This window comes from Gilliamella sp. CG25, assembly GCF_046635705.1.
GTDB lineage: Bacteria > Pseudomonadota > Gammaproteobacteria > Enterobacterales > Orbaceae > Gilliamella > Gilliamella apicola_I.
In genome coordinates this window covers 173015-288357 of sequence record NZ_JBIDFJ010000002.1, presented here as the reverse complement: position 1 = coordinate 288357, position 115343 = coordinate 173015, and the positions used below count along the sequence as shown (strand labels likewise).

At 33.7% G+C, this 115343-nt stretch carries 94 protein-coding genes, 4 tRNA genes, 1 other RNA gene and 2 pseudogenes (2 of these 101 running past the window's edge); 57 read left to right on the top strand and 44 right to left on the bottom strand.

Going from position 1 to position 115343, the window contains the following annotated elements; all coding sequences use genetic code 11:
• Together frsA and gpt are read right to left on the bottom strand one after the other, a co-directional pair.
• Positions 1–686 carry the 5' portion of an esterase FrsA gene (gene frsA / locus ACGH6P_RS02775; RefSeq protein WP_411596678.1) on the bottom strand. The gene continues 571 nt to the left of window position 1, outside the view, so only the first 686 of its 1257 coding nucleotides appear in the window; it begins with the start codon at positions 684–686; the stop codon falls past the left edge of the window.
• Between the two features lie 30 nt (positions 687–716).
• Positions 717–1250 carry a xanthine phosphoribosyltransferase gene (gene gpt, locus ACGH6P_RS02770; RefSeq protein ID WP_220217131.1) on the bottom strand — a complete coding sequence of 178 codons (534 nt, stop codon included), beginning with the start codon at positions 1248–1250 and terminating at the stop codon, positions 717–719.
• A gap of 150 nt (positions 1251–1400) precedes the next feature.
• Here gpt and ACGH6P_RS02765 point away from each other — a divergent pair, with 150 nt between their 5' ends.
• The 6 genes and pseudogenes from ACGH6P_RS02765 to serC all read left to right on the top strand — a co-directional run bounded on the left by ACGH6P_RS02765 (position 1401) and on the right by serC (position 9201).
• Complete coding sequence (locus tag ACGH6P_RS02765; protein ID WP_267359838.1) at positions 1401–2864, top strand: aminoacyl-histidine dipeptidase; 1464 nt, start codon at positions 1401–1403, stop codon at positions 2862–2864.
• Between the two features lie 182 nt (positions 2865–3046).
• Entirely contained in the window at positions 3047–4057 is a 1011-nt protein-coding gene (argC, locus tag ACGH6P_RS02760) for an N-acetyl-gamma-glutamyl-phosphate reductase (protein ID WP_411596677.1), read from the top strand.
• Positions 4058–4128: 71 nt separating this feature from the next.
• Entirely contained in the window at positions 4129–4908 is a 780-nt protein-coding gene (gene argB, locus ACGH6P_RS02755; protein ID WP_411596676.1) for an acetylglutamate kinase, read from the top strand.
• 122 nt (positions 4909–5030) lie between these two features.
• Positions 5031–6248: pseudogene (locus tag ACGH6P_RS02750) on the top strand (argininosuccinate synthase); the annotation flags it as partial.
• A gap of 291 nt (positions 6249–6539) precedes the next feature.
• Complete coding sequence (gene argH / locus ACGH6P_RS02745) at positions 6540–7916, top strand: argininosuccinate lyase (RefSeq protein WP_411596675.1); 1377 nt, start codon at positions 6540–6542, stop codon at positions 7914–7916.
• 199 nt (positions 7917–8115) lie between these two features.
• Positions 8116–9201, top strand: coding sequence for a 3-phosphoserine/phosphohydroxythreonine transaminase (serC, locus tag ACGH6P_RS02740; RefSeq protein WP_411596674.1), 1086 nt, complete (start codon positions 8116–8118; stop codon positions 9199–9201).
• Between the two features lie 53 nt (positions 9202–9254).
• Here the strand turns inward: serC and ACGH6P_RS02735 are convergent, their stop codons facing one another.
• On the bottom strand, positions 9255–9614 hold the full coding sequence (locus ACGH6P_RS02735) for a DUF4156 domain-containing protein (RefSeq protein ID WP_065557704.1): 360 nt from the start codon (positions 9612–9614) through the stop codon (positions 9255–9257).
• Positions 9615–9835: 221 nt separating this feature from the next.
• On the opposite strand from ACGH6P_RS02735, the gene ACGH6P_RS02730 reads away from it, so the two are divergent.
• From ACGH6P_RS02730 to ACGH6P_RS02670, 13 genes are all read left to right on the top strand, one after another.
• Positions 9836–9912: transfer RNA gene (locus ACGH6P_RS02730), tRNA-Ile, on the top strand.
• A gap of 886 nt (positions 9913–10798) precedes the next feature.
• Positions 10799–12340 carry a phage tail tube protein gene (locus tag ACGH6P_RS02725; protein ID WP_411596673.1) on the top strand — a complete coding sequence of 514 codons (1542 nt, stop codon included), beginning with the start codon at positions 10799–10801 and terminating at the stop codon, positions 12338–12340.
• Positions 12341–12377: 37 nt separating this feature from the next.
• A complete protein-coding gene (locus ACGH6P_RS02720; RefSeq protein WP_267352273.1) occupies positions 12378–12797 on the top strand; it encodes a hypothetical protein in 420 nt (139 codons plus the stop codon).
• Between the two features lie 26 nt (positions 12798–12823).
• Complete coding sequence (locus tag ACGH6P_RS02715) at positions 12824–13129, top strand: hypothetical protein (protein WP_267359819.1); 306 nt, start codon at positions 12824–12826, stop codon at positions 13127–13129.
• A gap of 246 nt (positions 13130–13375) precedes the next feature.
• The gene (locus ACGH6P_RS02710) at positions 13376–14992 is read left to right on the top strand and encodes a hypothetical protein (protein WP_411596672.1); all 1617 of its coding nucleotides are present in this window, start codon (positions 13376–13378) and stop codon (positions 14990–14992) included.
• A 230-nt stretch (positions 14993–15222) separates the two neighbouring features.
• Entirely contained in the window at positions 15223–16401 is a 1179-nt protein-coding gene (locus ACGH6P_RS02705; protein ID WP_411596671.1) for a hypothetical protein, read from the top strand.
• The gene (locus ACGH6P_RS02700) at positions 16385–17170 is read left to right on the top strand and encodes a phage BR0599 family protein (RefSeq protein WP_411596670.1); all 786 of its coding nucleotides are present in this window, start codon (positions 16385–16387) and stop codon (positions 17168–17170) included. The genes ACGH6P_RS02705 and ACGH6P_RS02700 overlap by 17 nt, the downstream gene beginning before the upstream one ends.
• 9 nt (positions 17171–17179) lie before the next feature.
• Positions 17180–17419, top strand: coding sequence for a hypothetical protein (locus ACGH6P_RS02695; RefSeq protein ID WP_411596669.1), 240 nt, complete (start codon positions 17180–17182; stop codon positions 17417–17419).
• Positions 17419–17637 carry a hypothetical protein gene (locus tag ACGH6P_RS02690; protein WP_220217144.1) on the top strand — a complete coding sequence of 73 codons (219 nt, stop codon included), beginning with the start codon at positions 17419–17421 and terminating at the stop codon, positions 17635–17637. Before ACGH6P_RS02695 ends, ACGH6P_RS02690 begins: the two co-directional genes overlap by 1 nt.
• Positions 17607–20420 (top strand): phage tail protein, encoded by a 2814-nt coding sequence (locus ACGH6P_RS02685; protein WP_411596668.1) that lies wholly within the window; start codon positions 17607–17609, stop codon positions 20418–20420. Before ACGH6P_RS02690 ends, ACGH6P_RS02685 begins: the two co-directional genes overlap by 31 nt.
• A gap of 8 nt (positions 20421–20428) precedes the next feature.
• The gene (locus tag ACGH6P_RS02680; protein WP_411596667.1) at positions 20429–21259 is read left to right on the top strand and encodes a carboxypeptidase-like regulatory domain-containing protein; all 831 of its coding nucleotides are present in this window, start codon (positions 20429–20431) and stop codon (positions 21257–21259) included.
• A gap of 257 nt (positions 21260–21516) precedes the next feature.
• On the top strand, positions 21517–22362 hold the full coding sequence (locus tag ACGH6P_RS02675) for a hypothetical protein (protein ID WP_411596666.1): 846 nt from the start codon (positions 21517–21519) through the stop codon (positions 22360–22362).
• Between the two features lie 267 nt (positions 22363–22629).
• Entirely contained in the window at positions 22630–24144 is a 1515-nt protein-coding gene (locus ACGH6P_RS02670; protein ID WP_411596665.1) for a tannase/feruloyl esterase family alpha/beta hydrolase, read from the top strand.
• 390 nt (positions 24145–24534) lie between these two features.
• Here ACGH6P_RS02670 and ACGH6P_RS02665 read toward each other — a convergent pair whose 3' ends face one another.
• Together ACGH6P_RS02665 and ACGH6P_RS02660 are read right to left on the bottom strand one after the other, a co-directional pair.
• Complete coding sequence (locus ACGH6P_RS02665) at positions 24535–28050, bottom strand: AAA domain-containing protein (RefSeq protein WP_411596664.1); 3516 nt, start codon at positions 28048–28050, stop codon at positions 24535–24537.
• A 760-nt stretch (positions 28051–28810) separates the two neighbouring features.
• Positions 28811–29782: a helix-turn-helix transcriptional regulator gene (locus ACGH6P_RS02660; RefSeq protein ID WP_411596663.1), complete on the bottom strand. Its 972-nt coding sequence runs from the start codon at positions 29780–29782 to the stop codon at positions 28811–28813.
• A 127-nt stretch (positions 29783–29909) separates the two neighbouring features.
• On the opposite strand from ACGH6P_RS02660, the gene ACGH6P_RS02655 reads away from it, so the two are divergent.
• A complete protein-coding gene (locus tag ACGH6P_RS02655; RefSeq protein ID WP_267352264.1) occupies positions 29910–30290 on the top strand; it encodes a VOC family protein in 381 nt (126 codons plus the stop codon).
• A 287-nt stretch (positions 30291–30577) separates the two neighbouring features.
• Here the strand turns inward: ACGH6P_RS02655 and ACGH6P_RS02650 are convergent.
• The 15 genes and pseudogenes from ACGH6P_RS02650 to ACGH6P_RS02580 form a co-directional block, all read right to left on the bottom strand.
• Positions 30578–30653 (bottom strand) — tRNA-Gly (locus ACGH6P_RS02650).
• 19 nt (positions 30654–30672) lie between these two features.
• Positions 30673–30760, bottom strand: a tRNA-Leu gene (locus ACGH6P_RS02645).
• Between the two features lie 223 nt (positions 30761–30983).
• Positions 30984–31538 carry a CDP-diacylglycerol--glycerol-3-phosphate 3-phosphatidyltransferase gene (pgsA, locus tag ACGH6P_RS02640; protein ID WP_267350991.1) on the bottom strand — a complete coding sequence of 185 codons (555 nt, stop codon included), beginning with the start codon at positions 31536–31538 and terminating at the stop codon, positions 30984–30986.
• A gap of 106 nt (positions 31539–31644) precedes the next feature.
• Entirely contained in the window at positions 31645–33480 is a 1836-nt protein-coding gene (uvrC, locus tag ACGH6P_RS02635; protein WP_411596662.1) for an excinuclease ABC subunit UvrC, read from the bottom strand.
• A 1-nt stretch (position 33481) separates the two neighbouring features.
• Complete coding sequence (gene artM / locus ACGH6P_RS02630; protein WP_267378755.1) at positions 33482–34159, bottom strand: arginine ABC transporter permease ArtM; 678 nt, start codon at positions 34157–34159, stop codon at positions 33482–33484.
• A gap of 9 nt (positions 34160–34168) precedes the next feature.
• The gene (artQ, locus tag ACGH6P_RS02625; RefSeq protein ID WP_411596697.1) at positions 34169–34900 is read right to left on the bottom strand and encodes an arginine ABC transporter permease ArtQ; all 732 of its coding nucleotides are present in this window, start codon (positions 34898–34900) and stop codon (positions 34169–34171) included.
• 131 nt (positions 34901–35031) lie between these two features.
• Complete coding sequence (locus tag ACGH6P_RS02620) at positions 35032–35766, bottom strand: transporter substrate-binding domain-containing protein (RefSeq protein ID WP_267350984.1); 735 nt, start codon at positions 35764–35766, stop codon at positions 35032–35034.
• 23 nt (positions 35767–35789) lie between these two features.
• Positions 35790–36518 (bottom strand): arginine ABC transporter ATP-binding protein ArtP, encoded by a 729-nt coding sequence (gene artP, locus ACGH6P_RS02615; protein WP_267350982.1) that lies wholly within the window; start codon positions 36516–36518, stop codon positions 35790–35792.
• A 173-nt stretch (positions 36519–36691) separates the two neighbouring features.
• Positions 36692–37327 (bottom strand): annotated as a pseudogene (locus ACGH6P_RS02610) (vancomycin high temperature exclusion protein); the annotation flags it as partial.
• Between the two features lies 1 nt (position 37328).
• The gene (locus ACGH6P_RS02605) at positions 37329–38018 is read right to left on the bottom strand and encodes a CidB/LrgB family autolysis modulator (protein ID WP_267350978.1); all 690 of its coding nucleotides are present in this window, start codon (positions 38016–38018) and stop codon (positions 37329–37331) included.
• Entirely contained in the window at positions 38015–38470 is a 456-nt protein-coding gene (locus ACGH6P_RS02600) for a CidA/LrgA family protein (RefSeq protein WP_267350977.1), read from the bottom strand. The genes ACGH6P_RS02605 and ACGH6P_RS02600 overlap by 4 nt, the downstream gene beginning before the upstream one ends.
• A gap of 80 nt (positions 38471–38550) precedes the next feature.
• On the bottom strand, positions 38551–39984 hold the full coding sequence (gene sbcB, locus ACGH6P_RS02595; RefSeq protein WP_411596661.1) for an exodeoxyribonuclease I: 1434 nt from the start codon (positions 39982–39984) through the stop codon (positions 38551–38553).
• A 293-nt stretch (positions 39985–40277) separates the two neighbouring features.
• Positions 40278–41324, bottom strand: coding sequence for an alpha/beta fold hydrolase (locus ACGH6P_RS02590; RefSeq protein WP_411596660.1), 1047 nt, complete (start codon positions 41322–41324; stop codon positions 40278–40280).
• 281 nt (positions 41325–41605) lie between these two features.
• The gene (locus ACGH6P_RS02585) at positions 41606–42118 is read right to left on the bottom strand and encodes an SCP2 domain-containing protein (RefSeq protein ID WP_267350973.1); all 513 of its coding nucleotides are present in this window, start codon (positions 42116–42118) and stop codon (positions 41606–41608) included.
• On the bottom strand, positions 42119–43747 hold the full coding sequence (locus tag ACGH6P_RS02580; RefSeq protein WP_065557733.1) for a Na+/H+ antiporter: 1629 nt from the start codon (positions 43745–43747) through the stop codon (positions 42119–42121).
• 159 nt (positions 43748–43906) lie between these two features.
• On the opposite strand from ACGH6P_RS02580, the gene recO reads away from it, so the two are divergent.
• Positions 43907–44599, top strand: a complete 693-nt coding sequence (gene recO, locus ACGH6P_RS02575) for a DNA repair protein RecO (RefSeq protein WP_267359779.1) — start codon at positions 43907–43909, stop codon at positions 44597–44599.
• 23 nt (positions 44600–44622) lie between these two features.
• Here recO and ACGH6P_RS02570 read toward each other — a convergent pair whose 3' ends face one another.
• Positions 44623–45078, bottom strand: a complete 456-nt coding sequence (locus tag ACGH6P_RS02570) for a YaiI/YqxD family protein (protein WP_267359777.1) — start codon at positions 45076–45078, stop codon at positions 44623–44625.
• Positions 45079–45322: 244 nt separating this feature from the next.
• Here ACGH6P_RS02570 and thrS point away from each other — a divergent pair, with 244 nt between their 5' ends.
• The 10 genes from thrS to ACGH6P_RS02520 all read left to right on the top strand — a co-directional run bounded on the left by thrS (position 45323) and on the right by ACGH6P_RS02520 (position 55751).
• Positions 45323–47248: a threonine--tRNA ligase gene (gene thrS, locus ACGH6P_RS02565; RefSeq protein ID WP_267350967.1), complete on the top strand. Its 1926-nt coding sequence runs from the start codon at positions 45323–45325 to the stop codon at positions 47246–47248.
• 27 nt (positions 47249–47275) lie between these two features.
• A complete protein-coding gene (gene infC / locus ACGH6P_RS02560; RefSeq protein ID WP_065557737.1) occupies positions 47276–47815 on the top strand; it encodes a translation initiation factor IF-3 in 540 nt (179 codons plus the stop codon).
• 85 nt (positions 47816–47900) lie between these two features.
• Complete coding sequence (rpmI, locus tag ACGH6P_RS02555) at positions 47901–48098, top strand: 50S ribosomal protein L35 (RefSeq protein WP_065557738.1); 198 nt, start codon at positions 47901–47903, stop codon at positions 48096–48098.
• A gap of 32 nt (positions 48099–48130) precedes the next feature.
• Positions 48131–48484 carry a 50S ribosomal protein L20 gene (gene rplT, locus ACGH6P_RS02550; protein WP_024496189.1) on the top strand — a complete coding sequence of 118 codons (354 nt, stop codon included), beginning with the start codon at positions 48131–48133 and terminating at the stop codon, positions 48482–48484.
• Positions 48485–48700: 216 nt separating this feature from the next.
• Complete coding sequence (gene pheS, locus ACGH6P_RS02545; protein WP_267350965.1) at positions 48701–49684, top strand: phenylalanine--tRNA ligase subunit alpha; 984 nt, start codon at positions 48701–48703, stop codon at positions 49682–49684.
• 16 nt (positions 49685–49700) lie between these two features.
• Positions 49701–52088: a phenylalanine--tRNA ligase subunit beta gene (pheT, locus tag ACGH6P_RS02540; RefSeq protein ID WP_411596659.1), complete on the top strand. Its 2388-nt coding sequence runs from the start codon at positions 49701–49703 to the stop codon at positions 52086–52088.
• Between the two features lie 5 nt (positions 52089–52093).
• On the top strand, positions 52094–52387 hold the full coding sequence (locus ACGH6P_RS02535) for an integration host factor subunit alpha (protein WP_065557741.1): 294 nt from the start codon (positions 52094–52096) through the stop codon (positions 52385–52387).
• A gap of 140 nt (positions 52388–52527) precedes the next feature.
• An RNA gene (ffs, locus tag ACGH6P_RS02530) (signal recognition particle sRNA small type) lies at positions 52528–52623 on the top strand.
• Positions 52624–52804: 181 nt separating this feature from the next.
• Positions 52805–53674: a protease HtpX gene (htpX, locus tag ACGH6P_RS02525; RefSeq protein WP_267359771.1), complete on the top strand. Its 870-nt coding sequence runs from the start codon at positions 52805–52807 to the stop codon at positions 53672–53674.
• A gap of 139 nt (positions 53675–53813) precedes the next feature.
• The gene (locus ACGH6P_RS02520) at positions 53814–55751 is read left to right on the top strand and encodes a peptidase U32 family protein (RefSeq protein ID WP_411596696.1); all 1938 of its coding nucleotides are present in this window, start codon (positions 53814–53816) and stop codon (positions 55749–55751) included.
• Between the two features lie 288 nt (positions 55752–56039).
• Here ACGH6P_RS02520 and ACGH6P_RS02515 read toward each other — a convergent pair whose 3' ends face one another.
• Positions 56040–56264 (bottom strand): phage/plasmid replication protein, encoded by a 225-nt coding sequence (locus tag ACGH6P_RS02515; protein WP_411596658.1) that lies wholly within the window; start codon positions 56262–56264, stop codon positions 56040–56042.
• 1182 nt (positions 56265–57446) lie between these two features.
• Between ACGH6P_RS02515 and ACGH6P_RS02510 the strand changes: the two genes are divergently transcribed.
• Together ACGH6P_RS02510 and ACGH6P_RS02505 are read left to right on the top strand one after the other, a co-directional pair.
• Entirely contained in the window at positions 57447–58160 is a 714-nt protein-coding gene (locus ACGH6P_RS02510; RefSeq protein ID WP_411596657.1) for a helix-turn-helix domain-containing protein, read from the top strand.
• Between the two features lie 63 nt (positions 58161–58223).
• Positions 58224–59282, top strand: coding sequence for a YdgH/BhsA/McbA-like domain containing protein (locus ACGH6P_RS02505; protein WP_267350954.1), 1059 nt, complete (start codon positions 58224–58226; stop codon positions 59280–59282).
• 46 nt (positions 59283–59328) lie between these two features.
• Here ACGH6P_RS02505 and hrpA read toward each other — a convergent pair whose 3' ends face one another.
• The gene (hrpA, locus tag ACGH6P_RS02500) at positions 59329–63210 is read right to left on the bottom strand and encodes an ATP-dependent RNA helicase HrpA (RefSeq protein WP_411596656.1); all 3882 of its coding nucleotides are present in this window, start codon (positions 63208–63210) and stop codon (positions 59329–59331) included.
• Between the two features lie 73 nt (positions 63211–63283).
• Between hrpA and ACGH6P_RS02495 the strand changes: the two genes are divergently transcribed.
• The 4 genes from ACGH6P_RS02495 (at position 63284) to ACGH6P_RS02480 (ending at position 69172) form a co-directional block, all read left to right on the top strand.
• On the top strand, positions 63284–63703 hold the full coding sequence (locus ACGH6P_RS02495; protein ID WP_411596655.1) for an META domain-containing protein: 420 nt from the start codon (positions 63284–63286) through the stop codon (positions 63701–63703).
• A gap of 334 nt (positions 63704–64037) precedes the next feature.
• Complete coding sequence (gene pykF / locus ACGH6P_RS02490) at positions 64038–65450, top strand: pyruvate kinase PykF (RefSeq protein WP_267350949.1); 1413 nt, start codon at positions 64038–64040, stop codon at positions 65448–65450.
• 125 nt (positions 65451–65575) lie between these two features.
• Positions 65576–67636: a polyphosphate kinase 1 gene (gene ppk1 / locus ACGH6P_RS02485; RefSeq protein WP_267350947.1), complete on the top strand. Its 2061-nt coding sequence runs from the start codon at positions 65576–65578 to the stop codon at positions 67634–67636.
• A 66-nt stretch (positions 67637–67702) separates the two neighbouring features.
• Positions 67703–69172 (top strand): exopolyphosphatase, encoded by a 1470-nt coding sequence (locus ACGH6P_RS02480; protein ID WP_411596695.1) that lies wholly within the window; start codon positions 67703–67705, stop codon positions 69170–69172.
• An 80-nt stretch (positions 69173–69252) separates the two neighbouring features.
• Here the strand turns inward: ACGH6P_RS02480 and ACGH6P_RS02475 are convergent, their stop codons facing one another.
• From ACGH6P_RS02475 to ACGH6P_RS02465, 3 genes are all read right to left on the bottom strand, one after another.
• Positions 69253–70716, bottom strand: coding sequence for a DASS family sodium-coupled anion symporter (locus tag ACGH6P_RS02475; protein WP_411589825.1), 1464 nt, complete (start codon positions 70714–70716; stop codon positions 69253–69255).
• 81 nt (positions 70717–70797) lie between these two features.
• Positions 70798–71763, bottom strand: a complete 966-nt coding sequence (locus tag ACGH6P_RS02470; protein WP_411596654.1) for an FAD:protein FMN transferase — start codon at positions 71761–71763, stop codon at positions 70798–70800.
• Between the two features lie 16 nt (positions 71764–71779).
• The gene (locus ACGH6P_RS02465; RefSeq protein WP_411596653.1) at positions 71780–74551 is read right to left on the bottom strand and encodes a flavocytochrome c; all 2772 of its coding nucleotides are present in this window, start codon (positions 74549–74551) and stop codon (positions 71780–71782) included.
• A 504-nt stretch (positions 74552–75055) separates the two neighbouring features.
• Between ACGH6P_RS02465 and ACGH6P_RS02460 the strand changes: the two genes are divergently transcribed.
• Positions 75056–76108: a dihydroorotate oxidase gene (locus tag ACGH6P_RS02460; RefSeq protein WP_411596652.1), complete on the top strand. Its 1053-nt coding sequence runs from the start codon at positions 75056–75058 to the stop codon at positions 76106–76108.
• A gap of 63 nt (positions 76109–76171) precedes the next feature.
• Here the strand turns inward: ACGH6P_RS02460 and ACGH6P_RS02455 are convergent, their stop codons facing one another.
• Positions 76172–76540: a YbaN family protein gene (locus ACGH6P_RS02455; RefSeq protein ID WP_267359753.1), complete on the bottom strand. Its 369-nt coding sequence runs from the start codon at positions 76538–76540 to the stop codon at positions 76172–76174.
• A gap of 277 nt (positions 76541–76817) precedes the next feature.
• On the opposite strand from ACGH6P_RS02455, the gene ACGH6P_RS02450 reads away from it, so the two are divergent.
• Entirely contained in the window at positions 76818–78407 is a 1590-nt protein-coding gene (locus ACGH6P_RS02450; protein WP_267350937.1) for an ATP-dependent nuclease, read from the top strand.
• A gap of 1 nt (position 78408) precedes the next feature.
• The gene (locus tag ACGH6P_RS02445) at positions 78409–79272 is read left to right on the top strand and encodes an HNH endonuclease (protein WP_267378698.1); all 864 of its coding nucleotides are present in this window, start codon (positions 78409–78411) and stop codon (positions 79270–79272) included.
• A 65-nt stretch (positions 79273–79337) separates the two neighbouring features.
• Here ACGH6P_RS02445 and ACGH6P_RS02440 read toward each other — a convergent pair.
• Both ACGH6P_RS02440 and dnaQ read right to left on the bottom strand, forming a co-directional pair.
• A tRNA-Asp gene (locus ACGH6P_RS02440) sits at positions 79338–79414 on the bottom strand.
• A gap of 112 nt (positions 79415–79526) precedes the next feature.
• Positions 79527–80267, bottom strand: coding sequence for a DNA polymerase III subunit epsilon (gene dnaQ, locus ACGH6P_RS02435; protein WP_267350934.1), 741 nt, complete (start codon positions 80265–80267; stop codon positions 79527–79529).
• Positions 80268–80448: 181 nt separating this feature from the next.
• Here dnaQ and rnhA point away from each other — a divergent pair, with 181 nt between their 5' ends.
• From rnhA to ACGH6P_RS02420, 3 genes are all read left to right on the top strand, one after another.
• Positions 80449–80922 (top strand): ribonuclease HI, encoded by a 474-nt coding sequence (rnhA, locus tag ACGH6P_RS02430; protein ID WP_267350932.1) that lies wholly within the window; start codon positions 80449–80451, stop codon positions 80920–80922.
• An 80-nt stretch (positions 80923–81002) separates the two neighbouring features.
• Positions 81003–81731: a hydroxyacylglutathione hydrolase gene (gene gloB / locus ACGH6P_RS02425; protein ID WP_267378695.1), complete on the top strand. Its 729-nt coding sequence runs from the start codon at positions 81003–81005 to the stop codon at positions 81729–81731.
• A gap of 42 nt (positions 81732–81773) precedes the next feature.
• Complete coding sequence (locus ACGH6P_RS02420; protein ID WP_411596651.1) at positions 81774–83030, top strand: transglycosylase SLT domain-containing protein; 1257 nt, start codon at positions 81774–81776, stop codon at positions 83028–83030.
• Here the strand turns inward: ACGH6P_RS02420 and ACGH6P_RS02415 are convergent.
• From ACGH6P_RS02415 to rlmC, 4 genes are all read right to left on the bottom strand, one after another.
• Positions 83008–83790 carry an endonuclease/exonuclease/phosphatase family protein gene (locus ACGH6P_RS02415; protein WP_411596650.1) on the bottom strand — a complete coding sequence of 261 codons (783 nt, stop codon included), beginning with the start codon at positions 83788–83790 and terminating at the stop codon, positions 83008–83010. The genes ACGH6P_RS02420 and ACGH6P_RS02415 overlap by 23 nt on opposite strands.
• 5 nt (positions 83791–83795) lie before the next feature.
• Entirely contained in the window at positions 83796–85355 is a 1560-nt protein-coding gene (gene gshA / locus ACGH6P_RS02410; protein WP_267359739.1) for a glutamate--cysteine ligase, read from the bottom strand.
• Positions 85356–85621: 266 nt separating this feature from the next.
• Positions 85622–86146, bottom strand: a complete 525-nt coding sequence (locus ACGH6P_RS02405) for a HugZ family protein (RefSeq protein ID WP_267359737.1) — start codon at positions 86144–86146, stop codon at positions 85622–85624.
• A gap of 211 nt (positions 86147–86357) precedes the next feature.
• Positions 86358–87506, bottom strand: coding sequence for a 23S rRNA (uracil(747)-C(5))-methyltransferase RlmC (rlmC, locus tag ACGH6P_RS02400; RefSeq protein WP_411596649.1), 1149 nt, complete (start codon positions 87504–87506; stop codon positions 86358–86360).
• A 218-nt stretch (positions 87507–87724) separates the two neighbouring features.
• Here rlmC and map point away from each other — a divergent pair, with 218 nt between their 5' ends.
• Complete coding sequence (gene map, locus ACGH6P_RS02395; protein WP_267350918.1) at positions 87725–88513, top strand: type I methionyl aminopeptidase; 789 nt, start codon at positions 87725–87727, stop codon at positions 88511–88513.
• Positions 88514–88571: 58 nt separating this feature from the next.
• On the opposite strand, the gene ACGH6P_RS02390 is transcribed toward map, so the two are convergent.
• Positions 88572–89441, bottom strand: coding sequence for a thioredoxin family protein (locus tag ACGH6P_RS02390; protein ID WP_267350917.1), 870 nt, complete (start codon positions 89439–89441; stop codon positions 88572–88574).
• Between the two features lie 27 nt (positions 89442–89468).
• Positions 89469–90239, bottom strand: coding sequence for an SDR family oxidoreductase (locus ACGH6P_RS02385; protein ID WP_411596648.1), 771 nt, complete (start codon positions 90237–90239; stop codon positions 89469–89471).
• Positions 90240–90338: 99 nt separating this feature from the next.
• Here ACGH6P_RS02385 and ACGH6P_RS02380 point away from each other — a divergent pair, with 99 nt between their 5' ends.
• The gene (locus ACGH6P_RS02380; RefSeq protein ID WP_411596647.1) at positions 90339–91031 is read left to right on the top strand and encodes a 5'-methylthioadenosine/adenosylhomocysteine nucleosidase; all 693 of its coding nucleotides are present in this window, start codon (positions 90339–90341) and stop codon (positions 91029–91031) included.
• Between the two features lie 79 nt (positions 91032–91110).
• Here ACGH6P_RS02380 and rnd read toward each other — a convergent pair whose 3' ends face one another.
• Complete coding sequence (gene rnd / locus ACGH6P_RS02375) at positions 91111–92193, bottom strand: ribonuclease D (protein ID WP_411596646.1); 1083 nt, start codon at positions 92191–92193, stop codon at positions 91111–91113.
• Between the two features lie 10 nt (positions 92194–92203).
• Positions 92204–93346 (bottom strand): metallophosphoesterase, encoded by a 1143-nt coding sequence (locus ACGH6P_RS02370; RefSeq protein WP_411596645.1) that lies wholly within the window; start codon positions 93344–93346, stop codon positions 92204–92206.
• 80 nt (positions 93347–93426) lie between these two features.
• On the opposite strand from ACGH6P_RS02370, the gene cmoA reads away from it, so the two are divergent.
• On the top strand, positions 93427–94158 hold the full coding sequence (cmoA, locus tag ACGH6P_RS02365; protein ID WP_411596644.1) for a carboxy-S-adenosyl-L-methionine synthase CmoA: 732 nt from the start codon (positions 93427–93429) through the stop codon (positions 94156–94158).
• A gap of 65 nt (positions 94159–94223) precedes the next feature.
• Positions 94224–95192, top strand: a complete 969-nt coding sequence (cmoB, locus tag ACGH6P_RS02360) for a tRNA 5-methoxyuridine(34)/uridine 5-oxyacetic acid(34) synthase CmoB (protein WP_411596643.1) — start codon at positions 94224–94226, stop codon at positions 95190–95192.
• A gap of 169 nt (positions 95193–95361) precedes the next feature.
• On the opposite strand, the gene ACGH6P_RS02355 is transcribed toward cmoB, so the two are convergent.
• Positions 95362–96345, bottom strand: a complete 984-nt coding sequence (locus ACGH6P_RS02355) for an AEC family transporter (protein WP_267350908.1) — start codon at positions 96343–96345, stop codon at positions 95362–95364.
• A gap of 1000 nt (positions 96346–97345) precedes the next feature.
• Here ACGH6P_RS02355 and ACGH6P_RS02350 point away from each other — a divergent pair.
• The 3 genes from ACGH6P_RS02350 (at position 97346) to ACGH6P_RS02340 (ending at position 100595) form a co-directional block, all read left to right on the top strand.
• A complete protein-coding gene (locus ACGH6P_RS02350; RefSeq protein WP_267350906.1) occupies positions 97346–97792 on the top strand; it encodes a LexA family protein in 447 nt (148 codons plus the stop codon).
• Complete coding sequence (locus ACGH6P_RS02345) at positions 97789–99054, top strand: Y-family DNA polymerase (RefSeq protein WP_267359725.1); 1266 nt, start codon at positions 97789–97791, stop codon at positions 99052–99054. Before ACGH6P_RS02350 ends, ACGH6P_RS02345 begins: the two co-directional genes overlap by 4 nt.
• Before the next feature lie 719 nt (positions 99055–99773).
• A complete protein-coding gene (locus tag ACGH6P_RS02340) occupies positions 99774–100595 on the top strand; it encodes a helix-turn-helix transcriptional regulator (protein ID WP_267350902.1) in 822 nt (273 codons plus the stop codon).
• Positions 100596–101347: 752 nt separating this feature from the next.
• On the opposite strand, the gene ACGH6P_RS02335 is transcribed toward ACGH6P_RS02340, so the two are convergent.
• From ACGH6P_RS02335 to ACGH6P_RS02325, 3 genes are read right to left on the bottom strand one after another with little or no spacing between them, the layout of a single operon-like run.
• Positions 101348–102481, bottom strand: coding sequence for an ABC transporter permease (locus ACGH6P_RS02335; protein ID WP_267350900.1), 1134 nt, complete (start codon positions 102479–102481; stop codon positions 101348–101350).
• A 2-nt stretch (positions 102482–102483) separates the two neighbouring features.
• A complete protein-coding gene (gene rbbA / locus ACGH6P_RS02330) occupies positions 102484–105282 on the bottom strand; it encodes a ribosome-associated ATPase/putative transporter RbbA (protein ID WP_411596642.1) in 2799 nt (932 codons plus the stop codon).
• A 13-nt stretch (positions 105283–105295) separates the two neighbouring features.
• On the bottom strand, positions 105296–106369 hold the full coding sequence (locus ACGH6P_RS02325) for an HlyD family secretion protein (RefSeq protein WP_411596641.1): 1074 nt from the start codon (positions 106367–106369) through the stop codon (positions 105296–105298).
• Between the two features lie 348 nt (positions 106370–106717).
• Here ACGH6P_RS02325 and argE point away from each other — a divergent pair, with 348 nt between their 5' ends.
• Positions 106718–107875: an acetylornithine deacetylase gene (gene argE, locus ACGH6P_RS02320; RefSeq protein WP_411596640.1), complete on the top strand. Its 1158-nt coding sequence runs from the start codon at positions 106718–106720 to the stop codon at positions 107873–107875.
• Positions 107876–107912: 37 nt separating this feature from the next.
• Here the strand turns inward: argE and rnz are convergent, their stop codons facing one another.
• Positions 107913–108830 (bottom strand): ribonuclease Z, encoded by a 918-nt coding sequence (rnz, locus tag ACGH6P_RS02315; protein WP_411596639.1) that lies wholly within the window; start codon positions 108828–108830, stop codon positions 107913–107915.
• Between the two features lie 5 nt (positions 108831–108835).
• Positions 108836–109063 carry a YccJ family protein gene (locus ACGH6P_RS02310; RefSeq protein ID WP_220217224.1) on the bottom strand — a complete coding sequence of 76 codons (228 nt, stop codon included), beginning with the start codon at positions 109061–109063 and terminating at the stop codon, positions 108836–108838.
• A gap of 75 nt (positions 109064–109138) precedes the next feature.
• On the opposite strand from ACGH6P_RS02310, the gene yaaA reads away from it, so the two are divergent.
• Both yaaA and ACGH6P_RS02300 read left to right on the top strand, forming a co-directional pair.
• A complete protein-coding gene (gene yaaA, locus ACGH6P_RS02305) occupies positions 109139–109912 on the top strand; it encodes a peroxide stress protein YaaA (RefSeq protein WP_411596638.1) in 774 nt (257 codons plus the stop codon).
• A gap of 14 nt (positions 109913–109926) precedes the next feature.
• Positions 109927–110886 carry an AEC family transporter gene (locus tag ACGH6P_RS02300; RefSeq protein ID WP_411596637.1) on the top strand — a complete coding sequence of 320 codons (960 nt, stop codon included), beginning with the start codon at positions 109927–109929 and terminating at the stop codon, positions 110884–110886.
• A gap of 11 nt (positions 110887–110897) precedes the next feature.
• Here the strand turns inward: ACGH6P_RS02300 and ACGH6P_RS02295 are convergent, their stop codons facing one another.
• Positions 110898–111755, bottom strand: a complete 858-nt coding sequence (locus tag ACGH6P_RS02295) for a carboxylate/amino acid/amine transporter (RefSeq protein ID WP_411596636.1) — start codon at positions 111753–111755, stop codon at positions 110898–110900.
• 584 nt (positions 111756–112339) lie between these two features.
• On the opposite strand from ACGH6P_RS02295, the gene ACGH6P_RS02290 reads away from it, so the two are divergent.
• The 4 genes from ACGH6P_RS02290 to ACGH6P_RS02275 form a co-directional block, all read left to right on the top strand.
• Positions 112340–112582: a hypothetical protein gene (locus ACGH6P_RS02290; RefSeq protein ID WP_411596634.1), complete on the top strand. Its 243-nt coding sequence runs from the start codon at positions 112340–112342 to the stop codon at positions 112580–112582.
• A gap of 329 nt (positions 112583–112911) precedes the next feature.
• Positions 112912–113595 (top strand): toxin-antitoxin system YwqK family antitoxin, encoded by a 684-nt coding sequence (locus ACGH6P_RS02285; RefSeq protein WP_411596633.1) that lies wholly within the window; start codon positions 112912–112914, stop codon positions 113593–113595.
• A gap of 205 nt (positions 113596–113800) precedes the next feature.
• Positions 113801–114520, top strand: a complete 720-nt coding sequence (locus ACGH6P_RS02280) for a hypothetical protein (RefSeq protein ID WP_411596632.1) — start codon at positions 113801–113803, stop codon at positions 114518–114520.
• Between the two features lie 704 nt (positions 114521–115224).
• A protein-coding gene (locus ACGH6P_RS02275) for a hypothetical protein (protein WP_411596631.1) crosses the window boundary here: on the top strand, positions 115225–115343 show its 5' portion. It continues 505 nt past the right edge of the window; 119 of the gene's 624 nt are visible here — the first part of the coding sequence; it begins with the start codon at positions 115225–115227; its stop codon lies off the right edge, out of view.

Here is a 115343-nt window from a genome sequence, read left to right as displayed (position 1 = left end):
ATGCCTTGCGGTGCTAAATATTCACTAAAATATCGATAAAAATCAATTTGCAAATTACCAAGTGCATTACAGATCACAACGACAGGGCAAGTACCTTCAGTTTTAGGTAAATGAAGTAGCGTTTTGATATTCCGATCTTCAACTTTGAATTCAAGTTCTTTAATCTTATAAGGGGAATAATTGAGTGCTTTTGTATAAGCTTGATATGCACATGTTTGGGCATGCATCGCTAACTCGTCATTTTTAAAATGAGGATAGCTTGCAATACTTGCATATTCACTTGCAATCAAATAATAAGTATTTAGGTTTTTTTTATCGTCTTCGCTTAAATTGGTGGGATCGATTGCATCGGCTTTTGCTGACCATTCAGCAGCTTGATTCAAAAATTCGTAAATCCAATTACCAGGTTGATAACCAATAACTGAATCTAACCATTTATCATTGGTGTGTTTTTTAGTTGAAGCAGCAATTCGTGATAAAACTGCTTCAACTTCAAGCTTTGGCAAACCACGCCAAAACCACAAAATGGGATTGATAATTCTATACCATCTTGAATCTAGGTCGCCGTCTAACGGACTAATACTACTACCGTCACTGTAATCAATACGATTAATAAGCCCCGAAGTTTCTGGATAATCATATTGCTGTTTAAATATTTGTTCTGATAGATTTTTAGTCGCTGACATAACAGCCAATTATCCCTTATGGTAGATTAATTATTCATGATCACTAATTGGTTTAACAAACATGACACCGGTATCCCAAGGCTGTTCAATCCAAGTATCTTGTTCAATATCTACAACATAATCATCAACAAGAGGTTTACCAGCCGGTTTTGCAAAAATAGTGACAAATCGTGCTTTAGGATACATGTCACGTATGGTGTGAGCGGTGTTACCGGTATCAACTAAATCATCAACAACAATAAAACCTTCACCATCACCGTTAGCTTGTTTAAGAATCAGTTTTTCACGCTGATGATCATGATCATAGCTTGAAATACAGACAGTATCAACATAACGAATGCTTAATTCTCGAGCAAGAATCGCAGCTGGTACTAAACCACCACGGCTTACTGCAATAATGCCTTTCCATTGATTTGCGGGTAATAAACGTTTTGAAAGTTGACGTCCATAGGCTTGTAGCATTTCCCAGGTAACGTTGAATTTTTCTTTTTCAGCGATGATTTCAGCTTTATGCTGTTTTTTAGCTTTAATTTCTTCTTCAGTTAAATTTTGTTCTATTGACATGAGTAACTCGCAATTTTAATCGAATGTGTAAATATAATAAATTAATATTAATGGACTAAAAATAGATGTAAAATTGCACCTTATTATAGAGCGATTACACAAAAAAAACCACTCATTAATTAATTACTCACTTAATATTGAGGATATATTATGCTTTCCACATTAGAGCCAAAATTTACTTGGCAGATTTTTAATGATATTTGTAAAATTCCACATCCTTCACATCATGAACAAATGATAACTAAATATATTGTTGATTTTGCCAATTCTCATCATATTGCTTATCAAATCGATAAAGCAGGAAATATTTTGCTATCAAAACCAGCAACCAAAGGTTTGGAACATTGTCCTTCAATTGCGTTACAAGCTCATATGGATATGGTTCCTCAAAAAAATGAAGGCACAGTACACGATTTTTTGACTGATCCTATTCAAGCTTATGTTGACGGTGAATGGGTCAAAGCTAAAGGAACAACTTTAGGAGCTGATAATGGTGTTGGTCTGGCTTCGGCATTAGCTGTTTTAATTGATCCGACTGTTGAGCATGGGCCGTTAGAAGTGCTTGTTACCACATCAGAAGAGACCGGTATGCATGGCGCATTTGGTCTTCAACCTAATTGGCTTAAAAGTAAATATTTAATTAATACCGATTCTGAAGATGAAGGTGAAATATTTACAGGATGCGCTGGAGGCGTTGATTTTACCACAACGTTCGCGATTACTTATGCTGTTATGCCAGAAAAACATGATTGTTATATGCGTATCTCATTAAAAGGTTTAAAAGGTGGGCATTCTGGGTGTGATATTCATCTTGGGCGAGGTAATGCCATTAAACTTATGGCAAGGTTTTTGGCGGAGTATGCTCAGGATTTTTCATTTCGATTGGCGGATATACAAGGTGGATCATTACGAAATGCAATCCCAAGAGAAGCATTTGCCGAAATTTCATTGAATAAACAAGATTTACCTAAGCTTGAGTCAATCATTCAGCAATACAAATCGACCTTAAAAAACGAATTAGGTAGCGTTGAACCAAATATTGAAATAAATTTGAGTGATGTTGATGAAACTAAAGTTAGACGTGTGTTAACAACCGAGCATCAAAACAAAATCATCAATTGGTTGAACTCAGCACCAAATGGTGTGGTGAGAATGAGTAATCAAATACATGGCGTCGTTGAAACATCTTTAAATTTAGGCATTGTGAATATCAAAGAGAATCAACTCTATGTAAATTTCTTAATCCGTTCACAAGTAGATTCAGCTAAAGATGCGGTTGTTTCGACCTTAATTTCATTGAGTCAATTAGTCAATGCAAATTATGAAATTAGTGGCGGTTATTCTGGTTGGGAACCGAAATTAGATTCTAGTTTGTTGCAACTTGCGAAAGACAAATATCATGAACTTTTTTCGCAAAAAGCAAAAATTATGGTAATACATGCTGGGCTAGAATGTGGTCTATTTAAGCAATCTTATCCTGATATGGATATGATTTCGATTGGGCCAACAATTGTATCTCCTCATTCTCCTGATGAAAAAGTGAATATTCAAAGCGTTCATCGTTATTGGGATCTACTTATTGCAATTTTAAAATCAGCAACACTTTTGAAATAGTATCAATTTAAAAAACCTGCGGATCGTCGTCGGCAGGTTTTTAACTATCTTAAACATTACTTTAAATTGACAAATGAAATTAAATTCACAAAAAGTGAATAAAAATTCATTTTAGGGCTTGTGTCGGTTTAATAAATAACCTACTATATATTCATTATTTAATAATAAATTATAGGAATGGTATGTTAAAAGCGGTTATTGTTGGAGCGAGTGGTTATGCAGGTGCAAAATTAGCCTATTACTTGACTAAACACCCACATGTTGAACTTGTTGCTTTAACGGTTTCAGAAAATAGTCAAGATGGGGGAAAGCTTATCTCAGACTATAATCTTCATCCTCAATTAAAAGGGGTGGTTGATTTACCTTTGATTGCAACCTCAGATTATTCTTTTTTAATTAATGATATCGATTTGGTATTTTTGGCAACTGAGCATGCTGTTAGTCATGCTATCGCCCCGTATTTTTTAGAGCACGACTGTACGGTTTTTGATTTGTCGGGTGCTTTTCGTGTTAATTCTTCCTCATTTTATCAAGATTTTTATGGTTTTACTCATCAACATCAACAATGGTTAGACCAAGCGATTTATGGTTTAGCCGAATGGAATTTTAATGCAATTAAACAAGCAAAATTAATTGCCGTTCCCGGTTGTTATCCAACGGCGAGTTTGTTACCTTTAAAGCCATTAATTGAAGAAGATTTAATAGATAAATCGCAATTACCTGTCATCAATGCGGTAAGTGGAGTAAGTGGTGCAGGGCGTAAACCTTCACATAATAATTTATTTTGTGAAGTCAGCTTACATGCCTATGGATTATTTACTCATCGTCATCAACCTGAGATTGCAACGCATCTAGGTCAAGAGGTCATTTTTACTCCTCATTTAGGATGTTTTAAACAAGGTATTCACGCAACGATAACCTGCCTTGTAAAAGCCAATGTGTCTTCTAATGATATTCTTTCGGCTTTAAATAAGTATTACAGCGATAAGCCTTTAGTTAGAGTTTATCAAAAAGATTGGCCAGCTTTAAAAGCTGTCGTTGGATTACCTTATTGTGATATAGGATTTGTTTTAAAAGGACGACATTTAATTTTAATTTCAGTGGAAGATAACTTATTGAAAGGTGCAGCAGCACAAGCTGTGCAGTGTATGAATATTCGATTTGGTTTTGATGAAACAACAGCGTTACTTTGAAAATTGGGATATTTATCGATAAATTAAGATGAATAACGGTTAACGATAATCTAAGTTAATAGGGAATTGAAATGAAACCATTAATTATTAAGCTTGGCGGCGTACTACTCGATAATAAAGATGCACTCAATAAATTGTTTTTAGTTATTCGTAATTATAAACAGAATTTTAACCGTCCTTTAATCATTGTACACGGTGGGGGCAGTGTCGTTGATTCCTTAATGGATAGGTTATCGATCCCCGTTGTTCGTCGTAATGGATTAAGGGTCACACCGGCAGATCAAATTGATGTGATTGTTGGTAGTCTTGCTGGTAGCGCAAATACCACTTTACTCTCTGAAGCTAAAAAACAGCATATACCAAGTATAGGACTCTGTTTAGCGGACGGTGATAGCGTCAAAGTTAAGCAGATTTCGGAAGAGCTCGGGTATGTTGGTGAAGCTCAGGCAGGGGAGCCAACTTTAGTGAATCTTCTAATAAAAAATGGTTATTTGCCGATCGTAAGTTCAATTGGTATAACAGATGAAGGCCAAATGATGAATGTTAACGCTGATCATGCAGCAGTGGCGTTAGCTAAAACATTAGATGCTGATTTAATTTTGCTTTCTGATGTAGTTGGCGTTTTAGATGAGAATAAACAGCGCATTGAATCATTAACACAATCACAAGCTGATCAACTTATCGCTAATGGGGTGATTACTGATGGCATGATAGTTAAAGTTAATTCTGCATTTGAAGCTGCTGAAGCGTTAGGCAGGGGAATTGATATAGCAAGTTGGAAAGAACCGGATAAACTGATTGAATTATTTAATGGAAAATCCGGTATTACGGGTACAAGAATTATTGCTTAAATAGCGATCAGATATTATATTACATCGGTTATCATTATAACTGTTTTAAGAAAAAAAGTGATGTAGGTTTCAAGATTTTTTAACTTATTCGTCGATCGTCGTTCATTAAGAAAGGGTATAACATGAAAAAAAGTAGCACAAAAAAGGTCGTTTTAGCCTATTCAGGTGGTTTAGATACATCCGCTATTATTCCTTGGTTAAAAGAAAATTATGGTGGATGTGAAGTTTATGCGTTAGTGGCTAATGTCGGTCAAGATCCAAAAGAATTGAAAGATGTTGAAAAGAAAGCCAAAGCTTCTGGCGCTGTAGCATGTAAAGTTGTCGATTTACGAGAAGAATTTGTTAAAGATTATGTTTACCCAGTCTTAAAAACCGGTGCTTTATACGAAGGAACTTATTATCTTGGTACATCAATGGCACGTCCAATTATTGCTAAAACACAAGTCGAATATGCGTTAGAAGTTGGCGCCGATACGCTTTGCCATGGTGCGACAGGTAAAGGTAATGATCAAGTCCGTTTTGAAACAACTTATACTGCGCTTGCTCCCCAATTAAAAGTGATAGCACCTTGGCGTGAGTGGGATTTACGCTCACGTGAAGCCTTAATTGACTATTTAAAAGTAAGAAAAATACCAACAACCGCAACGGTCGAAAAAATTTACAGTCGTGATGAAAATGCTTGGCACATCTCAACTGAAGGTGGCGTTCTTGAAAGCACTTGGAATCAAGCAAACGCAGATTGTTGGGCTTGGACGGTTTCTCCTGAAGATGCACCAAATAAACCTGAACTTGTGACTATTGGTATTGAAAAAGGTGAGGTAGTTTCAGTTAATGGTAAAAAACTTTCGCCTTACAACTGTGTTGCCACATTGAATAAAATTGGTGCTAAACATGGAGTAGGTCGGGTCGATATTATTGAAAATCGTTTAGTAGGAATCAAATCACGTGGTTGTTATGAAACGCCTGGTGGTACCATTATGATGACCGCTTTGCGAGGGCTTGAGCAGTTGATTTTAGATCGTGATAGTTTCAAATGGCGTGAGCAGTTAGGTCTTGAAATGGCTTATGTTGTTTATGATGGTCGTTGGTTTGCCCCTTATCGTCGCTCTATTCAAGCAGCAGCCGATGTATTAGCTGAGGATATGACAGGTGAAGTTGTGGTGAAGCTTTATAAAGGCAGTGCTACCGCAGTGCAGAAAAAATCACCGAATAGCTTATATAACGAAGAGTTTGCTACATTCGGAGAAGATGAGGTTTATGATCACAGCCATGCTGGTGGTTTTATTCGATTATTTTCTTTATCTTCACGCATTCGAGCATTGAATGAAGAAAAGAAAAAACAGCCAGCTAAAAAAGCTAAAGCTGCTACAAAAACATCTGATTCACCAAAAAAGGTAAAAACGGAGAGTAAAGCTAAAGCAGCAACCAAAGAAGTAACTAAATCTAAAACAACAAAAAAATCGGAAAAGTAATTTTTTGATATTGATCTAGATAAGTGAGATAAAAGATATATATAGGCTATGTCCTGTATATATCTCTTTTATAGTCTGTTAGCTATTTTATACAAAATAAGAACAATAAATTCAGATTGTTTAGCAATTAAAATTGATTAATAAATATTTGAGGTAGGTATGGCATTATGGGGTGGGCGTTTTAGCCAAGCAGCAGATCAACGTTTTAAACATTTTAATGATTCTTTGCGCTTTGATTATCGTCTTGCTGAGCAAGATATTATTGGATCTATAGCTTGGTCTAAAGCATTGGTCACGGTTAGTGTCTTATCCTATGATGAGCAAAAAAAACTCGAAAAAGCCTTGAATGAATTATTAGTCAGTGTTCAACACAATCCTCATCAAATTTTAGAAAGTGATGCTGAAGATATTCACAGTTGGGTCGAACAAAAATTAATTGAAAAAGTGGGCGATCTTGGTAAAAAATTACACACAGGACGAAGTCGTAATGACCAATCTACTACCGATTTAAAATTATGGTGCAAATCTGAAATTCAACAGTTGATTTCAGCCATTAATCACTTAAGACAATCTTTAGTTAATACGGCTGACAAGCATCAAGAGACTGTGATGCCAGGTTACACCCATTTACAACGAGCACAACCCATTACATTTGCGCATTGGTGCCTTGCTTATTATGAGATGTTAACACGTGATGTGAGCCGTTTACAAGATACGTTAACACGTTTGGATGTGAGTCCATTAGGTAGTGGGGCACTAGCCGGTACCGCTTATCCAATGGATCGGGAGGAGCTTGCAAGCTGGTTAGGGTTTGCTCAAGCAACAAATAACAGTTTAGACGCTGTTTCTGACCGTGACCATATTCTGGAATTATTAAATAACGCTTCAATTGGTATGGTACATTTTTCACGTTTTGCAGAAGATTTGATTATTTTTAATAGCGGTGAAGCTAATTTTGTTGAATTGTCTGATCGTGTTACATCGGGTTCTTCATTGATGCCTCAAAAGAAAAATCCGGATGCTTTAGAGTTAATTCGAGGAAAAGTCGGGCGAGTTGTGGGGGCTTTAACTGGCGCAATGGTCACTTTTAAAGGATTACCGCTTGCTTATAATAAAGATCTACAAGAAGATAAAGAACATCTGTTTGATGCTCTAGATACATGGCTTGAATGCGTAGATATGGCCGCTTTAGTATTGGAAGATATCAAAATTAATAACGATAGATGTCGAGAAGCCGCCAAACAAGGTTATTCAAATGCGACTGAACTGGCAGATTATTTAGTTGCTAAAGGTATACCATTTCGTGAAGCCCATCATATTGTGGGTGAGGCCGTGGTCGGTGCTATCGCTAAACAAAAAGCTTTAGAAGAACTCTCATTAGAAGAACTAAAAGCGTTTAGTTCGGTAATCGACAATGATGTTTACCCAATTTTGTCTTTAGCATCTTGTATTGCCAAACGTTGTGCAAAAGGGGGCGTATCACCAGACCAAGTAAAAATGGCGATTGAAAATGCTAAACAACAATTAGCAATTTAATTGCTCATCCCACCTGTTTAGCCAGTATTTTGCTGGCTTTTTATATTATCACTGTTTTTATTACTCAATAATCTTATCAAATATACAAAACAAATTTGACGTCGATTATTCAAAAAATCTTGATAAAAATCTGATTGTATATCTTGCCAGACAGTGTAAAAATGTATGTCTATTTTTTGAAGGATTAAAGTGAATTGCAATGAGTAAGAGTTATAACTTTAGTGCAGGTCCGGCTAAAATACCTGCTGATGTTTTACAACAAGCACAGGCTGAATTATTAAATTGGCAAAATACGGGCGCTTCGGTGATGGAATTAAGTCATCGAGGCAAAGAGTTTGATCAATGTGCGATTGATGCAACCAATGATCTGCGTGACATTTTAAAAGTACCCTATAATTATAAAATATTATTTTGTCAGGGTGGGGCTCGCGCACAATTTGCAGCTGTTCCTTTAAATATTTTAGGAAATAAAACTAGTGCTGATTACATCAATAGTGGATATTGGAGTGAATGTGCAGCTAAAGAAGCAAAAAAATATTGCAATGTTATCGAACAAAATATTGTTATTAAACAGGCAGGTATCACATCGGTTAAACCTATGTCTGATTGGCATTTAAATAGTGATTCGGCATATGTCCATTATTGCCCAAATGAAACCATTGATGGTGTCGAAATATTTGAAGAACCTAATTTTGACGATAAAATTGTAGTGGCTGATTTTTCTTCTTGTATTCTATCTCAACCTATTGATGTTAGCCGTTATGGTATCATTTATGCAGGTGCCCAAAAAAATATAGGTCCTTCAGGAATTACCATTGTTATTGTCCGAGAAGATCTTCTTGGTCATGCTAAATCTATTCTGCCTTCCGTTTTAGACTATAAAGTGTTGAACGATTACGATTCTATGTTTAATACTCCGCCAACCTTTGCTTGGTATATGTCAGGTCTAGTTTTTAAATGGATTAAAAAACTTGGCGGATTAGAAGCGATGGCAAAACGCAATCATGCTAAAGCGCAACAACTTTATCAATTTATTGATCAGTCAGACTTTTATCGAAACACTGTGGCTAAAAATAATCGATCCATCATGAATGTAACGTTTTTATCACCCAATGAAGAGTTAGATAAAAAGTTTGTCAGTGAAGCAACGCAAGCCAATATTATTGGTATAAAAGGGCATCGTATTGCCGGTGGAATGCGAGCATCAATTTATAATGCGATGGATATTGAAGGTGTGAATTACTTAATTAAGTTTATGAAACAATTTGAAGCTCAAAATGGATAATTAAAATTAATTTTGTGAATAAAAAAGGGGAGTATTTCCCCTTTTAATCAATCTTAATTACAACGATAAACATCACCAACCATAACCGCATCAGTTGGTGCAACATCTGAGATATATTGTAATGATGCATCTTGAGCATCATATATCACATTTCCCCCCATAGCAGCAGCTTTGTTCATCAAATCAGATGCAGCATCACGTATCAGTTCGCTATGTGTTTTTGTACCAGAAAAAAATGTTCCACGACGTCCTTCTGCTTTACCTAACAGTTGGCAATTAGCCGTTGGTTTAGTATCAACAAACTGAACTTGACGCCCAGCTTGGGTAAGCTCATATTGAGAATTACTACATGCATTTAAAAATAACGCTGTAGACACTGTTAAACTAACTAATAATAATTTTTTGCAAGACATAATATTTCCTCAGCCATTAGAACAACAGAACATTAATTATAACCTAAAACATTGTAACAGGTTAATGGGTTTAAAAATATCAGTTATTAAAATCCAAAGTATCCAATAGATTAAAGATTAAGAAATAAGCAAACCGACTTAATTTATGCATTTAACTATAGCAAAATCGATTTAAGTCTATTATAATCGCAAACCTACTAACTTAGTAGCACATCACTAAAGGCCCCTTAGCTCAGTTGGTCAGAGCAGTCGACTCATAATCGATTGGTCACTGGTTCAAGTCCAGTAGGGGCCACCATCATAAGAATCAAGCAAATTTATAAACGTTCAAAAAAACATTATTTATTAAGTCATCCATATCTAACTGTAAAAGCATCCATCTTTTTTATCAATTCTGATTCGAAAGTTAGAACTTTAAGTTGAATCATTTAAAATTAGTAATGTGAGCTTTATCGGCAATTTATTTTTAGCATAAACGAAAATTGAACTTATGTTTAAAAAATTATTTTATTAATTTAATATATTTATAATCATATAGTTATCTATTTTATTTTAATGAGATATATGTATTTTTAATTAAATAAAACCGATAATTTAGCTTGATTAATTGACACCGTACATTTTTGCTGTATAATTAACCTAAACTAAGATAATTTTATTTAAAGCCCCGCTATAAATAGTGGGGCTTTTTTATTTCTCGAAAACATTAATGGGTTACTAAAATAATAATTTCCCGTTTTTTAGTTGATAGAAATGAAATTGATAGTTTATAAAATATTCCAGATTTATTTTTTATATGATCAATGCCAAATTATTTAAAAAGGAGGTTTTCAAAAAACGTAAAAAAATAATTAATTTTTTCTTACTAACAGTGCCATCAGTATTAAAAAAGATGTTATATCTTTTCTTGCAACTTTTTAAGTTAACATAAGTAACGTTTTAATTTTTAGATTTAAACCTTAAACATCATCTCCATCGTGAGTTTATTCAAACTCTCAACAACTTTCTAATAATACAATCTCAAAAAATTAAATCAGAAATTTCATCAGTATATTAGATGAATTGATAGCCTCAATTCTAACGATTTATTTAGAAATTCTGATAATCAACCACCGCAAAATAGCAATATTTTCAATTGTTATTTTGCAAATACAACTAAAACATTTAATTAATTAGGAAATAATATGAATACAACAAAAACAATTGACAGTAATGTTACAAGTTTATACATCGCAGAAGAAGATGATTTAAAAATACTTCCTAGCAATCCTGTTTGGCATGGTATCGAAGTAAATAGCTATAGTGATTTCGGCGGTTCTACAACCTTACTACAGCGAGAAACGATCAATCCTTCACGACAAAATCAAAAGGGTAAAATTGTTGATATTGATGCTTCAGCAGGTTTTAGCCTTGATATGACTAAAAATATTTTTCCATGGCTAATGCGAGGCTTCATGTTTGCAGAAGCAAGAGAAAAATTTACAACTCAATCACTTAGCGGTAAAACATTACCTATTAAGAGTGTATCAAAAGGTTATAATTTTCTAGATAGTCATAAATTACCGCAAAAATTACTGACAGGCACGATTATTCATGCTTCAGGGTTTAGCAATTTTGCAAACAATGGTTTAAAAATTGTATCTTCTTGCTCTGATAACAATATTTCAACTAACTCAAGTACACCACAAATAGAAGAATTGAATCCGCCAGCTAGCGCAAAAATTTCTGCGGTAGGTTTTAAATTCAGCTCTGGTAGTTGTTCAATGGAAGTTAAAAAAGGAACATTACCTAAATTGGTTTCTACTTCGACTGATTTAACTAAGCTCGGATTAATTGAAGGTGAATGGATTTGGGTTGGTGGTGATGCATCGGACTCTTATTTTCCAAAAAATAGAGGTTGGGCAAGAATAACCGAAATTACTGCGAAAACAATAACTTTTGATGATACCGACTTTGTGCCTGAAAATGATACCGGTGCTAATATTAAATTAGAAATCTATTTTGGAACGGTAATTAAAAATGAAAAAGAACAAAATAAAATTGTTAAAAAAACCTATTGTTTTGAACGAACACTCGGTTCAGTTAATAACGAAATTCAAGCCCAATACGTTAATGGGGCAGTTGCAAATGAATTAACCATTAATATGGGGTCAGCGCAATATGTTACTGCAGATTTGAATTATGTTGGATGTAATTCTTTCACGAAAAAAGGGAAGGATCGAATTATAGGTGAACGTTTAGAATGTGATAAATCATCACCTTTTAACGCAACTTCTAATATTTATCGACAAAAATTAAGTATCAATGATACCAAAAGTTCAACACCAAGTGCTTTATTTGCTTATGTTACTGATTCCAGTTTAGCTATTTCTAATGGTGTTACAGGAGTTAAAGGACTTGGAATTTTAGGAAGCTTTGATGTATCAGTTGGTAATTTTAGTGTAACCGGATCAATTACCGCATACTTTTCTTCAGTTGATGCGATTGAAGCGATTCGAAATAACGCCGATGTTGGCTTTTCGACAATTTTAGCTGCGGAAAATTCAGGTGTCATTTTTGACATTCCTTTATTAGCATTAAGTGGTGGTATGCCTAATATAGAAAAAGATCAGAAAATTACGATACCACTTGAGAAAACAGGGGCGGAAAACAAACATGGTTACACAATGATGTATCAAACATTTGAATACCTTCCTGATTCAGCAATGCCATATGTTAACGTTTAATTATATTAATCATAATTGTGCTTTTTAGGAGAAGAAAATGAGTTTATTTGAACAATTTGAAACAGATAGAAATAAAGAAAAAGATGGGGTTCCAGTGACTTATGGAGCCAATAAAGATGGAACAATTCCAACGTTCTATTTAGCCCGAATGGGAGGCGTAAATTCTAAATACTCGATGTTAATCAAAAAACTAACTAAACAATACAAAAGACAAATACAGTTAGATTCTTTGCCAGAAGATAAAGTCATTGAAATTTCGATGCAAGCTTTTGTTGGTGGTGTACTAAGAGGCTGGGAAAACATACAAGGACGTGACAATAAAATTATACCGTTCACTTCTGACAATGCAATTAAGCTCTTAACTCAGTTGCCAGATTTATTCAATGATTTAATTGCACAAGCAAGTGATATTGATTTATTTAAAACGGTTGAGCTGGAAAAAGATATAAAAAACTAATTGAAGTCCTTGAATATCAACTTGATATGAATGGAAAGGACGAAGATATCATCAGAATGTCTCAACAAATGGGACAAGCACTTCCAGATAAAATCAAAAATAAACCCGAACTTGACGAACATCTTGAATTTTACTATCAAGCTTTTCTCGATTTAGATACGACACGATCACATTCAATGGGCCCAACACCTATTTCATGGTTAGCAATCATTGAATACGCTCGGTTTTATCAATTAGATAATGAAGATACGAATGATTTTGTTTATCTAATACGTGAAATGGATAAGGTAAATTTAAAACATGTTAATCGGGCTTTTAAATCAAAAAACTAAGTAACATTTTTTAAAAGTAGATGATTATTCATCTTTATTAAGCTTAGTTCATTAAATTTTTTATTGAAAATAGAGTGGTTATATAAGGCTAAAATGAACTTGTATAACTACTACTATTTTGTAAAAAGTTTACCTATAAATAATTTAAATCAGCGCTTTAAAAATATATCAACATGAGAGACAGACTTATTAGTTAATAAATATTGTACCTCAATTTGATTATATTCAGGCAAAAAAGGGGTTTATATGGCAATTGAAACATTACAGTTTTCAGAGAATATTCCTTCCTCAATCAAAACAAAGCTAAAAGGTATCGATAGTGCTTCAGTTTCAGCAAGAATAAATTTAAACAAATTAAAAACATTGTTAAAAAATAGTTGGAATACAGATCCGTTTAAGAAAGCTGAAGATAGTATTAAAAACTTAAGTAACGAAATATTAAAAAGCTTTGAGGTTGTAATAAATCGTACAAAAATATTGAAGAATCCAAATGAAAATTTCAATACATTGACGACAAAAACAAAAAATACAGGGATAGCACAACATCAATCAACAGCTAAAAATACAGATAACACATTAATAACTCCAGATGAACAACTTTTACTAAGTTCGTTAAATCCAATAAATGATAAACTAACAGAATTCAACAAAAAACAATCAGAATTGGCAGGCATCTATCAAAAAGCAGCAATTAGTCAAAATGAGTACAGTGACTATATGACATTATTGAATCAGCAATATAATGAATCAATAGATCCGCTTGGTAATTATAATAAAGAGTTAGAGCGAACATGGGAACTGATGAAACTCTCTTCTCAAGAAAGGGCTATAGAAAATGAATTTAATCGTATCACTCTAGATCTGATGAATAAAGGTTTAATATTAAATCAACAGCAAAATGCTGAATTAAGAAAAACAATCGAATTGAATCAGGAATATTTGAGAATACTTGCGATTAAAGACGGCTTAGAGAACAATTCAAAAAAACAAAAGCAACAAGATTTTGGTGATTTGGTTAATGCTTTAAGTCTGTCCGAATTAGATGATAATGAAATAATCAACGTGTTGAACACAGATAGTCGAAGTCCATTTACAGGAATGTTCGAAAACTCTTGGAGCTTATTAAGTTTGCAGATTGAACAATATCAATCGATGTATGATCAAATAAATGTTCTTACAGAAAAATTCAATCTTGATCAGTCGGTTGCCGCATCATTAAGAGCACAAGTTTGGGCCAAACAAAATGATGTTATTTTAAGTCAGGCAGATAAATTTTTTGGCAATGTGGCAAAATTACAAAGTTCAAATAATGCTACGATGGCTAAAGTTGGTAAAGCAGCAGCGATTGCACAGGCCATTGTAAATACTTATCAATCTGCTAATGCTGCCTATGCATCTATGGCAGGTATTCCTTATATAGGCCCGGCTCTAGGTGCAGCAGCTGCGGCGGCGGCTATTACTTCCGGTATGGCGAATGTCGCAGCCATTCGATCTCAATCAACAGGCTTTATGAAAGGTGGTTATACGGGGAATCTGGCACGAACTCAGGTAGCAGGTCTAGTACATGGTCAAGAATTTGTGATGAATGCGTCAGCAACGCAACGAATAGGGGTTAATAACCTTGAAGCCTTACAACGTGGAGATATGAGTAGCATACAAGTTCCTCAAATTACAAATCAAAGTTCAACATCTGAAAAAGCTGAAAGTAGCTTACAAACTATTGCCCCAATCATTAATATTGCATTAGTCAATGACAATGACAGTGCACAGCAATGGTTATCTACTCAAGAAGGTGTCAAGCGAATAATGCAAATAAATCGAGAAAATGGTGATGAACTAGCAACAATAGTGAAAGCTTGTTAATTAAAATGTCTAAGTAAGACCAAATTGCATCAAAATTGAAAATCCCAAATGATATAGTTATAAGATCAAAGTGGATTTAAAACTTGAGTAACTAATAAAATTAAGCGCCTCAATTGGCGCTTTTTCTTTATAAACATTCAAGAACAAATTAACAAAAGCGCATTTAGCTAGCCTTTCACCATTGTCAACATATCAAAAATTGCTTAATTCTTATTTTAAAGAAGGCCAACATGTCAAATATCATTACAGAACAACCCATAAAAGGGGCTAAAGAAACATTTTCCTGGCTAACTGATATCATCGAAACAAAAAACGGTAGAGAGCACAGAATAGGTTTACGTGCTTTACCACGAGTTTCTTATGAATACTCATTTTTAACTCATATTCATAATCGTAACTATTATTTAAATTCACTCAGAAATAATTTTACTGAGATATGGTTGATACCAGATTGGTTGTCAGGAATATATCTTGGGGAACTAGAATTAGGTCAGAAAACTATACCTAATATCTTAAATCAAAAAGTGGGTGATAAGTTTTTGATTTACCAGAATGCTGAACATAGTGAAGTAAATGAATGGCTACAATTACCAAAACAAAATCCATTAGAATTTGTTTTCATAGAACCCAAAAAAACCAAATTAGTGTTTGAACTAAAAAAAAGAGTTCCTGTTGAAAAGCAGGTCAATATAAAACCGATAAATTATCATTATAAAGCAGCGTATATTCTTCCATTAATGCCATGTTATCTTACTAATACTAAATACACGACTTCAGGGTATGAAAGTCAAATAGATATTAGTGTTGAGCTAAGTCATGAATTGAATTTTAGCAGCGGCGCTAATTATGGTATCAAGTATCTTGGATTAGAAGTATTGCATAATTGTTATGGAGTGAATGAATCAACAATTCAAAAAGATATTGAAATTGTTGATTATGATCTAGGTAAAATTACCCGAATTGAGAATTGGCAATATTCAAAGCTGTCTCGATCTTTGACTTTTTACCTTGATGGACTGAAAGAAATCCAGGCTTTTAAAAAATTTATTTATCGAATCGAAGGAAAACTTAACGCATTTTGGTTATGTGATAACGATGAAAATCTTGTTAAAACACATATATTAGGCGATAAGATTTATATAGAAAATCAATCATTTAACCCATCATTTAAATATTTAGCATTATTTCATCCAGATAGTGTTTCGTATGTAAAAATTATCAATATTAAAAATACGGGTAAAAGTATTCAATTAACGATTGATCAAGTTATCACTAAGCCTATAACAAAAATTAGTCACTTAATGTTATGTCGTTTTGACACCGATGATATACAAATTGAATACGATACCTATTTACAAGCTCAATCTAACATTCCAATAATCGAGGTTTTCGATGATCAATATTTTTAAACAAGCTGAATTATATGTTTTTAATGATGGAATCAATACATATCGTTATACCAATGGTATGCGTGAACTAAATATTGATAATCAGACATATAAAAAAGAGTCCATCAATCGCACAGCGATAAAACGGGATGCCGCTATTTCCAAAAATAAAATTGATATAACCATGCCAATTACTAATGAAGTCGTGAAATCATGGATAAACCCGGATATCACGAAGCATTTACTTGTTGATATCTATATTCTCGATAAAAAAAATATGACTACGATGTCATGGAGTGGGCGTTTAACTCAGACATCAACATCAGAAAAAGAGATGGTGATGACATTTGAATTATTGATTACACGCTCAGGGCAAACTGGTGTAAATGAAAAAATTCAGCGTAATTGTCGTTATTCTCTTTATGGCGAACATTGTGGTCTAAATAGAGAGGATTTTAAGGTAGAAGGCACTGTGTTAGCTTATGAAAATGATATCGTCACGGTTGAATTTGAACGTGAAATTGAAAATGGTTATTTCACGGCAGGTATTTTAAGGACACCTGAAGGCGAACAGACGTTTATTAAAGAACATAATCAATCATCAATAGTCCTAATCAGAAAAAATCAGCAATTGTTGGACAATTTAAATAAAGGGATATTACAAATTACGCTGTACAAAGGTTGTTTAAGAACCCTAAATTCTTGTCATTCATTTAATAATACCATCAATTATGGTGGATTTCCTTATTTACCTTTAGAACCGTTAAATAACGGTAATTCAATTGTTTAGGAGCGAAATATGTTTTTTTTAATTTCTGCATTAGTTGCTGTTGTTGTTGGAATGGTCGTTGGGATGGTGTCTTCAAAGGGCAAAGCAAATCAACAAAAAATAGAAGTTGATGAATTTAAAACGGGAACTTCAACAGAAGGAACGGGAATACCCATTGTATTTGGTACCGTTAAGATAACCAATCCAATTTATACCTGGATTGGAGATAAAAAAACGTCAGCTATTAGAAAAAAAGGTGGCAAAAAATAATGAAAATAATTGTAACCAGAGACGATATGATTGCAGTAAAACAATGTAGTCGTGGTGGACGGGAGTTTTTTAAACGTCATGGACTCGATTGGAACCAATTTTTGAAAGAAGGAATAGATGCTGAAATTTTAAAATCAACCAATGATGCAATGGCAAATCAAGTTATAGAACATGCGGAGCGTAGAACATGGGCGGAAGTAAGAAAAAGCAAACTGTAGGTTATAAATATTACGCTGGAGTCAGTATGGTTTTATGTCAAGGCACTATCGATAAATTGACTAATATTAGCGTAGCAGACAGGACAGCATGGCGAGGTGCTGTGCAAGATGGACAAATAGCCATAAATAAACAAGGATTATTCGGTGGTGACAAAAGGGAAGGTGGTGTATCAGGTACAGTTGATGTGTATTCAGGTCATCATCAACATAATCGAAATAGTTATTTGGCAAGTAAATTATCAGCTATTGTACCGGCTTATCGTCATGTCGCGGGTCTTGTATTCCGACAATTTTATTGGGGAAATAACCCTTATATGAAAGATATTTCGGCAGTTGTTCAGCGTATACATTATCAAGACTCCAAAAAAACACGACAATGGTATGACAGTAAAGCAGAAATAAGAACTGAAAATGGAAGTGCAAATACAGCTATCCATTTTATATTGGATACTTCAATGAGTATGAGTGGAGGGCGAATCCAAGCACTTAAATCAGCGATGAAACGTGCTATACAAAATCTTTCAACTTCAATCGATTTGATGACATTAAGATTAGATATTCTGATAACCACTTATCAAGGCGGAAATCCACAAACAAAACTAGTTAGAAAAGTTTCTCAAAACGATATTGTAGGTCTTTTATCTTTTATTGATAATTTAAAAATTGTTGGCGGAGAAAATCTTGAAAATGTGTTATCTCATTCTATAAATTTCTTTAAAGACACATTCAATCAAACAATGAATCGATGTTGTATTTTTGTTAGTGATGGTGAACTAGAAAACGCTGACCATATCAAAAATGAAGAAATTCATAATATGATTGATAAAAAAGGTCAATTTAATGAACAAGATGAACATGATGTCAATATATTTTGTATCAATGTTGATAATACCAATAAATCATTAAGTTCAAAAATTGATAATACGCCAGAAGATGGGATACCAGTAATAAAGGGAACCGATTCGAACATTATTTATGATACCATCATGAATGCAATCAATAATCTCAATGCAGATATGAATCCCGCTCACATACTAAGAGAATTAGTACTTAATCAGCAAAATGGTTTTAATTCGAGCCTAATCAAGAACAGCATTAACGAAGATTCATTTAGACAAGCTGCTGATCTCTTTTATCGAGAAAAACTTGGTCTTTCTTATATATGGAATGATCAAAGTAAGTTTGAAGATTTGAAGAAAAATATTGAAAATACTGCAAACTGTGTTTTATATCAAAATGCTAAAACAAATCAATTTGAAATAAAAGTAATTCGAAATGACTACCATATTGAAAAATTACCTCTTTTTGATAAAACGAATATAGTCAAAATTTCCGATATTAAAAAAAATATCATCACTGAGATGATTAACTCGGTTACCGTCAATTTTATAGACAGAACAAATGACTATAAACAAGGTTCAGTGACTGTTCGGGATGATGCTTTAATTTTGATGGCTGGACGTGAAAATAATACGACTGTTACTTATGATATGGTTTACAATCGTTCATTAGCTTCTAGACTAGCACTTCGTGATTTAGCCGCATTATCTTCAGATTTAGCTTCTGTTTCATTAACCCTTAATTTAGACGGAAGAATGCTTAATCGTGGTGATGTTTTTGTATTGGATATGCCACAGCTAGGGCTAAATAAAGCCGTAATGCGTGTAACTTCACTTGATTACGGTACTCAGAAAAGTAATCAAGTTACCGTTGAATGCATGAGAGATGTGTTTTCATTGCCATCATCGACAGTGGTAAGTAATCAACCCGTCATTATACCCACAACCGATATAAATTTAGCTAAACCAGCTGAACATTACGCTATTATGGAATGTCCCTATTATGAACTGGTTTATAATTACGGGCAAAGAGAAGTTGATTTTATGATTCAAGATGATAAGTCGATCGGTCAAATAGCTGCAACAATTGCATCGCCACCTGAGGGGACTTTTCATAGTGAATTAGTTACCTCTCTTTCGAATACTTTTGAGAATCCAGAAAATATCATAGATTGTGAAATGAGATTAATAGAGCATGAACTTGATCAAGTTACATCAATTATTACACTCAACTTTAATCCACCAGAACAAGACTATAACTGGATCTTGATTGGAAACGAAATTTTATATGTTCAATCTTTTTCTAACAATCAGCTGACCGTCAAAAGAGGGTGTCTTGACACATTACCAGAAAAACATGAAAAAGGGAGTAAAGTCTATTTTTGTGGGGGACAATTATCATTAAAAAGTGATGAATATTATCAAGGTGATAAAGTTGATTGCCGAATTATTACAAACACTTCTACTGATTCATTAGATCCTTCATTAGCGACAGGTGCAATGATTAATATTCAAGGTCGAGCTGCAAAACCTTATCCTCCTGCAAATGTTACGATAAATAATTTTTATTTTCCCGATAAACTCAGTACCGACCTACTCTACATCAAATGGTCATCGAGAAATCGACTTCAACAAACATCAGGAGAACTTATTGGATGGTATGAAAGCGATATTACACCAGAAAGTGGTGTTAAATATCATCTGACCATCAAACTCAATAAAAGAATAATTGTAGATCAAATTATTGATGTTACTACATTTGAATTGGATGTTTCTGAATATCTTCAGGGAACGCTAGATATTCAAATATCAAGTATTGTCGATAATATTTATTGTTTTACACCATTTTCTCATTCGATTGAACTTCATAATGACTTAATTTTTAAAATTCATGAAGAACAATCAGCAATTGATAAAAATAATCTACTAGTCAAAATTAAATAGGAAAAATTATGGCAAAAATAGCAATTATATCTACTAGCACCTATCGAAAAGACATCAAGAATGTATTTGATGGGTTAGGTCACCAAGTTGATTATCTGATAGATAACAATATAACTTATAATCAATTGATGACCTACGATTTAATCGTATCAACAACCCAATATTCGCGTAAAGAGGTAATTAAACAATGCGTGGATAATGGTATTCCTGCAATTGTAGCGCAAGGGACGTCATCGACAGTTTCTTTAGCTAAAGATTTAGGTATGTTTGCTCAAAATGAACATCAAGTTAATGATTGGAATTACTTAAGACCATTGAAAATATCTTTAATAACACAAAAGATCCCTAAATTGGGTTTTGCCCCTTATTTGAAACCAACATGGTGTTCGTCCTTTCCTATTTCTTCAATGGCACCTGGGGGTGAAGCACTGTGTGCTATGTATCATGACCGTGATGATTTTATCATTTGTGCACAATTTAAAAAAGGAACGGTCGATACATATGGGGGAACTTTTGGCGCAAATTGTGTTTTTATGTCATTCTTAGATCGTGAATTTTTAACAAGAAATGCGATAAAAATGCTCGATAATGCTATTAATTTTTGTTTTCAAAATTATACAACCCTATCGGGAAAAGTGGTGGATGAAACAGATCAACCAATCTCAAGAGAGGTAAAAATATATGATCAGAAAACAGGAGAATTAGTTTCGGAAATAACAAGTAATGAAGACGGTTTATTTTCTGCTGAAGTATTTTCTGGACAAAGCTACTATGTCATTGCATTTGATAAAGATAATGGTAAGAAAAATGCAGTAATTATAGATAATATCAAAGTTTGATTAATCATAATAATAACATATCAATATAAGTCCCATAAAATTAACCTATTAAATAATTTTAAATAATACTTAAAACCGAAATTCTAATCTAACCAACTATAACTTCTCAATTTAACCATTCATTTTATCACGATATTAAAACGACGTTTGGAACTAAAAATCACTTGTACATGCTAATAAACATATATTTTCAATGAATGGTTAATTGTTTTTATCAATCTTTTAAATTTTATAATTACGTTTTTCAGGAGGTCAAAATGGCCAAAATTGTTATATGCAGTGAAGAACTTATAAGAGTGCAATCAATGATAGATGCACTAAATCCATATCATGACATTACTTTTTGTATAGCAAGCTCGACAGATTACAATGAACAGTATTTATCGACATTCGATTTAATTATGGATTATCGAAATGGAACAGAATATACCACATCATTTTGCATTAAAAACTGCTCTAAAAAGGGTATTCCAGTTATAGCGGGTGGAACCAGAAATAGTACGGGCAGTATTATGTCACTGGGAATGACCAAAAAACCTATGTATTATTCAGGTGGAAATTTAAATAGGATAATCAATGTTAGCGACGTATTAACCTGTGATAAAAAAATCGAAACAGGCGCAATTATCAATAGCGGTGACACGTTTATGATAAAAGAAGATTTAAAAATAGAGTATGGAATCGAAATTTTATCAGTGAATCAGATGGTCAATGGTGTTTATGATATTAATACCGCCATATTCCGCCAAGGCAGTTTAAATGTCAATGGTGAAGTTTTTGGTAGCGATTGTGCTTTTATCGGTTTTCCTTTTAGCCGACCATTAACAGAAGAAGCAATACAGATTGTCAATGATATTATTAGTTGGCTAGTTAATCGTAAAGATGTTGTCGCACAGGTAAAAGATGAAGAGGGTAACCTTTTATCTCATTGCGAAATTCAGCTTTGTTTAAGAAAAACGGGAGAAGTCATGATGACTTATACCACAGATGAAAATGGTCAAGTGAGTTTAAGAATAAGACCTAATCATGAATATTATGCCGTAGCCTTTGATCAAGCAACCGGTAATAAAAATGCCGCTATTATAGATAATATTAAGGTTTGAGCCAAAGAATATAGAGTATTTTTTATAAATCAAATTAATCAATTAAATAATAAATTAGCCTCAACACGAGGCTGTTTTTATCATTAAGCATACATAAAAATTATGATTTAATTATCAAAACTATAAAATAAATTTAAAATACAGCAATAAACTTAACCAAAATTTCAGCCTAACTATAACGTTGTAAAACTGATATTATCGTTTATAAAAATACTAATAATCTGTAAACTTAAAAAAATGATTAAATTCACAGGGAGATAGGTAAGAATGAAACATTGTCTATTATTTTTGACGATATTAAGCTGTTTTGGTACTTTCAATTTTGCAAACGCTAATGATAACGAACGTTGCCAAACATTAGTAAACCTTAAATTTGATGATGCTAAAATTATCAAAACAGAACTTATTGCCGATCGTTTTACGCCGCCGTCTAATTTAGCGGATTCATTGCGCAATGCGGATACAAAAGAGATATCTCAACTTCCTCAGCTTTGTCGGATTGAATTGGTGATTCAACCTAAGATCAACGTTGAAGTTTGGTTGCCAACTCAATGGAATCATCGTTTACAAGCCATTGGGGGAGGGGGATATGCTGGTTTTATTCCTTTTGACGAATTAGCTGTTGCAGTTCAAGGAGGGTACGCAGCAATGGGAACAGATACCGGACATAGTGGGAATCTGTTTGAAGGTTATTTTGTATTCAAAAACAATCAGTTACAAGCCGATACGATAGCAGATTTTGCTTATCGTAGTGTTCACGAAATGACAATTAAAACTAAACAAATTATTCAAGCGTATTATGGTAAACCAGCTGACTATTCTTATTGGAATGGTTGTTCAACGGGAGGGCGACAAGGATTAATGGAGGCGCAAAGATTTCCCGCTGATTATGACGGTATCTATATTGTGGCACCAGCTATTCAATGGGACAAATTTATCCCTTCTGAATTGTGGCCTCAAGTTGTTATGCAAAAGGAGTTAGGGCATCCGATTGACACTCATAAACTTATAATGTTACGAAAGGCAATAATTCAATTAGCTGATGAACAAGATGGAATTAAAGACGGTATAATCAATGATCCAACAGCATTAGAAATTTCTGATAACTTTTTAAAAGAACATAATTTTAATGATGCTGAAATTATAGCATTACGAAAAATTTGGCAAGGTCCGACGAATCAACTTGGAGAATCCTTATGGTTTGGTGTGGAAAAAACCGCACCGCAAGAGGCTCTTGCTGGTAATGAACCTTTTCCAATCCCTGTTGATTATTTTAAATATTGGATAGCTCAGAATCCAAATCTTGATTGGAAAAATATGGACTACCAAAGCTTTGTCGATTATTTCAATGAATCAGTCGATTTATTCAGACCTGTTATGGGAACGGATAACCCAGATTTGAGTCAGTTTAAAAAATCCGGTGGAAAAATGATTATTTGGCATGGTTGGGATGATCGTTTAATCCCACCCAAAGGGACGATTCATTATTACAATCACGTTGTAAAATTAATGGGGGGACAGAAACACACGGATGAATTTGTTAAGCTTTATATGGCACCGGGCGTTGATCATTGTAATGGTGGTGATGGTGCAGACCAGATCAATGGTTTTGAATCACTGGTAAATTGGGTCGAAAAACAACAACCGCCAAAAACCCTAACAGCCAAAAAAATAGAGAATGGTAATCTTACTTTGCAACGACCATTATGTGCATATCCACAAAAAACAGTTTACAAAGGTGAGGGTAATACCAATAATCCTGCTAATTTTGAATGTCAGTAAATGCCTTAGTAGGTCTAAATAGGTCTGGAAATTGACTTAATGACATAAGTTTAATCTAACAGTTAGCTTTTTCTATAAGCGCTCTGTTAGATTAAATCCCATCTTTTTAAACAATCTTAATCACAATAATGCCCGAATAAAAAGAATTTTATTGATAATAAAATCATTATTAACCCTTATTGATGACCTCCACCTACAGTGTATATTATTTTTATCATCATGATCATTCTTGCCAGTTGTTTTATATTGAATACATCCATCGCAAGGTATGGATTATGAAAAGGGCAATATCGTTAGATAATTGTATCCAAATACCTATTATCTGTTTGGTAAATTCCTCGGATAATAATTTAATTAAACATAATTTATAATATCTAGCGCAAATATTACTTAACGTTTTAAAAATCGACTTTCAAAGCTACTTTTTAGAAGTTTAATTTCATTGACTAAATTATTATTTTTACCTTGATAAGCAATAGACGTTTCATGTCTTACATATCTACCTTTTCTTTGAGCGCCGAGCCAGTTAAATGAACCTATGCAGAGTAGATCATAATCTTTAATCACTAGCTTACTATGGACATTTTTAACAAATTTAGCTTCAATTCCTTTATTTTTAAACTCCGTCATAATATAAGACAATTCATTTTCGATTTCTTTTTGTCTATCTTCATTCTTGTTTGATGTATTGAGCTGATGATCAGTGTAAACAGAAACTTTCACACCTTTTTTTACAGCTATCTCCATGACATTTAATATATTGGTGATTTCAATAGCCGCTAATCTCACCCACGGTGAGACAATAAGTATCTCTTTTTGGGCATTTTTTATAGAATTTTGAAGAAACGTATCATGTTCTTCTGTTCCTTTAATAATTTGATAATCCCTATTGCTAGATTTGACTAAATCTTCCCTAGCAATATATTCAAAAAACAATTCATTATCTTGATTAGCGAATAAGTATTTCGCTAACGCTCCTCTTGGCGATTTCGAAGAAGGATCCAATATATCCATATCACCAAAGACTAAAAAGCTATCTTTTGCCCGTGAAATTGCCACATTCAACTTGCTCGATTTATCATCAATAAAATTACCATTGGCATGTTTTGAGTAAACCATTGAAAAGATGATGATCTTCCTTTCTGCTCCCTGTAAGGAGTGAATTGTACCGACAGTTAGAGAATCCTCTTCATCATCAATGTTGATTCCACATTCTGACTCCTTAATCGCTCTCTTTATTTCTGCAACTTGTGCTCCAAAGGGGGTAACAATGCCAACAATTTTATTTATTGGTTCTTTATACTGATTTTCTAAAATGTCTTTATTCTCGATAAGCCATTTTGCAATAACCGTCGCTTCCAACTTATTGAAACGACTGCCAGTATGGGCCTTTTGACAAATACCATCAATATGCAAATAACCTAATGCCGGAAATTTTGCTTTTTCAGGTGAGCTACCCCGCATTGGTTTGAGTTTTCCTTTATAGACTAATTCGTTACAAAAACCAATGATTTCATCATAACATCGGCGATGCTCATATAAGAACATCCCGGGCTCCATTTCTGGATCATAATGATAAATAGAAGCTTGTTGTGCAATTCTCATCACACTTCCGAAGGATGCCGTTTTTCCTAGTCTTTTAAGATGCTCATACTCCTCTTCAATATCTGAACTGCAAATAATTTTAGCCTTTTGCAAATTACCGATATCGACTTTAGGAGGGACTGACCATATAGGATCAGTTTGGAATGTATCGCCAATAATGAGTGCTTTTTTACTTAAAGAAAATGATGCCCCTGCCACCTCGGGTAATACCTGACCAGCCTCATCCACAATAAGTAAATCTGCAAAATTATATAAGTAATTTTTCTTATATTCTGCTCCTGTGTAGATAAATTTATCAGGTAACATAAAAAATGTGGAAACAATACACGGCGTTAGCTTCATACGTAAATACCAACGCTTTTTAGTCGGTGCAGCACCATTTTTTCTTTTCCAATTTTCTAGGTCTGGAAGCAGCTCTTCCATATCCATTAACCAACGTCCTTCCCAATAATGGGTTGTCAGTAAGAATACATGAAAGCGAATTTTAATATCTGTAAGCGTATCAACTTGAGTGAATGTTATTTCTTGATCTTTATCAGTTATACCCAAAGGCTGTAATGCAACATGCCAATCATTTAAAGATTGATTTAACTTTAAAATAAGATGATCTATCTCTTTGAGCGTTTTTTGATTTTTTTGTATTGTTAGTTCGAGTGTGTTAAGTTTATTTTCAACAAATTGGGAAATACTATTTATCGTTTGCCATTGTTGTTTTTGTTCGGCCGGCCATATTTTTTTAAGGTGAAGTTTGGCGTTTGATAAGCGTTTTTGAGCTACTGCCGGTATCCATGAAAATAGTGGAAGCCATATGCTTTCATTCGCAAGATATTGCAGCCAAGATGTTTCCACATTTTGCCAAAGACTTTTAGTTGCTCGTTCAGCTTGTAACTGTTGATCATATTGATTTTTTGTATCTGTTAGAGAATCTCCATAAAGCTGCTTTACCTCTTGGCGTAGGTTGGATAAGTTTTGCCATGATTTTTCAATATGTTCTAATTTATCCGCTTCTTTTTTTAATGCTTGGTGGAGTTTATTTATGATGTCTTTGACAGAGCAATCTTTTAAATCTAACTCAGGGAAGGCTTGTAGCGCACAATTTATATAGTGCTGTTTTGCTTTTTCATAGTATTGTTGAGTTTCAATTTGAGTAAAAAAAGATTCGGTTTGATATATTTTTTCAGCTTTCTCTGATTTACTTCGAGAAGGGTAATAGGCACCAAAGCTAGCAATATCAGGTAACCATCTACCTGCAAAAACGCCTTCTCCTATAGAAAAGTCTTTCCCAAACGCATCTATAACGTTAGTAACGGCTTGATTGTTGGTGGAAGCAGCTACGATGACGGGAGGTTCACTTTCATCCAGTGCATGTTGTGCCCATATTGAGGCCACCACAGAAAGTAGCATGGTTGTTTTTCCTGTTCCGGGTGGACCATTCACTGCTAATATTTCACCATTTTCAGTACTTAAAAAATGATTCAATGCATCTCGTTGCGCATCTGCTAAAGGAAATTGATCACCTGAGTGAGCCACCCGTTTTGAAAAAAGACTATTACCAGCTAAACAAGGTTGTTTCTTCGTTGAATGTTTTGAGGCGAATTTGCTAAAAAGTGGGATGTCATCTGTAGAATCACGTAACTTGTCATATAAAGAAACTATGTGCATAGCTGCATTTTTGATAACATCTTTTTTGATGATATAGCCGTAATTTAATGACTCAAAAGTATTATCACTTTCAAGCCAATCCTTAGCGATGGCTTTAAGCAGTGAATCACAATCTTTTAAATAGGTTTTCCAAGCTACGGTATATTCTTCTTCTGTTAATTCACAATTTCCTTGCTCATCTTCCCGATAATTAATACCGGACACAATATTAGAGGTTAAATAGAGGTCAAGGTTGTCTACCGAACCTACTGAAAATGAACCCTTTACAAGTGGCTCTAAAATATCACGAGATATAATAGTTTCATTGTTCAAGGGGTATAGTCTGCCATTTCTTGCCAATAATGCATTGGTTGCTACTGGCACAACAAACTCAGGGATATCTTTTTTGGCAAAAGTATGTTCAATTATATTTCGATAAACTTTAGGTCTTAAACTGACCTCAATAGTTTTGCGATCTTCTGGCTCATTTTCAAAAAGTTTTTGAGTGAATTCATTGCTAATTTGACCGTTTTCCAATACCACTGAATCACATATTAAAAACTGTTCAATGTCTTTGCTATCCAAACCACCTTTTGCGAAAATAGAATCCACTAAAGAATTGCGCCAATAGCCGGCAAAAAATTGAGCATTTTTGTCCATAATTTATCCCTTATTATTTCGCTTCCCTTAAAAAACATCTACGATAGTAGATAAACTTTATTATTTATCATAATTAGCAAGTTATCTATTAGGTTAGATATCAATAATTTTTGAAGAATATTCAAATTACTTTTGTAAATATATTCATTTTTATAATTTAGAGCTTCGAGAATTTGTTTTCTGTGCCATAAGCCTCATCATATCCCAAAAGCTTTTCCGTAATTATAAACGTTTTAAGTTATCTGTTTATATAACTATTAGGTTTGTTGTTTGTCGTTCGACAACAATCTATATCTTAATTTTTAGAGTTTCTTTACAAAAAAATATAATAATTATTATTCTATACCGTGTTAAAACTTATATGATATTAACTATCAGATCTAATGTAAAGAGTATAAAATTCGATATCTTTTGGCTTTTTCAGAAGTCGTTTTTGTTTAATGCTATTTGAATTTAGTTGGAATAATTAGGTATATCCGATTGAATAAGGAAAAGAGGGGGCTTAATTATACTTTTAGTACATGTTAATAGTGTGCTAGGGTAAAGTCTTGATATAATTTTATTGAATTTGATATGTTTATATATTTTTATGGATATTGAAATTGGGACGGAAAACGAGGTATGAATTAAACTTTATAACTTATTATATATAAAATATTTATACCGACACCAATATTGCTTTTGCTAACCGTCTAGTTTCTTGTGGTACTTAATTGGCTTTCACGGACTTGAATTACCATAACTACTTATTGATGACAAATTATTTGATAGGATAATTTGAAATAAATGAATTGACCGATTTTTTATATGATTTAATTATTTTTTCTGCTCGTTCAACCAGTTTGTGACGTATATGCTTAGGCTCTAAACAAATACATTGATGACCTAAGCTCAGCAAAATGCCATAACTGTGGTCATCATCAATAAAGTCAAAATTTACAAGATACTGTTGTTCGTTTAATTTCTTAATATCTTTTTCGTCACAAAAATCTAAAATACGTTCCAAAAGCGATTCATCTATTAATAATTTTATTTTAAAAATCTTTTTTTTCATTTCGGTTTGGAATAAAGAAAATGCTTCAGGCGTTGTTTGCCTAATAAATTTAGTGTTAGTTTCTCTAAGGTTTGACATTTTTGACAATTTAAATACACGAAAGTCATTTTTAGTTAGACAAAAAGCTTGTAAATACCATTCTTTTTCCTTAAAAATAAGTTTATATGGCTCAATTAAACGTGTCGCTTGTTTATTCCTAATACTTAAATAATCAAACGATAAAAGCAGTTGTTCTTTCAGTGCCAGTCTTATAATAGATATTTTGTTATCAATATTTTGTTTGGAAAACCAAGGAGATAAATCAACAATAAGTTGATTTAAGTTATTTGTCACTTCATCAAGTTCTTGTTCTGATAAAAAACTCTTTATTTTCTCGAGTGTTCTTAAATTTTCACTTTCTTTTAAAACTGGTGAGGATAATAAGTTGAGGCCTTTTAATAAAACAATGACATCTTCTTTAGTGAATAGACCTTTACTAATTTTATAATTTTTTAAAATACTTATTCCACCGGCACTTCCTTGATAGGTAATAATGGGGATTCCCGCTCCCTCGATAACTTGTATATCTCGGTAAATAGTACGCAATGATACATTTAATTTTTCTGCTAATTCTTTACCAGTTATTTTTTCTTTTTGTAGCAATACCATGATAGTAGTAATTATACGATTAATTTTCATGCTTTATGTTTGCAAAATAATTTAGATTGAATTTTAAATATGACATACAGTTGTCAGCAATGCTACATCAAAATAGAGATAACTAAAATTAATTGAACTAATTTTTATCACTAAAAGGAAAGAAAAAATGTTTAAACCTAATAGCGTTATTGTTTATGTCAAAGATGTCGATGCTAGCACAGAGTTTTACACAAAAATACTAGGGCGTCCACCTGTTGAAACTTATCCTGGCTTTGCTGTATTTTTATTGAATGATGGTTTTATTTTGGGACTTCAAGAGGCTGATAAAATAACGCCAAAGGCACCTAATCATTATGGTGGTTTTGAGTTGTCATTTAGTGATGTAACAAAAAATGATGTAGATGCGATTTATTCTGCATGGAAAAAACTAAACGTTAAAATTGAACTTGAACCCCAAATGCTCGATTTCGGATACACATTTGTAGGAAATGATCCCGATGGTCATCGACTCCGTGTTTGCGCTACCGATACTTCAAAGTTTGAGTAGAATAATGTCTTAAGAGATTAAAACCATGGGGACTGTACTATGCACTCATTGTTTATGAGGAATTCATTTCATGAAAAAAGTGTGGTTGAGCATGCGAGCATATTGAGGATTTTATTTCGCTTGGGAAAATCTAATTGGGTTTGAAGAGATAATTTGATTTGCAATAAACGTTAATAATTTAGTTGTATTTAAACAAATATATTTTTTAAATTTCATTTCAGTACAAGTAAAGTATTAAACAAGATTGAAACCCTTCTGACTTTAATAGGTTGTATTGAATGTGATATTGGAGCGGGAAACGAGGTTCGAACTCGCGACCTCAACCTTGGCAAGGTTGCGCTCTACCAACTGAGCTATTCCCGCATAAGAGAAGTGTAGTAAATGGTGCCCGGGGCGAGACTTGAACTCGCACGGCCAAAAAGGCCGAGGGATTTTAAATCCCTTGTGTCTACCGATTTCACCACCCGGGCTCAAAACTTAGTTACCTAAAGGTAATTGCGTTTCGGATGCTGTGCATTTTACCTGTCTTATCATTTCAGTCAATAGAAATTTTAGATAAATTGTTTGATTGATTAATGTTTAACTTTATTCTGAATGTAAATTGCACCATTGTATTAATAATCAGCAAAATAGGTCGTTTTAAAATGGCAAATTGCTTTAATCATTTATGTCTTAAAACGATCATTTGGAAACCTATTGATTATCGAAAAAATCATTTTGTGCAATCCATAAATATTGCACCATTGATATTAACGTTAAAACTGTTGCAATAAATAGTGCGACAAGGCCTGCATATATTACAATATCGCAAGGGCGCCAAAGGAGCCATGTTAGGGCTGTCATTTGGGCGATAGTTTTATACTTGCCTATAGATGAAACCGCAACATTACTCCGTTTTCCAACCTCAGCCATCCATTCACGCAAAGCAGAGATGATGATTTCACGTGAAATGATAATTATAGCCGCAATGGAAATCCACCATGCTTGATAATATTGAGTGATCAGAATTAAGGCTATTGTGACAATAATTTTATCTGCAACTGGATCTAAAAACGCGCCAAACTTGGTTGTTTGTCCTAAACGCCTAGCTAAATAACCATCAAACACATCGGTTATTGCAGCAATAAGAAAAATTAATGCTGAAAAAAAACCAGACCATTCAGTTGGAAATAAATAAAAAGCCAGCACAAAAAAAGGAATTAAAATAACTCGAAATAACGTTAATATAGTAGGAAGATTAATTTTCATGTGACATAAGCTCTTTTTTGTTTAATTAATCAATAGATTAACAAAAATTAAAAAACGGGGTTTCTTAATGCTTATGTTGCCTGAAATATTATAATTTTTCAATGTGTTATTGTTGTAAATTTAAATAAATTTTTTCGGCTAGCGATTTAGAGATTCCTTGCACTTGTGCTATTTCATCAATACTGGCATTCTTTAATTCTCTTAAACCACCAAAGTGTTTAAGTAATGCTTGCCGTCTTTTTGAACCGATTCCTTCAATATGTTCTAAAGCACTATCTGTAAGCTGTTTTACACCTTTTTTTCGTTGCCCCACAATGGCATGATCGTGTGATGCATTACGAATTTGTTGAATAAGCAATAAAGCAGGCGAATGGTCATCAAGATAATTTCCGGTTCCATGCGCTTCAAAAAATAATGTTTCAAGCCCTTCTTTTCGCTCAGCACCTTTTGCCACCCCCACAAGAATAGGGTGATGTTTATCCCAATTAACATTGAGTCCTTCAAATACTTGTAAGGCTTGGTTTAACTGTCCTTTACCACCATCAATAAAAATAACATCAGGTATTTTTTCATCGGGTAGATCTTTTTTATTGTAACGTCTTGTTAATACCTGTTCCATTGCTGCATAATCATCACCCGGTGTAATACCCGTAATATTGTAGCGGCGAAATTCAGATTTTACCGGACCTTTATCATCAAAGACAACGCAAGAGGCTATTGTGTTTTTCCCCATGAAATGACTGATATCAAAACATTCCATACGATTGATTTTATCAATGCCCAAAAAGGTTTTAAGTGCATCGTAACGTTGTTTATTTGACGAATTGGTTAATAATTTGTTCTTCACTTCAGTTTGCGCATTAACGGTTGCAATATTGAGTAACTTTAAATTATCGCCTTTGGGCTCATCAACCAATTTGACTTGATGCTCAGCAATAAGTGACAGTGTCTCTTCCATGGGTTGTTTATCCGACAACGAAAAATTGAGTAGGATCTTTTTCGGAATATTACGATTTTGGTTGCCTTGCAAATAAAATTGCCCTAAAAAGGTTTCTATTACTTCTTCCAATTCAGTATTTGATGGTACTTTAGGAAAATAAGAACGATGCCCAAAGGTTTGTCCATTTCGGATAAATAAGACATAAATACAGGCTATACCAAACTCGTAGTGGAAGCCAATAACATCTAAATTATCATTATTGTTGTAAATGGCTTGTTTTTCGTTGATATGTTTAATGGCTTGTAACTGATCACGTAATGCTGCTGCTTTTTCAAAATTGAGTTCATTACTTGCTTTTAGCATATCTTCAGTGATTTTTTGTAAGATCTGATCGGATTGTCCTGATAAAAATAATCTCACATAATTAACTTGTTCGTTATAATCTTCATCACTCACTAATCCCGGCACACAAGGTCCTAAACAGCGTTTAATCTGATATTGCAGGCAGGGGCGAGTTCTGTTCCGATAGGTGGTGTTCAAGCACTGTCTAATCGGAAACGTTTTTTGTAATAGCGCTAAAATCTGTTTAACTGCATATCCACTAGGATAAGGACCAAAAAACTCATCTTTTTTGCGATTAATCGCCCCACGATAAAGTGATAATTGTGGATGTCTTTCTTTACTTAATTTAATAAAAGGATAGCTTTTATCATCTTTTAAAAGAACATTATAACGTGGTTGATGTTTTTTAATGTAAGTCTGTTCTAATAGTAGGGCTTCGGTTTCGGTATTTGTAATCGTAAATTCAATACGATGGATATGGCTAACTAACATATCCGTTTTTAGTGTTTTTTTACTACTATTAAAATAGCTTTTTAGTCGGTTATTCAGATCTTTAGCTTTACCCACATAAATAATCGTCTCTTTATCATTAAACATCTGATAAATGCCCGGTTTATGTGGAACTGTTTTTAAAAAAGATGTTGAATCAAATTGGCTCATATTAGTTTTCAAATGTGAGGGCTTTTTTCTCTATTATCCTCATAATGGTGCTTAATAATCCATTTATCAAGAGGTAAACGAATCCTGCAACAATAAATATTGAAAAATCGTAATAATCACCATTAAGTTGATTGCTATACCCCATTATATCCATTACCGGAATCATCGAGGCTAGGGCTGTGCCTTTAACAACAAAAACGACTTCATTGGAATAGGTGGACAAGGCTCGTTTTAAAGCATAAGGCATGACAATTTTTAAGGTTTGTCGTTTATTCATACCAAGAGCCTCACAAGCTTGCCATTGTCCATGTGGAACAGATTTTAAAGCACCATAAAAAATTTGTGTGGTATACGCCGCACTATTTAGCGTTAAAGCTAAATAAGCACAAAACCAAGGCGAAGATATGAGATCATAAAATGTCGGAAATTGACTTAAAAAGTCAGCAAACTGTGAAGGTCCATAATAAATTAAAAATAACTGAACTAATAGGGGAGACCCCGTAAAGATAATAATATAAGTACGTATTACCTTTGTTAATACAAAATGATTAAGTGATAATAAGCATGAAAAAACGATAGCCAAAAGCCCCGCAGTTAAGATACCTAAAATTCCCAGACTTAACGTGTCAGGAAGACCTTGTAGGATGATTTTAAGATAATAAACAAAATTATCAGACATAATTTAACCTTACAAACTTTTGGCAGAAGAGGGTTGTTCAAAATAAGTTGCACGTTTTTCGATTCGTTCAATCACTTTTTGACTTAAGATTGAAATAATCAAATAGATTACCATAGCGATCGCATACCATAGAAATGGTTGATTGGTTCGTGCAATAATCGTTTTGGTTTGCATCATTAGATCATTGATTGCAATGGCTGAGACTAGTGCGGTATCTTTTAATAATATCAACCATTGATTACTTAATCCTGGTATAGCATGGCGCCACATTTGTGGCATGATAATACGAAAGAACGTTCTAAATTTACTTAAACCAAGCACTTGAGCGGCCTGTTTTTGTCCGCTTGGTATTGCTTTAAATGCACCTCTGAGCGTTTGGGATGCATAAACTGCATAAAGTAGCGATAATGCAATGACACCACATAAAAACGGATCGGGCTGAGTATTGGCAATATGCATTTGGATATGAACTGAGGTAAATATCAAGGATATATCAAATCCATCATCTAGTGCCATTAAAAGAAATGGTAAACCATTATAGATTGCAACGACAATTAATAATTCAGGTAGTGCTCGAATTGTAAGGCTAATTAAAGACATTAGCCATGCAACAGGTTTAAATGGAACGGATTCTAGGATTGTGAAAATAAAAGCAAAAACTATACCAACAATCATTGATACAAAAGCTAATGACAATGTGATGGATGTTGCTTTTGTTAAAGGCACGATAAAACCGTCCATTGAGGACATTATCCAGTTCATTGCATATGCTAAAAAGTCTGACATAAAAAAACCGTATTTAAATTAAAAAATAAATTCGCCGCATTTTAAGCGGCGAGATCACAATAATATCAAATTTGATAGTTTATTAGCTATTTGTTAAACCATTTTTTATAGATGGCGTCAAGTTCACCATTTGATTTTAATTTATCAAGTGCTTGATTAAACTGTTCTCTTAACTGATCATTGCCTTTACGTAAGGCAATACCTAAGCCTTCTCCAAAAAAATCATGATCGGTAATTTTGTCACCTAAAGCAACAATATCCGTTTCTTTGCTTAACCAATCACCCGCGACAAAAGAACTGGCTACAATCGCATCGATTCGTTTAGCTTTTAAATCTAAAAACGCATATTGATAGCTATCATAACTAACAGGTTTAACGTCAGGATATTTTTCATTTAAATATTTCAAATAGGTTGTCCCTTTTTGAATACCAATTCGTTTACCTTTTAGTTGTTCCAAATCTGTTAATGTGTCTTTCAATGTAATAAATTGAATTGAGCTATCATCGTAATAAATCTTTGTAAAATCAACTTGTTTTTGACGTTCAGGCGTGATGTCTATCCCTGCAATTGCTGCATCAATTCGACGCGTTTTTAAACTAGGAATTAATCCATCAAAAGATTGATTAACAATTTTACAAGAAGCGTTAATTTCTTCACAGATTTTGTTGATCACATCGATATCAAACCCGACAATTTCGTTTTTGTCATTGGTGAATTCGAATGGTGCATAAGTGGCTTCTGTACCGATAGTTAAATTTTCAGATGCTTGAGACGTCAATGCAACGCTGGCAAGCAAAATAGCAAATAAAGTTTTTTTCATATCTCCACCCAATTTTATAATCATTAATGTGATAAATAAGCTTTAAATTCTTCGGTTTTAGGATGAGCAAAACATTCTAATTGTCCTCGCTCAATAATTTTACCGTGTTCCATATAAATCACTTGTGAAGCGACTTTACGAGCAAAATCGACTTCATGAGTTACAATAATCTGCGTTATTCCTGTTTGCGAAAGTTCGTTAATAATTTCAGCAACTTGCGATGTAATAGCCGGATCTAATGCTGCTGTAGGTTCATCAAACAACAAAATTTGTGGCTCCATCATCAATGCTCTGGCAATTGCTACTCGTTGCTGTTGACCACCCGAAAGGTGCAGAGGATAGCGATTTGCCATTTCGTCAATTTGCAAACGTTGTAATATCAACATTGCTTTATCAGTCGCTTCTTTTTTAGATAAATTTAGTACTTGGCAAGGTGCTTCAATCAAGTTTTCAAGTACCGTTAAATGGGGCCATAAATTATAGTTTTGGAAAACCATACCCACATTTTTACGTAATTGTCTGATAGTGGTATCACTGATTTTTTTGGAAAAATCAAAATGGGAATTAGCTATTGTCATTTCACCTGATGTTGGTATTTCAAGTAAATTAAATACTTTTAGTAAAGAGCTTTTTCCTGCTCCACTTTGACCTAATAATACAATGGTTTCACCTAGAGGATAACTAAGTGAAACATCTTTCAATGCATGATGAGTACCATAAAAACAGTTAATATGGCTTAATTCAATATTCATTATAAATGTTGGCTAAATTAAAAAAATTGACTAAATATTACTTTTTTTTGCATAAAAATGCAATCTAAAATATGAGACAAATAGTATTCTAAATGAATCTAGTATTTATCTTTATGATAAAATTTGAAAATTTAATGATGTTCAAATTTAAAAATTAATTATTTTTCAGATATGATAGGAATTACAGGACCCAAATATTTAGGTTCTTTATTCAAAATATAGAGATCGATGAAGGCACTAACACGAGCTAATGTTTCACGAATTCTGACTAATTTCATACTATCTGGTGCAGGAACAGCAAAACATTGTGCTTGAATGTTCTGGGCTAATGCAATAAATATTGCTCGTTCACAATGAAATTCTTGCGTAATAATTGTAAAACTTTTAGCGTCAAAAACTTTGTTGGCTCTGACAACTGAATCCAATGTTCTAAATCCGGCATAATCTAATACGATTGCATCGCTAGGGATTCCCGCTTTAATTAAATCTTTTTTCATCGTGACGGGTTCATTGTAGCTTTGAAAAGAATCTTCACCATCACCACTGAGTAATAGATAATCGACTTTATGCTGATTATAAAGGGATATTGCGCCATTAATTCGATTTTGATAAAAAACATTTTTACCACCACCTCGAACATATTTGGAGGTACCAAGTACTACACCTACGTTTTGATAGGGCAGTTTATTTACATCGTGGTATATATAAGGTGCGGTTTCATAGCTTATCCAATAATCCAAGCCAGCAATTACACATATGAGTAAGAAGCAAAGACTAAATAAACTTTTAATTATTTTTTTTAATTTCATGTTAGAACCAGTTAAAAATAAAGACTAAAATTGGAAATAAAAATGGAGCTATTAAAGACGTCATTATACCACATAATACTAATGATAAAGAACTATATGCGCCTTCATTATAATCAACTTCTATACATCGAGCAGTACCAACTGCGTGTGAGACTGCACCTATTGATAATCCTCTAGCAGAAGCGGATTTTATTTTTGCTATATTCAATATTTGATGACCAAAAATTCCCCCTAATGTGCCAACCAATATAACACAAAGGGCTGCGATTGACGGAACACCGCCTTCGTTGTTGGCAATCGTCACAGCAATAGCCGTAGTGACTGACTTTGGTAAAACCGACGCAGCTATTTCGGTATTTCCACCTAACCAAAATACAATACTGACGCCAGTTATCATTGAAGCAATTGATGCGCTAAAGGTGATAATGATAATTGACTTCCAACGGGCTTTAATTTGTGGAATGAGTTCGTAGAGCGGAAAGGCTAAAGCGACAACAGAATAAGGTAATAATTTATTTATAATATCGACATTACTAACATATTCTGAATAACTGGTTTGACTTATTATCATAATTGGAATAAGCACTATCACCGAAATCACTAACGGATTAAATAATGGTGTTTTAATTTTGAAAGCAATTTTTCGAATAATCAGAAATACACAAACAGTTAAAGGTAACATCCAGATCATAGTGGTTTTTCCTCATTATTATCTGATAAATCGAAATTTTTGGCTGTTTTTTTATGAAGTTTTTCTGTCAACCAAGCTGTTAATAGTAATACCAACAGTGAACTACCAATACTTCCAAAAATGATGGGTAACCAATTATTTAATAGCAATGTGTAATTATCCATTATCCCCATTGCAGCAGGAATAAATAGTAATGTCATATAACGCATAAATAAATTGCAGCTATTTTTTATCCAACGAGTAGGGATAATTTGAAAAGCTAATAAAAAGAATAGGGTTAAAAGACCGATAATACTACCAGGAATCATGATGGGTAAGAGCTGAGAGATGAAATTACCCACCCAAAGACTTAACGTTAAAATTAATAATCCGCGACCATAACTAAATAACGAATAGTATAAAGAATATAATCGATGTTTGATTGTGGCGTGTTTAGCTAAAAAATGTTTCATAGTCTAAAATTTAATAACTTGTTTGATTGTTAATAACAGACTGCTTTATTTGGCGTCTATAATACGCCCCTCAATTTTAATTATCCAACTAAATAATGGCAGTAATGATAAAGCTGTTTTATCAAAGCTAATTTTTCGGGTTGTTGAACATAAGTTTCAGCAAGTAATTCTAAAGTTAAAATGTAATCTTGAATCTTAGGCATATTTAGTTTATCACGACAATAATCTTGCCAAATCATCTGTTCGTGATGAGTTAGGGTTTGAGGAAAGTTTCGAGCTTTGTATCGAAAAAAAAGTGTACTTAAGCGAGGGTCTTCAAATTTAAGAGATAAACTATCTAATAACTGTACTGGCGTTGTTTGTACTGTTTCACAATATAGTTTATCCTGATTACTCAAAAATCCATTATATATTTGTGCATCTACATCCGTATTAGCCGGATAATCATGACTTAAGCTAAATAATTCTCGCATTTTATCTTGCAACAAAATTTGATTTTGTAATAGCTTTTGTTGTTTGTTTAAGCATTCTTCAATATTAATTGAAAATCGTTTAGCATTTTCAGGCAGTAAAGTTTTTATCGGTGCAAGGATAGGGCATTTGTTAATATGGACGAGTTTTAATGGAATGCGAGACTCATCAAGTTCAAGATCTTCAGTTTTAGTATAGAGTTTTTCGCGTATTATATTCACTGGTAAATCAATAATTGAATCAATATCGCCAGTGAGATCACAAACAATGACGGCATTATTTTGTTGTGGATGCCAAGCGATAGGGCATACTAATGACATATTTCCTCGATAACTACCCAGCATACCCGAAACATGTACCAGAGGGGTCATATTGATTATATCAATAAGTTCGGCAACTTTATTTTTATTGCGCAATGTAAAAAAGTAGTTAAATAATTTAGGTTGTTTTTCTTTAATTAATTTTGCAATGGCGATAGTGGCATACACATCTGACATTGCGTCATGAGCATGTTCATGCGTAATATTATTTGCTTTGGTTAAATGTTCTAACCGAAAACTGGGATAACCCGAATCGTTGGTTGGCCAATGAATACCTTCAGGTCGTAAGGCATAACACGCTCTTACTACATCAAGAAGATCCCATCTTGAATTACCATTTTGCCAACAGTAGGCGTATGGGTCGTAAAAATTACGGTAAAGGATATTGCGGGTCACTTCATCATCGAAACGAATGTTATTATAGCCTAAAATGCAAGTATTGGGTTCACTAAATGCTTGATGAATTAATTTGGTAAATTGAGCTTCATTCACTCCTTTTTGATTTGCTTGTTGTGGAGTAATACCCGTAATGAGAACCGCTTCAGGATTAGGTAGATAGTCTGGTGCTAGCTTACAATATATAACTAAAGGCTCTTCAATAATATTAAGCTCAACATCAGTTCGAACACCCGCAAATTGAGCGGGTCTATCAAGAGCTGGATTAATACCAAATGTTTCATAATCGTGAAAGTAAAAAGTAGGTTGTTTGGCGTTATTTTTCATTTTATCGTTTTACTCTTGATGATTTTTGATCTGTCACTTACCTAAATTATACAATATTTTACTTAATTTAAATTATTTAAACCTATTTATTTTGCCATTATAAGTAAGTAATTCTTGTTAAAACAAATGACTTTATTTGTTTAATATCTTCGGATTAATATTAAAAGGATTATTAGCTTAAAATATGGTTATATTATTACGATAGTTGATAGGGTGTTTTTGATAAGTAAGAAGTGAATAGCTAAACGTATTTATTCACTTCATAAGTAAATAATATCATCTATTAATTTAAATTATTTTCTTCTAAAAAAAAGAATCAATTGGGTCTTCCATAAGTCAGCTTGCATTGTTGTGCCATGTCCGGTAGTTTTTTCAGAAGCTGGAATCAAGTAGTACTTTGCATTGGGAATCTTCTGCATGGCTTTTTCCATTAAATCGGTCGAAGCTGGATTTCTTTCATCATCCTCAGAGTTGATAGCTAAAATTCGTGCTTTGATTTTATTTAAATCTTTGGTTGGATCATAATTTCTTGCCGCATCCCATTGATATAAAAAATCGTTAGTATCCATCGTAACACGTTCGTTTAATTTATCTTTTAATATTTTTTCTGTTTCTTCCGTATTATAAGCTTGCTTTTGCCATGCAATGTCACCGCCATTAGTTGCGATATTGTAGTAATTATAGACTAATTGAAACTGTTCGGGTTGTTTGGTATAAAAACCTTTGTTCCAGTCGGGATCATCTTTGATAGCATTGATAACCATTTTACGGATAATCCAGTTACGGCTGGACATTGGCGCAGGGGTAGCAGCCAAAGGAATAGCGGCTGTCATATAATCAGGATACATCGTTACCCATTTCCATGTATTCATTCCTCCCATCGAGTTACCGATGATTAATTCTACATGCTCAATATTTAACTTATTTTTTAATAGTTGATATTGAGCATTAACCATATCGGTATAATCATAATGCGGAAAATCGCCTTTTAAACCGTCAGAAGGTTTAGACGATTTACCCGTGCCTATTGCGTCGGGGAGGATAATAAAATATTTTTCGGCATCTAATGGCATTCCTTTATCAAACAATGCATGACCAAAGCTATTATTTAACATTGCGCTACCACTTCCAGTTGTACCATGCAATATTAAAACGGGTTTGTTGTCAGGATTGCCAAGAGTAGTGTAATGTATTTTTATACTTTCAGTTTTTCCGTTATTAAATTTGAAATGTTCAATCACATAATCCGACTCTTTTTTGTTATGAAAACCTAAACAATGACCAAAAAAAGGTATTGTTAATAAAACAAATATGAAGAATTTAGTCTTTCTTTTGAGCATAATTTATCTCCATTTTCTATACGCAGCATAAAAATAAGGATTATTCATTAAGCCACAATGAACCAGATAGGAAAATCAAGTTTTTGCCACATTGTGATTTTAATCACAATATGATGATAATATTATTTTAAGTAACAGATAAATAGGCTATTTAAACAATCTTTTCTAGAGAATTCAATTCATACCTGTTTTTTTAATAGTATAGGTAAGAAAAAGTAAGATAGGGGGATGATATAATCAATAAAAAAGGGGAAATATTATCCCCCATAGCTGTTATCAGTTTAAAATGTATTTTTCGGCGCAGACTCTATAATATTGGCCATTTTTTCAAGGGTCAGCCTTAAAAGTTTAGGCATTGAATCAAGTTCAATGGAATCCATTAGATTTTTTACATACAGTCCTAATTCTGTATCACCTTCGACGATTAGTCGCCGTTGAAAGAATAGGGTGTCAGGATCTTGGCGCCGAGTTGCTATCATAATCAAATCGTTTGCATTACCAATAAAACTTACATCAGCAATTTCCTCTCGACTCACTACGAGTTTATTATCAATTAAGCTAACAAACCAAGTAAGTTGAAGATCGGTAACTTCAATTTTTAACCAACGATTTTCTAAAAAATCGAGATCACCATCTTCTAAAGAATGTTTAAATTGTAGTTGTAATAGTTGTTCAATTGCCTGTTTTTTCAAATTAAACGGAATACAACGTAAAGTTAGCCCCAAAACATGAGGGGCTTTGTCAACAAACTGTGAATGAATATGGCCTAAAAACTGATGTTTGTTTGCTATCATTTATGAATCTCCAGATATCATTTTTTCATAAATATCGAGGTCAGTATTTAAATGTTCAAATGTTTCTTCACTCACTTCATTACGAACTTTCATTTGTAGTAAAGCTGTGCGCTCTGCACCGATTGCCACAAGACGCATACGTCTTTCAAGATTTTCAGCTTCCATTGCTTTTTGTTCTAAATCTTTTAATCCTGTTCGACGTCTTAAAGAACCGATAACACGTGAACCAACTTCATGTATTATTTCTTGATCTAAGCCCGCTTCAGACGTTTCTTGAAGTAAATTGTTTTGCATTTTTTCAAGACTTACAATAGCTTCTTCCGCCATTTGCCCCTTAACTGTCAAAATTTCATTATCTTGTTGAGAGTTATCTAAAATAACACTACCTCGTAATAAAATAGGTAAGACGATAACCGCGGTAATTAATGAAATTAAAATAATGCCAGCTGCGATAAAAACAAGTTGATAACGACCACCAATTGTCATTGGAATAGATAATACACCCGCTAGGGTAATAGCTCCGCGAACACCAGCAAAAGTGGAAATCCAAAGATCGCGTGTAGTATAAGAACGGAATGCAAGTGGACGTTTGGTTCCAAATGGTAAAGTAGGCATATGTTTCATAGCCCATAACCAAGCAAATCGTGTTCCCATTAATACGATAAATACAAACACGACAATAAAGCATAATTGCCATACTTCAATAGAGGAGTCTGTTTGGTTTTCAGCAAAAGTATTATTTAAAATACTTGGTAATTGAATACCTAATAAAATAAAGACAAATCCATTGAATACGAATGTTAACATCGACCATGTACTATCTGATTGTAAACGAGCGGTCAAAGGGGCGTTGCGCATCATACCAGAATGGTTAACGGTCATACCAGCACTCACAGCGGCTAAAATCCCTGAACAGTGACATTCTTCAGCAAGGATATAGGCAGCAAAAGGAAGTAAGAATAGTAAAACAATTTGGATGGCGGGATCATTGTGGGTTAATTTATTAATTAAACGTAAAATACGTGCATATAACCAAGTAAATAAAACACCAACAGCTAAGCCACCAAGAGCGACAACAAAGAAAGAAAGACTAATTTGTAATAAATTAAATTCAAGCAAGCCCGTTGCAATTGCAATAGCAAATTTCAATGATACCAGACCAGATGCATCATTCATTAAAGCTTCGCCTTCAATAATCTCCATTTTTTCTTTTTCTATACGCCCTTTACCGACTATTCCACCTAGTGCAACGGCATCGGTAGGTGATAGTACTGCAGCTAATGCGAGTGCGGCAGCTAATTCAACTTTTGGTAACATCCAATTTAGAAGGTAACCTAATGCAATTATAGAAATAACGACAAGAACGAGTGCTAATCCAACAATTTCTCTGGCATTATGTACAAAGTCTTTGACTGATGTTTTTCGTCCATCTGCAAAAAGCAATGGAGGTATAAACAATACCAGAAATAGTTCAGGGTCAAATTTTACATAAATACCAAAAGCTGCTAAAACACAACCCAGTAGTATTTGCATAAGTGGTAACGGAATTTGGAATGGTAGTAATTTTATTACCACACCTGAAAGTGATACAATTAGCACTATAAGTAATATTGTTGAAAAAAGTTCCATGGTTTTCTATTAGTTATCCTATAATCATCTCATTAGTTAGCTATTGATTATATCGGAAATTTAGTTTAATTTCAGTTGAAAATTTAAAAAAATTATTCATTTTTTAATCAAGCACTCTTTTTAATCAAAATTATAGTTATATGATAAAAGGCATTTTAAATGGAAAATTGGCAAAGGGCATTTGTCTTACATACTCGTACTTATAGTGAAACAAGTCTATTAGTCGATTTATTTGTTGAAAATGCAGGAAAAATAACGGTGTTAGCCAAAGGGGCAAGACGTAAAAAATCTTCATTGAAGGGCATTTTACAACCTTTTACCCCCATTATTGTTCAATATTCTGGTATGGGTGAAATAAAAACTTTACGACAAGTTGAAGGTATAGCGCTAACGTTGCCGCTTTTTTCTGTATCGTTATACAGTGCTTTTTATTTGAATGAGTTATTGCATCGAGTTTTAGTCCCCGAAGTTGGCGTACCTACACTTTTTGAACACTATCTTAAAAGCTTGCAACAATTAGCGCAGCTAGTTCCGGCTGAAAATGTGTTACGTTCATTTGAATTAGCATTATTAGAAAGTTTAGGCTATCACATTGATTTTTTTCATTGTAGTGCAACGGGGGATGAAATTATCGAATCGATGTATTATCAATATCAGTCAGAAAAGGGCTTTATCAGTAGTTTACTTGAAAATAGTACCAGCTTTACGGGTAAAGAAGTATTGGCATTAGGTTATCGTCAATTTTGTGATGAGGATACATTAAAAGCGGCTAAACGGTTTACTCGAATGGCATTAAAGCCTTATGTTGGTTCAAAACCATTCAAAAGTAGAGAGCTGTTTCTGAAAATTTAAGAATTATTTACTATAAAAAATGATTACCCTTCTTTTGATAATTCACAAACTAATTTATCAAGTTGATTGGCAAATTTTTCTCTATCCTTGTTTGAAAATGCAGAAGGACCTTTAGATTGTATACCACTAGCCCGCATAGTTTCCATAAAGTCTCGCATCACAAGTCGCTCTTTTATGGTTTCTAATGTGAAAGGTTCACCTCGTGGTGTTAGCACAAAAGCCCCTTTATGAAGCACATCAGAGGCTAATGGAATATCAGACGTGATTACTAAATCATTTTTTTCAACTAATTCAACTATTTTATTATCAGCTTCATCAAAGCCATTTACTACCTGTAATCTTTTTATAAACGGAGACGTGGGAATAGTTAACCATTGGTTTGCAACTAAAGTTATAATTATTGATTTACGATTCGCTACCCGATATAGGATTTCTTTAATAGGGTTAGGGCAGGCATCAGCATCAATCCATATTTTCATCATTTTTCATAATCAAATTTTTCATTTACAGGCAGAAAATTATAAACTTTAATCACTCTACAAAGTAACTTATTTTTAATTGAGTTAATCAATTTTATTGTTCTCATAATGAGTTGATAAAACAGTGACAAGATAAAGCATATGTTTATTTGAAAAATAGCACATAAATGGTATTATACACGGTCAATTTTTTATGTACGCATGTGCGCTTTCGTGTGGCGCACCACTGTTATAAGGATTTTATATGCCAATTATTACTCTTCCTGACGGAAGTCAACGTCAATTTGATAAGCCTGTTAGTGTTTTAGAAGTTGCTCAAAGTATCGGAGCAGGCCTTGCCAAAGCGTGTATTGCTGGGCGAGTTAATGGTGAACGTAAAGACGCTTGTGATTTGATCGAGCATGATTCAACTCTAGCGATTATCACATCAAAAGATGAAGATGGACTTGAAATAATTCGTCACTCATGCGCTCACTTGTTAGGTCATGCAATAAAACAGCTATGGCCAAATACGCAAATGGCAATTGGGCCAACAATTGATAATGGCTTCTATTATGACGTCGATCTAGATCACTCTTTAACTCAGGAAGATCTTGATGCATTAGAAAAACGTATGCATGAATTGGCCAAAAAAGATTATGAAGTAAAAAAAGAAGTGGTGAGCTGGGAACGAGCAAGAGAGGTTTTTTGGGAACGACGTGAACCTTATAAAATTGCAATCTTAGATGAAAATATTCCTAAAGATTCTACTCCAGCACTTTATCATCATGAAGAGTATATTGACATGTGCCGCGGTCCTCATGTTCCTAATATGCGTTTTTGCCACCATTTTAAATTACAAAAAGTTGCTGGCGCTTATTGGCGTGGTAACAGTGATAATAAAATGTTACAACGCATTTATGGCACAGCTTGGGCAGATAAAAAACAATTAGATAGTTATCTGCAATTTTTAGAAGAAGCGGCTAAACGGGATCATCGTAAAATCGGTAAGCAGCTTGATCTTTACCATATGCAAGAAGAAGCGCCAGGAATGGTGTTTTGGCATAATGACGGTTGGATTATTTTCCGTGAGCTTGAAGTATTTGTTCGTACCAAATTAAAAGAATACGATTATCAAGAAGTGAAAGGACCTTTTATGATGGATCGTGTTTTATGGGAAAAGACAGGGCATTGGGGTAACTATAAAGAATTAATGTTTGTTACCTCTTCTGAAAATCGAGAATACTGTATTAAACCAATGAACTGTCCGGGACATGTTCAAATTTTTAATCAAGGTTTAAAATCTTATCGTGATTTACCATTACGTATGGCTGAATTTGGTAGCTGTCATCGTAATGAACCTTCTGGATCTTTACATGGTTTAATGCGTGTTCGTGGTTTTACCCAAGATGATGCCCATATATTTTGTACAGAAAGTCAAATTCGTAGTGAAGTAAATAGCTGTATCAAAATGGTTTATGATACTTATAGTACTTTTGGCTTTACAGACATAACTGTAAAATTATCAACTCGTCCGGAAAAACGAATTGGTAAAGATGAAACATGGGATTTAGCAGAAAAAGACTTGGCTGAGTGTTTAACTGAAAATGGCATAGAATTTGAATATTTACCGGGTGAAGGTGCTTTCTACGGACCAAAAATCGAATTTACTTTACACGATTGTTTAGGTCGTGCATGGCAATGCGGAACAGTTCAGCTTGACTTTATGTTACCAGAGCGTTTAGATGCAACTTACGTGGGTGAAGATAATGAGCGTCATGTTCCTGTCATGATTCACCGCGCAATTTTAGGATCAATGGAACGTTTTATGGGAATTTTGACAGAAAACTGTGCGGGATTCTTCCCTACTTGGTTAGCACCATTGCAAGTTGCAGTTATCAATATTACCGATAATCAAGCTGAATATGCTAAACAATTGACCGAGAAACTGCAAAAAGTTGGAATTAGAGCAAAAGCAGACTTGAGAAATGAGAAAATTGGGTTTAAAATCCGCGAGCATACTCTAAAACGTGTTCCTTATATGTTTGTCTGTGGTGACAAAGAGATGGAATCAGGTAAAATATCAGTTCGAACTCGTCAAGGTAAAGATCTTGGTAGCTTTGAAGTGAAACATGTTATAGAATTGTTGCTTAACGAAATTCATAGTCGTTCATTAGAACAGATGAATTAAAGATAAATTAATTTGGAGGAATGAGATATTAAAGTCAGTAAACGAATTCAGTCAACACGTGCGCATAAAATCAATGATGAAATTACTGCTCGCGAGGTGAGATTAACCGGCGTCGATAGTGAACAGCTCGGTATTGTTAGCTTGGATGAAGCTTTAAAACAAGCTGAAGAAGCTGCTTTAGATTTAGTTGAAATAAGCCCTAATGCAGAACCACCTGTTTGTCGAATTATGGATTATGGCAAGTTCCTCTATGAAAAAAGTAAAGCAACAAAAGAACAGAAGAAGAAGCAAAAGGTTGTTCAGGTTAAGGAAATTAAATTCCGACCTGGTACAGACGAAGGCGACTATCAGGTAAAACTCCGCAGCCTGATACGCTTTCTTGAAGATGGCGATAAAGCTAAAGTCACGCTACGTTTCCGTGGACGTGAAATGGCTCACCAGCAGTTAGGGACTGAAATGCTTGATCGCATTAAAGAAGACTTAGCTGATTTGGCAACCATTGAATCTTATCCAACTAAGATTGAAGGTCGTCAAATGATCATGGTGCTTGCGCCGAAGAAGAAATAATGGTTCATCAAGCTAATTCTTAATTTTATTGAGAATTACACCATTTTTTCATTGTCATTAACAATGCGAAGTAGGAATTAGTAAAATGCCTAAAATTAAAACAGTAAAAGGCGCAGCAAAGCGCTTTAAAAAAACAGCTTCTGGTGGCTTCAAGCATAAGCAAGCTAACAAAAGTCATATCCTAACTAAAAAATCAACCAAACGTAAACGTCATTTACGTGGTTTGACAACTGTGTCAAAAGGTGATTTAGGTTTAGTTGTAGCGTGTGTTCCATACGCTTAATTTGTTGGTTAATTATTTAGAGGATATTATTTATGGCTCGTGTTAAACGTGGTGTTATTGCTCGTGCACGTCACAAGAAAATTTTAAAACAAGCAAAAGGGTATTACGGAGCTCGTTCACGTGTATATCGTGTTGCTTTTCAAGCGGTAATCAAAGCTGGACAATATGCTTATCGTGACCGTCGTCAACGTAAACGTCAATTCCGTCAATTATGGATTGTACGTATCAATGCAGCAGCTCGTCAATGTGGTCTTTCTTATAGCCGTTTCATCAATGGATTAAAGAAAGCATCAATTGAAATCGATCGTAAGATTCTTGCTGATATTGCTGTATTCGACAAAAATGCATTTGCTGCATTAGTCGAAAAGGCAAAAGCTGCACTATAATTGCTTTATAAGAGCCGAGTTATCTCGGCTTTTATCGTTATGGATAGCAATAGTTATTTTAACAAAGTGAATTAATGATGATATTAATTATTTTTCGTTTCTTTTTTAGCTTTAATGACGATATGCATTCGTGAGGCAAATGAAAAACGAAAGATAATTATAAAAGCCTCAGAAAGAGGCTTTTTTTATGTAATGAACAATAAGCAGGAGAATTTTATGTCTCAATTAGTTGAACTGGTAAGCAATGCCAAATCCGCTATTGAAAGTGCTGATGACATTAATATGATCGAACAGATCCGAGTGGAATATTTTGGTAAAAAAGGCTATTTTACGTTACAAATGGCTTCATTACGTGATGTTCCTGCGGAAGAGCGACCAGCTGTAGGTCAAAAAATTAATGATGCTAAACAAGAAGTTGTCGAATTATTAAATCAAAAGCGAAGTTTCTTAGAGCGTCAAGCTCTTGATGCGAAGCTTGCCAATGAAACAATTGATATCACTTTACCAGGTAAAACACTTGAACTCGGCGGCCTACATCCTGTCACCAAAACGATTCATCGTTTAGTTGAGTTTTTTGGCGAACTCGGGTTTGTTGTTGAAACAGGTCCAGAAATTGAAGATGATTATCATAATTTTGATGCATTAAATATTCCTGCTCATCATCCTGCTAGAGCAGATCATGATACTTTTTGGTTTGATGCTAAACGTTTATTACGTACTCAAACTTCTACCGTACAGATTCGTACCATGGAAAATCAAAAACCACCAATTCGAATCATTGCACCGGGCAGAACTTATCGTAATGATTACGATCAAACTCATACACCAATGTTCCACCAAATGGAAGGGCTATTAGTTGATAAAAATATTAGTTTTACCCATTTGAAAGGGCTATTACATGATTTTCTTCACTGCTTTTTTGAAGATGATATGGAAATTCGTTTTAGACCCGCTTATTTTCCGTTTACCGAACCTTCTGCCGAAGTTGATATTAAAGCTAAAAATGGTAAATGGTTAGAAGTATTAGGGTGCGGAATGGTACATCCTAATGTATTACGAAATGTAGGTATCGATCCAGACGTATATAGTGGTTTTGCCTTTGGTATGGGAATCGAAAGATTAACTATGTTACGTTACGGTGTCACTGATTTACGTTCTTTCTTTGAGAATGACTTACGTTTTTTAAAGCAATTTAATTAATTCTGGAGATCAAAACATGAAATTTAGTGAAAGTTGGCTACGTGAATGGATCAATCCAGAAATAAGTAGCGATACCTTAGCCGATCAATTAACCATGGCAGGCTTAGAAGTTGATGATGTTGAGGAAGTGGCAGGTAACTTTTCGGGAGTTGTAGTCGGGAAAGTTGTTGAATGTAAGCAACATCCAAATGCAGATAAGCTAAGAGTTACCAAAGTAGATATTGGAAAACCAGAATTACTCGATATTGTTTGTGGTGCTCCAAATTGTCGTCAAGGATTAACTGTTGCTTGTGCAACTGTTGGTGCAATTTTACCCGGTGATTTTAAAATTAAAGCCGCAAAATTGCGAGGTGAACCATCAGAAGGGATGCTCTGCTCTTATTCAGAACTTGGAATAACGGACGATCATAATGGCATAATTGAATTACCTGATGATGCTCCTTTAGGGCAAAATATTCGTGAATACCTGAATCTTAACGATGTTTCAATTGACATCAGTGTAACGCCAAATAGAGCTGATTGTTTTGGAATCATTGGTGTCGCTCGTGATATTTCAGCAGTGAACAATATTCCAATGAAATCACTTCAAGTTGAAAGCGTGCCTGCAACAATTTCAGATACATTATCAATCCAAATTGATGAGCCTAAAGCTGCACCTCGTTATTTAGGGCGTGTTATCAAAAATATCAATGTAAACGCATTAACCCCACTTTGGATGAAAGAAAAATTACGTCGTGGTGGAATACGGTCTATTGATGCGGTTGTCGATATAACAAATTTTGTTTTGTTAGAGCTTGGTCATCCAATGCATGCATTTGATCTTGCCGAAATAGAAAAGGGCATTATTGTGAGATATGCTCGAAAAAGTGAAAAAGTTGTTTTACTTAATGGCAATGAAACTGAATTGAATGATCAAACTTTAGTTATTGCGGATCATGATAAAATACTTGCCTTAGCCGGTATTATGGGCGGAGAAAAATCTGGTGTGACTCAATCGACGAAAGATATTTTTCTTGAATCGGCCTTCTTTGCACCATTAGCTATTACCGGGAAAGCTCGTGAATATGGTCTGCATACTGAAGCGTCTCATCGATATGAAAGAGGAGTTGATCCAGCTTTACAAAGCATTGCGATGGAAAGAGCAACACAACTTATCCTCGATATTTGTGGCGGTGAGGTCGGACCGATTGTTGACAAAACCAGTTCAACTGAATTGCCAAAATCAGCTAACATACAACTACGCCGTAATAAAATTGATAGCATAATTGGTTATACAATTGATACACAAAAAATCACTGCTATTTTAGAAAGACTTGGATGTAAAGTTAATTATAAAAATGAAATTTGGTCAGTTGAAGCACCAAGTTGGCGTTTTGATATACAGATAGAAGAAGATCTCGTTGAGGAAGTGGCGCGTATTTATGGATATAACAATATTCCAAACGCCAACTTAAACATTGAGTCTGTCATGCAACCAAAACCAGAAGGTCAAATTTCATTAGCTAGAATAAAAGATTTATTAGTTGATAAAGGTTATCAAGAAGCTGTAACTTACAGTTTTGTTGATCCAAAAGTACAACAAATTTTGCATCCTGATTTAAACCAAATTCACTTACCTAATCCTATTTCAAGTGAAATGTCAGTTATGCGTTTATCATTATGGACTGGATTATTAGGCGCAGTGTTATATAATCAAAACCGACAACAATCAAGAATTAGACTGTTTGAAACTGGTTTACGCTTTATTCCAGACGATAAATGTGAATTTGGTGTTCGTCAGGAACAAATGTTATCGGGTGTAATTACGGGTAATTTATATGAAGAACATTGGACATTACCTAAAAAAGCTGTTGATTTTTATGATCTAAAAGGGGATATTGAGTCAATATTTTCGATTCTAGGATGTGCTCAAGACGTACGCTATGAAAAATCTAATTTGTCTGCTTTACATCCTGGACAAAGTGCCGCTATTTTTGTAAATGATGAAATTATTGGTTATTTAGGTGTTTTGCATCCAGAAATTGAAAAAAAATTATCTTTAAATGGTAAAACGCTTGTTTTTGAAATAAATTTAGCTAAAATTAATAACAAAAAGGTACCGTCGGCTCAGGACGTATCAAAATATCCGTCAAATAAACGAGATATTGCTATTGTCGTTTCAAATACAATTCCAGCAGCAGATATTATTTCTGAGTGTAAAAAGGCTGGTGGTGAGCAACTTATCAAAGTTAATCTGTTTGATGTTTATCAAGGCGATAACATTAAGGATGATGAAAAAAGCCTTGCTATCAGTTTGATTTTACAAGACAAATCACGTACACTTGAAGAAGAAGATATAACAAACATTGTAAGCAGGTGTGTTACTGCTTTACAAATTCGTTTCAAAGCCCTATTAAGAGAATAATAATTATGACATTAACTAAAGCTGATATTGCAGATCGTCTTGCCGATAAATTTAATATTGATCGTCAAGAAGCTAAAGTCCTTGTTGAACTTTTTTTTGAAGAGATACGAGTGGCTTTAGAAAAAGGGGAACCTGTTAAATTATCTGGGTTTGGTAATTTCACTATTCGTGATAAAAATTCACGACCGGGTCGAAATCCAAAAACGGGTGAAAGTGTAGATATCTCTGCTCGTCGGGTTGTTACCTTTAGACCAGGAATTAAATTTAGAGATCGCGTAGAAAAAAACCTAACGCTTTAAAAGTTAGGTAAGTATTCGTGTGATAATTAAACGACCTTTTTTTGATTGATTAAAGAAAGGTCGTTCAATTTTTTTTATTAAAAAAATGTTTGTATTAATTAATTGATTCAAGCATAATACGACCTCCTCAATGGAGGCTCTATGGGTCCTCTTGCAACATTTCTTTGCTCATCAGGTCAGGTCCGGAAGGAAGCAGCCAAAGTAAAAAATATGTGTGTGGGATGTGGCTGATAGGGTCTCCTCCAAACTATCTGCAATGCTTTAATCTTTTCAAAAATAAAACTAACTAACTGATCATTCTATATAACAACATATAGCCATCCTATCTAATAGAAAGAAGTATTTTTGTTGAATTAATATAATAGGCAATTTTCTAGGCTTTTTTATTAAAAGCTAAAAACAATATGGAGTAGATTTATGATGCGAGTAGGGCTATTTATACTGACTAACTTAGCAGTAATGTTTGTCTTTGGTATTATCCTAAGTATATTGGGGGTAGATGCTCACAGTACTTTAGGATTATTGATTTTTGCAGGTATATTTGGCTTTGGTGGTTCATATATATCTCTTTTATTCTCTAAAACAATAGCATTAAAATCGGTTAAAGGAAAACTGATTAAACGTGCGGCCAATGCTCAAGAACAATGGTTATTAAATATTGTTCATCATCAAGCTGAACAGCTTGGTTTAAAAATGCCAGATGTGGCTATTTATGAAGCTAATGATATGAATGCATTTGCTACAGGAGCAAGTAAAAATAGTTCATTGGTTGCCGTTAGCTCTGGTTTATTAAGTACGATGTCACAAGATGAAGCAGAAGCTGTCATTGCTCACGAAATGAGTCACATTGCTAATGGAGATATGGTTACAATGACTTTATTACAGGGGGTGATTAATACATTTATTATTTTTATATCCAGACTATTAGCTTCATTGGCAACTCAAGCTATGGATGAACGTAATCGAGGATCATCCCAAATGATTTATTATCTAATTGTTATGGTCTTTGAAACCGTTTTTGGTATTCTGGCAAGTATTATTACTATGTGGTTTTCACGATACCGAGAATTTCATGCTGATGCTGGTTCGGCAAAATTGGTAGGTGCAAATAAAATGATTGCTGCATTAGAAAAGCTAAAAACAAGTTACGAACCTAAAGAAGATTCATCAATAATGGCATTTTGTATAAATGGTGCGAAAAAAATTAAAATTTCAGAACTATTTATGTCTCATCCGCCATTAGACAAACGTATAGCGGCTTTAAAAGCACGAAATTATTTTAAATAGAGATCACAAAATAATATTTTATTAAATAAAAGTATTAACCCGTTATTATTGACAAGTCTAAGTGAATTCACTATAACGCTTGTCAATAAAATAGAACACTAAAAATTATAAGTATTTTTGAGAATAAACGATGTCACAGATGGATCAATATCAGAATAAAAACCAATTAGAATTACTAAGTCCTGCAAAAAATATTGAAATTGCGATGCAGGCAATTTTACATGGTGCAGATGCTGTATATATAGGCGGGCCTAGTTTTGGCGCTCGTCATAATGCAGGAAATTCGGTTAGTGATATTGCAAAATTAGTTGAATTTGCACATCGTTATTACGCTAAAGTTTTTGTTACGTTAAATACGATTCTTCATGATAATGAATTAGAATCTGCAAGACAATTAATTTGGCAATTCTATCATGCAGGCGTTGATGCGTTAATCGTGCAAGATATGGGTATTTTAAATTTAGATATTCCACCAATCGACTTACATGCCAGTACGCAAATGGATATTCGAACGCCAGAAAAGGCAAAGTTTTTATCCGATGTTGGTTTTTCGCAAATTGTATTAGCACGTGAATTAAACTTAAATGAAATTACGACTATTTTTAAGCAAATAGATGCAAAAATAGAGTTTTTTATTCATGGTGCGTTATGTGTCGCTTTTTCCGGGCAATGCTATATTTCACATGCGCAAACTGGGCGTAGTGCTAATCGTGGAGATTGCTCACAGGCTTGCCGATTGCCTTTTACTTTAAAAGATGATCAAGGACGTGTTGTTGCTTACGAAAAGCATTTGTTATCGATGAAAGACAATTATCAATCAGATAATTTAGAATCGCTAATCCAAGCTGGTGTAAGATCGTTTAAGATAGAAGGGCGTTATAAAGATTTAACTTATGTAAAAAATATTACTGCACATTATCGACAAAAATTGGATAACATCCTTTCAAATTCATCGAATTTAACGGCTGCTTCTAGTGGCAAAACAGAATACTTTTTTACACCAGATCCCAAACGAACATTTAACCGTGGTAATACAGACTATTTTGTTACTGGTCGAAAACCTGACATTGGTGCTTTTGAGTCGCCAAAATTTATTGGATTACAAATTGGTGAAATAACTAATGTAACCGCTCAGTATATTGATATTAAATCTGAAAAAATGTTAACTAATGGTGATGGTCTAAATGTCCTCATTAAACGAGAAGTGTTTGGATTTCGAGCAGATAAAGTCGATAAATTAGGTGCTAATCAATATCGGGTTTATCCTAATGAAATTCCTAAATCGCTTAATACCATCAAATTGCCTTTTATTGTTAATCGTAATTTAGATCATTTATGGCAACAAAACTTACTCAAAGATTCAAGCGTTCGTCGTATTGGTGTTTCGTTTGTGTTGTCTAATATCGATAATGGAATTCAGTTGAAAGCCAAAAGTGAGGAGGGTATTTGTGTCGAATTAGATCTGATTGGTCAATTTGATTTGGCGAATCAAACTGATAAAGCGTTAAAAAATATTCAAGATAATCTATCTAAACTTGGGCAAACTATTTATTATTTGTCTGAGCTTATTATCGATTTATCGATAATTTATTTTATTCCCAGCAGTCAACTTAATCAATTAAGACGAGACATTATTGAAAAATTAACTTCAGCAAGGTTAGCAAGCTACCAAACCAATAAGCGTAAGCCTGAAACTAACCCAAAACCAATTTATCCCGATAATCAATTAACTTATTTAGCTAATGTCTATAATCATAAAGCCCGTGAGTTTTATAAACAACATGGTGTTCAATTAATAGAAAGCGCATATGAAGCTCATGAAATTAAAGATGATGTTCCTTTGATGATAACAAAACACTGTTTGCGATTTGCGTTCAATTTATGTCCGAAACAAGCTAAAGGTATTCAAGGTGTCAAAACAAAAGTCACACCAATGAAATTAATACAAAATAATAATGAAGAGCTCATTTTGAAATTTAACTGTAAAGCATGTGAAATGCAAGTTTGGGGTAAAATTAAAAATCATGTTTTCAAAATGCCATTGTCAGGAAGCGAAATTATTTTCATATCTAAATAAAATGCTTTGGTTTTGGTTCATTCAAATTTCAATACATTTGTTTCAAATAATTTTTGGTTACAAATAAACATTCAACTTTAGAAATTTTGGCAAAAAATATTAAATGCTAAAGTATGAATGTTGATGTTAATTAGGAATAGGTTATAACTCAGTAAGGCAATAAATAGTATTATCATCAGATAAAATAACAGAATTTATTGATTCCTAAACAATAAATATTATTTAACATAATATACATTATCCGCACCAAGATAAACGTACGTGAATTTTCATCATTCAGCTAACCATTTATGACGCTAATTTAAATATCTGTGGCATTTTGTACCAATCAGGAATTGGACAATCAGATACCGTAACCTGTCGGATTTCTCGAACAGAAATCGGGCTAAATTTTGCCAGATTGCAACGCTGTGCTATATCAATGCCGATTTTTCTCAAACGTGCTCTGTGTATTTGAACCTGTGATTTGTTAAAATCAAATGTTTGTCCATGCGCCCATTGAATCGCATACATTGCATTAGTATTTGCTGAACGTGTGGTTTCTACTACGCTACACCTTATTAATTGTTCGCTGATAGTTTCAAAATCCCCAGTTTTTTATCTAAATACAAAAATTCATCATGTAATTCATTTAATCGTTCATAGTTTGATAATCCCCAATAATGTGAAAACATATCTGTATGAATTTTGTTATGCGTTCTAGATAATAAATGTTACATTATTATTTAGGATTAGGATTTTGATTAAATCGTTTTAAGGTTTGGTAATTTTGACAGTGATTTTACGATAACCGTTTCAATTATTTTTAAGAAAAAGGATTCCGGGTAATTGCATTTATAGTTAGATATAGATAATGAGTTAAACAAAAATATGACAATTAATAATGATATGGTTTTAGCTGTTCCAATAGCTATTTTATTGGTTATTTTGATATTATGTATGAGTTATGTTGATAGAACTTATCTAAATAACAAGATTGAAAAACTTTTTAAAAAAAGAAAATTTAGAATTATTTTGGCTGTTATCATAATATTTATTGTACTTGTCTTTTTTGATGGTAAACATAAAGGCTTATTTTTTATGATTTAACGGATTGTATTTAGCCAGTTGGGTATTCTATAATAAATTAATAATTATTATTAATAAGTGAATTTTAAAAAAATTAACTTAAATTCGTAATTATAAATCATTGAACTAGATTTAATTTTCTACTTATAAATCTTATATAACGCCCTATTCTTCATGAACATTAAGTAGCCATATGAATGAAAAAAAATTTAGATTTTATTGTTTTTAATCAATTGGATAAGATTTGGATAATGTATATTATGTTAAATACAATCATTATTACGAACTTAAAATGATTTTCAGTTATATCTCCGTTTTGCTAAACCCTACTTTCAATTCAAAATTGATTAAAAGTTCTTTAACTATCAGATCAAACCGTAATTTAACCTTTTAGAGTGATAGTCAATATCATAATATAAAATCGATTATCTTTAGTATATAATTGCTAACACCTATTAATACTTTTCATTATTATGCTTATTTTAATGCTTGCCTTCTGTTAATTTAAACTAAATGAACGTTTTGTTGATTAATAATTTAAACTATATGAATTGGCCAATTGTTGTTTTATCATAAAAATATGTTACTCTTGGCTAGAACTGAACTTGGATTAATGATTAATTTATTATGCAAACTACCAATAAGAATATACGATCAAAAAGTTATTCAGTTCCTTGCGAATTATGCAGTATAGGCTCTTTATGTCTACCAATGTTATTAAATAATACTTTAAATAATGTTTTGGAACGTAAAAAGACTTATGCTAAAGATGAACTCATAGTATCCAAGAGCACTGATTTTACTCGGTTTTTTATTATTCATTCTGGTGCTGTAAAAACCTATGTTACAACATCAGACAATAAAGAACAGATTAATGGCTTTTATCTACCTGGTGATATTGTTGGACTGGATTCTATATCAACTAAAATATATAATAACAACATTAAAGCGCTTACTAATACTTTAGCTTGTGAATTGCGTTATGAAGAACTAATGTCTTTAGTTGAATCAAATGCTTGTGTCAGAAGCATGATATTTAGGTTATTAAGTAATGACATTTATAACTATCAAAAATTAATTTTATGTTATTCTCAGAAAAAGGCTGATGAACGCCTAGCCTATTTTATATATTCTCTTTATAGAAGATATGAAAATCGTGGTCACACATCACTAAACATAAAGTTATCTATGAGCCGTAGTGATATAGCAAATTATTTAGGTTTAACGATTGAAACTGTTAGCCGAATTTTGTCGAAACTACAAGAACAAGATATTTTATACGTTAAAGGCAGATATATTTTTATTAAAAATTTAAATGCGCTAATAAGTTTAGGTAACTGATTTTTTTATGTTAAAATAACAAATATTTAATATACGATTTAAAAATTGTAAGGTTTATAGAATATGACGAGTTTAAAGAAAACACTTATTGCTGCTATGGTTACATTTGTTCCTATGTATTCTTATGCGGCTCAGCAGTTAACTGAAGAACAAGCAAGCAACTTGCAGTCTTTCAAACAAATTTCTGTTCGAGGTGCATTTTATACTGATAGCGATTATGTGTTGGCTATGTCTAAAGCAGCAGACAAAGAAGGTGCTGCGTCTTTCTATATTACAACGACAAATATCAGCCCTTCTAATGATACTTTGCGTATTGTTTATGCTAAATTGTACAAAGCTAATGCACCTAAAGCCGAAGAGAAAACTGACAACTTTCGCCAATTTGGTGGAGTCTACGAATACCCTAAATCTAAAGCTATTCGCCTAGAACCTTATGATATTGTTCGTATTCGTGGTTATTTCCCAAGTGAATATGATATTAATCAATCAATTGCAAAAGAAGCTTTAAACAAAGGTGCTTATGCTTACTATATTGATAATCGTTCAGAATTAGGAAGTAATTTGCAGGTTGTTGCCTATTTATTTAAGAAAGATGCACCAGAACGTAAACTTCAACCTGAAAATGCAATCCCTTATGATTCCGAAGCAGGACAATTAGCTTTAGCCCAAGGTGGCGAAGCCGCAATGCAAGTTGAAAGACCGGGGTATTATTCACCATCTGCATTTAATGAAAAGTTTTATGCTGATAAATTTAATAACAAAGTCAAAGTTATCGATACAGCTTCTTCTACTAATTCGACTGCAACGACTATTACAACAGCACAAACTAATACTTCTACTTCAGAAAAACCTGAAGTCATAAGCGAACCACAGCGTGTGAATCGTTACACTGTCACTCTTTCGGATGGTCGTAAAATTCAAGAATTAAATGATGGAACAGCAGCTAAAATGGTTCCTTTCAATACAATAAAATTCCGTGGCTACTATGTCACAGATCAGGAAATTTCATATCAAGCAGGTAAAAGAGCGATAGAAGCTGGTGCCAAGTATTATCATATTGCTAGAATTGCACAAGATACAAATGGCCCTAATATTACCGTGTTTGTTGACTTATATCGTTAATCTTTAATTTGGGCGCATTAGCGCCCTTCTCTATTAGGCTAATTTATTATAATTCTGATTTTATCAACTCAATCTGTTGTTTAATTCTTTTAGCTGATATTGGGTAAGGAGTGCCTATCTGCTGTGCAAATAAGTTAACTCTTAATTCTTCTATCATCCAGCGTATTTCAAGAACACGATTATCTAATTTCTGATTTTTTGAAAGGTAACTTAAAAAGTGATGATAATAATTCTGAATTTCTTCAATAATATTCATTGATTGTCTATCTTTTGCCGTATTAAGCATTAATTTTTCAATTCGCTTTTCAATTGCGGATAAATATCGATAGATATCATTTAATCTGTGGTAACCTGATTGTGCAACAAACCCCTTATAAACTAAATGATTAAGCTGATTTTTAATATCAGATAAGGCAAAAGCTAAAGATAAATCGACACGCCCTTTCAACCTTTTATTAATATTAAAATGAAGTGTTAAGATGGCTTCTACTTGTTTGGCTATATCAACCACAACTTGGTTAATATTCGCTTTTGTATACTCAAGTAATTGTTGATACTGCTCAGCAGTTTGAATAGGTTTATTATTCCTTTCAATCAAATAGTCAATTCCACAGGCTATACAATCATCAATAAGATCGAGTACAGTACCAAATGAGTTAAAATAGAGACCTAATTTAGATTTATTCGGTAATTTTTCATGTAAATATTTGATTGGTGAAGGAATATTTATCATGAGAAGACGTCTTAAACCAAGTTTAGTTAATCGCTGTTGCTCGATTTGATTATCGACTAACTTAATACTGACTGATTTATGATCATCTACAATGGCTGGATATGCTTTGACTGTGTAATTTTTTTGTTTTTCTTCATAAATAGCCGGTAGCGTACCAAATGTCCAATCGGTTAGGTTATTTAATTCAATTGGATTTGCTGATTTTTTAGTAGTCAATGAGGATAATGCTGATTGTATTTTAGTTTTTAATTGCTCTTTTAAAAGATTAAGATCTTTGCCATGAGCCATTTCATTACCTTGATTATCTATAATGCTAAAGGTAATTCTTAAATAATTTGGAACTTGATCCCACTGCCAATCCTCATGAGTAATTTGAACCCCCGTCATTTTTCGAAATTCATGCTCTAATGTTTCAAGTAACGGATGTTTGATCGATGTTACTCTACTTAAGAAAGCTTCAGCATAATTAGGTGCAGGAACCAAACTGCGCCGTAAAGACTTAGGTAATGATTTAATAAGGGATACTATCAATTCTTTTCTAAAACCGGGTACTTGCCAGTCAAATCCATTATTTTTGATTTGATTCAATATATCAATAGGAATTCTAACAGTGACACCGTCACGTTTATTACCTAAATCAAACTCATAATTAAGAGGCAGTTTGAATTGATCTTGATACCAATAATCAGGGAACTGAGTTAAATCAATCAATTGTGCTGATTGGTTAATTAACATCTGTTTTTCAAAATTGAGAAAATCAGGTGAAGTTTTTTGCTTTTGCTTCCACCAATTGTCAAAATGTTTAACTGAAACAATTGATTTATCAATACGCTGATCATAGAAATCAAATAACTGATCATCATCGATTAAAATGTCTTGACGACGGGATTTGTGTTCAAGATCTTCGACTTCATTAATCAACTTTTGGTTTAGTTTATAAAATTTATGATTAGTAATCCAATCCCCTTCTACCAAAGCATGTCTTATAAAAAAGTGACGGGATAACACAGGATCTATCTGGCTGTAATTTACAATTCGATTTTGGACTATAGGCAATCCAAATAATGTCACTTTTTCATTTGCAATTGTAGTGCCCTTTTTTTTTGACCACCTAGGTTCACTATAGCTGTATTTCACTAAATGTTTAGCTATGGGTTCAATCCATTCTGCATCAATTTTAGCTACTGTTCTCCCCCATAGTCGGCTGGTTTCAACAAGCTCACTGGCAACGCACCATTTAGGTTGAGTTTTAAATAACACTGAATTTGGAAAAATGGCAAACTTGATATTTCGAGCACCAAGGTATTCGTTTCTTTCAATCTCTTTTAAACCAATATGTGAAAGTAGACCACTTAATAAAGCCACATGTAATGATCGATAATCTGCGGGTTGACTATTGATTGGAAAAGATAATTGTTTAATGGTCTGACGAATTTGAGTATAGACGTCTTGCCATTCACGAATGCGGAGATAATTCAAATACTCTTTCGGGCATAACTTTCTAAACTGATTACCCGATAACAGGGTTTGTTGCTCTTGAATATAATTCCATAAATTAATAAGAGAAATAAAATCTGAATCTTTATCTGCAAAACGTTTGTGCTTCTCATCAGAAGCCTGTTGTTTATCAAAAGGGCGTTCTCTTGGGTCTTGAATTGACAACGCTGCGGTTACTATCATAACTTCTTTAGTGCAACCTAATCGTCTTGCTTCAACTAACATTCTGGCTAATCTAGGATCAATCGGTAATTGTGCCAAAATTTTGCCTATTTGAGTTAAATGGTATTGATGATGCTTGGTGAATATGGCACCAAGTTCTTCTAATAAACGAATTCCATCACGAATATATTTTGAATCGGGAGCCTCGACAAAAGGAAAAGCAGCTATATCACCCAAACCTAACGATGTCATTTGTAATATGACAGAAGCAAGATTTGTACGTAAGATTTCAGGGGCGGTAAATTCAGGGCGAGATAAAAAATCTTGTTCATCATAAAGACGAATACAAATACCATCTGAAGTACGTCCACATCGACCTTTTCGTTGATTAGCTGAAGCCTGCGATATAGGTTCAATCGGTAAACGTTGAACTTTAGTTCGATAACTGTAGCGACTTATTCTGGCCAATCCAGGATCGATGACATATTTAATTCCAGGTACGGTTAATGAAGTTTCCGCTACATTGGTAGCAAGCACAATGCGTCGTTTAGAATGTGGTTGAAAAATACGGTTTTGCTCGGAAGCAGATAACCTAGCGTATAACGGTAATATATCGGTATGACGTAATTCAAGCTTGTTTAGTGTATCGGCTAAATCACGTATTTCTCGCTCACCAGTTAAAAATATTAAAATATCACCTGAACTCTCTTTTGATAACTCATCAATTGCATCAATGATAGGTTGAAAATCACTATTTTTGTTAATCTCTTTATCATCTTCGTTATCATATATTGGCGGACGATATCGTACCTCGACAGGATAGGTTCTTCCAGATACTTCTATAATAGGCGCATGATTAAAATGGTTAGAAAATCGCTCAACATCAATGGTTGCAGACGTTATGATCACTTTCAAATCAGGGCGTTTAGGTAACAATTGTTTCAGATATCCCAAAATAAAATCAATATTAAGACTACGTTCATGAGCTTCATCGATAATGATAGTATCGTATTGCAATAAAAGTTTATCTTTTTGAATTTCAGCCAGCAAAATGCCATCAGTCATTAATTTTATCAATGTAGTATCACTAACCTGATCAGAAAATCTGACTTTATAACCGACTAACTGCCCTATTTCGGTATTTAACTCTTCCGCTATGCGATTAGCGACAAAACGGGCTGCAAGCCGCCTTGGTTGGGTATGTCCAATATATCCTTTTACACCTAAACCTAATTCTAAACAGATTTTAGGAATTTGTGTTGTTTTACCGGAACCAGTTTCACCTGCAATAATTACCACTTGGTGCTGCTGAATCGCATGGTAAATTTCTGATTTTTTTTCAGCCACAGGTAAATTAGACGGATATTCAATCTGTGCAGGTAAAGACGTCAATCTTGCTTGATAATGTGAAACAGCTTGAGTTACCGCTAAATTGATTTTTGCTAGATCTTGATTATTCTTAGCAAGCTTCAATATTTTATGCTTGTCTAAGAAAGTCATTGATTCTAGAAATTTAATTTGCTGTTGAGATAACATAAAGAGTAAAATATTTGTAAGTAATTTTAATTAAATCTATTATAACAAATTTAAACTATCATTAGGAGTTAAGATGAAAAAGACATTACTATTAACATCAATATTTGTAGGAGCTTTAGTAGTAACTGGATGTGGAGAATCAAATAAAATTAAAGCTGAAGATTTGTTACATCACCATTTTGTATTGGTAAAAGCGAATGGACAAGATGTTTCTTCAGATAAAGCTGCAGAACTTGAGTTTGGCGAAAATATGAATATTACTGGAAAAATGTGTAACCGATTTGTCGCAAAAGTCACCTTAGAAAATGAAACAATCAAAGGTGCAGGCGTTGGTATGACAAAGATGCTTTGTAATGATGAACAATTAGATAAGTTAGATGGCATTATTACCCAAATGATTACAGAAGGTGCAAAAGTCAGCTTGAACAAAGATCAATTGACATTGAAAAATGAAAGTAATGAACTCATTTATCAACTTAAAGATCTGATGTAATAGCAATGAATGTCGTTAAGAACATCTTGCCATTTGTATTCGTTAATTAGGATGATTCTTCTTTTGTTTTCGTCAAATATAATCTAGTTTTTTTGATAAAAAACTTTATTTAAAGTGTGGTTAAGACTATAATAAACACAGATTTTTAAGGATATATATTTTTTGATGAAAATATTTAATTTTTCAAAGATTGCAGTTAATACAAGTAACTTTTTGGGTTACTGCTAACTTATTACATACCAATGCATGGGCATTGGTTTTTTTTTGCGTGAACATAATTAAAAACAGTTTATTTAAAATTAAACTTCAACCTTAACAACTAGTAGATAATATTATGAAAAAGACAAAAATCGTTTGTACTATTGGACCAAAATCAGAATCAAAAGAAATGCTAGCTAAGTTATTAAATGCAGGCATGAACGTAATGCGTTTGAACTTTTCCCATGGTGATTATGAAGAACATGGAAATCGTATCAAAAACCTACGTGAAGTCATGCAAGAAACAGGTTTAAAAGCAGCAATTATGCTTGATACTAAAGGTCCTGAAATTCGTACAATTAAATTGGAAGGTGGGAATGACGTTTCACTAGTTGCAGGTCAAACATTCACATTCACAACTGACGAAACAGTCATTGGGAACGCTGAGCGCGTAGCTGTAACATATAAAGGTTTTGCTCAAGATCTCAAAGTGGGTAATCGCGTTCTTGTTGATGATGGCTTAATTGCGATGGAAGTCAAAGAAATAAAAGGCAACGAAGTCATCTGTACTGTATTGAATAATGGTGATTTAGGTGAAAACAAAGGTATTAATTTACCTGGTGTTTCAATAAAATTACCGGCACTTGCAGAAAAAGATAAAAATGACCTTATTTTTGGTTGTGAACAAGGTGTTGATTTTATCGCTGCGTCATTTATTCGTAAACGCTCAGATGTTGAAGATATTCGCGCACATTTGAAATCTCATGGCGGTGAAGAGATTAAAATTATCTCTAAAATTGAAAACCAAGAAGGATTAGATAATTTTGATGAAATTTTGGAAGCGTCTGACGGTATCATGGTTGCTCGTGGTGATTTAGGTGTGGAAATTGCGGTTGAAGAAGTTATTTTTGCTCAAAAAATGATGATTCAAAAATGTAATAAAGCTTCTAAACCTGTTATTACTGCAACTCAAATGCTTGACTCTATGATTAAAAACCCACGCCCTACTCGTGCTGAAGCGGGTGACGTGGCAAATGCCATTATTGACGGAACTGATGCAGTCATGCTTTCAGGCGAAAGTGCTAAAGGTAAATACCCATTAGAAACCGTTAATGTTATGGCGACTATCTGTAAACGTACAGACATTACCATTCCTGCTTCTTTAGAGCTTACTGCCAAAGAAGAAAAATTACGTATTACTGCGGCTGTTTGTTGTGGTGCGGTAGAAATTGCAGAACGTCTAAGTGCGCCTTTGATTGTTGTTGCAACTCGTAGTGGTAAATCTGCTCGTGAAGTCCGTCATTATTTCCCTAGAGCGCGTATTTTAGCATTATCATCAAGTCAAAAAACGGTTAATCAATTAGCCCTAACAAAAGGTGTTGAGCCAATTTTAATTGATGCTATTAATTCAACAGATGATTTTTACCGTTTAGGTAAAGAGTTAGCTGTAAAAATTTGTGGTTTACAACAAGGTGATACTATTGTCATGGTATCAGGTGCTTTAGTACCAAGTGGCACAACGAATACCACTTCAGTTCACCGTATTTAGGTAAAGTTGCTTTAAAGCAAAAATTGTTTAATATATTTAAATTAAAAGCTAGCGTTATGCTAGCTTTTTTTTTAAGTTAAGTTATCCTGTATTAAATTTCATTATTGTATTTTAAGAGATAAAGAATGCTACAAGAAAAAGTGTATTTTCCCAAAGAACTTAGTTGGCTTGCTTTTAATCAACGTGTTTTACAAGAAGCAGCAGACAAAAGTAATCCACTTATTGAGCGTGTTCGATTTTTAGGCATTTATTCCAGCAATCTCGATGAATTTTATAAAGTACAATACGCCAATTTGAAAAAATATGTATTAATTGAACAGGAACAAGGACAGTCCGCTACTTCTAACGCAAAGTTATTATTAAGGCAAGTTAATCAGAAAGTCATACAACTTGAACTCCAGTTTGATCAACTGTATAACGAATTATTACTTGAAATGGCAAGAAATCAAATTTTCTTAATTAATGAGAGACAACTTTCATCTTATCAGGAAGATTGGATAAAAAACTATTATAAACAGAATTTAAGACAATACATTACCCCAATATTACTGGATAGTCACACAGAACTGATCCAATTTTTAAAAGATGATCATGCTTATTTGGCCGTTGAAATTATCTGTGATGAAAAGATAAGTTATGCCCTGCTTGAGTTACCAACCGACAACGCACCTCGATTTGTACTTTTGCCGTCAGAAGTATCAACCAAAAATAAATCAATTATCTTTTTGGATAACATCCTTCGTTATTGTTTATCTGATATCTTCAAAGTCTTTTTTGATGCCACAGAACTGAATGCATATTCAATCAATATCAATCGAGATGCAGAATATGAATTAAATACAGAATTAGACAGTTTATTAGAATTAATGTCTCAAGGATTGAAGCAGCGATTGACGGCACAACCTGTTCGTTTTACTTATCAAAAAGATATGCCTAAAGCATTATTTGAGTTATTAATCAGTAAATTAAGATTAACTGAACAAGATGCCATGCCAGGTGGACGTTACCCTAATTTTAAAGATCTGGCTAACTTTCCTGATCTTGGTGGAAAAAACCTTTTAAATAAACGATTACCGAGTTTGGCTTATAATCGCTTTAAAAAGTTTAGAAATGCGTTTGCGACGATTAAAGATCGTGATGTACTTCTTTATTACCCTTACTACTCGTTTGGGCATGTATTAGAAATTATGCGACAAGCTTCATTTGATCCGGCTGTAACCCATATCCGCATGAATATCTATCGGGTAGCAAAAGACTCACGATTTATCCATGCAGCAATTAATGCTGCTAATAATGGTAAAAAAGTCACCGTAGTGGTTGAACTTCAGGCTCGATTTGATGAGGAAGCAAATATTAAATGGGCAAAAAGACTACTCAGTAGTGGAATCAAAGTTATCTATTCACAACCCAAACTCAAAATTCATGCCAAACTATTTTTAATTGATCGTCGTGAAGAAAACAAGATTGTTCGATATGCACATATTGGATCGGGGAATTTCAACGAAAAAACTGCTCGTGTGTATACAGATTTTTCATTATTAACCGCCGATCCAGCCATTACAGACGAAGTAATAAAAGTGTTTAATTTTATTGAAAATCCATTCAAGCCAGTTTCGTTCAATCATTTGCTTGTTTCCCCTCAAAATACGCGTTTGCGTTTTCATGAATTTATTGAAAGAGAAATTCAAAATGCCAAAGCAGGAAAACCTTCAGGCATCTATTTAAAGCTTAATGCGATCACTGATAAAGAGATGATAGACCAGTTATACCGTGCATCATGCGAAGGTGTAAAAATTAGAATGATTGTTCGAGGAACCTGTGTTTTAGAACCTCAAATTCCCAATCTGAGTGAAAATATATATGTAACTAGTATCGTCGATCAATATTTAGAGCACGCACGGGTATATATATTTGAAAATGATGGTAAAAAAGATACTTTCATCTCCTCTGCTGACTGGATGCCACGTAATTTGGATAACCGCATAGAAGTAGGTGTGAAGATATTTGATCCTATCTTAAAATCAACTATTCATGATATTTTTAATATCCAATGTAATGATAATGTCAAAGCACGAATTATTGATAAAGAAAACATGAATAATTATGTTCAACGCGGTAATAAGAAAAAAATTCGAGCACAGCACGCTATTTATGATTATTTAAAACAATTAGAAGCCAAACAATAAGGATATCTAAACGTGAAGAAATCTAATGAATATGCGGTTATTGATCTCGGTTCTAACAGTTTTCATATGATTATTGCACGAATCATTAATGGTGCAACACAGATAATTTATAAAAATAAAAAGAATATACATTTGGCGACTGGATTAGATGAAAATAATCAATTAAGTGACTCGAGTATTAAACGGGGAATAGAGTGTCTTGAACTGTTTGCTGAACGTTTAAATGGATTTCCTCCGGAAAATGTGAGAATTGTTGCAACTTACACACTTCGTGTTGCATCAAACAGGCATAAGTTTTTGAAGGCTGCAGCTAAAATATTACCTTACCCTATAGAAATTATTTCAGGTCAAGAAGAAGCCCGTTTAGTCTATTTAGGTACTATGACCGCTGAACCCACTTCATCAATTGATACTAAATTTGTTATTGATATTGGCGGAGGATCAACTGAAATTGCGATTGGCAAAGGCAATGACCTTAAACCTATTATTGTCGCTAGTCGTCCAATGGGCTGCGTAACCTTTAATAAACGTTTTTTTCCACAACAAAAGATTGATGAAGAGTCATTTCAACGAGCAAAACTTGCAGCCGAGCAACAAATTGAAACCATGATTAGTACTATCAAAAAACAGAATATTACGGTTGCTTTTGGTACATCAGGAACCATTAAATCTATTCATCATATTCTATTAGATCTTGGTGTGAGTGACGGTATTATTACCCCGAAGAGATTAGATGATTTAGTTAGTTATGTATTGGACTTTGAAACATTTGATGATATTACCTACCCTTCACTATCCGATGAACGTAAACAGGTTTTTGTGAGTGGACTGGCAATATTTTGTGGTGTATTTAATGCATTGGGATTAAATTCGTTGCAGTATAGTTCTAATGCTTTACGTGAAGGGGTTTTATATGAATTAATCGGTGGCCCTAATTATCGAGACATACGTCAAACCACCGCCGAATCTTTATCTAAACACTACAATATCGATCAGCGTCATGCTATGCAAGTTGTCAAAACAGCAAAATACTTTTTTTTACAATGGAAAGAGCAAGCACAAATCGATATTCCAATTTGTGTCGAATCCATTTTATATTGGGCGGCTCTTTTACATGAAGTAGGATTAAAAATTAACTTTTCGTCTGTGCATAAACATTCAAGTTACATTCTGCAAAACAGCAATTTGCCGGGATTTAACGAAGAACAACAACTGTTGTTATCGACACTCGTTCGTTATCATCGAAAATCAATTAATATTGAAGCATTTCCTTATTTTAGCCTTTTTGAATTTAAACATATTATTTCATTATTACAAATACTCAGGCTCTCCATTCTGATCAATAATCAACGCTCTACAGAGATTAATTTGAATGCATTTCGATTAAAATTAGTTAAAGACAAATTGACCAAAATGACATTCGAAATTGACACTAATTTTGTGGAAAGTAATAAATTGATTTTATTAGATTTAGAGCAGGAACAAAAATATTGGCAGGCCATTAATGATTGGAGTTTATCGATTATGTTGTTATGAGATTATCATAATTAGAGGATAAAAAAACCGCCAATTTCTGACGGTTTTTTTGTTGAATAGTGTTTAAGATACGTTATTTTTTAACCTAATTCCAACATTTTCCACCACAAAAGACCAACGGTAAACACAATGGTTAAGTTAACAACGCTACAGATAAATCCTACTTTCCACCATGTTTTGACTGGAACAAAACCTTCAGCAAATAACAACGGATTTCGAGCATTGGCAAATTGGGTAATGGAACCAAAATAGTTGGTACAAATAACTAATGCAAATATCGCAATCATTGGTGGAACATGAAGTGCCACTGCTACAGATAAGAATACTGGAAATAGCGCCGCAATATGCGCATTGCCACTAGCAAAGAAATAGTGTAAATAAACATAGGCAACACACAAAATAATGATAACAAATACCCAGCTACTATCACCTAAATGCCCCTTTACTGCACTACCGATAGTATCGCCTAGCCATTTTGTAACACCTAGCTTATTGACTTGTCCTGCTATCATTAATAAAGCCGCAAACCAAATTAAGGTATCCCATGCCGCTTTTTCACCTTTCACATCATCCCAGCTTAGTACACCAGTTAAGATTAAAATCGTTAAACCAATAAAAGCAGTCGTTGTTGCATCAATACCTAAATAGTCTTTACCGAAAATCCAAAGACCTAATAATAAAATTACCGTACCACCCATAATAATTTCTTTAGCAGTAATTGGCCCCATTTTTTTCAATTCTTCAACGGCTAATCTTGGCGCATCAGGTGTCTTTTTAAGCTCTGGATTGGTTAAGAAATAAATGACTAATGGAATCACAATAAAAGAAACTAAACAAGGTACGATAGCTGCAATAAACCACTGTCCCCATCCCAATGTCACGCCTAATGTTTCTGTGACTAATTTAGCGGCTAATAAATTACCGGTAAATGCAGTCAAAAACATTGCTGAGGTAATATCATTGATATGACTAATGGTTAACATTAAAAAAGTGCCAATTCGATTTCTTGATTCATCCTTCGGATTAGAATTAAAGTTAATCGATAACGCTTCAGCGATTGGATAAATCACACCACCAGCACGAGCTGTCGTACTTGGAATGGCAGGCGCCAATGCCACATCTGTTACAGATAAACCATAAGCTAAGCCTAAAGTGTTTTTACCTAAAATTTTTACTAAATAATAAGCAATACGTTTGCTTAAACCAGTTTTAATAAATCCTCGCGCAATCATAAAAGCAACAACGATCAACCAAATTAAGCTACTATTTAATTCACTTAATGATATCTTGATAGACTCAGTTGCATTAGCTGCACCAGATGGTCTTAAAATAGCAAAAACCGTAATGGCTAATAAGCCAATTGCGCCAATTGGCATAATTTCTGCAACAATACAGGCAATCGTTGCCACAAAAATAATGCTTGTTCGCCAACCTTCTGTACTTATTCCTTGTGGAGGCGAAACAAATAGCCATAATATTGCTGAAATAGCAGCAATAATTATGAGCGGTAACCATTTTACTGGTGGTTTTTTCACTGCGTTCATAATAATTTCCTTCTTTAATGTAAAAACGTAATTAATTCATTTAAAACAATAAAAGTTTAGCAATTTCATTGTCATTGGTTCTTAATGCAGATTTATTTCATAGTGTTTATCAATTAGATCAAAATTAAAATTTTTCGGATTGATCAGTGTCATCGTTTTATTTTTTAGTAAAAAAATGGCTGAAATATCTGGATGTTTTTTTAAATATTCACCACTGGCATTTACGCCTAATCCATAAAAAATCGTTGAGTAAATATCGCCTTCAAGAGAAGTATTTGAAATAACGGTAACGCTTTCAATTTCATTATCAAGAGGATAGCCAGTTAAAGGATTGAAAATATGATGATAAAGCCGATTATTTTGCACAAAATAACGTTCATAAATGCCCGAAGTAACGACTGATTTATTTTTAACTTTTATTATACCTGCTAATTCATCAGATAAAGAAAAGGGTTTTCTTAACCCTATACACCAACAACCTGACTTTTCTATTGGGGAGGCTCCTAACGTTAGTACATTTCCACCTAAATTTATGATGCCATGGTGAATATGATGTTCAAGTAACAGATTTTGAATGACATCGGCGATATAACCTTTTGCGATAGCACCAAGATCTATCTCCATTCCTGCTTTTTTTAAAAAAACAGAATGGGTTGTATCATTTAATTCTATATCAAATGGATCGGTTAATAATAGTTGTTGTTTGATATGATGATCGACAGGAATACTATCTCCTTTAAAGCCTATTTTCCAAAGTTTGACGACAGGACCGATAGCCATATTAAAACAACTTGAGGGATTCACGCTCAATTGCCAAGCCTGTTTAATAAGTGAAAATACAGGTAAGCTTACCTCAACAGGATGTTTGCCTGCTGCAAGATTGATTGACATAACCTCCGAAACTGGGCGGTTAACAGTCAATTTATCTTCAAGCAATTTAATGGTAGCAAAAGCAAGTTTTGCGACGGTTTCATTTTGCTCTAATAGCGTCAATGTTACTGTCATCCCCATCAATGTTTGAGAATAGTCGTAGGTAGAACTTACCATTTTTAGCAAAGTTCAATTAACTATTAATGTAATCTGTGGCTTTTTTACCTGCTTGTATACCAAAAATAATGATATCAGCAACAGCATTACCACCAATGCGATTTGCTCCATGCACACCACCAACAACCTCACCAGCCGCAAAAACACCTTTAATCACATGTTTATCATTGTCTAATACTTGTGTTTCAGTGTTTATCGTTACACCTCCCATTGTATGGTGAACACCCGGTGCAATTTTAATTGCATAAAATGGTGCGGTGTTAATTGGATGACGCATTCCCGTCGTTCGACCAAAATCCTCATCTTGTTTGTTAATTACAAACTTATTATAACGTTCAATCGTTTTTGACAGATTATTAGCATCAATAGAAAGTTTGTTAGCTAATTCAGTAATTGAATCGGCTTGAACAACGAGATTATTAGAAACATACTCTTCAACGGCTTTGTTTTCGTCACGAACTTGTTGATCGAATAAAATATAGGAATAGTGTTCAGGTAATTTGATAATATCCGCTGAAACTTTATCTCGGGTATCTAATTCATTAACAAAACGTTTACCTTCCTGAGAAACAAGAATTGCGCCACCGCCACGTATAGATTCTGAGATCAAATATGAGGTAGTTTGTTCAACAGTTGGATGGATTTGAATTTCGCCCATATCAACAGTGCCAGCCCCAAGTTTTTCTAAGATCATGATACCAGAACCTGTCGCCCCTTTATGGTTGGTTGTCACAAAACCTTTTAAGTCAGGACGATATTTTTCAACCATTTCACGGTTAGCACTAAATCCGCCCGTTGCAATCACCACCGCTTTCGCTTTAATGATATAATTTGTGCCGTCTTCTTCAATGACTTTAACGCCAACAACTTTATGATTTTCGGTAACGATTTCTGTCACATTGGTATCTAACATGACTTCAATACCACGTTTATTAAGATTTTTTACCAATCCACTAATCAAAAATCCGCCAACAGCTGCACCACTTGCTGGTCGATGTGTACGGTCGATACTCATTCCACCTGTTGTCGTAATACCACTTAGTTCAATACCGTTTTCATCTAACCAATCAATCGCATCGGGGGCATTTTCAACAAAGTAACGAAGTAATTCCGGATTATTTTTATTTTTACCACCAGCCAAAGTTTCTTTATAGAATAGATCCTTACTGTCAACAATGCCTTTAAGTTTTTGGAATTTAGTTTCAGCTGCATTCATACCAGCAGACGCTTTATTGGTATTTCCGCCAATAACAGGCATTTTTTCAACGACAACAACGCTAGCCCCTAAATCATGAGCTCGTATTGCAGAAGCCAGCCCTGCTCCCCCGCTTCCCACAACAACAATATCGTAAGATTTATCATTTGGATCACCACCTTCAGCAATAATGGCTTCTTTATTCGATTGTGTCATGGCCTTAGTAACGGCTTTTTTGAATGCTTCACACTGTGATGTAGCCCCAGAAATTGCATCCACATGTGGACTGTTTGAATTAATAATTCGTTGTTTAATTTCTGCAAAATTATCTAAAACTTGGTTATCAAACTCATTGGCATTCACAAGTTGCATATCTTTAATGAAATCTTTGCCTAATTCGACATTAATAAGAAATTCATAAGATTCATCATTAACTTTTTCTTGATATTGACCAGGTTTGAATTTCTTATTATTTAGACTTGCATCACGAATTAATGCTTCAACTAATGAAAAACGCCATAAAGGTTCAGGGATATTCAATTCTTCACGTTTGTCACTACTGATAGTCAGCTCCAGTTGTTCACCTTTTTCAATACGGCTAATCCAGTCTGGATAAGCGATGCATGCTCGACCAACAGCGACCAAATCGTAACCATTATCAATCGCCGTTTCTACATCAATTTGATTAACCACATTACCTACACCTACTACCGGAATTTTAGCTAATGTCGCAGATCGCATTGCCACATATTTATTGATTAACGGGGTTGGATCTTGGGTATCAACAATTGAAGGTCTTAAAATCGCGCCCATTGAAAAATGGATATAATCCAGACCTTTGTCTGCTAACTTTTCAAGTAGATACATGGAGTCATCAAAACGAATACCCGGTACTTCCAGTTCTTCCGGAGAAAAACGATAACCAACAATAAATTCTGGCGTTGCAAACTGTTTAACCATTTTATGTGTGATATCTAAGATTGCTAAAGGGAATTGCAAGCGATTATCACGGCTTCCACCCCATTTATCGGTTCGTTGATTTGAATTTGGAGAATAAAATTGTTGGATTAAATAAGTGTTAGCACCGTGGATTTCAACACCATCGAAACCGGCTTCAATAGCACGACGTACCGCTTGACCAAATTTATCGATCATGTCGTCGACTTCGTCTGCCGTTAATGCGATCGGTGTTGCTGCGCCTACTCTAGGGGCTGCGATAGCACTTGGTCCAACAGGAGATTGTCCACCAATGAGTTTTGGCTCAACCATTCGACCACCGTGATAAACTTGAATGACTGCTTTCGATCCCTTTTCTTTAATTGCTTTCGCAATTTTAGCTAATCCTTCAATTTTATCATCGTTATCTAAACCTATTGCACCAGGAAACGCTAATCCTTTATTATCGACAAACCCGCACTCAACGATGATTGTTCCTATTTCACCTGCTCGGTCTCGATAATACTCGATTAAATCATGCGTGACTGAACCGTCATAAAATCCGGAACAGGTCGTCATTGGCGCCATCATTATTCTATTTTTTAATTCAACGCCATTGGGTAAAGTGAAGGGTTTAAAAATATTTTCTTTTTTCATTATTATATACCTAATTATTTTATTCAGATTTATTAACTGTTGTTAATAATAGCATTACTTATAATCATTCTCCACTTCGAAACAGACTATTAATGTACCGATGTATTATTTTTTAGACAAAAATTTTTATATATTTTTTAAAGTATTATGTGCTATTTGTTTATCTAAACAAATAACATTGTAGCTTAAGTAAGCAAAACAGTTTTCAAGATAGTCATATTGCAACGATAAAATCTAAAAAAAAACACTGCAACTATTTCATTTAGTTACATATTTATCATTATAATTGGCTTGAAGTTTGAATAGATTAAGCTAGAATGCATGCAAGTTTGTACAAGAGAACCTAAGAATGATTAGAGTGAAAAAAGAAAAATTATTATCCAAAATTAAGTATCACTCTTTTTTAATTCAATTTATTGATCCTCCTTTATGGAGGATTTTTTTTATCAAAAATATACCCCTCTTTCCTCAGAATTTTTTTAAGTGCTCATCACAGGAGATATTATGAAATCTTTAACGCCGTTTTACGATCCCACTATCAGTTATGAAGATAATTATGCAAACGGTCCTTTTGGGCTTTTTACACAATTAAGTCACGTTGAACATGTCGCAACCCAAACCAGTCAATTTCTCAATCTTAATGTTAATTTACCATTTGGAATGCCTGCCGGTCCCCTTCTAAATGCCAATTATATTAAAGCTGCATTTGCGTATGGATTTGACTTATGCGTCTATAAAACTGTAAGAACAAGATTTCACAAATGTCATCCGTTGCCGAATGTGCTATCTGTTCATCCTAACGGTAAATTATCCAGTAATCTTGATACTGTCTTAGCAGATACAAATTATACTCAACCGCTATCAATTACCAATTCGTTTGGTGTTCCTTCTCTTGCTCCCGATGTTTGGCAACCTGATATGGCTGATGCGGTAAAAGCCGCTGGTCAAGGTCAATATGTTATTGGTAGCTTTCAAGGAACACAAGGACATGGCGAAATTGAAAAAGATTATGCGTTAGCCGCTAAATTAGTAAGAGAAACTAATGCCCCAATTCTTGAAGCAAACTTGAGTTGCCCAAATGAAGGAGCGAGTAAATTACTCTGTTTTGATGTTGATAAAGTAGAACGCATTGTAAATGAAATTAAAAATGCAGTTCCCGATCGTCCACTTATATTGAAACTAGCCTATTTTCCGGATGATGAAAAAATTATTTCATTACTTACTAAAGTCGGATCGATAATTGATGGATTAAGTGCTATTAATACCTTATCAGCCAAACCTGTTAACGCAAATGGTCAGCCAGCTTTAGGAGAAAATAGAAAGGAAGGTGGAATTTGTGGCGATGCCATACGTTGGGCTGGATTAGATATGGTGAGTCGCCTTGATAAATATCGTCAACAAATGGATTTAAAATTTACCATTATAGGTGTTGGTGGAGTTAGCAACAGTGAACATTATCACCAATTCATTAAAAACGGTGCTGATGCTGTGATGAGTGCGACAGGAGCCATGTGGAATCCGTTACTTGCTATAGAGATTAAGAAAAGTCTGAACTAGATTATTCGCAATATTTATAATTGTTACAGGGTAACTTACCCTGTAATTACGTTTCTTTTCTCTTTAAATTTTCTTTTTTCTAAAATAATAAAAGCCAATAACAATATGCGCTAAAAAAACGATTACTAAAATAATACGCACATGCAAGGAATGAATGAAAATAAATGGGATGAACAATGCGATAAAAACCATAGCTAGCATTTTAAACAAACTTTTTTTAGATGCTTTTTTCTCAATAAGCATCTTTTGTATATAAGTTTGATAATAATGACTTTGAGTAAAACAGCGATAAAGACGATCTGAACTATTAAGCCACAAATATGCGGTTAACAAATAGAATGGTACTGTTGGCAAAAGTGGCACGAAAATGCCTACCGTTCCCAGCAAAAATGAAACACTACCTATAATAATAAATAACCATTTTTTTAACATAACTAAGTATACTTATAGATAATTATTAAAATTTTGATTGCGAATAACAAAGCATGAATTCAATATTCCAAAAAACTTAATCATTACGCCTAAAGTTAGGGTAAATTATTCATTGTGTGACAACTTAAGTATATAACAGAGTTTTAAAAGAAAAAAATGTTATGAAACACGATTTTTTCATATTGATTAAATTACATTTTTCTTTGCATTTATGTTAAATGTGTTATATAAAAACAATTACATATTTAGGTAATTTTAGTTTTGGATCAGTTTTAATATGGAAAAAAAGGAAAAGTTAACTATACTTCTTTGTTCTCCTGATTGTTCGACAAAATTTTTAACAGAAGGATCGGTTTTTATAAAACCAATAGATAGTTATTGGAATGATTTTGGATACCAATTAGCGACAGAAATAGGTATTCGATTAAATGATAATTCAATTGAATGGTTTGATTCAAAATTTGCTTTCAAAGATCAAGATAATACTTATAAGTATGTTTCTACAATTCTAAAAAAAGAGAAATTTGTAAATCTTTTTTCGATAGATTTAGCTTTTGCTCATTTATTCACAAATCAAAAATCTTATAGCGCCATCAGCCGATTAATTGGTTTTGAAAGAGCAATAAACATTCTGGAAGAAATAAATGATATTTGTTTATATGTGGATAAACCTTCTAGAATACCAAAGTGGGATGATTTTTATAAAACCGATGTGTATAGTAGAGCTATGCTTAGAACGAGTGAGGCGTATTTTGCTTATCGGCATGGATATTCTATTATACAAGGTAAAGTCATTGAAAATGCGGACTCTAAACAAACCTTCAACATTACGTTTAAAAATTTAGATTCTCTTCAACTCGAATTTAAATTTACCAATCAGAATAAATTACGGGGTCGCATTGCGACCATAATAGGTCAAAATGGATGTGGAAAAACAACGATACTGACAGAACTCGTTAAAGCGCTTGCTGATAGGCAATCAAAACATATCTCAATTGTTCCACAACTTGACTTTAACCAAGTTATTTTGTTTGCTCATCATGCAACACTTAATTCAATTGACAAAGAACTTATCAATAATCCTAGTGTTTCTATTTCACAGCTAGATCCTAATATTCAGAACGACAGGGTTTTTAATGAAAAAACAGACAATCATTTATTGGTAGATGTGTTAAGAAACAATAGAATATCCGAATTATGTAATATCATTTCCCAAGAATTTTATGATTTAACAATAAAAGTTCCACTTTTAGTGGATCATTCGGCTAACCTAGATCAACACCACGAAATCGCAATAAAAAACTTTGCCCGATACAATGGTGAGCAACGTTGGCTTGATAGGATAGCGACGATTGACCGAGAAAAAAATCTCGTTATATATAAAAATGACGAAAAATATCATCCAAGTTTAGGACAATCAACATTTATCCGTTTCATTTTAAACGTTTTTGCCAATGTCGGACCGGCATCAGTACTGCTTATTGATGAACCAGAAACTTTTTTACATCCTAACCTTATTTCTCAATTTATGAGAATTCTTAATAATGTATTAGAGACCACAAAATCCATCGCTATAATCGCTACTCATTCTCCTTACATTGTCAGAGAAGTACAAAGTGCACAAGTTCATATTATTGAAAAGGACGAAGTAGATTTCAAAATTAAGCAGCCGCGAATGCAAACATTAGGCGCTAATGTGACCAGCATCTCAAATGAAATCTTTGGCGATGATCTGTTAATCCATCTATACAATGAATTAGTTGATAACATTAAAGATGATTTAACCTTCGATGAAATTCTCGATAAGTATATTGGAGAAATAAGTCCAGATGCCCTCTTACAGCTAAGGAATAATATGGAATATTAATATGAGAAAATTAAATTTTCCACAATATAATAGCGCAGAAATTATTGATAGCTGTCAATTAGATGAACTTTGTCAAAAAAATCGAAAAGGAAAACATATTCGGTTTATTTCATCTTATATCGATATTATTAAAAAATCTTACGAACATTATGATAAGCATAATGGTAACCCTTGGTTTATTAATTCATTGTCAGAAGAAACAATACCTTCATTATCGGCATTTAAACAACACATGAATCTTTTATATGATAACCCGCCACAAGCACTTAAATTCATTAAATCGCTGAGAGAAAGTATTCAAGGTGCATGCCCAATGTGTGGGAGACATGGCAATGGAACAATCGATCATTATTTACCTAAATCAATCTTTCCAGAATACTCTTTTTTTTCCAAGAACCTGATACCTGCTTGTGATAGATGCAATAAGGAACGATCATTAAAAATAAAAGGAGATATATTACATGAAAGGCCTATTCACCCTTATTTTGATAAATTTATTGAAAAAAGAATCATGTCATCTCACTTTAAACCAGACTGGCGAGCACCGTTAATTACTCCTATAGCCATAGATGTAAAAGATGAAGAAAAAATTATAGTTGAATGGCACATCAAGAACATTGTCATCCCTTCAGGAATCAAGAATCATTTCTCTTATTTATGGACAAAATTATGTGAATCACCAAAGATATATATAAAAAACGCAATTAATTTAGAAGACATCATAAAAAAATTATATGAAATCCAATTAATTTACGAGAATAATGGCGGAACACCCAATAATTGGGATGCCTGTTTTTATCATGGATTACAAAATAACGAAGAAGCACTCAATTATTTGATTAAAATTCAAAAAGGCGAATTATAAATAAATAACTATTGATTTTATATAGAGGATTGGAACAAAAACATTAGGGGAAAAACTGATGAAATTGGCGGAACGGACGGGGCTCGAACCCGCGACCCCCTGCGTGACAGGCAGGTATTCTAACCAACTGAACTACCGCTCCGCTTTTTAGACTACTTCAAGGCATCACTGCTGAAGTAGGCGTGATATTAAAGATTATTTTCGATGGCGTCAATAGATATTTTAAAATATGCAATCAATTGAATAGAAAACAATCATTTACTGGCGCGCCATAATGCTCCGCCACTTTTTTTATCAATTTTTGATAAAACAGTTTCATGTTCTGAAAGTTCATATTCTGATGCTTTTATGACTTTTAAAGGGGTCGATCCTCGCTCTATTCTTTGAAGGGTATTGCTGTTTTCACCATTAGCTAGACTATGTTCATCCATATTAAAGGATAATGTCGTTTGTCCCCCCGTCATAGCTAAATATACTTCAGCTAAAATCTCAGCATCCAGTAAAGCGCCATGAAGTGTACGATGAGAATTATCAATTTGGTAGCGTTCACAAAGCACATCTAAATTATTACGTTTGCCAGGGAACAGGCGTCTTGCCATTGCTAAAGTATCGGTAACAATACAGTGATCAGCAGTTTTATAATCTAAACCACAAAGACGAAACTCATAATCCATAAACCCGACATCAAACGATGCATTATGGATAATTAATTCAGCACCATCAATAAACTTAATAAAATCATGGGCGATATTTTTGAATATGGGTTTATCTTTAACAGCTTCATTGCTTATACCATGAACTTTAAACGCTTCTTCATCAATTAAGCGTTCTGGATTAATATAGACATGAAAATGATTGCCTGTTAAACGGCGATTGATGATTTCAACAGCACCAATTTCAATAATCTTATGTCCTTCATAATGATTATTTCCATCTTGATTCATACCTGTTGTTTCTGTATCGAGTACAATTTGGCGAGTAGAATGAGTTATCACGTTATTCTCTTTATATCAAACATTGGGAAAACTACGAATTAGTGATATAGTTTACCATTAAATACTATTAATGTTGATACCTACCCGCTATTTGAAGCTGAATCTTCAGATTTGCTTACCATTTTTAAATTGTGTTACATTTTGGGAGTTATCAACCTAGTTTGCCGAAAAGTTTGCAAAAATGTTAAAACAAATCAGAATATACACAGATGGTTCTTGTCTTGGAAACCCTGGACCTGGCGGATATGCTGCCATTTTAAGATATAAGCACAATGAAAAAATATTAGCAGAAGGATATTTTAATACAACTAATAATCGAATGGAGTTATTAGCTGCAATTGTCGCTTTAGAAAAATTAAAAGAGCCTTGTCAAATTGATCTCTATTCTGATAGCCAATATTTGAAAAATGGTATTTCAAAATGGATTTATACTTGGAAAAAAAATGGATGGAAAACCGCAAATAACAAATCTGTCAAAAATGTTGATTTATGGATGCGGCTTGATAAAGCGGTACAAACACATAAAATCGATTGGATTTGGGTTAAAGGCCATGCAGGGCATCCTGAAAATGAACAATGTGATATCATAGCCAAATCTAAAGCTGAGTCCCCTACTTTAGTGGATACTTTTTTTGAAGAATCAAATTCAGCGTAATAAGTTTTAAACCCTATTATTTCACATGAGACCAACCCATTATAGTTATCAAATGTCACTTAATAGCATGGATTTCATTTATGTATAAATTACACATAATCCCCGTTTTAAAAGACAATTATGTCTGGTTATTAGAAAATAATGCTAAACAAGTTATTATCATTGATCCAGGGGCAGCCGAACCTGTTTATAACTATCTACATCTACATAATTTAACACCCCTTGCAATTTTGCTTACTCATCACCATATAGACCACATTGGCGGTGTGGTAAAACTACAAAATGATTTTAATTCTATTGAGGTATATGGGCCCAAAGAGATTCCTTTACCTATTCAATATGTAGAAAATAGGGATAAATTAATTATTGCCGATTTTAAATTTGAGATAATTCCTGTACCAGGTCATACATTGGGTCATTTGGCTTACTATTGTCAGCCTTATCTTTTTTGTGGCGATACGCTGTTATCGGCTGGTTGTGGACGTGTATTTGAAGGTACTTATCAGCAAATGCTAAATTCACTTAACAAATTAGCCCAATTACCTGATGATACCCTAGTCTGTGCTGGTCATGAATATACCAAATCTAATCTTGATTTTGCACTAAATATGTTACCAAATGATACTAAAATTAGTGCCTATTATGATTTAATTTCCGATAAATCAATTACTTTACCATCTACTTTAAGAAATGAAAAACAAATTAATGTTTTTCTACGATGTAAAGAAAAAAACATACAAAATAAATTAAATTTTAACAATGAGTTAGATTTATTTGTTTTTTTTAGAAGCCAAAAGGATATTTTTTAGGTATAATATACGGTTTTAATAAATGTTTAATGTTTTAAGGTAATGAAAAAGTTATTTATATTCACAGCATTATGTTCGTTTTTGGTTGCATGCCAAAACCATCAATCTCAATATAATAGTAGTGTCTATCCAACACATAACTCAGAATCAATCGTTACCAGTGGACTTTTAAAAAGTAGTGGAATTAATAATAAATTAATTACTCAAAATCCTTGGCATTATATGATAAGCCAACTGAATGTGAAAGTCCCTGAAAATAATCGTATTAAAGAAGAAAGAGCGCTTTTATTACGCAACCCTAAAGCTTTTGAAACTACAGCGCTTCGTTCTGAGCCTTATGTATATTACATAATGGATCAACTACGTCAAAATAATTTACCGGTAGAATTAGCTTTAATTCCACTGATTGAAAGTGCCTACGATCCGTTAGCAACATCGGCTGGTAAAGCTGCCGGTTTATGGCAGATTGTACCCATAACAGCCAGAGAATATGGTCTCAATAAAAGTCACTCATTTGATCCAAGACGTGATCTAATTGCATCAACGAGTTCAGCGATAACGCTGTTAAAAGATCTGAACGGTCGTTTTAAAGGGGATTGGTTATTAACTCTTGCTGCTTATAATGCTGGCGAAGGTCGCATTAGAAAAGCAATTGCACAAAATAAAGCAAATGGTTTACCAACAAATTATTGGGCGCTGGATTTACCAACTGAAACCCGACACTATGTACCGAAGATTTTAGCCATTATTGATATTGTAAAAAATAGTGAACGTTACGGTATTAAATTACCCGATTGTAACTATGAAAACTCATTAGTTAGAATTGATATGTCTAAAAATATTTCATTAGCTAAAATTGCTCAATATACTGGGATACCAATTAACGACTTAAAAAGTTTTAATGCAGGCTATTTACAACAAACTGTAAGTGGACCATTTCATTTACTGGTTCCGTATTCTTATGCGGAAGATTTACATAAAAAGCTACAAGCACAAAATCTTGTTTCAGCCGAAATCACAGAACTTTTACAAGATGTGCCTCATAACACTATGCCTTTGGAAGTCAAAACAGTAGCAATCAAGTCCGAAGTGTCAAGTGGAATAAATAATAAGAATAAAACGCTTCATACTAAATCCAATAAACAGATCACTTATCAAGTTAAAGCAGGTGATGATTTAGTAACTATAGCTAAAAATTATCGTGTTAAAATTACAGATATTTTAACTTGGAATAATTTGACCGATCAGGATATCAAAGAAGGTGATGTATTAACCATTAATCTTGCAAATCCAATCTAAATTTGACCAATAAAGGATTATGATCAGATGCCGAAGTACTAATTATTTTTGCTGTATCTAATTGTAATCCTCGATAAAATACAAAATCTAATGGTCTTCCCATAAATGTTTTTCGAATATCAATTGAAAAATTCACCGGTTTGAGGTCGATTGTACTTACTAAATGATATAAAAGATTTAACCGCTGTTGACTCCAAGCATTGAAATCACCCGCTAAGATCACCGGTCCATTATGCTCCTTGATTCGATTTAATAGCATATGCATTTGTTGCCGATAACTTTTCACACCAATACTAAAGTTAACGGCATGAATGTTCGCAACCAGCAATTGTTGTGTTGAGTTATAAATAGGATATATCGTGATTAAAGCGGATTTTGGAACGCGAATAAGGGGTTCTTTTTCTCTAAATGAATAGATAGAGATAGGTAATGTATCTGTAATTGTCATCACACCAGCATAAATATTATTGAAGCAGTAAGCGGGCACATGGTCTGCTATCTTATTTTGTCGGGTAATAAAGTTCAATAATTGTGGTGTGGTTTGCGCTTCTTGTAATAATATCAATTTAGTTTCATCTGCATAATGTTCTAAAATTTGAATACAGTCGGCTCTTTTTTGTTTAAAAATATTCCAAACCATAACTGTAAAAGTAGTTTTATCAATTAATGGTTTATTTACTATCAATTGACTATTGGGCAAAATAATTTCTACTTCATTATTTGCCCGATATCGTAATGTATAATCTCGATGTTTAAACATATTAACTATTTATTTTGTTGAGCTAAATATTCATCAAACGATACTTTATCATTTTCTTCTAATTTTTTCTGTTTTTCGAGTGAAATATAGCGCTGTTGAACAAAATCATTATCGGTTAACACGGCTAAAGGTTCTGACAATAACTGTTTTTTATATTGACTTGCTAAAGCTAAACCAAATTTAGCTGTTCCCAAATCACTTATCGCCTGTAATGTTCTTGCTGATAAAGTTAATTCTGGATAATCAAACATAACATCAAGTCGCTCACAAACCTTACGGTAGTGCTGTTTTTCATCATGATGATCTAAAACATCAGCAACACGTAGTAAATCCTTAAATAATTGATGACCTACTTTGGCCATTGGTTCATGATAACTTCCACACCCCATTGTTATTTCAATCCCCGGTTTCCGACCTTCTAAAATAACTCGATTCCAGTTTAATTTTGCGCACTCTAGCTCTTGACTGCTCATTTCAGGTGCCGGTGCTAATGCACACCAAATTAAAAATAAATCGATAAATCGGATCTGTTCTTCTGTAATACCGATTGGTGAAAATGGATTAACATCTAAAGCTCTTACTTCGATATACTCAATTCCACCACGTAGCAATGCATCTGAAGGTGATTCCCCTGCCCTAGGAACACGTTTAGGACGAATCGGCGCATAAAACTCATTTTCAATTTGTAAGACTTTATCATTTAATTGACGATACTGACCATCAACTTTAATGCCTAAGCGACTAAATTCGGGAGATTGTGTTTTAGTTGCGCGTTTTAATCCCTCGACATAAGTATTCAAATGATTAAAAGTGATACCCAATTGCTTTTGAGCATTATTGGTATAACCAATATCGCTAAGCCTTAAAGATGTGGCATAAGGTAAATAACAGTTGCCGTTAGTTTGTTCAATGAATGCTTTCGCTTTTTCGGGATCTTGGATAAATGAAGAGCACATTGATGGTGATGCACCAAAAAGATACGGGATTACCCAACCAAAGCGATAATAGTTACGAATTAAAGTGAAATAGCCTTCTGAAATAACGTCTTTACCCTCTTCAGTATTTTTTACCCCGTCTCTTGCTTGCCAAAATGCTGTCGGTAAAGAAAAATTATAATGGACACCTGAAATAGTTTGCATCATTGCACCATAACGGTTTTTTAATCCCTCACGATACAGTGTTTTTAAACGCCCTTCGTTTGAAGAACCATATTGCGCTAAAATAATATCGTCTTCTTTCGCAACAAAACACGGCATACTGAGTGGCCACATCATTTCATCACCAATATTAATACTGGCATAACGATGTAAATCTCGCAAAAACGTGAGCATATAATCAATGTTCGTATTGACCGGTGTTATAAATTCAAGCATCGACTCAGCAAAATCAGTTGTGATCCAAGGGTGAGTTAAGGCTGAACCAATTTTATTGGGAAAAGGCGTTTTAGATAAAGAACCATCGGGTAAAATTCGTAAGGTCTCTCGTTCCAGTCCACGTTGAATACCTTGTAAGATAGTATAATGTTTTTCTAACCAATTAAGTGCTTTAGAAACATCAGGTATCATAATCTTTATTTATCCTAAATTGAGTTTTATATATTCAATATTATCATAATTTACAAGCTTCTATTGGTAATTTTGGCTTTTCACTCATGCTTTATCAGATTAGAACTGATTTCAAAGATGAAAACACTCAATAATACTATTTATTATTGATAGTTAGGTCATGAATCGACATTTAATAATCTTGTCTATTTCATGGATAGGAATGGGTAATCATCCGCATTCCTTTTAATGTAAAACAATTAGATATCATCAATTTCACAAAGTTTTTAACTCTGTTGTTGTGCTTTTTGATTGGCAATATAGCTTTCATCAACTTGTATTATACTATTAGTTTGATGATCGATTTGATAGGTTTTACCAAATCCAATAACCAGTCTGCCTTGCATTGGTGAAATTTTAAATAAGTTAAAGTCTTTCATTTCTGACAACATATAAACCATTTTACTGACTCGCAAAGCAAATTGCTCAATAATAGCATTAAACAATTCGGAATCTTTTTCAATCATGTTAGCAGTGGCTTGAAAGCTTAAACGTTTACGAGCATAAATGTTCTTCGTTTTAGATTCATCTTCAATAATAAAAGCTGAGATATGGGCATTAGCTTTGATATTCTGACTATGTGGGGCTAAATCAGAAATAAGTATATAGTAATCCTTACCATCAAAAAAATAAGGTGAATAACTTGTTTCGACATCGCCATTTGAATTAATGGTCGACAATATGACCGATAAAACGGATTCATGAAGGCTATTTATTGTATTTTGAACTATCTCAATGTTGGACTCAGCCATAAAAATCTCCTTTAACTTTTTAATTTATTTTTTATTAATTAGTTCGATAGATTAAAGTTTAATCGTTATTTGATCAATCAGTTAATCAATTGAATATAGAGTCATAACTTTAATCATTGTTATTGGGTGCACTGTGTAGCCCTATTGTTTTATAGGCATTACTCAATTAGCATTATGTTGTTAACTATTTGTAAAGGCGATTAATCATACCCTATTCATCTTTCCTTTCCAATAAAACTAATACTTCCATATGCGCTGTATGAGGAAACATATCAAATAATTGAACTTTCTTAAGTTGGTAATCCGATAATAAGCGTATATCTTCAACTAATGATGATAAATTGCAGCTAGAATATAAAATATAATGAGGTTTAACTTGAGCTAAGAATTGCATTAATGTTTCACCTCCCCCTCTTCTGGGTGGATTGAGTAATACTAAGTCAGGTATATTCTGTTGTCCAATGCTATACCGGGTTGCATCTAATGATTTAAAGGTAAGATGAGTAAAACCCATTTCATGTGCTGAGCGGGAAGCACACTCTATTGCATCTTGGCTAATTTCTATTCCCGTCAATTCTATATTCTTGTTATCTGAAGAATTGACTAAATGTAAACCAAATCCGCCTACCCCACAAAACAGATCCCAAATGGAGCTTATTTTTAAATTATCTACCCAATCACTTGCTGTTTGATAAAGATTCTTAGCAATATTGGTATTGGTTTGAAAAAAGCTTTTAGCTTTAATATAAAGGGGAATGTGATTCAATGTAAAATTCAAATAACTATTTTGGGTAAGAACAATTTCTTCTTCACCTTCTAAAATAGCTGAATGATTAGGTTGAATATTTATTGAAACAACCTGTAAATTTTCAATTTTGTTTTGAAGCTGTTGAAGTGAATTTCTGATTTTCTCAACAAACTTGTGTGATCTCATCACAAATCGAATCATAAAACCATTTGTTTCTTCGGTGGTACTTTCTGTAATGATGACAAACTTCAATTCCCCTTTTCGCTTATTAATATTATAAGGAACTAAACCTTGTTTACGGATGTACGTTCGTACTATTTTAAGAATATTTTGCATACTGGTGGTATAAAGCGGACAATCGCAAAGATCAATAGCTTCATTACCATTTACCATACCCAATATCGGTTTTTCAACAGTGCCAAGTACGGCCATTTTTGCCTTATTACGAAAAGCTACTTCTGAGCTAGCAACGGGCGGCTTAACCTCTTTAGGGTTAAACTCCGTTATTTTTTCTGATAAATTACTCTGTTTTTCTTGAAGTTGGGTGGCGTAAGAATAATTGATCCAGTTACATGATAAACATTTTTTTTGCTGATAATAGCGACACTGCATTATAGTCATAACCTCGTTTTATAATAAGTTATTATATAATTAAATTGTTTCAAAGATTAGTTATTTTAAGCCAAACCACAAAAGACAGCCTGATATTGACTTTTTGAAAATAAAAATTAATTATTTATCAAAAAGATATTTAATTATTTCATTACCAAGGTTTGACGTCATAGCGCTATATGATAGGATATAGCCATTAACATTACAGGAACAATTTAATGTCTATTAAGTTAAAAACGCCAACAGAAATCGAAAAAATGCGTATCGCTGGCAAACTTGCTGCCGATGTATTAGAAATGATCGAACCCTATGTCAAGCCCGGTATTACGACAGGTGAACTGGATAAAATCTGCTATGAATATATTGTCAATGTTCAAAAAGCTATCCCTGCAAATATCGGCTATAGCGGTTATCAACATACAAGCTGTATTTCAATCAATGACGTTGTTTGTCATGGTATCCCAAGTTTTGATAAAAAAATAAAAGATGGTGACATACTTAACATTGATGTCACTGTTATCAAAGACGGTTATCACGGTGACACATCAAGAATGTATATAGCAGGAAAACCAACCGTTGCTGGCGAAAAGTTGTGTGAAGTGGCACAAAATAGTTTGTATGAAGCGATAAAAATTATTCAACCAGGTATTCGATTAAGAGAAATCGGTAAAACAATTCAAAAATATGTAGAAAAATTTGGTTTTTCATCTGTTAGGGAATATTGTGGCCATGGAATCGGTGAAGTTTATCATGATGAACCGCAAGTGCTACATTATGATGCTGATGACGGTGGAGTTATTTTAAAACCGGGTATGACATTCACTATAGAACCTATGGTAAACACAGGTGATTGGCGTACTCGAACAATGAAAGATGGTTGGACCGTAAAAACTAAAGATCATGGACTTTCTGCTCAATATGAACACACTATTTTAGTGACAGATAATGGTGTTGAAGTATTAACGCTACGCAGTAATGAAAACTTCCCTCGAGTAATCGAACACTAAAACTGATGATTCAACAATAAATTTATTGTTGAATCATGATTATCTTCTCTAATTCATCTTAATAAAGTAATGTATAAAGTTTACGACGATAAGAAGCCGCTAACGGATTACTTGTGCCTAACGCTGCTAAAAGGTCAAGTAAGGTTTTCTTAACTTGTCCATCACCTGCATTAAGATCTTGAGTAAGAGGCTTAAATAGTAATTCAAGTGCTTCTTCTTGCCGTCCTACTTGCATTAATTGCGATGATAATTGGATCATCAACTCTACATTATCCGGGTGTTTTTCTAATTCAGCTTGTAATAATTGCAATTCGGGAGAATTTGCAGCTTGTTCCAATAACTCAATTTCAGCTTGTAAACCATGATAGGTAGTATCCTGATCTTGCAATGGAACAGAAGCTAAAACATCTTTTGCTTCCGCTAGCTGCTTTAATGCTATCTGTGCTTTGGCTAACATGAATGCAATATCGGATCTTGGTTTACCTAAATGATCCTTTAAATTCTTCCATGCTTGTCTTAATAATGGCAAAGCTTCTTCGTATTTTTCTTCATTAAATAGATTTTGTGCTTCAATTAACTTAAGTTCATCTTCATTAGGCAACACTTTAGTAAGTAATTCACGAATTTTTTCTTCTGGTTGAGGCCCTTGAAAACCATCGAGAGGTTGGCCATTTTGGAATAAATAAACGGTCGGAATGGCACGTAACCCAAATTGAGCAGCCAACATCTGTTGCTCATCACAATTGACACTCGCTAAAATAAATTGACCATGATATTCATCAGCTAATTTAGTCAATGTTTGTGTCATTTCTTCATAATTTGGGCTTCTTGGTGACCAAAAGTAAAATAACACAAGCTGTTTAGTTGATTTTTCTAAAATTTCTTGAATATTTTGTTCATTAACATCAAAAATAAAAGGGTTTTGCATATTATGTCCTATGAATATTGAGATTCATTATTTATTGAGTAAAATTCTATCCATTAATCTATCCGGAAGCAAACGTTTGCCAATCGCCGCTAACTGGGTTACTTTTGTTACCCTGTAACGTATTTTAGGTTTGCGATGTTCAAGGGCATGATATAAACATGGCAAAACGGCCTCGGGCGGTAAGGTAAATCGTTTAGCTATTGGTGGATTTTCAATCCGATGTGTTTTTTCTGTTTGATTGACATTTTTTGAAAAAGCTGTTGTTAATGGACCGGGTTCAATCAAACACACTTTAATATTTGTATTGGCTAATTCCAGTCTTAATACATCCGACCAGGCTTCTAAAGCATACTTACTGGCTGAATAAGCACCTCGTCCCGGTGTTGCAATAATACCAACGATTGAACTGGTTTGTATGATTCGTCCTTCATTATGTTCAATCATGGCGGGTAAGAGCAGTTGAGTTAATTGATGAACACCAAAAAAATTAGTTGCAAATTGAGATTCTAACTGCTCACGACTGATTGTATTTAATCGACCATATACACCAAATCCAGCATTATTAAATAAACCATATAACTTGTTATTGGATAATGCTAACACTTCCTTAGCAGCTTGAGTGACAGATTCAGGATTATTGAGATCAAGAATCACTGCTTCAAATCCTTGCTCAATAAGTTTTTTTTGATCCTCGTCTTTACGGCAAGAAGTAATAACACGATATCCTCGTTGTTTGAGTGCAACAGCCGAAATCATCCCTATTCCACTTGAACAGCCCGTTATAAATATTGTGCGCAATTCTCTTCTCCCAGATAGTTGTATGTTGTCAAGTTAGCCTATAGCAATTATGATATCACATCTTAATTTAAGTTACTTAACGTTAGTCATGAGGATCGTATGAGAATCGCTATCATTGCCGCAATGGAAGAAGAAGTTGCGATATTAAAAAGTAAAATTACCCATTATAGAGTGGAACGCCATCTAAATTGCGATTTTCATCTGGGAAAAATAGCCAATTGTGAAATTGTACTTCTTCAATCAGGCATTGGAAAAGTCGCAGCAGCATCAGGAACCACCCTATTATTAAGTAATTATCAAGTTGATGCGGTTATCAATACTGGCTCAGCAGGTGGACTTTCAACGGCATTAAACATTGGCGATATCGTGGTATCGAAAAATGTATTTTATCATGATGTGGATTTGACTGCGTTTGGTTATCAACCAGGTCAAATGTCAGGATGCCCGATAGCATTTGAGGCAAGTGAAACTTACCAAACATTAGCCAAAGAGTGTATTAAAAAACAAGGGGTCAACGCTATTGAAGGATCGATCGGTAGTGGTGATGCATTTATCAATGGAAAAACCAATCTGGAACGAATTAAGCAAACATTTCCCAATGCTATCGCTGTTGAGATGGAAGCGGCTGCTATTGGTCATGTTTGTTGGTTATATCAGATACCTTTTGTGGTGGTTAGAGCAATTTCGGATAATGGTGATAGTGAATCAGCCGTTGATTTCCAATCTTTCTTAAAATTGGCTGCAACACAATCTTCATTGATTGTCGAATCAATGCTAACTGAACTTGCTTAATTGTTATCAAATTTAGACATTGATAATTGAAAAACATGTCATATTAAATGAGCAGATATGATCTGCTCATTAGCAACATTTATTGGCAATAGGGTTCAAATAAAGGTTTTCGCCAGCCTGATAAAATTTCTGGATCCTGCCCTATTTTATCAATCTTCCACTTCACGTATTGGTTTATTAATCGTCTGGATAGTAACAAATCTGCATTAAGCCCTGTTTGTGAGGCAATCTTGACAACTGCATTTTTTAGTTGATCTGTAATCACCTTATAATCAGGATAACTATTAATACGACGTATTGCTGGAATGTCTGGAATAGGTTCCGATAAAATATTCAGAATCTGTTGGCCATATAACCGAATCTCTTTTCCATGCAATCCTAATTTATCGAGTTCTGACAAGGATGAGGGTGAATAACGAGCTATTTTCCACAACACCTCTTCTTTGACCACAAAGTTTACAGCAATATCTTGCTGCTTAGCTAATTGATAGCGCCAACTCGCTAATTTATATAACTGCCCTAAACTCTTACCTTTCAGTTGCCAGCTATTTTTAATACTCAGGTAAGCATCATCTGGATTGATCACCTCACATTTGCGACCAATAACCATTTGACACTCTTGATAAGCGGCAACTAAATAATGATTGCTGATTAATTGTGATTTAAGTTTTTGCATTAACGGAAACAGGTATATCACATCATTAATCGCATATTGACACTGTTTTTCTGTCAATGGTCGTTTCAACCAATCTGTACGGGTTTCACTTTTATCAAGATCAATATTGAGATATTTTTTAACTAAACTGGCATAGCCACTACTTAATGGATTATCTAAAAAAGATGCAAGGACTTGACTATCAATGATTGGGGTTGGGACACAATCAAAATGATGCATAAATACTTCAATATCTTCACTGCAAGAATGAAAATATTTTTCAATGGCGTCATTTCGAAAAATGTCGATTAAACATTGCCAATCGGTGATTGCAATAGGATCGATCAAGGCAGCAAATTCACCATTAAATACCTGAAGTAAGCCTAAATGAGGATAAAAAGTTCGAGTTCGAACAAATTCAGTATCCAATGCAATAGCTGCACTATTTTTGATTTTTGAACAATAATCAGCGAGTTGTTCATTATTTATAATAAATTGATAAGTCAATATTAATTACCTATTCTAAAGAATGATTTGATTGTTCTTTGTTATTATCAAACGTCACATCAATGATAACAATTTCTGAACGTGTCATTAAGCGTAAAGGTATACTTCCAAAGCCATAACCGCTACTTACAATACTGGTAAACTGTTTTTCTGTATCATGATATATCCCATCAGCATTTTTATAAATAACAGATAACAAAAGATTGATTGGAAAAAGTTGCCCACCATGCGTGTGTCCTGAAATCATTAAATCAACTCCGGCGTTAGCTGTTTCATCAAGATTTTTGGGTTGATGATCTAATAAAATGATGGGTGTAGACGTATCGGCAAACATCATTAAATCAGCAAGTTCCGCTCGTTTTAAATCATACTTACTCGATGAAAAATCTTCTCGACCAATTAACGTGATATTCAAATCACTAAGGTACACAATATCATCTCGTAAAACGCGCATATTGGCAGCTTTAAACGCATCAACAATATCCTCGCCATGAGGATGTTCTTTATTAATGGCTAGATATTCATGATTACCAAAAATAATATAGGTACCATATTTCGATTTCAATTGTGAAAATTGTTTATTAAAGTCAGTTTCTGTAAATGATTTTAATTGTTTATCTAGCGTATCACCCGTGATAACGATAAGATCGGCATTAAGTTTGTTAACTTCGTCCACCATTTGCTTTATAAATTTACGCTGGGTTAACCCATTAAGATGAATATCACTTAATTGAACAATACGTAAATGATCAACATTAGCCTGTTTATTAATCGTAACTTGATAATTTACTATTTTAGAATTAGTCGCCATTTGATGACCAAATATAAACAGTACAATTACGCAACCGACATAAACATAACTCACCCAAAAATCGGGTTTAAATCTTTTTCTACTTATTAAGTGAATAAAGTCAAAAAGCAATGTCGCATAAACAAAACAGATAGTTAAACTGAATAATATGCCAAAAAAGGCCGGAAAATCATTCAATACTTTTGACAGGATAAATGTGGTAGCTATGGTTGCTAATGCTAACCAATAAGCCAATTTCAAATAACCATTTAAATGAAAATCTAGCCAAAATAACCACCGTTTACCTAAGTAAATAATGACTAAAATACTCATCAAACTTATAAAAAGAATAACAAAATTCATAATGCTTCAAACAAATTAACTTAAAAAAGTGGTATCATAACAGAATTATTTTTTATTCGTTATCTATAACTTCAACTTTTATGAATTCAAAAATAGATCAATTATTTTCAACCCCTATCGATAAATTAGGTGACTGGACTTTTGATGAAAAAGTTGCTGAGGTGTTTCCAGATATGGTTCAACGCTCGGTGCCGGGTTATTCGAATATTATTTCTATGATTGGTATGTTGGCTGAACGATTTGTCCAACCGAACTCAATGATTTATGACTTAGGTTGTTCATTAGGTGCAGCAACGCTCTCTATTCGTCGTAATATTAAACATGAAAATTGCCATATTGTGGCTATTGATAATTCGTTACCGATGGTTGAACGTTGTAAACGCCATATCGACGCCTTTAAGGCCAATACGCCCGTTGATGTAATCTGTGACGACATCTGTAATATCCAGATGCAAAATGCATCCATGGTTGTTCTCAATTTTACATTACAATTTTTAACACCCGAATACCGACAACAAGTCTTGAATAAGATTTATCAAGCATTAAACCCCAATGGTATATTGGTATTATCTGAAAAATTTAGTTTTACTGATTCAACTATTGATGACTTACTGTTCAATATGCATCATGATTTTAAACGTGCGAATGGTTATAGTGAGTTAGAAATTAGTCAAAAGCGTAATATGTTAGAAAATGTCATGCTGACTGATACTGTCGAAATCCATAATGAACGCCTAACCAAAGCAGGTTTTACACATATTAACACTTGGTTCCAATGTTTCAATTTTGGTTCTATCATTGCTATAAAATAGCCGTTATTTAGGATAGTAACAATCCATATATCAGTCAAAAATCAAATTTATAAGGACACAAAAGAATGATCGATTTTGGTGATTTTTACCAGATTATCGCAAAAAATAGGCTCAGTAGCTGGCTTGAAGTCTTACCGGCACAATTAGCCAATTGGCAAAAACAAAACTTAGATAGCCGTTTTACACAATGGCTAAATAGTATTAAACACTTACCTGTTATAACGCCCTATCATATAGATTTATTGCATAGTGTCAGTGTAAAAACGCAAACACCTCTTTCAACTGGGGAACAGCAACGTATTACTCAGCTATTAAAAAACATGATGCCTTGGCGCAAAGGACCATTTCATTTTTATGGTATAGATATCGATACTGAATGGCGTTCTGATTGGAAATGGGAACGTCTTATTCATCATATTGATAATTTAGAAGGTAAACTTGTTTTAGATGTTGGTTGTAATAGTGGGTATCACTTATGGCGAATGATTGGCGCTGGGGCTAAACTTGCAGTAGGCATCGATCCTATGGCTCTTTATTTATGTCAATTTGAAGCCGTCAGAAAATTATTAGGTGATGATAAACGAGCACATTTATTACCACTTGGCATTGAAGAGCTACCAAAGCTTAATGCTTTTGATACGGTATTTTCGATGGGTGTTTTATACCATCGCCGTTCACCTCTTGATCATCTTTACCAATTAAAAGATCAGCTTGTTGATGGTGGACAATTAATATTAGAAACACTCGTTATTGAAGGTGACTTACATCAAGCGCTTATGCCTGGTGAACGTTATGCACAAATGCGCAATGTTTACTTTATTCCATCGGTCCCTACCATGATAAATTGGCTGCAAAAATGCGGTTTTAAAGATGTCAGAATGGTGGATATTTCACAAACTAGTTTAGAAGAACAACGCAAAACCGATTGGATGACGTCTGATTCACTTGTTGATTTTCTCGATCCAAATGATCTGAGTAAAACCATTGAGGGTTATCCTGCCCCAATGCGAGCGGTATTTATTGCACAAAAATAGCTTTTTACATTAGTGAAAATTTATTTAAATTGTAATAAACAATCCTATCAAAATACTGTTTTATCTTATGTTAAAGCAAACACCGCCAAAATAAAAAAACAACAAGTAATAAACAAAAAACGGGCTTAATACCCGTTTTTTATACCTATTTTTCGCTTAAACAAATTGTTTATTGCACACCCGGTACCGTAAAATGCATAATTAAAAGCAACGTTGGTAAAATAAATATGGATAAAATTGTTGAAGCAAAAAAGATACTTGATGCTTGTTCTTGCTCAACATTCCAATTATAAGCCAAAATAACGGCTGTTGATGCTGTTGGCATAGCTAACAAGAATACTAACTCTTCCGCCTCCATACCCGTAATACCAAAAAGGTTTACCGCAATTAAAGCTACTACTGGTGTAAAAAAGCTTTTTAAAATTACATTGATAATCAACGGTTTTGAAAAATTCAATTTAACACCATAGATACCTACCCCAACGGCAATTAACGAAATAAAGTTACAAGCATTCGACATGATATCAAAGGTATTAAAGACAAAATGTGGTAACCATTTTGTTCCATCTGTAACACTGACAATTAAGCCCAGAATGACCGCTAAAAACATTGGTTTCATTAACGAGTTTTTCACTGCGCTAAATACCATGTTGCCCGTTACTTTTCCGCCAGATATTTTCGTATCACACAATTCCAATAAGAAAATCGTCATTGGTATCAATGATAACGCCACCACAAAATTCGCTACAGCGACTGAAATGGTTGACGATGCACCTAACATCAATGTTAAAAATGGTACGCCCATTCCCCCCATATTCGGGAAACAACATAACATCGCGTTCATCGCTGTTGATTTTAAATCTTTATGTAAAATGTATTTATTGGTTAAAAAACAAATTATCCATAAAAATGACATTGTACAGAAAAATGCAATCATCCAAATACCGTTGAATATTTCAGACGGCTTAGCATGTGATGTATGCACAAAAAGTAATGCCGGAAATACAAAGTTTGACACTAAACCGGATAATAGCTTCTTGGAGTCTTTGGTAAAAATATTCTGATGAACACATAACCAACCAAGAAAAATTAATAAAAACACCGGAAGACAAGAACTAACAACTTGCCCTACTGCAGACCAAATTAGATTCATTTTTTTTAAAACTCCTAAAATAATATTACTTAAAATACATATTCGGTAATTGGTCGGTAACTTTGGATTAGAATTTATATTTATAGACCGAGCTAAAATAAGTAGGTAATAAAACTGAACATGACCCAGTTATAATAAAACTAGCGCCAAAACCTTTTTTTCAGTTTTTTAAAAACTTAATATAACTAAATGTTGTTTTACGCACTTTGTGTTTTTGAAAAATATTTTTAATACGACAACCCTTGCTATATTTAAATGTCAAATAACATAACTTGGAAAATATTATATCTGATTCTTTTCGCCCTTGTGTCGAGCTGGCAATACTGACTGTCTAAAAAAACAAAAAATCGCAACAAATATTATTGATATATATCAATATTGGTATTTTATTCTTATAAAAAACAAAAGATGAGAAAATAAAAAAAACGAGCGTTAAATTAGAGTAAAAATCTAAATTAAGCTAAAACAAACTAAATAGCGCTTTTTATCATCGATAACCAATCAAAATTGCATCAGGCGTAGTTAGGTTAACAAATTGACTTTTTGTATTATTTCGATAAGTCACACTTAAAGTTTACCTTTAGTCACTTATATAAGGGCTGTGAACAAAAATACAAGGTATAGTGAATTATGTTGTAAATTAATTAATAAATAATCAATATAATGTAAACTATTTAATTGGTTTTGTAAAATGCCGTAATGTAATTTAAATCAATTATTATGATAGTTTGCGATTTTGTTCTCTATTTTTTGCAACAATACAAATTCAATCCTGCCATTATTTCAACTATTCTTGATTCAGATCGTCAAACTTACTGGTTCGTTAAAATATACTTATCATCCATTACACATGGTCATTTTTTGTCACATTGCTATTTTTTTACAGTGTTTTTCATTGAATCAAGAATTTTATACTGTATATTTATACACTATTCGTTTTTTATCACGAATACTACTACATAGTATAAATTTTACCTGTATATTTTTAGGAGAAACGTTCTTGAGTAAATCCTGTATTGTGCTAGGAACCGTTGATAGCACTATCAAAAATTACTTACCTTTGGTTGATACCCCTGTCAGGGCTGGCTTTCCATCGCCTGCTGATGATTATTTAGAAGCCAAACTGGACTTAACCGATCACTTAGTTAAACACCCAAGTGCTACTTATTATATTAAAGCACAGGGGGAATCGATGATTAACTATGGTATTTTTAGTGGTGATCTTTTAGTAGTAGATCGTTCATTAGCACCCCAAATAGAAGATATTGTCGTTGCAGCTGTTGACGGTGAACTAACATGTAAGTGCCTGGGACTTATTGATGGACAACATTATCTATTATCAGGCAATGAACTTTATCCCCCTATTTCATTAGCGGGTAAAGAAGTCCATATATGGGGCGTTGTTATACACACTATTCATTCTTTACGAAAACGTGGTCATGCATGATTGGGCTGATTGATTGTAATAACTTTTATGCTTCGTGTGAGCGTGTTTTTAACCCTAAATTAGAAGGAAAACCAATTGGCATTTTATCCAATAATGATGGATGTGTCATCGCACGCTCCAATGAACTTAAACCTTTAGTACCAATGGGTATGCCTGCCTACCAAATTGAGGCTAACATTCGAAAACAAATTACATTATTAAGTTCTAACTATGAACTTTATGGCGATATGAGCCAACGTGTTTTTGATACTGTCAGCCATTATACTGCCGATATTGAACCCTACTCAATTGACGAAGCTTTTATTAAACTGGCGGGATTTAGCGATGTTACAACCCATTGTCAACATTTAAGGGCAATAGTAAAACGTGATACTGGGATTCCGGTAAGTATTGGCATTGCATCAACCCACACGTTAGCAAAGTTGGCAAACCACATTGCAAAAAAGCAGCCTATTTATCAAGGGGTCTATTGCCTTCCTAACGATTCAGCCTTACTTGATCAGATTTTAAAATCATTTCCTGTTGATGAAATTTGGGGCGTTGGCAGACGCATAGCCAAAAGATTGCAAACATTAGGTATTCATACTGCGTGGGATCTGCGTCAGGCAGATTTAAAACAAATTAGACAACAATTTTCCGTCGTGCTTGAACGTACCATATTAGAGTTGCAAGGTATTAACGCTATTGAATTAGATGACATTGCAACACCTAAAAAAAACATTATGACATCACGTAGTTTTGGGCAGTTAACAGGTGAATTATTTGATTTGCAAGAGGCCATTCGTATTCATGCCAGTCGAGGAGCTGAAAAACTAAGACAACAAAAATCGATTGCTAATGCTGTACTTGTTTTTTTGAAAACAAATCGGTTTCGTCAAGACTTAATTCAATACAATCCCTCGATTGTCGTACCGCTACTATCACCTACTGATGATTCAAGAGTAATTATTCATGCGGCACAACAGGGACTAACAGCAATTTATAAAAAAGGATTTTTATTTATGAAGTCAGGTGTTATGTTACTCGATTTAAAAGCTAAAGATAGCTTTTGCCAATCTGACTTATTTGCTTTAAATAGTCTGCCAGTCTTACAGCAAAAAAATGATAACTTAATGAAAACAATCGATACCATTAATCAAAAAATGGGTAAAAATACCATTCAATTAGGCGGAAGTAGAAAAACCGCACCTTGGCAGATCAAACGAGAACGGCTTAGCCAACGTTACACAACACGTTGGGATGAATTACCATTAGTGAAATGATAATTAGCAACAAAAATAACCAATCATTATAACGAAGAATAATGTTGTAAATTTTTGCATTTCCAACAGAAAAATCTAAATTACGTTTTTTTATCATAATAAACGTTAAGATAAATAACGATTGGGCATATAAAAATAGTCATAACATGCAAATTTGATTTTTTACTCATAAAATTTATTTTACAAAAAGTTAACGTTTTGATTAAAATATGTTAACTTTATCGAGTTGTTAGCGTGTATTAAATGCATACTAACAGTTCAAAAATAAGTCAAAAAAGAAGAATATACAGTGCTAAAGTATGTCTTCAAAATGCTTATCCAGAAATAACAAAGCTCGAAAAAACAGTTTTAAACGAATAAATAGCTTTATTTTGAGTAATTAAAATACGTTAAATAAATATACATTTTCACATAGATTATGTTTGATAGGTTATGGCATTGCTTATAAAAAGTTGTGAATTAATTTTTTAGTAACAAAGCTTTATAAGTAAATTTCCATTAAAGGTCACAACTTTTTGGACATTGGCTTACATTTTTCCATAACCAACTGGAGTACTAAATGTGTAAAAAATTTTTGTGACCTTATTTATTGTTTGCTTATACGTTAATAGATTCAGTGTATGAAGCATAAATTTTATAACAGAACGATATACTGAACAACGTCAACATGTTTTTCATCATCACGATAAAAAATACACGAAAGTAATGGGGCAATTAGGATGAATAATACCGCAGTAGAAATTGAAAAACTTAAACAGTTAAGTGAAGCAAATAGTAACAGCAATTATATCTCAATTTACACCTCTAAAAAGCAACAAAATTTATCAAATATACCAATTTTAAAGCCTTTACTGATAATTATATTAAGTGGTTGCAAAGTGATTGGTAATGAAAAAAAACTAGCCTGCAATACAGGAGATTTTATTTTTTTCACCGATGTTCAATCAATGAACATGAGAAATATACCCGCAAATACGAATTATTTTGCATTACTTATTAATTTTGAATTTTCTGATTTTAATGATACATCAATCAACATCAATACAAAGAAAACCAATGAATATACCGCAGGGAAAGCAAATTCTGCCTTTTATAAATGTGTTTCACAAATGATAGAATGCTTAGAATGGGCATCTGATGACATCATTACAAATCGTAGGAAAGAAATTATTAAACTGTTAGTCCATTCCGGTTATGAAAATTTGGCATGTTTACCCAATCGAAAAGAAACCACGCAAAAAGTAATTGAAATATTTAATAAAAAAGACAATAAAAAAATAACCATTGATGAAATTTGCAAAGAAATCTGCATGAGTAAAGCAACGTTGTATCGAAAATTGAAACTTGAAGGGGAAAATATACAAAAAATTAAGGAAAAACTCGTGATGGGACAAGCGCTTCATTTATTACAAACCTCTAATTTTTCAACAGAATATATCGCTGAAATGATAGGATATTCTTCGTCCACTCGGTTTTCACAAAGATTTAAAGCTAATTTTGGATTAACGCCAAGAGAATTAAAAAACACCAAACGAAACTAATAAACATTTCATAATTTATTCCATTAAATGGAAACCACGTTAAGAATGAATATTACTTTCGCTGGTAAACATGCTAGTTCTAGTAATTGAATAAATGGTGGAACTTTAAAGATTTTAATATCTATCTTGATAGATAGACATACAGGAATTAAGGTTGAATCAGCCTTAATTCAAAACAAAAATAATACAGCCTTTACTTATTTCGTGACGTTTACTGAAAATTTGTGAAAACTATTAGCGACAACAAGACCACTAAAATTAAATTAACGAAATAGCGCTGAATTTCATCATATGAAAACCATTAAATTTTCATACAACAGTCTTAAATGACAAACACAAGCATTAATTTATTTACTACTCAAGAAAATAACATTGCCACAACTGTTAATCTTAACCCATTATGTTTATTAGGATTTAACACTTGTAGCTGGCTAAATTTGCGGTAAATTTTAACAATAACTGATATAAAAGAAATGACATTTACATTCATTTTAGTGACAAAATCATTCATATTTATAAAATTATGAAAATATTTGGCGTAACAACCCAATATTAATGACAAACATTAAGTTAGCTCAATAAACGAAGATTGCAATTTTATTCACTGATCGGTTTAAGTAAATATGATTGATTCAAGATGATAATGACCATTATAGAAGATGAAGGCAATTAAATTGAAAAAATAATAAACCATAACCAACTCATTAAAAATCAATCGATTGGTTATGGTTTATCAGCATATAGCAAGTGACTTACGATCCCATATTAACAATTGAGCTACGGAAACGTCTTAATGCTATAAAGAAAAAGACCGATCCAATTCCAATTAACCATACATAGGATGTCCACACAACACTCAACCCTGCACCACGATATAGTATGGCTTGCCCTAATTCGACAAAATGCGTTGTTGGGGCAATCATCATAATATTTTGTACTACTTCAGGCATACTTTCCCTTGGTGTACTACCACCGGACAACATTTGCAACGGTAATAAAATTAAAATTAACAACATGGCAAATTGTGCCGTTGATTTGGCTATGGTTGCCATAAAGATCCCAAGTGACGTTGTCACAAATAAATGTAAAGCGGCTCCAATCAAAAATAACGTAATTGAGCCATTAATTGGAACATTAAGCCAGCTTTTTACCACCAATAGTAATGCCACCCAAGTTGAGATTAAGACCACTAATCCCATTGACCATACCTTAGATATCATTATTTGAAACGGTGTGACAGGCATGGAAAGCAGATGATCAATAGTGCCATGTTCACGTTCTCGCATTAATGCAGCTCCGGTTAAAATAATGGATAACGTCGTCACAATATTAATGATTTCCATTACCGAGCCAAACCAAGAGCGAGTTAAATTCGGATTAAATGAGGTATGAACTTGAATATTGACAGGTAAATCCGTTGCTTTGCTGTAACGATTAACATACTCTGTCACTTCACCCGTGATGATTTGTGTGATATAACCATTCCCTACAAAAGCTTGCCCCATTCGAGTCGCATCGATATTTAATTGAATTTCAGGACTTTGATTGTTCAACACATCACGCTGAAAATTAGGCGGAATATTTAAAGCAAAGGTATAACTATCGGTATCCATGCCTCGATCCACCTCATCCATTGAGTATAATTTTACAGGTTGATTAAACATCGGTGGATAAAAAGCCGCAACAATTTGTCTTGATAACGGTGAATCATCTTCATCAACCACCGCTATTGAGGCATGATGAAGCGAGTCAGATGTTGCTGTAGCGGCAATATAAATATCAAACGTAAAACAGTAACCTATTAACAGAAGCATGATAGGATCGCGTAATAGTCCCCATAATTCCTTAATACCTAATCGATAAATATTAATTAAGCTTTGCTTCATAACTACCCTTCCTGTTTTTTAAGAAGAAAAATACTGGCGCACAGCACAACAGGAATAGTGACTAAAAATGCGAATAAAGAATTGTGTAAATCATTAAAACCCAGTGCTTTATTAAATACACCTCGTGCAATGATTAGCATATGTGTTGTTGGATAAACTTCACCGATATAACGCCCACTCCCCTCCAATGAAGCCACAGGATTGAGTAAACCCGAAAACTGAATAGCAGGTAACATAGTGCCGACACAGGTTAAAAATATCACTGCAATTTGACTACGTGTAATAGTTGACGCCAACAGCCCAAGCCCCGTTGAAATAATACAATAAGCTAAAGCAGCCAGACACAAGGTAAATAAACTGCCTTTGATTGGCACGCCAAAAATAGTAATCGCCATAAACAGCAACAGCAAAAAACTAAACATAGAAATAACAATATAAGGTACTTGTTTACCTAATAAAAATTCAGCACGCGTTACAGGGGTAACATATAAATTAATAATCGATCCCATCTCTTTTTCACGGACAACCGATAAAGCTGCCAGCATGGAAGGAATCATCAATAATAAAATAGGAATAACCGCCGGTACCATTGACGGTAAGCTTTTTACATCAGGATTATATCGATACCGCGTCTCAATATCCGCCAAACTGGTTGAATCTTTTCCCGACATTTCTTTCACTTTTTGACTTAGCCAAGCAAGATGCATACCTTGTACATAGCCTTTAATGGTTTCTGCGCGTAGTGGCATGGCACCATCTATCCAAACACCAATATCAACGGAATCACCACGTTGAATATCTCGTCCAAAATTAGGTGGAATTTCAATCGCTAACGCAATATCATTACTTCGTAAACGGGCATCCATATCGGCATAATCCGTTATAGGCGGCCTTTCAACAAAGTAACGTTTGGAACCAGACAAATTAAGCGTATAGTTTTGACTGATTTCACTTTGGTCACGATCGAGCACGGCAAAACGTAAATTTTCGACATCTAGCGTAATCCCATAACCCATAACGAGCATTAAGATAGCTGACCCCATTAATGCCAACATCGCTCGTAAAGGATCTCGCGACAGTTCAAGTGTTTCACGCCATAAACAACCAATCATCCGTGTTAAACTAAATCCTTGAAGATGATTCGCTGGTGGGATGACTGTTTGGGATTTGTCGGAGGTAACTGAAGCTTTGGTCGATTTTTGTTGTGCATCGCTATCGTCAGCACCTGCATCAACTAGATAGCGGATGAAGGCATCTTCTAAAGTCGACACGTTTTTCGATGCAATAATATTATCGGGAGTATCACTTGCTAACACTTTCCCCGCATGCATTAAAGAAATTCTGTCACATCTTGCGGCCTCATTCATAAAATGAGTGGTAATGAAAACAGTTACTTTATCTTTACGGGATAATTCGATGATCAAACGCCAAAAGTCATCTCGAGCGATCGGATCGACCCCCGATGTCGGTTCATCTAAAATTAATATTTCTGGGTTGTGCACAACAGCGACCGATAAAGATAAACGCTGTTTAACCCCTAAAGGTAAGCTATCAGGTAGATTTTGAGCATCTTGCTCTAATCCAAACCGTTTAAGAAGTTCAGAAACACGTTCAGGTATTTTACTTTCTTCAATGCCAAATAAACGTGCATGTAGCACTAAGTTTTGCTCAACAGTCAATTCACTGTACAAAGAAAAAGCTTGAGACATATAACCTAAATGCCGTCTGGTATTAATATCATTGGCATCAACAGGTTTTCCAAATAACCAAGCTTCACCGGACGAAATAGGTAATAAGCCAGTTAACATCTTCATGGTTGTTGATTTACCACAACCGTTTGACCCTAAAAAGCCAAAAATCTCGCCTTGTTTAATCGAAAAATTAACATGATCGACTGCAATAAAATCCCCAAATTGCTTAGTTAGCCCTTTCGCTTCTATCGCTGTTTGTAGATTGTTATTCACATCCAAAGGTGGAATTTCAACGGCTTGATAGCCTTGTTTGGCACTTTCTGGCATCAACTGAATAAAGGCATCGTCTAAATTATCTTTTCCTGTTTGGCTTAATAATGATTTAGGTGTGCCGGTTTCTAAAATTTTACCGCCATACATTGCAACAAGCCAATCAAAGTTTTGTGCTTCATCCATATAAGCTGTTGCCACAATAACACTCATTTGTGGTCTTTGCTGCCGAATTTTATTAATTAATTGCCAAAATTGCGCTCGGGAAAGAGGATCAACCCCCGTGGTAGGTTCATCAAGAATCAGTAAATCAGGATCATGAATCAAAGCAGAGCATAAACTGACTTTTTGTTTCATACCGCCAGATAGTCGCCCTGCTGGTCTTGATAAAAAGGGATACAGCCCAGTACTTTTTGTTAATTCGTCAATGCGACGTCGACGCTCTGCGGCATCATTACCAAATAAACGGGCAAAAAATTGCAGATTTTCCTCGACAGATAATGTCGGATAAAGATTTTTACCTAATCCTTGTGGCATGTAAGCAATGCGAGTACACACCGCTTTACGATGTGACTTATCTCGCATATCGCCATCTAAAACATAAACTAAACCATCTTGAATAACATGTGCACCCGCAATCAAAGACAGCAAACTTGATTTACCAACCCCATCGGGTCCAATTAATCCCACCATGCACCTTGGTGGAATAGTTAAACTAATGTTATCCAGCGCACAATTTTTTTTATAATGCAGTGAAACATCGCTAATTTTAACCACTGCATCATCAATAGATTTAGCTTCTGTTAATAAAGCTAAATCCTTATTGTCTGATTCTGACATATGCTATCTCCAATTATTTAGTTGGACATTTGGCTACATCAGATAAATCAGCTGGCCAAGAAGTATTCGGGTTTAATTTCACCCATGCTACACCTGGTAAACCCGTTTTTACTTGATTGATAAAACATTTTAATAATTCAGGATCGAGTTGTGCTTTCACTCTAAACATCAATTTTTGGCGTTCATCTTTTGTTTCAACCGTTTTAGGGGTGAACTGTGCAACACTCGAAACAAACGAAATTTTAGCTGAAATGGTTTTGTCAGGTAAGGCATCTAAAATCAATCTAACTTCGTCACCAATGGCTACTTTGCCCGCTACAGTTTCGGGTAAAAAGAAGGTTAAATAAACGTCATACAAATTAACCAGATTTAGCACTTTACCACCAGAAGGCATCACTTCACCTAATTGAGCAATACGATATTGGATACGACCATCGACAGGTGCAACGAGTGTACTGTCATCAATATCGGCTTGGATTTGTCTGATATTGGCATCAGCAACATTAATGGCTGATTTAGCACTTTCCACGCCAGCTTGTGCAACTTCTATTGCGGCATCCGCTGCTGTCACTTGTGATTGAGCGGAATCTAATGCTGCTTTAGCGCTATTGAATTTAGCGGTATCATCATCAAATTGTTGAATGGATAATGCCCCTTTTTGATAAAGGGTCGTAGTACGTTGAAGATGTTTTGAAGCGATATCTAAGTCACTTTCACGCTGAGTAACACCGGCTAAAGCCGCAATTTTATCACTCATTTTTAAAGAAACTTGTGCTTTAGCACTTGCCTCATTACTGATGGCTTGAAGGTATTGGGCTTGAGCTTCGTTCAATTTGGCTTGCAACGTATCCGTTTGCATTACAACGAGTGGTTGCCCTGCCTTAACAAAATCCCCTTCATTCACATTAATTTTTTCAATTCGACCTGCTAATTTTGCAGAAATATTGATTTCGGTTGCCTCAATACGCCCATTTCCACTAGTAAAATCCGCACCATATCCATCCGTTTTTAGTTGCTGCCATGCAATAAAAATAATAGCAAGTATAACGACGGTGATAATAATCCATTTTTTGCTTATTTGTTTCATAACTCATGCCTTGTTCAAGATAATTAATTTATAATCAAGCTTAACGAAATATTGAATCGTTATATGCTATTTAGTAATGATCAAATAATAACAAATGTTTTTTACAAATAAAATCAGCATACAAAATAAACGCAAAAAATGTTAAAAAATTGAAAATCAGTGAATCTTTATCAATTGATCACACCAAATGAATGTTTGCTGGTCATAATGAGTCATTACTAAATTAGTCATGCAGATTAAAAACGGCGTGAAACATAAGCGTTAGTCATAGGCAAATCTTACAGTAAGTGATATGCTTATCATCTTATTAATGGATTTAATTTAATTAGCAATTTAAGGTGATTTTGTATGGCACTGCCCTCTTTTTTAACGCTTTATAGTGAACTGATATCAACCCCAACAATCAGCAATGTAACCAATGAAAAACTCGATTTTTCAAACAAACCTTTAATAGACAAATTAGCAAACTGGTTTGAAGAGTTAGGCTTCAAAGTTGAAATACAGCCCGTACCGAATACTCGCGGTAAATTTAATTTATTAGCAACTTATTCAAATAATGAAAACCAGACACAAGGTGGATTACTGCTTAGCGGCCATACTGACACAGTGCCTTTTGATGAAGGACAATGGACTAAAGATCCTTTCAAATTAACGGAAGAAAACAACAAGTTATATGGATTAGGCACAGCAGACATGAAAGGTTTTTTTGCTTTTATACTTGATGCCTTACGTGATATTGATCTAACCAAACTAACTAAACCTATTTATGTTCTTGCTACCGCTGATGAAGAAACCACCATGGCTGGAGCATCATTTTTTGCTAAAAATACTCACTTACAACCCGATTGTACAATCATTGGTGAACCAACATCATTAATACCGATACGTGCGCACAAAGGCTTTATTTCCAACTCAATTAAAGTCATTGGTAAGTCTGGTCATTCAAGTGATCCAGACAAAGGAATAAATGCGATTGAAGTCATGCATTTAGCTATCGCACAATTGTTAAAACTGAAACAACAGTTTAAAGAACGATATCATAATGACGGTTTTACTGTTCCCTATCCGACGCTTAATCTCGGGGTAATTCATGGGGGCGATGCAGCAAACCGTATTTGTGGTTGTTGCGAGCTAATTATTGATATTCGTGTACTGCCAAACAACGATGTTAATTCGCTTTATCATGATCTCTGTCAGGCTTTACAACCGGTCATGGACAAATACCCTAACCGTATTTCGGTGGAATATGAAGTATCCCCAATTCCGGGTTATGAATGTAAAAAAGATCATCCTGCTTTACAGCAAGTTGAAAAATTAGTTGGTCAAACTGCGCAAACCGTAAACTACAGTACTGAAGCGCCCTATTTAAACCAAATTTCACCAACCATTGTATTAGGTCCTGGTTCAATTGAACAAGCACATCAACCTGATGAGTTTATCTCAATGGATTTTTTAAAACCGACTAAAATAGCTATCGAAAATTTGATTAAAGATTTTTGTTTATAAAAAATATCCTTTTCGCCGAAACAGTCGGCGAAAAGGATTAGAGATTAAACGTTGAAAAATCACTCGCAATTTCCGTATTAGCAAATATGCTTCTTGCCTCATTAAGTAATTTATCATTATCTTTAAGGCTATATCTTGGGCTGATATGGGTCATGATAAGTTGCTTGGCATTGGCATATTTAGCAATCGTTGCTGCATGAACAGTGGTAGAATGCCCTCGTTCTAAGGCTTTTTCTTCCAAAGCATGCTCTTGAGTCGCCTCATGCACCATTAAATCAACATCTTTGGCTAGCGCAATCGAGGCTTGACATGGCACCGTGTCACCAAAAATTGCCAATTTTCGACCTTGCCTTACCGATCCTAAATAATCATTACCATGAATAACACGACCGTCTTCTAAGGTAATGGTTTTACCGGCTTTCAAAAGTGCATAATGTGCGCCAATTTCGATATTATCTTGTCTTAATTTATCGATATCTAAACTGGCTGGTAAATCCTTTTCAATAATACGATAACCAAAGCAAGGAACGCGATGCTGCAACAATGTTGCTTCGACTTTGAACTTTTCATCTTCGAAAACCGTACAGTCTTCTTCAAGCTCAATGATATTGAGTGGATAACTTAACCAAGAGTGACTAATTGCGATAACCGTTTCAATAAATTGCTTCACTCCTTTAGGTGCAATTAAGGTTAAAGCGGATTGATTTTGCATTAAAGAACGCGTGGTTAATACCCCAGGAAGCCCAAACAGATGATCACCATGTAAATGTGTTAAAAAAATCATTTCAAGTTTTGCAAGACTAAATTTAACTTTTTGCATTTGCATTTGAGCAGCTTCACCACAATCAAACAACCACAATTTGCCACGTTCTTGCAAAAGATCTAACACAATACTACTCACATTACGCTCAGCTGTTGGGCAACCAGCACTGGTACCTAAAAAAGTCAATTTCATAAAACTTAGATATTTTTACGCTCGATTGTTTGTTCACCCCAAAACAGTCTATCTGCTTTTGTTTTAGAAAAGGCAAGTGGCAATACTTCATCACTACCTTCTGACCAAATTTGTTCAGCAAGCTTTTCATCATTATGCGCTAACTCAAAAATGGCTTCTGCAATTTCTAGAGATGTTTCACGAATTTTTGCCCAAGAACGAAGGTCATGTATTTCTTTTTTGGTTTGATTCATTTTTATACCCCTTTTTTGCAAGATTAGGTGTAAAATACCCTCAATTTACATAAATTACAATAGGTGTATCACTTTATGCTAACGATAATTTCTCCTGCCAAGACCCTCGATTTTCAAAGTCCGCTTATCACAAAAACACACACATTACCTAAATTTATTAAAGATTCTGAGATACTTATTAAAGAGTGTAAAAAATTATCCGCCGACGATTTAGCTAAATTGATGTCAATTAGTCCAAAATTGGCTGAAGTAAATTATGAACGATTTCAACATTGGCATAAAGAATTTAATCTTGAAAATGCCAGACAAGCAATTCTTGCTTTTAAAGGTGATGTGTATGAAGGGCTTCATGTCGACGATTTTTCAGAAGCAGATTTAAAATTTGCTCAATCTCATTTACGGATCTTATCCGGACTTTATGGTCTACTCAACCCCCTTGACCTTATTCAACCCTATCGTTTAGAAATGGGGATACGCCTAAAAAACGGTCATAACAATAATTTATATCAATTTTGGGGAGATAAATTAACCGACCAGTTAAATAATGAGTTTCATAAAACTGCAAATCCAACGTTAATCAATTTAGCCTCGAATGAGTATTTTAAAGCCATTAAACCAAAACAATTAAAAGCGACGATTATCCAACCTATTTTTTTAGATGAAAGTAAAGGTGAATTCAAGGTAATTAGTTTTTATGCCAAAAAAGCACGAGGATTAATGAGTCGTTACATTATCAAAAATAACCTCAATCAACCTGATGATATAAAAAGCTTTAACCTTGAAGGCTATCAATTTGATCCAAAACAATCGACGCAGTTAGAATGGTATTTTATTCGTAAACATCAATAAATAGTAATTATCATATGGCTTTTTTTTCGACGTTAGGACAACAATTTGTCGCAACATTACCGCTATTTATTCTTATTTTATTAGGCTATATAGCGGTTAAATTAGGTCGCTGGCAAAAAACGGTGACCGACAGTTTAACCAAATTCACCTTTTATATCGCATTTCCGATTATGCTCTTTCAAATTATGAGCCATTTTTCCGAGCATTCTGAAATCGATATGAAACTATTATTCGTCTTCTTCGGTAGCTCATTTATTGTTTTTGCTTTAGGCTGCTTAATCGCCTACAAATGTTTTCACCTAAATGGTTCTGAAAGTACGATGTTTGCTATGGGGGGAATCTATACCAACACAGTGTTTGTTGGTATCCCAATCATAAAAATGCTACTAGGTGACAGTGCAATTCCAATTGTTGCGATTATTGTGATCTTTAATGCACTTATTTTATGGACCCTAGCAACCATATCGATCGAATTTGTACAAATGGGAAAACTTTCCAGCAAAGGATTTATTAAAGCATTCAAAAATGTCACCAAAAACCCTATAATTATAGGCATTTTTGCCGGTATTGCGGTTAATTATACGGGTATCACATTACCTAAATTCATTCAACAATCTACAAAAATGGTCAGTGACATGACAGCACCTTTATCACTTATTGTATTAGGCATGGGGCTGGCCGAATATCAAATCAGGAACAAATTACACATTACCGCAACAATCTGTATGATAAAACTGGCAATACTACCTATTGTTACATTTGTGATAGGAAAACTGTTAGGATTACCCGTATTGGAATTACAAGTTATTGTATTATTAAGCTCAGTATCGATTGCGATTAACTGTTATATGATGGCAAGACAATTTGAGGTATTACAAGGCCCTATTGCATCAAGTTTACTCATATCAACAGCATTATCATCCATAACAACACCGTTGATATTATCCATCATGTTACAATTTGGCTTAACATAATATTATTTAATTTATTTTGGGGAGTGGCGTTTTACTTTGTGATGAAGTATTAAAGCAAACACAATCACCGCACTTCCAATTGAAAATCGAATCCAGTCAATGGATTGATGCCAAACTACGACATTAACCAAGATGCCTGTTGGAATAACCACGTTATTCATAATCGCTAATGTTCCTGAGTCCACTTTAGTCGCGCCATAGTTCCATAAAAAATAACACAAACCAGAGGCAATCACACCAAGCCAAATAATGATACCCCACTGTAAGTTGGTTGTAGGTAATTTTGAATAATCGCCAAACAATAACCAGCCAAGACTAGCAACAAGCACAGCCCCTAAATAGACCCATGCAAAAGCTTGATGTTGGGGCAATGGATAAAGTTCCATAATTCGTTTATACCCAACCTGCCCTAAAGCAAACACAACATTTGCGCCCTGAATTAATAAAAATCCAATAATAAAATCACGACTGATATGATCATAGCGAATAATAGCTGCACCAATAACGGCAATAATAGCCGTTAACAGATAACTATATCGAAGACGATGCCCTTGCAATATGTCATAAATGATCGTGACATAAATAGGCGTTGATATGGTAAAAAGAAGGACTTCAGGTACTGAAATATACTGAAAGGAATTATAATAAAAAAAGTACATAATCCCCAATTGACAGGCTCCAACGCCCATTAACAAAATCATCTGTTTAAAGCGGATACCACGAAATCGAAAAAAAGGAATAAAAGTAATAAAAGCTAACAAAACACGCATCACAACAGCAAACCAAGAGTCAACTTGTCCACTGAGATAAACAGCAATAAGACTGAATGAAAATGACCAAACAATCGTGACAAAAATAAGATAAAACATAAATTACAGATAACAAATTAAATTTAAATTGCACGCATCGTACCAATTCATCATTAACTTGTAAACGATTTATTACAATAATTGGTGACAAATAACGTTTATGATCTAAATTATTCAATCATTCTACACGACAACATTACTTAATAACCTGTATACAAATAATTAGTACCCTTCATCGAATACTGCCGTAGCAAAATCCATTCCACAAGTAAAAAGTCTAATGGAAAATAAAATTTTGCATTTTACACCCAATAATCGTAGATATATTGAACTTAATTCAGATATTAAAGGAACATAAACATGATTAAATACAAATCATCCTGTAATGACTCAAGATGTTTCTAAATTGTAGTAATAAAATTTTTCAATATAAAAAATAGTGATAAAACAAAGAAAGGTTTGTTACCCTATTCCGCTATAAAGATACAGTCCGGTGACAGTTGAAGGCAAAATTCAATCTATCCAAGAAGATTATAAATGGATGACACTATGAAATTATTAAAGATTGTAATCATACTATTACTAGTAATTAAATTTTTACCAAAATTCTTATTTGTCAGGATGATCCTACCGTTTTTATGGTGTTGAAGAAGCCGAAAGGTTATTATACTTATTCTCACCGTTATACTTATCTTGAAGCAAATTACCATAAAGGGTTACCAATTGGAATTTGGAAATTTTATAAATTAGATTACCAAGAGAAGCCAGATGGATCTGCTGATCTATCTTCTGCTAAAAAAGGCAAACTTTTGTACACAGAAACCTATAAAGACGGTGAACTTATCGAACGCAAATTTGTGGATAAAGAAATTGATGAATTGAATTAAAGATTGTGTAGTAAACAAACGATTATTATGCTTATCACCCTCATAAATATTAACGGTGGTAAGTAAACAATAAATAAAAAAATAAACATAACAACTTAATATTTTTAGTTGTTATACTGTTGTCAATATAGGAAAGAAACACCCTGATGCTAGAAATAATGTAGGAGTTCTTTGGGGAAAAAATCAAACGAAATATAAAGTTTTAATCAAGCTTGATTATATTACACACCCTAAAGATGCAAAAAGTATTTACGACAATATGGACTTAGTAGCATAGCAACTTGCTCAAGGGTTAGAAATCAACATTAATAAACATTTTTAAGAATAAAATGAAAAAATTACTAATAGTGTCTATTTTTTTTGTTGGCATTTTGGCATGTGTTCAACGCATTGAAGAAAAAAAGATTTCCGAAGTTACCCCGTCACATTCAGTACGAATTAAAGAATCCAATACTCCGGAGGGTTTTCTACGATATGAATATTATATCAATGGCAATAAAGCAGCGGATTATATAAAAACTTACTATACTAAAGGCGGTCAATTAGAATCTGTGTATTATATGTCATCATATAAACCAGACGGCATTTCTGCTCAAGGATTTTACCCAAATGGAAAACTAAAATTCATCCGCTATGTAAGAGATGAAGTTAAAAAAGGAGATGTATTATATGTTATTTATTATCCTAATGGACAAATAAATCTTATAGAAACAATAGTTACTGACTCTTTAGAATTACCCAAACTCACTACTATTTACTTTGAAAATGGCGTTAAGCAATATGAAGGGTTTATGGATATGTATAATGCTACCACAATACCTGTAGGATTATGGAAAACATACGATGAAAAAGGCGATTTAATCGAAACCACCTATTATCATCCTGATGAATTAGGCAAAGACTATAAAATCGTAACTCAATATAAGAATGGAAAAGTTGTTTCAAAGAAAATTTACAATTTTGATGATTTATATGAGACTGAGTTAAAAGAGCTTTTAACCATTCCTAAATAATAAATAATTGAAAAATAGAAAATTTTGATTGAAATAAAAATGCGACTATTTACCAAATTACTTTTGAATATGGATTCAGATCTAACTATGCGACAAGTTTGGCAGAGTTTGCTGGTGTAAGCTCAGGTGTTCAAAATCATTATGATCATGAACATTGAGGATTTAATATAGATTTTATACATACTACTATTCAATTAGGAAAATCATGAAAACGATAGCTATACTTTTACTCATTAGCTTTTTGACTTCTTGTGGTTATGCGCATAAAGAGGAAAAAACAAACATAAACTATAGCAAAGTCATTGCGTTAGACCATGATCCTGTTTTAATCCAGTTAGGCAATAAAAAATTAACATTAAAAGGATTAAACCAAGAAGATTTTTCACTGGTACAAAAAGGGAAGACGCTTTTTATCATTAAAAAGCTGTATCTGGGTATAGATGATCTGCAAATTGAATTTATAGATAATAAGGATCAAGATTTTCTATTAACTGGTGAAATAGAATATGGGGTTTCTCAAGACTTGATTGATGGTATACGAACTATTGAATTTTTACCATTTTCTTTTAAAGAAGATATACTGTTGCATAACAATAAAGGTAAATTTATTTTATTAACTGCGATTAAAACCACATTACAGCTAGAAGCCATTTGCCAAGAAAAATATTTTGATGAGATCCGAAAAGAGTCTTATTTGGTTCAAAAACAGTTCTATCAGAATGAAATAATCGATAACCCAGAAAAATATAAGGATTGTTGCCCTGAATATATTGAATATGCAACACAATTTTTATCTAAGAAAGAGCGTGATTTTCACTCATTACAAAGCCTGTTTGTTGAATTTACCTATAAAAAAATAACGTTAAACATAGGTAATGGCTATCATATCGTCTTTTATAATATCAATAATTTTGTTCCTGAATAAAAATGAGTGATTATGCGGATTGTATTAGTTTAACTAAATAACAAAATAGAGATAAAATACAAACCCCATATAATAATCATTTATCTATTTCTAATTTTCGAGAAATCTCTAATATCAATGTACGCAAAAAAGGCAAACTTTTATACACAGAAACCTATAAAGACGGTGAGCTTGTCGAACGCAAATTTGTGGATAAAGAAATTGATGAATTGAAGTAACGAGAGCGTATGAAACAACCGGTGATTTTACTTATCACCTTATTAGTAAGAACGGTGGTAAGCAAACCGATATAAATTAGTAAATTAAAAAAATAATCATTCAAAATTAATCTTTATTGATTGATAAATTTGATATTAAAAGATGTAAAAAGAAAAATAAACTTTCTTGCTCAACTCTATATGGAAAAACCCAATTTAGAAGTACCTTCGAAGATCAAACAAAAGTCCTACAAATTATAAAGATGAAGTAGATTTCTCCAAGGATTTATATCATTCGTTTAACTCAGCAGGATAAATATTCTATAATTTATATAAAACAAACATTAAAGGTGATGGATAAAGGTTTAACAGATTCAGATGTTGAATCTGTTACTAAACAAATTAATGGTGGACTTAATCATATTGAATAAAGAAAAAATACCAAATGGATCAAAGAATTTATAAAATATGATAAACAAAGTTCTAATCGACAAGATAGATAACGTAATGAAAAATAAAATAAGTTACTTTTTTATTATAGTATTGCTATGTAGTTGTAGTAATAAACAATTAAATCAAGAAAATGTGGAAGTTAGTTTCTTTAATGAAAAAAAGAATATACATGA

Excerpts from the sequence above, each read along its gene's own strand:
- gpt (WP_220217131.1), bottom strand. The coding sequence starts at position 1,250 with ATGTCAATAGAACAAAATTTAACTGAAGAAGAAATTAAAGCTAAAAAA.
- ACGH6P_RS02765 (WP_267359838.1), top strand. The coding sequence starts at position 1,401 with ATGCTTTCCACATTAGAGCCAAAATTTACTTGGCAGATTTTTAATGAT.
- argC (WP_411596677.1), top strand. The coding sequence starts at position 3,047 with ATGTTAAAAGCGGTTATTGTTGGAGCGAGTGGTTATGCAGGTGCAAAA.
- argB (WP_411596676.1), top strand. The coding sequence starts at position 4,129 with ATGAAACCATTAATTATTAAGCTTGGCGGCGTACTACTCGATAATAAA.
- argH (WP_411596675.1), top strand. The coding sequence starts at position 6,540 with ATGGCATTATGGGGTGGGCGTTTTAGCCAAGCAGCAGATCAACGTTTT.
- serC (WP_411596674.1), top strand. The coding sequence starts at position 8,116 with ATGAGTAAGAGTTATAACTTTAGTGCAGGTCCGGCTAAAATACCTGCT.
- ACGH6P_RS02735 (WP_065557704.1), bottom strand. The coding sequence starts at position 9,614 with ATGTCTTGCAAAAAATTATTATTAGTTAGTTTAACAGTGTCTACAGCG.
- ACGH6P_RS02725 (WP_411596673.1), top strand. The coding sequence starts at position 10,799 with ATGAATACAACAAAAACAATTGACAGTAATGTTACAAGTTTATACATC.
- ACGH6P_RS02720 (WP_267352273.1), top strand. The coding sequence starts at position 12,378 with ATGAGTTTATTTGAACAATTTGAAACAGATAGAAATAAAGAAAAAGAT.
- ACGH6P_RS02715 (WP_267359819.1), top strand. The coding sequence starts at position 12,824 with ATGAATGGAAAGGACGAAGATATCATCAGAATGTCTCAACAAATGGGA.
- ACGH6P_RS02710 (WP_411596672.1), top strand. The coding sequence starts at position 13,376 with ATGGCAATTGAAACATTACAGTTTTCAGAGAATATTCCTTCCTCAATC.
- ACGH6P_RS02705 (WP_411596671.1), top strand. The coding sequence starts at position 15,223 with ATGTCAAATATCATTACAGAACAACCCATAAAAGGGGCTAAAGAAACA.
- ACGH6P_RS02700 (WP_411596670.1), top strand. The coding sequence starts at position 16,385 with ATGATCAATATTTTTAAACAAGCTGAATTATATGTTTTTAATGATGGA.
- ACGH6P_RS02695 (WP_411596669.1), top strand. The coding sequence starts at position 17,180 with ATGTTTTTTTTAATTTCTGCATTAGTTGCTGTTGTTGTTGGAATGGTC.
- ACGH6P_RS02690 (WP_220217144.1), top strand. The coding sequence starts at position 17,419 with ATGAAAATAATTGTAACCAGAGACGATATGATTGCAGTAAAACAATGT.
- ACGH6P_RS02685 (WP_411596668.1), top strand. The coding sequence starts at position 17,607 with ATGGGCGGAAGTAAGAAAAAGCAAACTGTAGGTTATAAATATTACGCT.
- ACGH6P_RS02680 (WP_411596667.1), top strand. The coding sequence starts at position 20,429 with ATGGCAAAAATAGCAATTATATCTACTAGCACCTATCGAAAAGACATC.
- ACGH6P_RS02675 (WP_411596666.1), top strand. The coding sequence starts at position 21,517 with ATGGCCAAAATTGTTATATGCAGTGAAGAACTTATAAGAGTGCAATCA.
- ACGH6P_RS02670 (WP_411596665.1), top strand. The coding sequence starts at position 22,630 with ATGAAACATTGTCTATTATTTTTGACGATATTAAGCTGTTTTGGTACT.
- ACGH6P_RS02665 (WP_411596664.1), bottom strand. The coding sequence starts at position 28,050 with ATGGACAAAAATGCTCAATTTTTTGCCGGCTATTGGCGCAATTCTTTA.
- ACGH6P_RS02660 (WP_411596663.1), bottom strand. The coding sequence starts at position 29,782 with ATGAAAATTAATCGTATAATTACTACTATCATGGTATTGCTACAAAAA.
- ACGH6P_RS02655 (WP_267352264.1), top strand. The coding sequence starts at position 29,910 with ATGTTTAAACCTAATAGCGTTATTGTTTATGTCAAAGATGTCGATGCT.
- pgsA (WP_267350991.1), bottom strand. The coding sequence starts at position 31,538 with ATGAAAATTAATCTTCCTACTATATTAACGTTATTTCGAGTTATTTTA.
- uvrC (WP_411596662.1), bottom strand. The coding sequence starts at position 33,480 with ATGAGCCAATTTGATTCAACATCTTTTTTAAAAACAGTTCCACATAAA.
- artM (WP_267378755.1), bottom strand. The coding sequence starts at position 34,159 with ATGTCTGATAATTTTGTTTATTATCTTAAAATCATCCTACAAGGTCTT.
- artQ (WP_411596697.1), bottom strand. The coding sequence starts at position 34,900 with ATGGACGGTTTTATCGTGCCTTTAACAAAAGCAACATCCATCACATTG.
- ACGH6P_RS02620 (WP_267350984.1), bottom strand. The coding sequence starts at position 35,766 with ATGAAAAAAACTTTATTTGCTATTTTGCTTGCCAGCGTTGCATTGACG.
- artP (WP_267350982.1), bottom strand. The coding sequence starts at position 36,518 with ATGAATATTGAATTAAGCCATATTAACTGTTTTTATGGTACTCATCAT.
- ACGH6P_RS02605 (WP_267350978.1), bottom strand. The coding sequence starts at position 38,018 with ATGATCTGGATGTTACCTTTAACTGTTTGTGTATTTCTGATTATTCGA.
- ACGH6P_RS02600 (WP_267350977.1), bottom strand. The coding sequence starts at position 38,470 with ATGAAACATTTTTTAGCTAAACACGCCACAATCAAACATCGATTATAT.
- sbcB (WP_411596661.1), bottom strand. The coding sequence starts at position 39,984 with ATGAAAAATAACGCCAAACAACCTACTTTTTACTTTCACGATTATGAA.
- ACGH6P_RS02590 (WP_411596660.1), bottom strand. The coding sequence starts at position 41,324 with ATGCTCAAAAGAAAGACTAAATTCTTCATATTTGTTTTATTAACAATA.
- ACGH6P_RS02585 (WP_267350973.1), bottom strand. The coding sequence starts at position 42,118 with ATGATAGCAAACAAACATCAGTTTTTAGGCCATATTCATTCACAGTTT.
- ACGH6P_RS02580 (WP_065557733.1), bottom strand. The coding sequence starts at position 43,747 with ATGGAACTTTTTTCAACAATATTACTTATAGTGCTAATTGTATCACTT.
- recO (WP_267359779.1), top strand. The coding sequence starts at position 43,907 with ATGGAAAATTGGCAAAGGGCATTTGTCTTACATACTCGTACTTATAGT.
- ACGH6P_RS02570 (WP_267359777.1), bottom strand. The coding sequence starts at position 45,078 with ATGAAAATATGGATTGATGCTGATGCCTGCCCTAACCCTATTAAAGAA.
- thrS (WP_267350967.1), top strand. The coding sequence starts at position 45,323 with ATGCCAATTATTACTCTTCCTGACGGAAGTCAACGTCAATTTGATAAG.
- rpmI (WP_065557738.1), top strand. The coding sequence starts at position 47,901 with ATGCCTAAAATTAAAACAGTAAAAGGCGCAGCAAAGCGCTTTAAAAAA.
- rplT (WP_024496189.1), top strand. The coding sequence starts at position 48,131 with ATGGCTCGTGTTAAACGTGGTGTTATTGCTCGTGCACGTCACAAGAAA.
- pheS (WP_267350965.1), top strand. The coding sequence starts at position 48,701 with ATGTCTCAATTAGTTGAACTGGTAAGCAATGCCAAATCCGCTATTGAA.
- pheT (WP_411596659.1), top strand. The coding sequence starts at position 49,701 with ATGAAATTTAGTGAAAGTTGGCTACGTGAATGGATCAATCCAGAAATA.
- ACGH6P_RS02535 (WP_065557741.1), top strand. The coding sequence starts at position 52,094 with ATGACATTAACTAAAGCTGATATTGCAGATCGTCTTGCCGATAAATTT.
- htpX (WP_267359771.1), top strand. The coding sequence starts at position 52,805 with ATGATGCGAGTAGGGCTATTTATACTGACTAACTTAGCAGTAATGTTT.
- ACGH6P_RS02520 (WP_411596696.1), top strand. The coding sequence starts at position 53,814 with ATGGATCAATATCAGAATAAAAACCAATTAGAATTACTAAGTCCTGCA.
- ACGH6P_RS02515 (WP_411596658.1), bottom strand. The coding sequence starts at position 56,264 with ATGTATGCGATTCAATGGGCGCATGGACAAACATTTGATTTTAACAAA.
- ACGH6P_RS02510 (WP_411596657.1), top strand. The coding sequence starts at position 57,447 with ATGCAAACTACCAATAAGAATATACGATCAAAAAGTTATTCAGTTCCT.
- ACGH6P_RS02505 (WP_267350954.1), top strand. The coding sequence starts at position 58,224 with ATGACGAGTTTAAAGAAAACACTTATTGCTGCTATGGTTACATTTGTT.
- hrpA (WP_411596656.1), bottom strand. The coding sequence starts at position 63,210 with ATGTTATCTCAACAGCAAATTAAATTTCTAGAATCAATGACTTTCTTA.
- ACGH6P_RS02495 (WP_411596655.1), top strand. The coding sequence starts at position 63,284 with ATGAAAAAGACATTACTATTAACATCAATATTTGTAGGAGCTTTAGTA.
- pykF (WP_267350949.1), top strand. The coding sequence starts at position 64,038 with ATGAAAAAGACAAAAATCGTTTGTACTATTGGACCAAAATCAGAATCA.
- ppk1 (WP_267350947.1), top strand. The coding sequence starts at position 65,576 with ATGCTACAAGAAAAAGTGTATTTTCCCAAAGAACTTAGTTGGCTTGCT.
- ACGH6P_RS02480 (WP_411596695.1), top strand. The coding sequence starts at position 67,703 with ATGATTATTGCACGAATCATTAATGGTGCAACACAGATAATTTATAAA.
- ACGH6P_RS02475 (WP_411589825.1), bottom strand. The coding sequence starts at position 70,716 with ATGAACGCAGTGAAAAAACCACCAGTAAAATGGTTACCGCTCATAATT.
- ACGH6P_RS02470 (WP_411596654.1), bottom strand. The coding sequence starts at position 71,763 with ATGGTAAGTTCTACCTACGACTATTCTCAAACATTGATGGGGATGACA.
- ACGH6P_RS02465 (WP_411596653.1), bottom strand. The coding sequence starts at position 74,551 with ATGAAAAAAGAAAATATTTTTAAACCCTTCACTTTACCCAATGGCGTT.
- ACGH6P_RS02460 (WP_411596652.1), top strand. The coding sequence starts at position 75,056 with ATGAAATCTTTAACGCCGTTTTACGATCCCACTATCAGTTATGAAGAT.
- ACGH6P_RS02455 (WP_267359753.1), bottom strand. The coding sequence starts at position 76,540 with ATGTTAAAAAAATGGTTATTTATTATTATAGGTAGTGTTTCATTTTTG.
- ACGH6P_RS02450 (WP_267350937.1), top strand. The coding sequence starts at position 76,818 with ATGGAAAAAAAGGAAAAGTTAACTATACTTCTTTGTTCTCCTGATTGT.
- ACGH6P_RS02445 (WP_267378698.1), top strand. The coding sequence starts at position 78,409 with ATGAGAAAATTAAATTTTCCACAATATAATAGCGCAGAAATTATTGAT.
- rnhA (WP_267350932.1), top strand. The coding sequence starts at position 80,449 with ATGTTAAAACAAATCAGAATATACACAGATGGTTCTTGTCTTGGAAAC.
- gloB (WP_267378695.1), top strand. The coding sequence starts at position 81,003 with ATGTATAAATTACACATAATCCCCGTTTTAAAAGACAATTATGTCTGG.
- ACGH6P_RS02420 (WP_411596651.1), top strand. The coding sequence starts at position 81,774 with ATGAAAAAGTTATTTATATTCACAGCATTATGTTCGTTTTTGGTTGCA.
- ACGH6P_RS02415 (WP_411596650.1), bottom strand. The coding sequence starts at position 83,790 with ATGTTTAAACATCGAGATTATACATTACGATATCGGGCAAATAATGAA.
- gshA (WP_267359739.1), bottom strand. The coding sequence starts at position 85,355 with ATGATACCTGATGTTTCTAAAGCACTTAATTGGTTAGAAAAACATTAT.
- ACGH6P_RS02405 (WP_267359737.1), bottom strand. The coding sequence starts at position 86,146 with ATGGCTGAGTCCAACATTGAGATAGTTCAAAATACAATAAATAGCCTT.
- rlmC (WP_411596649.1), bottom strand. The coding sequence starts at position 87,506 with ATGCAGTGTCGCTATTATCAGCAAAAAAAATGTTTATCATGTAACTGG.
- map (WP_267350918.1), top strand. The coding sequence starts at position 87,725 with ATGTCTATTAAGTTAAAAACGCCAACAGAAATCGAAAAAATGCGTATC.
- ACGH6P_RS02390 (WP_267350917.1), bottom strand. The coding sequence starts at position 89,441 with ATGCAAAACCCTTTTATTTTTGATGTTAATGAACAAAATATTCAAGAA.
- ACGH6P_RS02380 (WP_411596647.1), top strand. The coding sequence starts at position 90,339 with ATGAGAATCGCTATCATTGCCGCAATGGAAGAAGAAGTTGCGATATTA.
- ACGH6P_RS02370 (WP_411596645.1), bottom strand. The coding sequence starts at position 93,346 with ATGAATTTTGTTATTCTTTTTATAAGTTTGATGAGTATTTTAGTCATT.
- cmoA (WP_411596644.1), top strand. The coding sequence starts at position 93,427 with ATGAATTCAAAAATAGATCAATTATTTTCAACCCCTATCGATAAATTA.
- cmoB (WP_411596643.1), top strand. The coding sequence starts at position 94,224 with ATGATCGATTTTGGTGATTTTTACCAGATTATCGCAAAAAATAGGCTC.
- ACGH6P_RS02355 (WP_267350908.1), bottom strand. The coding sequence starts at position 96,345 with ATGAATCTAATTTGGTCTGCAGTAGGGCAAGTTGTTAGTTCTTGTCTT.
- ACGH6P_RS02345 (WP_267359725.1), top strand. The coding sequence starts at position 97,789 with ATGATTGGGCTGATTGATTGTAATAACTTTTATGCTTCGTGTGAGCGT.
- ACGH6P_RS02340 (WP_267350902.1), top strand. The coding sequence starts at position 99,774 with ATGAATAATACCGCAGTAGAAATTGAAAAACTTAAACAGTTAAGTGAA.
- ACGH6P_RS02335 (WP_267350900.1), bottom strand. The coding sequence starts at position 102,481 with ATGAAGCAAAGCTTAATTAATATTTATCGATTAGGTATTAAGGAATTA.
- rbbA (WP_411596642.1), bottom strand. The coding sequence starts at position 105,282 with ATGTCAGAATCAGACAATAAGGATTTAGCTTTATTAACAGAAGCTAAA.
- ACGH6P_RS02325 (WP_411596641.1), bottom strand. The coding sequence starts at position 106,369 with ATGAAACAAATAAGCAAAAAATGGATTATTATCACCGTCGTTATACTT.
- argE (WP_411596640.1), top strand. The coding sequence starts at position 106,718 with ATGGCACTGCCCTCTTTTTTAACGCTTTATAGTGAACTGATATCAACC.
- rnz (WP_411596639.1), bottom strand. The coding sequence starts at position 108,830 with ATGAAATTGACTTTTTTAGGTACCAGTGCTGGTTGCCCAACAGCTGAG.
- ACGH6P_RS02310 (WP_220217224.1), bottom strand. The coding sequence starts at position 109,063 with ATGAATCAAACCAAAAAAGAAATACATGACCTTCGTTCTTGGGCAAAA.
- yaaA (WP_411596638.1), top strand. The coding sequence starts at position 109,139 with ATGCTAACGATAATTTCTCCTGCCAAGACCCTCGATTTTCAAAGTCCG.
- ACGH6P_RS02300 (WP_411596637.1), top strand. The coding sequence starts at position 109,927 with ATGGCTTTTTTTTCGACGTTAGGACAACAATTTGTCGCAACATTACCG.
- ACGH6P_RS02295 (WP_411596636.1), bottom strand. The coding sequence starts at position 111,755 with ATGTTTTATCTTATTTTTGTCACGATTGTTTGGTCATTTTCATTCAGT.
- ACGH6P_RS02285 (WP_411596633.1), top strand. The coding sequence starts at position 112,912 with ATGAAAAAATTACTAATAGTGTCTATTTTTTTTGTTGGCATTTTGGCA.
- ACGH6P_RS02280 (WP_411596632.1), top strand. The coding sequence starts at position 113,801 with ATGAAAACGATAGCTATACTTTTACTCATTAGCTTTTTGACTTCTTGT.